114 protein-coding genes and 5 pseudogenes (2 of these 119 running past the window's edge) are annotated in these 110,254 nt (G+C 60.2%); 61 read left to right on the top strand and 58 right to left on the bottom strand.

Translation table 11 applies throughout. From position 1 onward, the window contains the following. Positions 1-795 carry the 3' portion of a CHAD domain-containing protein gene (locus CK498_RS14175; protein ID WP_095621521.1) on the top strand. 588 nt of this gene lie to the left of the window's left edge, so the window shows 795 of its 1,383 coding nt (coding positions 589-1,383); its start codon lies off the left edge, out of view; its stop codon occupies positions 793-795. A 153-nt stretch (positions 796-948) separates the two neighbouring features. On the opposite strand, the gene CK498_RS14180 is transcribed toward CK498_RS14175, so the two are convergent. After that, complete coding sequence (locus CK498_RS14180; protein ID WP_095621522.1) at positions 949-1,416, bottom strand: hypothetical protein; 468 nt, start codon at positions 1,414-1,416, stop codon at positions 949-951. A 1,043-nt stretch (positions 1,417-2,459) separates the two neighbouring features. Between CK498_RS14180 and CK498_RS14185 the strand changes: the two genes are divergently transcribed. Then, a complete protein-coding gene (locus CK498_RS14185) occupies positions 2,460-3,470 on the top strand; it encodes a hypothetical protein (RefSeq protein ID WP_095621523.1) in 1,011 nt (336 codons plus the stop codon). 96 nt (positions 3,471-3,566) lie between these two features. Here the strand turns inward: CK498_RS14185 and CK498_RS14190 are convergent, their stop codons facing one another. The 11 genes from CK498_RS14190 to CK498_RS14235 form a co-directional block, all read right to left on the bottom strand. Further along, complete coding sequence (locus CK498_RS14190) at positions 3,567-4,808, bottom strand: NAD(P)/FAD-dependent oxidoreductase (protein WP_095621524.1); 1,242 nt, start codon at positions 4,806-4,808, stop codon at positions 3,567-3,569. 255 nt (positions 4,809-5,063) lie between these two features. Then, complete coding sequence (locus CK498_RS26585) at positions 5,064-5,264, bottom strand: hypothetical protein (protein WP_229359075.1); 201 nt, start codon at positions 5,262-5,264, stop codon at positions 5,064-5,066. Between the two features lie 91 nt (positions 5,265-5,355). Continuing rightward, positions 5,356-6,213: a HipA domain-containing protein gene (locus CK498_RS14195; protein ID WP_229359076.1), complete on the bottom strand. Its 858-nt coding sequence runs from the start codon at positions 6,211-6,213 to the stop codon at positions 5,356-5,358. Further along, positions 6,203-6,355, bottom strand: coding sequence for a helix-turn-helix domain-containing protein (locus tag CK498_RS14200; RefSeq protein ID WP_229359077.1), 153 nt, complete (start codon positions 6,353-6,355; stop codon positions 6,203-6,205). The genes CK498_RS14195 and CK498_RS14200 overlap by 11 nt, the downstream gene beginning before the upstream one ends. A 13-nt stretch (positions 6,356-6,368) precedes the next feature. Beyond that, positions 6,369-7,859 carry an amidase family protein gene (locus CK498_RS14205; RefSeq protein ID WP_095621525.1) on the bottom strand — a complete coding sequence of 497 codons (1,491 nt, stop codon included), beginning with the start codon at positions 7,857-7,859 and terminating at the stop codon, positions 6,369-6,371. Positions 7,860-7,877: 18 nt separating this feature from the next. Next, positions 7,878-8,624 (bottom strand): ABC transporter permease, encoded by a 747-nt coding sequence (locus tag CK498_RS14210; RefSeq protein WP_095621526.1) that lies wholly within the window; start codon positions 8,622-8,624, stop codon positions 7,878-7,880. Positions 8,625-8,652: 28 nt separating this feature from the next. Further along, the gene (locus CK498_RS14215) at positions 8,653-9,423 is read right to left on the bottom strand and encodes an ABC transporter permease (protein ID WP_095621527.1); all 771 of its coding nucleotides are present in this window, start codon (positions 9,421-9,423) and stop codon (positions 8,653-8,655) included. Further along, positions 9,420-10,442, bottom strand: coding sequence for an ABC transporter substrate-binding protein (locus CK498_RS14220; protein ID WP_095621528.1), 1,023 nt, complete (start codon positions 10,440-10,442; stop codon positions 9,420-9,422). The genes CK498_RS14215 and CK498_RS14220 overlap by 4 nt, the downstream gene beginning before the upstream one ends. A gap of 61 nt (positions 10,443-10,503) precedes the next feature. Next, positions 10,504-11,355 carry a TauD/TfdA dioxygenase family protein gene (locus tag CK498_RS14225; RefSeq protein ID WP_176475798.1) on the bottom strand — a complete coding sequence of 284 codons (852 nt, stop codon included), beginning with the start codon at positions 11,353-11,355 and terminating at the stop codon, positions 10,504-10,506. 32 nt (positions 11,356-11,387) lie between these two features. Continuing rightward, positions 11,388-12,167 (bottom strand): class II aldolase/adducin family protein, encoded by a 780-nt coding sequence (locus CK498_RS14230; protein WP_095621530.1) that lies wholly within the window; start codon positions 12,165-12,167, stop codon positions 11,388-11,390. A gap of 35 nt (positions 12,168-12,202) precedes the next feature. Continuing rightward, positions 12,203-13,045, bottom strand: coding sequence for an ABC transporter ATP-binding protein (locus CK498_RS14235; RefSeq protein WP_217987780.1), 843 nt, complete (start codon positions 13,043-13,045; stop codon positions 12,203-12,205). Positions 13,046-13,270: 225 nt separating this feature from the next. On the opposite strand from CK498_RS14235, the gene CK498_RS14240 reads away from it, so the two are divergent. From CK498_RS14240 to CK498_RS14265, 6 genes are all read left to right on the top strand, one after another. Beyond that, a complete protein-coding gene (locus tag CK498_RS14240; RefSeq protein ID WP_176475799.1) occupies positions 13,271-13,987 on the top strand; it encodes a GntR family transcriptional regulator in 717 nt (238 codons plus the stop codon). Positions 13,988-14,061: 74 nt separating this feature from the next. Then, a complete protein-coding gene (locus CK498_RS14245; protein ID WP_095621532.1) occupies positions 14,062-14,841 on the top strand; it encodes an SDR family oxidoreductase in 780 nt (259 codons plus the stop codon). A 55-nt stretch (positions 14,842-14,896) separates the two neighbouring features. Beyond that, positions 14,897-16,024, top strand: a complete 1,128-nt coding sequence (locus tag CK498_RS14250; protein WP_095621773.1) for a pyridoxal phosphate-dependent aminotransferase — start codon at positions 14,897-14,899, stop codon at positions 16,022-16,024. 22 nt (positions 16,025-16,046) lie between these two features. Then, the gene (locus CK498_RS14255) at positions 16,047-16,940 is read left to right on the top strand and encodes an alpha/beta fold hydrolase (RefSeq protein ID WP_095621533.1); all 894 of its coding nucleotides are present in this window, start codon (positions 16,047-16,049) and stop codon (positions 16,938-16,940) included. Then, a complete protein-coding gene (locus CK498_RS14260; RefSeq protein ID WP_095621534.1) occupies positions 16,937-18,226 on the top strand; it encodes a Zn-dependent hydrolase in 1,290 nt (429 codons plus the stop codon). Before CK498_RS14255 ends, CK498_RS14260 begins: the two co-directional genes overlap by 4 nt. Then, entirely contained in the window at positions 18,223-19,161 is a 939-nt protein-coding gene (locus CK498_RS14265) for a cupin domain-containing protein (RefSeq protein ID WP_095621535.1), read from the top strand. Before CK498_RS14260 ends, CK498_RS14265 begins: the two co-directional genes overlap by 4 nt. Positions 19,162-19,238: 77 nt before the next feature. On the opposite strand, the gene CK498_RS14270 is transcribed toward CK498_RS14265, so the two are convergent. After that, entirely contained in the window at positions 19,239-19,817 is a 579-nt protein-coding gene (locus CK498_RS14270; protein WP_095621536.1) for a hypothetical protein, read from the bottom strand. A gap of 136 nt (positions 19,818-19,953) precedes the next feature. On the opposite strand from CK498_RS14270, the gene CK498_RS14275 reads away from it, so the two are divergent. Beyond that, the gene (locus CK498_RS14275; RefSeq protein ID WP_095621537.1) at positions 19,954-20,802 is read left to right on the top strand and encodes a hypothetical protein; all 849 of its coding nucleotides are present in this window, start codon (positions 19,954-19,956) and stop codon (positions 20,800-20,802) included. Positions 20,803-20,882: 80 nt separating this feature from the next. Here CK498_RS14275 and CK498_RS14280 read toward each other — a convergent pair. Further along, positions 20,883-21,377 (bottom strand): annotated as a pseudogene (locus CK498_RS14280) (HD domain-containing protein); the annotation flags it as partial. Positions 21,378-21,798: 421 nt separating this feature from the next. Here CK498_RS14280 and CK498_RS25805 point away from each other — a divergent pair. The 7 genes from CK498_RS25805 (at position 21,799) to CK498_RS14300 (ending at position 25,310) form a co-directional block, all read left to right on the top strand. Then, positions 21,799-21,993 carry a hypothetical protein gene (locus CK498_RS25805; protein WP_141246954.1) on the top strand — a complete coding sequence of 65 codons (195 nt, stop codon included), beginning with the start codon at positions 21,799-21,801 and terminating at the stop codon, positions 21,991-21,993. A gap of 259 nt (positions 21,994-22,252) precedes the next feature. Further along, positions 22,253-22,417, top strand: a complete 165-nt coding sequence (locus CK498_RS26885) for a zinc-ribbon domain-containing protein (protein WP_407645855.1) — start codon at positions 22,253-22,255, stop codon at positions 22,415-22,417. Between the two features lie 85 nt (positions 22,418-22,502). After that, on the top strand, positions 22,503-22,916 hold the full coding sequence (locus CK498_RS25810) for a hypothetical protein (protein WP_141246955.1): 414 nt from the start codon (positions 22,503-22,505) through the stop codon (positions 22,914-22,916). A 222-nt stretch (positions 22,917-23,138) separates the two neighbouring features. Further along, positions 23,139-23,690 (top strand): hypothetical protein, encoded by a 552-nt coding sequence (locus tag CK498_RS14285; RefSeq protein ID WP_095621539.1) that lies wholly within the window; start codon positions 23,139-23,141, stop codon positions 23,688-23,690. Between the two features lie 90 nt (positions 23,691-23,780). After that, the gene (locus CK498_RS14290) at positions 23,781-24,536 is read left to right on the top strand and encodes a TIGR01458 family HAD-type hydrolase (RefSeq protein WP_095621540.1); all 756 of its coding nucleotides are present in this window, start codon (positions 23,781-23,783) and stop codon (positions 24,534-24,536) included. A 127-nt stretch (positions 24,537-24,663) separates the two neighbouring features. Then, positions 24,664-24,894 (top strand): type II toxin-antitoxin system VapB family antitoxin, encoded by a 231-nt coding sequence (gene vapB, locus CK498_RS14295; RefSeq protein WP_095621541.1) that lies wholly within the window; start codon positions 24,664-24,666, stop codon positions 24,892-24,894. Further along, positions 24,891-25,310, top strand: a complete 420-nt coding sequence (locus CK498_RS14300; RefSeq protein WP_095621542.1) for a type II toxin-antitoxin system VapC family toxin — start codon at positions 24,891-24,893, stop codon at positions 25,308-25,310. The genes vapB and CK498_RS14300 overlap by 4 nt, the downstream gene beginning before the upstream one ends. A 278-nt stretch (positions 25,311-25,588) precedes the next feature. Here the strand turns inward: CK498_RS14300 and rhtB are convergent, their stop codons facing one another. Together rhtB and phnD are read right to left on the bottom strand one after the other, a co-directional pair. Beyond that, complete coding sequence (gene rhtB / locus CK498_RS14310) at positions 25,589-26,212, bottom strand: homoserine/homoserine lactone efflux protein (protein ID WP_095621543.1); 624 nt, start codon at positions 26,210-26,212, stop codon at positions 25,589-25,591. 315 nt (positions 26,213-26,527) lie between these two features. Then, positions 26,528-27,487, bottom strand: a complete 960-nt coding sequence (phnD, locus tag CK498_RS14315; protein WP_095621544.1) for a phosphate/phosphite/phosphonate ABC transporter substrate-binding protein — start codon at positions 27,485-27,487, stop codon at positions 26,528-26,530. A gap of 438 nt (positions 27,488-27,925) precedes the next feature. Between phnD and CK498_RS14320 the strand changes: the two genes are divergently transcribed. From CK498_RS14320 to CK498_RS14350, 5 genes are all read left to right on the top strand, one after another. Further along, positions 27,926-28,828: an acetaldehyde dehydrogenase (acetylating) gene (locus tag CK498_RS14320; protein WP_095621545.1), complete on the top strand. Its 903-nt coding sequence runs from the start codon at positions 27,926-27,928 to the stop codon at positions 28,826-28,828. Further along, the gene (dmpG, locus tag CK498_RS14325) at positions 28,825-29,835 is read left to right on the top strand and encodes a 4-hydroxy-2-oxovalerate aldolase (RefSeq protein WP_095621546.1); all 1,011 of its coding nucleotides are present in this window, start codon (positions 28,825-28,827) and stop codon (positions 29,833-29,835) included. The genes CK498_RS14320 and dmpG overlap by 4 nt, the downstream gene beginning before the upstream one ends. Before the next feature lie 86 nt (positions 29,836-29,921). Continuing rightward, positions 29,922-31,115, top strand: a complete 1,194-nt coding sequence (locus tag CK498_RS14330) for an amino acid aminotransferase (RefSeq protein WP_095621547.1) — start codon at positions 29,922-29,924, stop codon at positions 31,113-31,115. A 592-nt stretch (positions 31,116-31,707) separates the two neighbouring features. Continuing rightward, positions 31,708-32,322 carry a LysE family translocator gene (locus tag CK498_RS14345; protein WP_095621548.1) on the top strand — a complete coding sequence of 205 codons (615 nt, stop codon included), beginning with the start codon at positions 31,708-31,710 and terminating at the stop codon, positions 32,320-32,322. 19 nt (positions 32,323-32,341) lie between these two features. Next, positions 32,342-32,824 (top strand): GNAT family N-acetyltransferase, encoded by a 483-nt coding sequence (locus CK498_RS14350; protein ID WP_095621549.1) that lies wholly within the window; start codon positions 32,342-32,344, stop codon positions 32,822-32,824. Positions 32,825-32,961: 137 nt separating this feature from the next. Here CK498_RS14350 and CK498_RS14355 read toward each other — a convergent pair whose 3' ends face one another. The 4 genes from CK498_RS14355 to CK498_RS14370 all read right to left on the bottom strand — a co-directional run bounded on the left by CK498_RS14355 (position 32,962) and on the right by CK498_RS14370 (position 34,615). Further along, positions 32,962-33,261, bottom strand: a complete 300-nt coding sequence (locus tag CK498_RS14355; RefSeq protein ID WP_141246956.1) for a hypothetical protein — start codon at positions 33,259-33,261, stop codon at positions 32,962-32,964. A 132-nt stretch (positions 33,262-33,393) separates the two neighbouring features. After that, positions 33,394-33,579 carry a DUF1289 domain-containing protein gene (locus CK498_RS14360; protein ID WP_095621551.1) on the bottom strand — a complete coding sequence of 62 codons (186 nt, stop codon included), beginning with the start codon at positions 33,577-33,579 and terminating at the stop codon, positions 33,394-33,396. Continuing rightward, positions 33,580-33,945, bottom strand: coding sequence for a hypothetical protein (locus tag CK498_RS14365; RefSeq protein WP_095621552.1), 366 nt, complete (start codon positions 33,943-33,945; stop codon positions 33,580-33,582). It abuts the gene before it with no gap. 16 nt (positions 33,946-33,961) lie between these two features. Beyond that, positions 33,962-34,615 (bottom strand): WD40 repeat domain-containing protein, encoded by a 654-nt coding sequence (locus tag CK498_RS14370; protein ID WP_229359080.1) that lies wholly within the window; start codon positions 34,613-34,615, stop codon positions 33,962-33,964. Between the two features lie 172 nt (positions 34,616-34,787). On the opposite strand from CK498_RS14370, the gene CK498_RS14375 reads away from it, so the two are divergent. Beyond that, positions 34,788-35,243: an Sbal_3080 family lipoprotein gene (locus CK498_RS14375; protein ID WP_095621553.1), complete on the top strand. Its 456-nt coding sequence runs from the start codon at positions 34,788-34,790 to the stop codon at positions 35,241-35,243. A 287-nt stretch (positions 35,244-35,530) separates the two neighbouring features. Here the strand turns inward: CK498_RS14375 and CK498_RS14380 are convergent, their stop codons facing one another. Together CK498_RS14380 and CK498_RS14385 are read right to left on the bottom strand one after the other, a co-directional pair. Then, the gene (locus tag CK498_RS14380) at positions 35,531-36,463 is read right to left on the bottom strand and encodes an AraC family transcriptional regulator (protein WP_095621554.1); all 933 of its coding nucleotides are present in this window, start codon (positions 36,461-36,463) and stop codon (positions 35,531-35,533) included. Positions 36,464-36,496: 33 nt separating this feature from the next. Further along, entirely contained in the window at positions 36,497-37,492 is a 996-nt protein-coding gene (locus tag CK498_RS14385; protein ID WP_229359081.1) for an MBL fold metallo-hydrolase, read from the bottom strand. Positions 37,493-37,584: 92 nt separating this feature from the next. Between CK498_RS14385 and CK498_RS14390 the strand changes: the two genes are divergently transcribed. From CK498_RS14390 to CK498_RS14405, 4 genes are all read left to right on the top strand, one after another. Continuing rightward, entirely contained in the window at positions 37,585-38,511 is a 927-nt protein-coding gene (locus tag CK498_RS14390; RefSeq protein WP_217987783.1) for a LysR family transcriptional regulator, read from the top strand. Positions 38,512-38,728: 217 nt separating this feature from the next. Continuing rightward, entirely contained in the window at positions 38,729-39,178 is a 450-nt protein-coding gene (locus tag CK498_RS14395) for a (2Fe-2S)-binding protein (protein ID WP_095621556.1), read from the top strand. A 45-nt stretch (positions 39,179-39,223) separates the two neighbouring features. Continuing rightward, a complete protein-coding gene (locus CK498_RS14400) occupies positions 39,224-41,389 on the top strand; it encodes a xanthine dehydrogenase family protein molybdopterin-binding subunit (protein WP_095621557.1) in 2,166 nt (721 codons plus the stop codon). 31 nt (positions 41,390-41,420) lie between these two features. After that, positions 41,421-42,338, top strand: a complete 918-nt coding sequence (locus CK498_RS14405; protein ID WP_229359082.1) for an XdhC family protein — start codon at positions 41,421-41,423, stop codon at positions 42,336-42,338. A 9-nt stretch (positions 42,339-42,347) separates the two neighbouring features. On the opposite strand, the gene CK498_RS14410 is transcribed toward CK498_RS14405, so the two are convergent. Continuing rightward, the gene (locus CK498_RS14410; protein ID WP_229359083.1) at positions 42,348-43,397 is read right to left on the bottom strand and encodes an AraC family transcriptional regulator; all 1,050 of its coding nucleotides are present in this window, start codon (positions 43,395-43,397) and stop codon (positions 42,348-42,350) included. A gap of 131 nt (positions 43,398-43,528) precedes the next feature. Here CK498_RS14410 and CK498_RS14415 point away from each other — a divergent pair, with 131 nt between their 5' ends. Further along, complete coding sequence (locus CK498_RS14415; protein WP_095621558.1) at positions 43,529-44,563, top strand: aldo/keto reductase; 1,035 nt, start codon at positions 43,529-43,531, stop codon at positions 44,561-44,563. Between the two features lie 17 nt (positions 44,564-44,580). Here CK498_RS14415 and CK498_RS14420 read toward each other — a convergent pair whose 3' ends face one another. Further along, positions 44,581-45,501, bottom strand: a complete 921-nt coding sequence (locus tag CK498_RS14420; RefSeq protein WP_095621559.1) for a LysR family transcriptional regulator — start codon at positions 45,499-45,501, stop codon at positions 44,581-44,583. 548 nt (positions 45,502-46,049) lie between these two features. Here CK498_RS14420 and CK498_RS14425 point away from each other — a divergent pair. After that, positions 46,050-46,985, top strand: coding sequence for an aromatic alcohol reductase (locus CK498_RS14425; protein WP_176475801.1), 936 nt, complete (start codon positions 46,050-46,052; stop codon positions 46,983-46,985). A gap of 93 nt (positions 46,986-47,078) precedes the next feature. Here the strand turns inward: CK498_RS14425 and CK498_RS14430 are convergent, their stop codons facing one another. After that, a complete protein-coding gene (locus tag CK498_RS14430) occupies positions 47,079-47,486 on the bottom strand; it encodes a VOC family protein (RefSeq protein ID WP_095621560.1) in 408 nt (135 codons plus the stop codon). 29 nt (positions 47,487-47,515) lie between these two features. Further along, complete coding sequence (locus tag CK498_RS14435) at positions 47,516-48,130, bottom strand: glutathione S-transferase family protein (protein WP_095621561.1); 615 nt, start codon at positions 48,128-48,130, stop codon at positions 47,516-47,518. Between the two features lie 158 nt (positions 48,131-48,288). Between CK498_RS14435 and CK498_RS14440 the strand changes: the two genes are divergently transcribed. After that, positions 48,289-49,167 (top strand): LysR family transcriptional regulator, encoded by an 879-nt coding sequence (locus CK498_RS14440; protein ID WP_095621562.1) that lies wholly within the window; start codon positions 48,289-48,291, stop codon positions 49,165-49,167. Positions 49,168-49,172: 5 nt separating this feature from the next. On the opposite strand, the gene CK498_RS14445 is transcribed toward CK498_RS14440, so the two are convergent. Continuing rightward, on the bottom strand, positions 49,173-49,775 hold the full coding sequence (locus tag CK498_RS14445; protein WP_095621563.1) for a pyridoxamine 5'-phosphate oxidase family protein: 603 nt from the start codon (positions 49,773-49,775) through the stop codon (positions 49,173-49,175). A gap of 246 nt (positions 49,776-50,021) precedes the next feature. Between CK498_RS14445 and CK498_RS14450 the strand changes: the two genes are divergently transcribed. Beyond that, on the top strand, positions 50,022-50,192 hold the full coding sequence (locus CK498_RS14450; protein ID WP_141246957.1) for an MFS transporter: 171 nt from the start codon (positions 50,022-50,024) through the stop codon (positions 50,190-50,192). An 18-nt stretch (positions 50,193-50,210) separates the two neighbouring features. On the opposite strand, the gene pdxR is transcribed toward CK498_RS14450, so the two are convergent. Continuing rightward, complete coding sequence (pdxR, locus tag CK498_RS14455; RefSeq protein ID WP_176475802.1) at positions 50,211-51,686, bottom strand: MocR-like pyridoxine biosynthesis transcription factor PdxR; 1,476 nt, start codon at positions 51,684-51,686, stop codon at positions 50,211-50,213. 245 nt (positions 51,687-51,931) lie between these two features. Between pdxR and CK498_RS14460 the strand changes: the two genes are divergently transcribed. Then, positions 51,932-52,333, top strand: a complete 402-nt coding sequence (locus tag CK498_RS14460; protein ID WP_095621566.1) for a RidA family protein — start codon at positions 51,932-51,934, stop codon at positions 52,331-52,333. Between the two features lie 39 nt (positions 52,334-52,372). Here the strand turns inward: CK498_RS14460 and CK498_RS14465 are convergent, their stop codons facing one another. Then, positions 52,373-53,263: a LysR family transcriptional regulator gene (locus CK498_RS14465; RefSeq protein WP_095621567.1), complete on the bottom strand. Its 891-nt coding sequence runs from the start codon at positions 53,261-53,263 to the stop codon at positions 52,373-52,375. Positions 53,264-53,417: 154 nt separating this feature from the next. On the opposite strand from CK498_RS14465, the gene CK498_RS14470 reads away from it, so the two are divergent. Both CK498_RS14470 and CK498_RS14475 read left to right on the top strand, forming a co-directional pair. Continuing rightward, entirely contained in the window at positions 53,418-53,978 is a 561-nt protein-coding gene (locus CK498_RS14470; protein ID WP_229359084.1) for a GNAT family N-acetyltransferase, read from the top strand. A gap of 80 nt (positions 53,979-54,058) precedes the next feature. After that, positions 54,059-54,523, top strand: a complete 465-nt coding sequence (locus CK498_RS14475) for a YchJ family protein (protein ID WP_095621568.1) — start codon at positions 54,059-54,061, stop codon at positions 54,521-54,523. Between the two features lie 17 nt (positions 54,524-54,540). On the opposite strand, the gene CK498_RS14480 is transcribed toward CK498_RS14475, so the two are convergent. Both CK498_RS14480 and CK498_RS14485 read right to left on the bottom strand, forming a co-directional pair. Continuing rightward, on the bottom strand, positions 54,541-55,206 hold the full coding sequence (locus CK498_RS14480; protein ID WP_095621569.1) for a DUF6064 family protein: 666 nt from the start codon (positions 55,204-55,206) through the stop codon (positions 54,541-54,543). A gap of 12 nt (positions 55,207-55,218) precedes the next feature. Next, positions 55,219-56,148 (bottom strand): aldo/keto reductase, encoded by a 930-nt coding sequence (locus CK498_RS14485; RefSeq protein WP_095621570.1) that lies wholly within the window; start codon positions 56,146-56,148, stop codon positions 55,219-55,221. A 252-nt stretch (positions 56,149-56,400) separates the two neighbouring features. On the opposite strand from CK498_RS14485, the gene CK498_RS14490 reads away from it, so the two are divergent. Beyond that, the gene (locus tag CK498_RS14490) at positions 56,401-57,075 is read left to right on the top strand and encodes an alpha/beta hydrolase family protein (protein WP_229359100.1); all 675 of its coding nucleotides are present in this window, start codon (positions 56,401-56,403) and stop codon (positions 57,073-57,075) included. Between the two features lie 84 nt (positions 57,076-57,159). Further along, positions 57,160-57,540, top strand: a complete 381-nt coding sequence (locus CK498_RS14495; RefSeq protein WP_095621572.1) for a nuclear transport factor 2 family protein — start codon at positions 57,160-57,162, stop codon at positions 57,538-57,540. Positions 57,541-57,646: 106 nt separating this feature from the next. Here the strand turns inward: CK498_RS14495 and CK498_RS14500 are convergent, their stop codons facing one another. The 3 genes from CK498_RS14500 to CK498_RS14510 form a co-directional block, all read right to left on the bottom strand. Beyond that, positions 57,647-58,075, bottom strand: coding sequence for an EAL domain-containing protein (locus CK498_RS14500; RefSeq protein WP_095621573.1), 429 nt, complete (start codon positions 58,073-58,075; stop codon positions 57,647-57,649). A gap of 18 nt (positions 58,076-58,093) precedes the next feature. Continuing rightward, positions 58,094-59,092 (bottom strand): NADP-dependent oxidoreductase, encoded by a 999-nt coding sequence (locus CK498_RS14505; protein WP_095621574.1) that lies wholly within the window; start codon positions 59,090-59,092, stop codon positions 58,094-58,096. An 80-nt stretch (positions 59,093-59,172) separates the two neighbouring features. Beyond that, positions 59,173-60,126, bottom strand: a complete 954-nt coding sequence (locus CK498_RS14510) for a DMT family transporter (RefSeq protein WP_095621575.1) — start codon at positions 60,124-60,126, stop codon at positions 59,173-59,175. A gap of 75 nt (positions 60,127-60,201) precedes the next feature. Between CK498_RS14510 and CK498_RS14515 the strand changes: the two genes are divergently transcribed. Next, positions 60,202-61,098 (top strand): LysR family transcriptional regulator, encoded by an 897-nt coding sequence (locus CK498_RS14515; RefSeq protein ID WP_095621576.1) that lies wholly within the window; start codon positions 60,202-60,204, stop codon positions 61,096-61,098. 5 nt (positions 61,099-61,103) lie between these two features. Here CK498_RS14515 and CK498_RS14520 read toward each other — a convergent pair whose 3' ends face one another. Continuing rightward, positions 61,104-61,793 carry an MOSC domain-containing protein gene (locus CK498_RS14520; RefSeq protein WP_176475803.1) on the bottom strand — a complete coding sequence of 230 codons (690 nt, stop codon included), beginning with the start codon at positions 61,791-61,793 and terminating at the stop codon, positions 61,104-61,106. Further along, positions 61,784-62,482, bottom strand: coding sequence for a glutamine amidotransferase (locus CK498_RS14525; protein ID WP_095621577.1), 699 nt, complete (start codon positions 62,480-62,482; stop codon positions 61,784-61,786). Before CK498_RS14525 ends, CK498_RS14520 begins: the two co-directional genes overlap by 10 nt. A gap of 36 nt (positions 62,483-62,518) precedes the next feature. Between CK498_RS14525 and CK498_RS14530 the strand changes: the two genes are divergently transcribed. Then, on the top strand, positions 62,519-63,835 hold the full coding sequence (locus tag CK498_RS14530; protein WP_095621578.1) for an aminotransferase class I/II-fold pyridoxal phosphate-dependent enzyme: 1,317 nt from the start codon (positions 62,519-62,521) through the stop codon (positions 63,833-63,835). A gap of 140 nt (positions 63,836-63,975) precedes the next feature. Here CK498_RS14530 and CK498_RS26595 read toward each other — a convergent pair. Then, positions 63,976-64,224, bottom strand: a pseudogene (locus CK498_RS26595) (hypothetical protein); the annotation flags it as partial. 296 nt (positions 64,225-64,520) lie between these two features. Here CK498_RS26595 and CK498_RS26600 point away from each other — a divergent pair. Then, positions 64,521-64,790: pseudogene (locus CK498_RS26600) on the top strand (toxin-antitoxin system TumE family protein); the annotation flags it as partial. A 7-nt stretch (positions 64,791-64,797) separates the two neighbouring features. Continuing rightward, complete coding sequence (locus CK498_RS14540; RefSeq protein ID WP_229359086.1) at positions 64,798-65,199, top strand: HVO_A0114 family putative DNA-binding protein; 402 nt, start codon at positions 64,798-64,800, stop codon at positions 65,197-65,199. A gap of 266 nt (positions 65,200-65,465) precedes the next feature. On the opposite strand, the gene fhuE is transcribed toward CK498_RS14540, so the two are convergent. Next, the gene (gene fhuE, locus CK498_RS14545) at positions 65,466-67,673 is read right to left on the bottom strand and encodes a ferric-rhodotorulic acid/ferric-coprogen receptor FhuE (protein WP_095621579.1); all 2,208 of its coding nucleotides are present in this window, start codon (positions 67,671-67,673) and stop codon (positions 65,466-65,468) included. Between the two features lie 213 nt (positions 67,674-67,886). Between fhuE and CK498_RS14550 the strand changes: the two genes are divergently transcribed. Continuing rightward, positions 67,887-68,336, top strand: a complete 450-nt coding sequence (locus CK498_RS14550; RefSeq protein WP_095621779.1) for an Rrf2 family transcriptional regulator — start codon at positions 67,887-67,889, stop codon at positions 68,334-68,336. Positions 68,337-68,419: 83 nt separating this feature from the next. Next, positions 68,420-69,319 (top strand): NAD(P)/FAD-dependent oxidoreductase, encoded by a 900-nt coding sequence (locus CK498_RS14555; RefSeq protein WP_095621580.1) that lies wholly within the window; start codon positions 68,420-68,422, stop codon positions 69,317-69,319. A 272-nt stretch (positions 69,320-69,591) separates the two neighbouring features. Here CK498_RS14555 and CK498_RS14565 read toward each other — a convergent pair whose 3' ends face one another. Beyond that, a complete protein-coding gene (locus CK498_RS14565; RefSeq protein WP_095621582.1) occupies positions 69,592-70,221 on the bottom strand; it encodes a Vgb family protein in 630 nt (209 codons plus the stop codon). A gap of 45 nt (positions 70,222-70,266) precedes the next feature. Beyond that, on the bottom strand, positions 70,267-71,487 hold the full coding sequence (locus CK498_RS14570; RefSeq protein WP_095621583.1) for an HTH domain-containing protein: 1,221 nt from the start codon (positions 71,485-71,487) through the stop codon (positions 70,267-70,269). Positions 71,488-71,804: 317 nt separating this feature from the next. Between CK498_RS14570 and CK498_RS26190 the strand changes: the two genes are divergently transcribed. From CK498_RS26190 to CK498_RS14580, 3 genes and pseudogenes are all read left to right on the top strand, one after another. Beyond that, the gene (locus tag CK498_RS26190) at positions 71,805-72,956 is read left to right on the top strand and encodes a CobW family GTP-binding protein (protein ID WP_176475804.1); all 1,152 of its coding nucleotides are present in this window, start codon (positions 71,805-71,807) and stop codon (positions 72,954-72,956) included. 3 nt (positions 72,957-72,959) lie between these two features. Beyond that, positions 72,960-73,523 (top strand): annotated as a pseudogene (locus tag CK498_RS25825) (GTP cyclohydrolase, FolE2/MptA family); the annotation flags it as partial. Beyond that, complete coding sequence (locus tag CK498_RS14580) at positions 73,520-73,972, top strand: phosphoribosyl-AMP cyclohydrolase (protein WP_229359087.1); 453 nt, start codon at positions 73,520-73,522, stop codon at positions 73,970-73,972. The pseudogene CK498_RS25825 and the gene CK498_RS14580, both read left to right, overlap by 4 nt. On the opposite strand, the gene CK498_RS14585 is transcribed toward CK498_RS14580, so the two are convergent. Continuing rightward, positions 73,966-74,856 carry a LysR family transcriptional regulator gene (locus CK498_RS14585; RefSeq protein ID WP_095621584.1) on the bottom strand — a complete coding sequence of 297 codons (891 nt, stop codon included), beginning with the start codon at positions 74,854-74,856 and terminating at the stop codon, positions 73,966-73,968. The genes CK498_RS14580 and CK498_RS14585 overlap by 7 nt on opposite strands. Before the next feature lie 104 nt (positions 74,857-74,960). Here CK498_RS14585 and CK498_RS14590 point away from each other — a divergent pair, with 104 nt between their 5' ends. Further along, positions 74,961-76,064: an aldo/keto reductase gene (locus tag CK498_RS14590; RefSeq protein WP_095621585.1), complete on the top strand. Its 1,104-nt coding sequence runs from the start codon at positions 74,961-74,963 to the stop codon at positions 76,062-76,064. Positions 76,065-76,200: 136 nt separating this feature from the next. On the opposite strand, the pseudogene CK498_RS14595 reads toward CK498_RS14590, so the two are convergent. Both CK498_RS14595 and CK498_RS14600 read right to left on the bottom strand, forming a co-directional pair. Then, positions 76,201-76,488 (bottom strand): annotated as a pseudogene (locus CK498_RS14595) (zinc-binding dehydrogenase); the annotation flags it as partial. Between the two features lie 57 nt (positions 76,489-76,545). Next, a complete protein-coding gene (locus CK498_RS14600) occupies positions 76,546-77,592 on the bottom strand; it encodes an aldo/keto reductase (protein ID WP_095621586.1) in 1,047 nt (348 codons plus the stop codon). 193 nt (positions 77,593-77,785) lie between these two features. On the opposite strand from CK498_RS14600, the gene CK498_RS14605 reads away from it, so the two are divergent. Continuing rightward, positions 77,786-78,649, top strand: a complete 864-nt coding sequence (locus CK498_RS14605; RefSeq protein WP_176475805.1) for a helix-turn-helix domain-containing protein — start codon at positions 77,786-77,788, stop codon at positions 78,647-78,649. A 51-nt stretch (positions 78,650-78,700) separates the two neighbouring features. Here CK498_RS14605 and CK498_RS14610 read toward each other — a convergent pair whose 3' ends face one another. After that, the gene (locus CK498_RS14610; protein WP_095621588.1) at positions 78,701-79,069 is read right to left on the bottom strand and encodes a winged helix-turn-helix transcriptional regulator; all 369 of its coding nucleotides are present in this window, start codon (positions 79,067-79,069) and stop codon (positions 78,701-78,703) included. Between the two features lie 149 nt (positions 79,070-79,218). On the opposite strand from CK498_RS14610, the gene CK498_RS14615 reads away from it, so the two are divergent. Next, entirely contained in the window at positions 79,219-79,830 is a 612-nt protein-coding gene (locus CK498_RS14615; protein WP_095621589.1) for an NAD(P)-dependent oxidoreductase, read from the top strand. 35 nt (positions 79,831-79,865) lie between these two features. On the opposite strand, the gene CK498_RS14620 is transcribed toward CK498_RS14615, so the two are convergent. Beyond that, positions 79,866-80,528: a GntR family transcriptional regulator gene (locus CK498_RS14620; protein WP_095621590.1), complete on the bottom strand. Its 663-nt coding sequence runs from the start codon at positions 80,526-80,528 to the stop codon at positions 79,866-79,868. 364 nt (positions 80,529-80,892) lie between these two features. On the opposite strand from CK498_RS14620, the gene CK498_RS14625 reads away from it, so the two are divergent. The 6 genes from CK498_RS14625 (at position 80,893) to otnC (ending at position 87,379) form a co-directional block, all read left to right on the top strand. Beyond that, positions 80,893-82,275 (top strand): flagellar biosynthesis protein FlgA, encoded by a 1,383-nt coding sequence (locus CK498_RS14625; protein ID WP_229359088.1) that lies wholly within the window; start codon positions 80,893-80,895, stop codon positions 82,273-82,275. A 54-nt stretch (positions 82,276-82,329) separates the two neighbouring features. Beyond that, positions 82,330-83,304, top strand: a complete 975-nt coding sequence (locus CK498_RS14630; protein WP_095621592.1) for a tripartite tricarboxylate transporter substrate binding protein — start codon at positions 82,330-82,332, stop codon at positions 83,302-83,304. Positions 83,305-83,414: 110 nt separating this feature from the next. Beyond that, positions 83,415-83,897: a tripartite tricarboxylate transporter TctB family protein gene (locus CK498_RS14635; protein WP_095621593.1), complete on the top strand. Its 483-nt coding sequence runs from the start codon at positions 83,415-83,417 to the stop codon at positions 83,895-83,897. A gap of 46 nt (positions 83,898-83,943) precedes the next feature. Next, a complete protein-coding gene (locus tag CK498_RS14640) occupies positions 83,944-85,461 on the top strand; it encodes a tripartite tricarboxylate transporter permease (RefSeq protein WP_095621594.1) in 1,518 nt (505 codons plus the stop codon). Beyond that, positions 85,458-86,738, top strand: a complete 1,281-nt coding sequence (gene otnK / locus CK498_RS14645) for a 3-oxo-tetronate kinase (RefSeq protein ID WP_095621595.1) — start codon at positions 85,458-85,460, stop codon at positions 86,736-86,738. Before CK498_RS14640 ends, otnK begins: the two co-directional genes overlap by 4 nt. After that, positions 86,735-87,379 carry a 3-oxo-tetronate 4-phosphate decarboxylase gene (gene otnC / locus CK498_RS14650; RefSeq protein WP_095621596.1) on the top strand — a complete coding sequence of 215 codons (645 nt, stop codon included), beginning with the start codon at positions 86,735-86,737 and terminating at the stop codon, positions 87,377-87,379. The genes otnK and otnC overlap by 4 nt, the downstream gene beginning before the upstream one ends. 73 nt (positions 87,380-87,452) lie before the next feature. Here otnC and CK498_RS14655 read toward each other — a convergent pair whose 3' ends face one another. The 5 genes from CK498_RS14655 to CK498_RS14675 all read right to left on the bottom strand — a co-directional run bounded on the left by CK498_RS14655 (position 87,453) and on the right by CK498_RS14675 (position 92,477). Then, a complete protein-coding gene (locus CK498_RS14655; RefSeq protein ID WP_095621597.1) occupies positions 87,453-88,469 on the bottom strand; it encodes a proline racemase family protein in 1,017 nt (338 codons plus the stop codon). A 58-nt stretch (positions 88,470-88,527) separates the two neighbouring features. Beyond that, positions 88,528-89,808 carry a TRAP transporter large permease gene (locus tag CK498_RS14660; protein ID WP_095621598.1) on the bottom strand — a complete coding sequence of 427 codons (1,281 nt, stop codon included), beginning with the start codon at positions 89,806-89,808 and terminating at the stop codon, positions 88,528-88,530. Beyond that, a complete protein-coding gene (locus CK498_RS14665; RefSeq protein WP_095621599.1) occupies positions 89,805-90,302 on the bottom strand; it encodes a TRAP transporter small permease in 498 nt (165 codons plus the stop codon). Before CK498_RS14665 ends, CK498_RS14660 begins: the two co-directional genes overlap by 4 nt. Positions 90,303-90,359: 57 nt before the next feature. After that, positions 90,360-91,346, bottom strand: coding sequence for a TRAP transporter substrate-binding protein (locus tag CK498_RS14670; protein WP_095621600.1), 987 nt, complete (start codon positions 91,344-91,346; stop codon positions 90,360-90,362). 129 nt (positions 91,347-91,475) lie between these two features. After that, the gene (locus tag CK498_RS14675; protein WP_095621601.1) at positions 91,476-92,477 is read right to left on the bottom strand and encodes a GlxA family transcriptional regulator; all 1,002 of its coding nucleotides are present in this window, start codon (positions 92,475-92,477) and stop codon (positions 91,476-91,478) included. Positions 92,478-92,665: 188 nt separating this feature from the next. Here CK498_RS14675 and CK498_RS14680 point away from each other — a divergent pair, with 188 nt between their 5' ends. From CK498_RS14680 to CK498_RS14690, 3 genes are read left to right on the top strand one after another with little or no spacing between them, the layout of a single operon-like run. Further along, on the top strand, positions 92,666-93,649 hold the full coding sequence (locus tag CK498_RS14680; RefSeq protein ID WP_095621602.1) for a DUF2157 domain-containing protein: 984 nt from the start codon (positions 92,666-92,668) through the stop codon (positions 93,647-93,649). Then, positions 93,646-94,710, top strand: a complete 1,065-nt coding sequence (locus tag CK498_RS14685; RefSeq protein ID WP_095621603.1) for a DUF4401 domain-containing protein — start codon at positions 93,646-93,648, stop codon at positions 94,708-94,710. Before CK498_RS14680 ends, CK498_RS14685 begins: the two co-directional genes overlap by 4 nt. Beyond that, on the top strand, positions 94,707-95,243 hold the full coding sequence (locus CK498_RS14690; protein ID WP_095621604.1) for a GDYXXLXY domain-containing protein: 537 nt from the start codon (positions 94,707-94,709) through the stop codon (positions 95,241-95,243). The genes CK498_RS14685 and CK498_RS14690 overlap by 4 nt, the downstream gene beginning before the upstream one ends. Positions 95,244-95,318: 75 nt before the next feature. Here CK498_RS14690 and CK498_RS14695 read toward each other — a convergent pair whose 3' ends face one another. Then, positions 95,319-97,106, bottom strand: coding sequence for a putative bifunctional diguanylate cyclase/phosphodiesterase (locus CK498_RS14695; RefSeq protein ID WP_095621605.1), 1,788 nt, complete (start codon positions 97,104-97,106; stop codon positions 95,319-95,321). 619 nt (positions 97,107-97,725) lie between these two features. Here CK498_RS14695 and CK498_RS14700 point away from each other — a divergent pair. Continuing rightward, a complete protein-coding gene (locus CK498_RS14700) occupies positions 97,726-98,073 on the top strand; it encodes a helix-turn-helix domain-containing protein (protein ID WP_095621606.1) in 348 nt (115 codons plus the stop codon). 249 nt (positions 98,074-98,322) lie between these two features. Beyond that, on the top strand, positions 98,323-98,757 hold the full coding sequence (locus tag CK498_RS14705; RefSeq protein WP_095621607.1) for a hypothetical protein: 435 nt from the start codon (positions 98,323-98,325) through the stop codon (positions 98,755-98,757). A gap of 148 nt (positions 98,758-98,905) precedes the next feature. Here CK498_RS14705 and CK498_RS14710 read toward each other — a convergent pair whose 3' ends face one another. After that, on the bottom strand, positions 98,906-99,112 hold the full coding sequence (locus tag CK498_RS14710) for a cold-shock protein (protein ID WP_076746423.1): 207 nt from the start codon (positions 99,110-99,112) through the stop codon (positions 98,906-98,908). Positions 99,113-99,439: 327 nt separating this feature from the next. Between CK498_RS14710 and CK498_RS14715 the strand changes: the two genes are divergently transcribed. Then, positions 99,440-101,167: a mechanosensitive ion channel family protein gene (locus CK498_RS14715; protein WP_095621608.1), complete on the top strand. Its 1,728-nt coding sequence runs from the start codon at positions 99,440-99,442 to the stop codon at positions 101,165-101,167. Between the two features lie 84 nt (positions 101,168-101,251). On the opposite strand, the gene CK498_RS14720 is transcribed toward CK498_RS14715, so the two are convergent. From CK498_RS14720 to CK498_RS14730, 3 genes are all read right to left on the bottom strand, one after another. Next, positions 101,252-101,458 (bottom strand): cold-shock protein, encoded by a 207-nt coding sequence (locus CK498_RS14720; RefSeq protein WP_095621609.1) that lies wholly within the window; start codon positions 101,456-101,458, stop codon positions 101,252-101,254. 251 nt (positions 101,459-101,709) lie between these two features. Beyond that, complete coding sequence (locus tag CK498_RS14725; protein WP_324615538.1) at positions 101,710-102,786, bottom strand: 2,3-butanediol dehydrogenase; 1,077 nt, start codon at positions 102,784-102,786, stop codon at positions 101,710-101,712. A gap of 68 nt (positions 102,787-102,854) precedes the next feature. After that, positions 102,855-104,651: an NAD(P)/FAD-dependent oxidoreductase gene (locus tag CK498_RS14730; RefSeq protein WP_095621610.1), complete on the bottom strand. Its 1,797-nt coding sequence runs from the start codon at positions 104,649-104,651 to the stop codon at positions 102,855-102,857. A gap of 353 nt (positions 104,652-105,004) precedes the next feature. Between CK498_RS14730 and CK498_RS14735 the strand changes: the two genes are divergently transcribed. Together CK498_RS14735 and yghU are read left to right on the top strand one after the other, a co-directional pair. Further along, positions 105,005-106,966, top strand: a complete 1,962-nt coding sequence (locus CK498_RS14735; protein ID WP_095621611.1) for a sigma-54-dependent Fis family transcriptional regulator — start codon at positions 105,005-105,007, stop codon at positions 106,964-106,966. A 91-nt stretch (positions 106,967-107,057) separates the two neighbouring features. Then, positions 107,058-107,933: a glutathione-dependent disulfide-bond oxidoreductase gene (gene yghU, locus CK498_RS14740; protein WP_095621612.1), complete on the top strand. Its 876-nt coding sequence runs from the start codon at positions 107,058-107,060 to the stop codon at positions 107,931-107,933. A gap of 70 nt (positions 107,934-108,003) precedes the next feature. Here yghU and CK498_RS14745 read toward each other — a convergent pair whose 3' ends face one another. The 3 genes from CK498_RS14745 to CK498_RS14755 form a co-directional block, all read right to left on the bottom strand. Further along, positions 108,004-108,393 carry a septal ring lytic transglycosylase RlpA family protein gene (locus CK498_RS14745; RefSeq protein WP_095621613.1) on the bottom strand — a complete coding sequence of 130 codons (390 nt, stop codon included), beginning with the start codon at positions 108,391-108,393 and terminating at the stop codon, positions 108,004-108,006. A 225-nt stretch (positions 108,394-108,618) separates the two neighbouring features. After that, entirely contained in the window at positions 108,619-109,509 is an 891-nt protein-coding gene (locus CK498_RS14750) for a diguanylate cyclase (protein WP_176475806.1), read from the bottom strand. Between the two features lie 479 nt (positions 109,510-109,988). After that, positions 109,989-110,254, bottom strand: the 3' portion of a protein-coding gene (locus CK498_RS14755; RefSeq protein WP_095621615.1) for a hypothetical protein. The gene runs 1 nt beyond the window's last position; the window shows 266 of its 267 coding nt (coding positions 2-267); the start codon is cut by the window's right edge — 2 of its three bases fall inside, at positions 110,253-110,254; its stop codon occupies positions 109,989-109,991.

Below are 110,254 nucleotides of genomic sequence, written 5' to 3' on the forward strand. Positions count from 1 at the left end.
TACGCCCTGGTCAGAGCCCTCGAGCCCGGGGTGATGGCCGGTGCCGACCCCGAATTCCTGCACCAGTACCGGGTCAACCTGCGTCGCAGTCGCGCCATCGGCGAGGCGCTACTGGCCACCGCCCGCGCCTCTGGGCGCGACAAGGTGCCCGGCCTGAAGCGCCACCTCAAGCACCTCAAGCGGCGCGCCCAGGACACCAGCGACCTGCGCGACCTCGATGTCTTCCTGGCGCGCCTGGCAACCGCGCCGCCCGCCGCGGAGGAGGGCACGCGCCGTGCTCTTCACGGTTGGCTGAGCGAGCGGGCTCGCGGGGAGCAGCAGCGGCTCTGCCAGCAGCTTCGCCAGCCGGACTATGCCGTGGAGATGCAGGCCTGGGAGGCCTACCTCGAGGGTGAAGCGTTCCGTGAAGCCCTGGCTCGGATAACCCCGGCGCGTATCGAAGCGGTACTCGCCGAGCGCATCGCCGACCACAACCGCGACCTTGTCGCCCTCTCGCTTGAGGCCCCGGACCAGGCCTTCCACGACCTGCGCAAGACCGTGAAGCGCATCCGTTACCTGGCCGAGCTGCAACCGAAGCGCCACCGTGCGCTGCTGGCCGACCTGAAGCAGCGCCAGACCCTGCTGGGGGAGCTCCAGGATCTCTGCACTCGGGAAGCCTGGCTTGCCGCCTTCGTCGAGAGCGGCGCGGCCCCCGCCGACGCCAGCGCTGATATCGCCGCCTGGCAGGCCGCCCTCCAGACCGAGAAGGACGCCCAGCGCGAGGCGATCATGACGCTCGCCCCGCTGAACGCCTGAACGGCAGCAGCGCCGCCGATCATCCGGGACCCTACATCTAGGCGCTGATAAGCCATTAAGGCAATAGCATCTGAATAAGCGCTTCCCGCTCCATCTCCAGCATCTCTTCCACCATTGGGTTCTTCATCGGATCGTCGCTGGCTTGCCACTCCTCTAGCAGGGGAATGGCTTCGGGTGATGCGGCCAGGCGAGCCGCCAGGACGTGGTTGGCATCCGGGGGGCAGTGATTTCGCTGGCGTAGTCACTCTGCACTTCTGAGTAGCACGCCAAGGCATCGTCCGTGGCTCCCTCCAAACGCTCTTGCAACATGCAGCGCATCAGCCTCCCTTCCTTGTGTAACTCTCCTTCTTTAAGAATATCCAGATCAGCCTTGGCCGCAGCGTAGTGGCCTAGGCTAGCGTTTAGCTGTGCGCGGCTGTTGAGAAGATCGGTGTCGGTTGGGTGCTTTTCGAGACCCTCATCGTAGATCCTGAGCACATCCTCTAGCTGGTTGGCATCGCCATGTGCTTTGATAAGTGCTGCGTTGGCACGTTCCTGGTAGTGCTCTGCTGATTCGCCTTGGGCCGGTGAGCAGGCGGTAAGCAGTAGGGTGGCTAGCGCAATAAGTAAGCTGCTTTTCACAATGGTTCTACCTCGATCTCAACGGCGATGCTTGTCGTGCGGGAGGCCAAGTTACCTGAGCCGCTGGAATAGAAATAGCCGCCGTTCAGTTGAAGCGCCAGGCGGCGGGGCGGCATAGGCAGTGAGAAGTCGGCATGGCCAATGGGGTCGAAGTTGTCATCAGGCCAGGTGGAAATGCCCGCTTGACTTCGAGAAATGGGACGGAGAACTCGCGATACTTCAGTGCGGGCACTTCGATGTCTTTCGATGCAATATCGGTCGTCAGGGTAGTAAGAAAATCGCCGAGTAATGTATAGCCGCTTGTACTGGAGGGGGAGGGTAGAGGCACCGGAAACGATGTGGTGCGGCCCTCCTTTACAGGAGCAGGCCACCTTATCGCCAAGCTTTGCCAGATCCATGGACTGGTACCTTCGATCTCGTACCCTGAGTGATTATCGATTATCACTATCGTTGGTGCCTTGGCTACCGATGGGACGGGATTTCAGCAATCTCTTACAGCAATGTAAGCAATGTCTTACAGCGCTGTTTTGGTGATTCACACTCAGAAGCGATCAGCCAGGAACGGCGCTATATCCACCGCGGGTTCTTCGCCATCCATCATCTGGGCGAGCCACTGCCCGGCAGCTTGGCCTGGCCTACGACGTTTCTCTCGCAACGTATCGTCAGCAGCAAGCCCCCGCGACGATTGAGAGGGAGTAAATCAATCATAACTCGCTGGCGTCGACCTGTATGTGATGGATGAAGTGGGTCAAGCAGGCTGCCGCAACAATGAGGAAATGCGGTTGTTGCGTCTTGGTGGTTTTAAATATTAGAATGTATAAATGTTGCACGCTATGGAATAGTCTAACGGCGCCCCATAGATCTATCAGCCACGGTAAGGGGCTGGCCAGTTTGGCAAGAGCTGCTGGAAACCGTTCCCTATCGCGTCATGTACGACGTAAGCAGCAAGCCACCCGCGACGATCGAGGGGAAGTGATCTTCGCGAAGTGGTTTATCCGCAAGGTAAGTACCCCGCAACGTTAATGTAATTCCTAAGGAAAGGTATGTTTCACATCTTTAAAGAACTTTACCGGCTCCGTCCGATGAGCGAGCCGCGCCAGGATCGTCACCGCTACTGGCTGGCTGCCTACTTGCTATTAAGCATACAGTTAGGCAGTGCGTTTCTTATGAGCCAAAGCCGTTTCTTATGGGACATGACGCCAAGATTCTATCCTGAAGCCATCTTTTGGGGTAGCTATTTCACGCCGCATGTCTCAATGGATCTCGCATTGATCGCTCTGTACACCATCGTGGGTATGAACGCCTTCGGCCGGGTTTGGGGTAGCCTCGCCGGGGTCGGCATATTCTCATTAGGGGCTTCGGGCTCAGTGTTCAACTGGGCGACATCGAATCCTATGGATGAGCATCTTTGGTATTCACTACTATCGACAGGGGGGCTGGCAATAATGGGCGTAGTGGCGCTGCTCATGGGGTTCACGTTACGCTCTCTTCGCGATGTCGAGCCGTCGCATGCGCTCTTGCGACAGCGGCCGGACATGCCTGCGGAAAAACAGCTGGACTGCCTGGCCTTCTTGCGCCGTTACCTGTTAGCCCACTTGGTGATCAGCGTAATAGGTGTCGCAATTAGCACCATCATGTTTTGGCGTCTTAACAACCAATCAGGGATGGGTTACTATGGGGCAGCCGATTCAACGCTAAAGACCGGTGGTTTTTTCCTACTGCTACTGGCAGTGGTGGGATGCATCTGGATCCTCAAGCTAGTCGCCAAGCGATTGAACAGTTTCACCGATGCTACGGTGGCAATTTTATGCTGGGGTATAGGCCTGACAGTCGTCATCGGAGGCGGTACGATCTGGCTGGCAATAAACGAGTTTTATGCTAACGGGTGGCTGTTTCTACTGGCGAAAACCATCGGTCTCAGCCTGTGGCCTATCAGCATTGCCGCTCATATTTATTTGCTAACCAATCCCGCGAAACAGCCCTCATCCGCAGAGACGGAAATGGCGGAACCATCGGCGCAGGCACCTGCCACTTCACCACAGATCGATACCTGACGCCCCCTACCAAGCGACCATGACCAGCTTCACAGATGTGCCGGCATGGTCGCTGATCATCAGGGACCCAGCATCTAACTCCTGGTGGACTTATATTCAGAAGCGATCGACGCGGAACGGTGCCATATCCACCGCGGGCGTTTCGCCATCCATCATCTGGGCGAGCAGTTCGCCGGTGGCGGGGCCCAGGGTAAAGCCCTGATGGCCGTGGCCGAAGGCGAGCCATAGTCCGGCCTTGTCGGGAGCAGGGCCGATCACCGGCTTCATGTCGGGCAGGCAGGGGCGGGCGCCTTTCCAGGGTTGGCCGTCGCGGCGCTTGCCCAGCGGAAACAGCTTGCGTGCCACCTTCTCGGCGGCCGCCAGCTGCTTGTACTGGGGCGGCGAGTCCAGGTCGGCAAGCTCGGCGCCGGTGGTCAGGCGAATCCCGGCGCGCATCGGTTCGAGCAGGAAGCCCTTCTCGGCGTCCATCACCCAGTGGTTGAGCTTGGCGCCCTCTTCCGCGGAGTAGTGCATGTGGTAGCCGCGCTTGACGAACAGCGGCACCTTCATGCCCAGCCGTTCCAGCATATCGCCGGCCCAGGGCCCCAGGGCCACTACCACTTGGTCGGCCTCCATTGGCCCCTCGCTGGTCTTGACCTGCCAGCCGCCCTCGACCTGGAGTACGTCCTCGACGCTGGCCTGCATCACCTTGCCGCCCTGTTCGGCAAAGCTGCGGGCGTAGGCCTGCACCAGGCCGCCCGGGTCCGAGACCATCCACGGCTGCGTCCAGTGGATCGCGCCGATCAGCCCCTTGTCCAGGTGCGGCTCCTTGGCGTGGAGCGCCTCGGCGTCCAGCACCTCATACTCGACCCCGAAGCGCTCGTGGTTTTCTCTGGCTTTTTCCTGGCACGCCTCGAACGCCTTGCGGGTGCGGTAAAGTTCCAGCCAGCCGCCCTGGCGCACCAGCGCCTCGGCGCCGGCGGCCTCGATCATCGGCGCGTGGGCATCCTGGCAGCGCATGATCAGCGATGCCCACTCGGTAACGATGCGCTCGTAGCGCTTACCGCTCGAGTTCAGCCAGTAGTTCAGCAGCGGGCCCGCGGCGTTCATCATGCCGGTGGGGCGGTAGCGGATATCCACCTTGCGGTTGGGCACCACTCGCAGCAGGGTGCCGATATCGCGGGGGAAGGCGTAGGGGCGCACCGCCTCGCGCTGGATGATGCCGGCATTGCCGAAGGAGGTCTCGAGCCCCGGCTCGCGGCGGTCCACTAGGGTGACGTCATGACCGCGACGCACCAGATGCCAGGCTACGGATACGCCGACCATGCCGGCACCAAGAACGATGATATTGCGGGCCATGAAGGTCTCCCTGCCGATGAGAATGGAGGCTCCGCCGCGGGGCAGAGCCTGTTACGGGCGGAGTTTATCAGCACTTCCCAGAAGATCGGTTATCTTCTGAAAATTAAGATAAAGACACCAATTTTTCACTGATTAGCAGAATATTCGATCGCCATGTTGGCGATAAATGGAGCTTGTTCTTGTGCTGGCTCCAGGGCCTTCTCGCGCCCTCACCCGTACAGCGTAGGTGCTGCCCAGGTGGCTGCCGTGGCCTAATCAACCGCTTCCGACCGTCCACCGCTCTGGCAGCTTGTGGCAGTTGCTCAACAGACGCTGCTGTAGCCTCTCCAGCAGCGTTTGCTCGTTGCCTTGGTGCGCCTCGGGGCTCAGGGTGGCGAGGGTGGCGTCGATGGCTGCCGGTATGCGTTCGGCGAGTTCGAGGCCTTGCTTGATGAAGTAGCGCGGCTGGAATCGCATCGAGCGTGCCAGGGCTTCCAGGTGAGAGCGTTCGATACTGCCGGGGCGATCCTCACCATTGATGCGAAACGCGAAGCGGCGTGCGAGGCCGCTATAGAGCGTGGTGCAGGCGCTGCAAGTCCTTGGCCGGCGTTCCCATCTGCTGCATGAGTCCACGACAGCGTGCCAGGCCGGGGCCGCCGTCGCTTTCGTATTTGATCAGCGAGGGTGTACCGGCGAGCTGGCAGAAATCGAGCTGGTGCAGTCGTCGTAGCCCTCCCTGTGCGTCGGGCACGCGGTCGTAGCGGCGCACGAGGCAAGCGCGGGTCTCGGGCTGGTAGCTGGCGTCGGCAACCTCGAGCCCGAGCTCGGCGGCAAGCTGCATGCAGAAGGTCTCGTTGATGGCGCTGGCCCATACACCTCTCAGGCCTTGAATATCTGGCTTGAGGATATGGCTGGAAGGGGCCAAACCTTCCGGGAAGGCGGGGCTACCGTCTGCCTGCACCATCAGAAGGAGCTTGTCCTGGGCGCCGGCCAGCGAGATCCGCGCCTCTTCGCCCTGCTGCGAGAGCAGAGGCCCCCGTTCCCCGTGCCGCAGGTGCTCCGCCAGGGCTTGCCAGCTGATGGGCCGATAGTGCGGCGGAGCGGGTGTTTCTCCTGGCGGCAGCAGGGTGAAGCCGCTGGCCGTGTCTCCGCCGATGGCGTTAAGCAGACCGAATACGCTAGTGGTGTGGTGGCGAAGCTCAAGGTGACGGCGTAGGTCGTCTTCCGGCAGTAGGTTCTCGAAGTAGGCCAGCACCGCATCACCTGCGTGCTCCTGCTGCGAGAGGGGCAGGGTGGGGGAGAGACTCACCGCTTCAGGGTGCTCCAGCCAAGCGGGGGCATACTCGAAGCGCAGCGGTTGTGCGTCATGCAGCCGTCCGACATGCCTGTCGCCGTGGTAAAGCGCCAGGATATCGTCACTCGCCATGGCGGTTGCCACCCTTGCGCCGTACCACCACCTCGAGCCCCATCAGGTCGAGTACATCCAGCACCTTCTGCAACTGCAGTGTAGGCTTGCCGCGCTCCAGGTAATGCGCCGCTGGCTCGCCCTGGGCCGGTGACTTGGTCATTAAGGCCGCCCTGTCATGGTGTAACAGTGCCCCCTTCCAACTCGTTGACGAGGTGTGCCAAGTCGGTTTCCGGAGGGGCTTCTAGCAGAGGCTCCAAGGCGGTGGCGAGGGCCAGCAGGCGGTCGTCTTCGCCCAGCGGAGCGCATAGTTCGAGCCCGACCGGTAGGCCACTGTCGGTAGTGCCGGCCGGTAGCGACAGGCTCGGTAGACCCGCGCTGCTCAGCGGTGTGGTATTGCGGATATAAGCTTCGAAGCGGCTAACGTGGTGGCCGCCGATCACCAGCTGTTCGCTGTCCGGCGTCACCAGCGGGCGTGCTGCTATCAGGGTGGTTGGTATGCACAGGGCCTCCAGCCGGTGGGTCTTGAAGCTGTGTTGGAGATAGCTCGTCAAGGCCGGCGAGTGGTGGATAGCGGAAGGATAGGCGTTAGCTTGTTCACGGCTCAGGGTTCTCTCGAGTAGTGCCCTGACATCATCGCAGGCGACCTGGGTGACGATCTCCTCGAGCGTTATCCGGCGGTTATCTTCGTCCAACCCGAAAGTCTGCAGGAAGCGGGGAATGGAGGTCAGCGGTTCGTGCAAGTTGATGATCGGTGAGACACGGGCATTCAGCTCGCCTAGTCTGTCGAGCTCGATCTCGACCAGTTCTACCCCGGCATCGGTTAGCCGCTCCAACGCCCGTGTTAGCGGTCGACGAGACTCGCCATCCAGCGCCGACCAGAACCAGGACGCTATACCCAGTCGTAATCCTCGTGGGGTGGGGGTAGGAGCGAGTCGTGGCATGCCGCTCAGTACGTCGTCGAGTAGCCGGATGTCGGCAACTGTCCTGGCCATGGGGCCCACGGTGTCGTGGCGTGGGCTAATTGGCAGGAAGCCGTGGCTGTTGTAGCGGCAGGTTCGGCTGGACGGGTGATGCGATGGGCGGAAGCCGACGATACCGGTCAGCGCGGCGGGAATACGTAACGAGCCGCCGGTATCAGTGCCGAGGCCACAGGCCACGATGCCTGCGGCGATCGCTGCGGCATTGCCACCCGACGAGCCACCGGCGATGCACTCCGGGGCATGCGGGTTGCGTACGCTGCCGGGGTTGGCGAGACGGTGCACGCAGGTGGTGCCTGAAGCCATTTCGTGCAGGTTGGCCTTGCCGAGCAGGATAGCGCCGGCATCCATTAGATGTTGCAGTGATGGGGCGTTGCCCTTGGTCCGGAAGTCGCGTAGTGCCGGTGTAGCTGCGGTGGTGGGTAGCGCGGCGCTAGCGATGTTGTCCTTGGCCAGCAACGGCAGGCCGGCCAGGGGTGGCAAGGGCTCCCCCGCGCGGCGTCGGATATCGATACAGCGTGCGGCGTCCAAGGCGCCCTGGGCATCGAGCGATACCACTGCATTAAGGCCCGCCAGGCGTCGTGCGCGTGCCAGGCTAGCGGTGACCAATGCCTCGGCGCTGCAGTCACCTTCGACGATCCTGCGAACTATCTCCTGAGCGCTTGCTGCCAACAACTCATCGGACATTTATCTTTCCTCGGGGGATCATCGCCAGAACACCAAGCGCCGCTCCAGCCACGAGATCAGGCCAAAGAATAGCAGGCTCATGATCGAGGCCAGGAAGATCGCCGCCCACACGGTCAGGAAGTCGCTCATCACCACCGACTGGAAGATTGTCCAGCCCAGCCCCTGGTAGGCACCGAGCATCTCGACGACGATGGTGGCGATGATGCTGCGCACGGTGGACAGCCGCAAAGCCGTCATGATCGCTGGCAGGGCGGTCGGCAGGCGTAGCCTGGTCATGATGGTCAGCGGCCCAGCGCCGAAGCTGCGCAGCAGGTCGATTGAGCGCTGGTCGGTCTGGTTCAGGCCGCCGAGCGTGCCCAGCAGAACCGTGAAGCCGACTTCGCAGGAGACGATGATCACCTTCGATTGCATGCCCACACCGAACCACAGGATCACCAGGGGCGCATAGGCGATCATGGGGACCGTGTTGATCGCTACGACGATGCTCAGCAACGACTGGCGAATCGACTTCATGAAGGTCAGGGCGATGGCCAGCGTCAGGCCGACGAGGGCGCCGATCGAGAAACCGGCGACGGCTTGGAACAGTGTCACTCCTGCCGCACCAAGCAGATTGGCCAAGTCGCTGTAGACCTGGCCGACGATACCGCTCACCGGGGGCAGCAGATAAGCGGGGATCTCCAGCAGGTGTACCGCCAGTTCCCAGAACAGGAAGAAACCCAGGATACTTAGCGCGGCCCACAGGCGGCTTCCGACGTATTCCGTCATGCTGCACTCCTTCTCTTGATGGCCGGGCTCATGCGCGCGGTTGCCAGAACAGCATGACGCGCTCCATCAGTGCCACGGCGGCGAAGCTCAGCGAGCCGAGCAGTGCGACCAGCAGGATGGTGGCCCACAGGGTGACCATGTCCTCGTTGTACATCGACTGCAGTAGCAGTACGCCGAGGCCGGTGGTGTCGCCGAACCATTCGCCTACCACCGCCCCGGACAGGCTCAGCGCCACGGCGAGTTTCAGGGCGATGAAGATGTCCGGCAGCGCCGAGGGTAGTTGCAGTCGCCATAGCAGTTGATGGTCGCTGGCGCCGAAGCTGCGCAGCAGTCTGATCTGGGCGGGATCGACGCTGCGCAGGCCAGCCAGGGTGTTGACGGTGATGGTGAAGAAGGTCAGGTAGAAGGCGATCACGGCTTTGGACAGCAGTGAATTGCCGAACCACATCACCACCAGTGCGCCGAAGGCAATCACTGGAATCGTCTGGGAGACGATAAACAGCGGCAGCAGCAGCTGCCGAAGCAGCTGGTGCCGGTGCAGCAGCACGCCATTGATCAACCCCACGAGGGTGCCCGCAGCAAGCCCGATCAGCATCTCGCTGGCAGTGCGTATGAAGCCAGCGATGAAGGGCGCAGGGTGGCGATGCATCATTGAAAATATCGCATCGAGCCCTGGTAGGTAACTGGCCGGCACGCCGAGCAGTGCGGTGCTGGCCTGCCAGACCAGCGCCAGGCCCAACACCGTCAAGCCAAGCCTGGTCGTGGCTCCGTGGGCTAGCGTCGCCAGGCGGGGCTTCATGGCATCCGCTCGTCTTTGTCAATGGCTTCAAGGATGCGGGAATCGAAGGCGATATCGAGATCGACATCGGACCCGATCACGTCGTAGCGCCGCAGCAGGTCATGCTCCTGCTCAAGCGTCTCACGGTCCAGCCAGTAGAGGCCGAACTCTTCCGCCGGGCCGGCTGTCATCAGGCGCTGCATCTCGCTGAGCATTGCTAGTTGGTGGTTGCGGTCCAGCGTTGGTGCCCACTGCATGACGGTATCCACTGCAGCGTCGTGATCGGAGAACGCTTCTTTCCAACCTTTGAGAGTGGCACGCACGAAGCCCTCGACCAATTCCGGTCGTTCGGCGAGAGTTCTCTCGGAGACAATCAGTGCATCGCGAGGGAAGGTGATGCCGTAGTCGTCAGGGCTGAAGATACGCAGGTTCTCTTCGCCAACTCGATTGCGGATGGTGTTGAGCTCGTTGTACCAGGTGGCTGTAGCGACATCGACGGTGCCGTCGACGAATGGTGTGACGCTGACCTGTTGAGGTTGGATGTTGACCGTTTCGCGATCGATTCCCTGTTCGGCGAGCATCGCGTAAAGCACGTAGTTGGCGCCGGTGAACCAGGTTGTGACACGGTGACCGACGAAATCCTCGAGGGTCTCGATCGGACCATCCTGCTTGGCAACGAAGACGAAATCCGTCAGTTGGGTGCCAAGTCCAATGGCGACCACCGGCAAATCCCTGTCGCGGGCCGCGAACACGCTTTCGGCTCCACCGGACAGGCCGAATGTATCGCTGCCGGATGCCACCAGGTTCTCAGTGAGGATGTTGGGGCCGCCCGGGTTGATGGTCAGGTCAATCCCCTCGTCGGCATAGTAGCCTTTGGCCAGGGCCACGTAGAAGCCGGCGAACTGTGCCTGTGGCAGCCATTTGAGGCGCAGGCTCGCTTGCGTGGACTGTGCCTCGGCGACGCTGCAGATTAGGTAAAGTGCCGCTAACGCCAGGGTAGTGATAAGGCGTTGCCAGGCAGGTTTTGTCGTTATACTCATGTCGATGACTCCGCTGTTTTGGGTTGATGCAATTGTTGTTTGGGTGTTGCAGACGCCATCATTAGGCGCCGAAGGGCCGGTCTCCTTCTACGGTGGTGCGGTGCATGACCCGGCGGTAACGTTGGTCGTCATAGGGTGTCGCACAGTGCATCGTGCAGCGGTTATCCCAGATCACCAGGTCGTGTGCCTGCCACTTGTGGCGGTAGACAAAGGCGTCGCTGATGGCATGGCGATTGAGTTCGTCGATCAAGCTGCGACTTTCCTCGGCGGGTAGCCCAACGATCTCCTTGACGATGTCCTGGCCCACATACAGCGATGGGCGATGGGTCTCCGGATGGATGCGCACTAGCGGGTGGACAACGTCCGGGGTCTTGGCACGCTGCTCTGCGCTTAGCGGTTCACGATCGGCGAAGGCCTTTTCGTAGTAGCCGGTGTAAGAGTGCACGGCCTTGAGCGAGCGGATTTTATCCTTAATTGCTTTGGGCAATGCCTCAAAAGCGGCATGCATACTGGCGAATAGAGTATCTCCCCCCTCTGGCGGCACCTCGATGGCATGCAGTAGCGAGCCCATGCTCGGCTCCTCCACATAGGAGAGGTCCGAGTGCCAGTTCCAGCCCTCTTTGTGGTTACCAATCGGCTTGCCATTTTCAGCGACGTTGGAGAGTACGTAGATCTCCGGGTGATCGGTGGTCAGGAACTGCTTGAGGACGTGGATCATCAGCGGGCCAAAGGTCTTGCTGAGCTCGACATGACGCTGCGCACTCAATGGCTGGTCGCGGAGCACCAGGATGGAATGTTCGTTCAAGGCGGCCTTGAGCGTTGCCATGGTGTCGTCGGATTGGGGCTGCGATAGGTTCAGGCCCTGGACTTCGGCGCCGAAAGCCGGCGTCAGAGGGGTAAGGTTCAGTTGCATCGAAACACTCCTATATGACGGATGGATAGCCATCACTGGCGATAGTCGGGACATTCACGTGCAAGCTGGCGGATCAGGCTCGGCCACTCCCGTTCGCCGTTGATGAGAATGTCGCCGTGTTGCTCCCAGAATTGCCGGGCGGCCTTTTCTGAGGTCTCGTGCGACGGCATCATGTGCTCGCTGGCGTTGGGGGTCGCGGCCTGGATCTGGAGTTGGATTTTTGCGGCGCGCTCGAAGTAGTAGAGCAGCATGAACGCTTCCGCCGGGGTGCGGCCGATGGTCAGCAGACCGTGGTTGCGCATTAGCATGACGGGATGGTCGCCAAGATCACGGATCAGGCGCTGCTGCTCACTTATGTCGATGGCGACGCCTTCGTAATCATGGAAGGCCTGACGGCGATAAAAGCGCATCGCGAATTGGCTCAGCGGCAGCAACCCATCCGGTTGTGTCGACACTGCCAAACTGCAGTCCGAGTGGGTGTGCAATACACAGATGGCGTCGTGGCGGCTGGAGTGAATCGCGCCGTGGATGACGAAGGCTGCGACGTTGACGTCATGGGGTGAGTCGTCGAGCTTTTCACCGTGCAGGTTGATCTTCACCAGGTTGGATGCGGTGATCTCCTCGAACAGCAAACCATAAGGATTGATCAGGAATTCGTCCGGTTTGCCGGGCACACGTGCCGAAATATGGTTGTAGATCATGTCATCCAAGCCCAAGCGTGCGACCAGGCGGTAGCAGGCTGCCAGGTCGATACGCATTTGCCACTCTGAGGCGGTCATGTCGGCGGCACGTTGGGAAGTGTTCAGAGGCATTATGATTGCTCGCAATGTCGGTGATCGGTGGACTCTCAAGGTGTGAAAGACTTCATGCTCTCTTCCTCGAGCTCCTTGAGTAGCTTGCGCTTCAACTGCACGAAGGCCTCGCTGGTCACCACCTCGCCGAGGCGAGGGCGTGGTAGGCCGATGTGCTGTTCCAGCTTGATCCGGCCGGGACGTGCCGACATCACCAGCACGCGGTCGCCGAGGAAGATGGCCTCATCGATGTCGTGGGTAATGAACAGCACGGTGCGTTCATGGTGGCGCCAGATCTCTAGCAGCCAGCGCTGCATCATTGATCTGGTCAGCGAGTCGAGAGCGCCAAAGGGTTCGTCGAGCAACATGAGTTCGCGCTTGAAGAGAAAAGTGCGCATCAGCGCGACGCGCTGGCGCATACCTCCGGACAATTGCTGGGGATAGTGGCGCTCGAAGCCCGTCAGGCCGAACTCAGGCAGCATGTCCATCGCCATCCGGCGTGCTTCGCTGCGAGGCGTGCCCTCAAGCTCGATGGCGAGAATCGCGTTGTCGAGTACCGTTCGCCATGGCAACAGCAAATCCTGTTGCGGCATGAAGGCGACCTGACCGAGCAAGTCGCCCGCGGCGACCGGCTTGCCATGGTGGGAAATTCGCCCCTCATCGGGCGACTCCAGCCCCGCTACGATGTTGAATAAGGTGCTCTTGCCGCAGCCGCTGGGACCGATGACGGTGATGAATTCGCCTTTGCGGATATCCACGCCGAAATTCTCAAGGGCGGTTATCTGGCCGAATCGTTTAGTCACCCCATCCAGGGCGAGGATCGAGGAGCTTTCGATCATCAGGCCAGTGGCGGCGGGGTTGTCCCGAGGCGCGGCGAGGTGGGTGCTGGTCGCAGTCATTGCTGGTTCCTTGTCGAGTGACTCCCGCTAGGGAGGACAGGGTTTGTCAAGTCAATGCACTATGCATGCCAACCTTGCATGGCTTGTTCATGTTTTCCGCCATGTTGTGCTTTCATGGCGCCATGAATAGGATTTAGACAGGCTTCTTGAAATTCCAAGTAGCGGATTCAAGTATTCAAGTCTTTTATTTAGGTATACCTATAGATGTTGATAAGGAACATTGTGATGCAAAAAACATCCACGGATACGCCGGTTTGCACCATCTCGGCACATGGCGAGTCTCTGGAGCAGGAAGGAGCAACGCTGGGGGAGAGCCTGCGCTGGTGGCTGGAGAAAGAAATTTCTCTAGGCGATTTGCAGCCCGGGGCGCGGCTGGACGAAAAGGACATCGCCAAGCGCTTCAATGTGTCGCGAACCCCCGTACGCGAGGCTTTCCGCCTACTGGCCGCTACCGGGCTGGTCGAGTTGCGCGGGAGGCAGGGCGCCATCGTGCGCGAGATCGGTGTCAGCCAGTTGCTGGAAATGTTTCAGGTCATGGCCGAGCTCGAAGGGCTTTGCGCGCGCCTGGCAGCCAGGCGCATCACGGCGGCGCAGCGCGCTAGCTTGGCCGAGATTCATCAGCGCCTGGTAGAGGAGAGCAAGACACAGGACCTAGCCAGCTTCTATCGCATCAATCTGGAGTTCCACGAGGCGATCTACGAGGCATCTCACAACGTATTTCTTGCTGAGCAGACGCGTATGCTGCGCAACCGGGTGGGCGCTTACCGCCGCCAGGTTACTGACCTGCCGGAACGCATCAACAGTACTCTCGAGGAGCACGAGCGGGTGATGAACGCGATCTTCGTTCATGATGCCGAGGCGGCACACAATGCGATGCGCGGGCATTTGACCCTGCTTGGCGACGACCTAATCGACTTCATCGCGCAATTCGGAAGGAGTTGATTGTCAATATTGGCATGCAAGTTGCTTTGTTGTGTATACCTAGTGTTTGTTCAAATAAACAAGGGAGCACAACAATGAAGCTCGAACTACAAGGCAAAACCGTCTTGATCACTGGTGCCTCCAAGGGTATCGGCATGGCCGTGGCGCGGGTGCTGGGTGCCGAGGGGTGCCATCTGCATCTGGCGGCACGCAACCGGGAGGCGATGGAGGGGCTGCGTGATGAGCTCATCGGTGAATATGGCATCGACGTTCAGGTACATGCCATGGACCTGTCCAGCAGTGAGGCTATGGCGACACTTATCAAGCATGTCGGCCCCATCGATATTCTTATCAACAATGCTGGCGACATCCCGGCGGGTTCGTTGGAGATCGTCGACGATGCGGCGTGGCGGCAGGGTTTCGACCTCAAGGTGTTCGGCTATATCACCCTTTCGCGTGCCTTCTACCCGGTGCTGCGCGAGCGTGATGGAGTGATCGTCAATGTGATCGGCAACTCCGGCGAGAACTGGGATGCCAGCTATATCGCCGGCAGTACCGGCAATGCCGCACTGATGGCGTTCACCAAGGCGTTGGGGGGGGCGAGCCTCAACCATGGTGTGCGAGTGGTCGGCGTCAATCCCGGGCCGGTGGCCACTGACCGCATGCTCAAGATCATGAAGCGCAAGGCGGTCGACATGCTTGGCGACGAGGCGCGCTGGGAAGAGCTGTTTGAGAAGTATCCCGGCGGGCGCCCGGCGGAAGCCAGGGAGGTGGCCGACCTGGTGGCATTTCTGTCTTCGCCGCGGGCATCGTACATCACCGGCACCATCGTCACTATCGATGGGGGCATCGCTGCTCGTGGTTCGGTGATTTGAGCGCAAACCCGCCGCCCGCATCCGCTACCCTAATCACCGATCATGAGGCCCCATGATGAGCGACTTGTCAGCTCGCAACCGCTATTTCGACACCCTGTTCGCCGATCGCGAACGGATCTGGATGGGACAGAACACCAACCACATTCCGGCTCACCCGCAGGTGAAGGCCGCTATGCTGGCTTCCATCGACAGTGAGGAGTACAACGCCTATGCGCCGCCCTTGGGATTCGAAGCGCTGCGCGAGGCCATCGTCGCCGACCTGAACGTACCGGGGCTAGAGGCGCTGGTGACCGAAGGTGGTGTCAATGCCTTGGCACTGATCTGCGAGGCCCGCTGCACCCCCGGCACAACGTTCGTCACTACCGACCCGACCTGGAAATGGCCGTGCCAGTTCGCCGAGCGGCGTGGCGCCGAGGTCATCCAACTCCCCATCTTCGACGACGATGGCAAGCTAAGTGCGGTGGATCTGGAGCGGGCAGTCGATGAGCGCACCCGTATCATCTACGTAGTCGATCCCAACAACCCGATGGGCACGCGCTATGAACGCGGTGAGTTGGAGCGCTTCGTGGCCATCGCTCGCGAGTGCAATGCGCTATTGGTCCACGATTGCACTTATCGCGACTTCGCCGCCGGCCACACGCCGGCAGTGGCCATCGATGCCGAGCACTGTGTGGTGACGATAAGCTTTTCCAAGTGGCTGGGGTTGGCCGGCCTGCGCCTGGGAGCACTGGTTGCCACGCCGCGATTGGTCGAGGAATTCGCCACACGCAGCGCCAGCGTGCTTGGTGCCAGTGTCGTGGCCCAGCGCGCCGCGCTAGCCGGCCTGGGTGTCAAGCAGGAGTGGATGGCCCAAGTACGGTGTATCGATGCCGCCAACAAACAGAGGATCCGTGAGTGCGTCGAACGAATTCCTGAACTGCGACTGTTGGTGTGGCCCTCCCACGGCAACTTCCTGGTCATAGAGACTAGCGCTGCAGGCATCGCCCCGGAGGCGCTGGTCGAGCTTTACCGTCGCGAGGGCATCATGATCCGCCAGGGCAGCTACCATACGGCACGCTTCGGTGAGCGCTTCATCAAGGTCAGCACCTCGGTGCCTGAATCATGGGCGATCCAATTCTGCGATCTGCTGCCTGCGCTGGTCGATGCCGCGCGGGGTGTCACCGATGTCGGCCCTCAGTTCTGACCCCTGACCATGGAGCTTTGCCATGCAAGTCGTTACCCATGACAGCATCACGCTATATGTCGAGGAGGTCGGGGTTGGCACGCCGATACTCTTCATTCATGAATTCGGAGGCAACCATGCCAGCTGGGAGCCGCAGATGCGCGGTTTCAGCCGGCGCCACCGTTGCATCTCATATGCCGCCAGAGGCTATCCGCCCTCCGATGTGCCCAGCGATCTGGAGGCATATTCGCAGGCGATCGCCGCCCAAGACGCCTTGGCGGTACTCGATGGATTGGGTATCGACAAGGCCCATGTGGTTGGCTTGTCGATGGGTGGTTTCACCGCCCTGCACCTGGGGCTGTTGGCCCCGGAGCGGGTGCTATCGCTAACCGTGGCGGGTGCCGGCTACGGTTGTGAGAAAGAGCATGAGCAGTATTTCCGCGAGGTATCGCTTGCTGTGGCGGACAACTTCGAACGCCTCGGCGCCGAGGCGTTCGCGCCGGTCTATGCCGAAGGCGCCAGCCGTGTGCAGTTCCAGAACAAGGATCCGCGCGGCTGGCGCGAGTTCGCGGAGCGCCTGGGCACCCACTCCGACCTGGGCGCGGCGCTGACCATGCGTGGCGTGCAGGCCAGGCGTCCCTCCTTCGTGGATATGAGCGAACAGCTGGCCGAGATGTACTGCCCGACCCTGGTCATGGTAGGCGATGAGGACGACCACTGCCTACAGCCTGGGATCTTTCTCAAGAAGACCCTGCCCGCTTGCGGCTTGGCAATCCTGCCCAAGACCGGCCACACCCTGAATCTCGAAGAGCCCGCGCTGTTCAACGCGCTGCTCGGCGAGTTCCTGGTTCAGGTCGAGGCGGGGCGCTGGGAGTGTCGCGACCCTCGGGCGCTGCCGGGGCAGATCATGCGTACCGGTGAGGAGGGGGCAGCATGACGTTACCCGGCGTTGAGGGCGGAAGGCTCTGGCGGCGACTGATGGAGATGGCTGAGATCGGTGCCACGCCCGGTGGCGGCGTTGATCGCCAGGCCTTGAGCGAGGAAGAGTGGCATGCCTGGCGCAAGCTGATTGACTGGGCGGCGGAGAGCGGAGTCCAGCCGTTCATCGATGACGCCGGTAACCTGTTCCTGCGTCTGCGCGGTGAGGCAGGGGGCGAGTTAGCTCCGATCCTTATCGGTAGCCATCTGGATAGCCAGCCGCGAGGCGGACGCTTCGACGGAGTATATGGCGTGCTGGCCGCGGTGGAGGTCTTGGAGACGCTATCGAGCCAGATGCCGAAGCGTTCCCGCGATGTCATCGCCGTAGCTTGGATGAACGAGGAGGGCTCGCGCTTCGCTCCAGGCATGATGGGATCAGAGGCGTTCGTCGGGGCACGTGGGCTGGAGGAGATCCGCCAGGTACGCGACGCGACGGGCATCAGTGTCGGGGCGGCGCTGGATGAGCAGTTAGCGGCCTTTTCTGACGTGCCGCGTATCGCCCCCGGCTTCGCCGTGCATGCCTATGTGGAGCCGCATATCGAACAAGGGCCATTGCTCGAGCGCGAGCGGCTCACCATTGGCACGGTCACTGGCATACAGGGCAAGCGTACGTACCGTATCTCGGTGCTGGGTGAGCAGGGACATGCCGGCACCCAGGTGATGCGCGAGCGACGCGATGCCCTGGCGGTATTCACCCGACTTGCCAGCCTGCTACACGAGGAAATCGGCGGATACGACGCGGAGGTCAAGTTCACCATCGGCTGGATACTGGTCGAGCCCAATGCGCCGTCTGTGGTGCCAGAGCGAGTCACTTTTAGCATCGATCTGCGCCACCCGTGCAACCGCACATTGGCGTTGCTAGGAGCTCGCCTGGTGGCGTTGATGAAGGATGCCGCGTCGCCCTGCGCGGTGAGTGTCGAGCCGTTGGTTGATGCGCCCTCGAATGTCTTCGACCCAGCCTTGCAGCAGCTTATCGCTGCGTCTGCCGCACGTCGCGGCTATCCCTCGACGTGCCTACTGTCGGCCGCTGGTCACGATGCGCGGCATCTCGCCAAACACTGCCCTGCGGCAATGATCTTTATCCCGTGCCGCGATGGCGTTAGCCATGCGGAACACGAATGGGCGGAACCCGAACACGTCACTGCCGGTGCCAATGTGCTACTGGACACGGTCGTGGCGTTGCTGACCTCTCCTGAGGTTGCTGGGCTCTCCAATGTCACCGCGAACCCCAGGAGCCTGTCATGAACGAATCCACTACCGCCATGCCTATGGCCGAGATGCCCGTACAGTATCCCTGTGCTCCCAAGGGGGAGGTTCAGCGCCGAGGACGTTTCTTCAACTCCGGCAATGCCTTCAACATCAAGTTGCCAGCAGTGGCGGCCAGGAGCTTTAAAGAGCAGGCTGAGGCCGCGTTGCAAGGACGGGACAGTGCCACGCTGCTGTGCGACCAGTCACGGACGATGGCCGCGTCCATGGCTGCCACCACCCCGCTAATGCTGGCACGTTATCAGCGCTTCGCCATGGACACGAGCGTGGCTCTGGACTGGCCGGCCAGCGGCCTGCTGGTTTATGTCATCGAAGGGGCGGGGGAGTGCACCTGTGCGGCCGAGGGCTGGGATTGGGCAGACGGTGACGTGATGCTGTTACCCGGTGCGGGAAGGGTGATGCTGCACGCGGGAAAGCGTGGGGCACTGCTTTGGGTGGTCGGTAACGATCCACTACTAGCGTTCGAGGGATTGCTGCCCGATGGCGAGCGGTTATCGGCACCGGTGCATTACGCTGCCGAGGAGATCGATCGGCAACTGACATTGCTCGAGTCGTTGGGTAGCGATGCCGTTACCTCGGGGGCAGCAGTGATCTTCTCTACTGCGAGCCTCGAGGCACAACGTAATGTCATGCCATCGCTGACACTGTCACTGAATACCCTGCAACCTGGCTGTCATCAGCGTGCCCATCGCCACAACTCGGCGGCGATCACCTTGATCTTGCAGGGGGAAGGATGCTACTCGATGGTCGACGGTGAGCGTTGTGATTGGACACCCTGGACAACCATGGTCACGCCGCCGGGAGCCGCTCATAGCCACCATAACGAAGGCGATGCCAAGGCGCTGTTCCTGATCGTCCAGGACGGTGGTTTGCACTACCATGCTCGGACCATGGAATTTCGTTTCCTGGAGTGAATCTGCTGTATGAAGTACTCACTCCGCAATGATACGGTGGCTCAAGTGGCTTCGTGGTTGTGCTCTGGGCGTTTGACTCAGGGCTTCCGGGCGCCGTCCTGATCGCTTGCATGGCGGGGCAGAGCGGAGCTGGGGATGGTGAATTCAATGACCCGCGAGGGGCGATCTTCCGCTCTCAGGAACATCACCCTCAGGTCGCCTTCGATCTGGGATTTGTCTTGAAGAAGGTGGATTTCAAGAGTGTGATTGCTAGGGAGCTGCTGGTGGCCGACATTGATTCTCCGGCCCTGTTCGTCGATCACTGCGCTGAAATGCATCAGAGAAATGTGCCTGCTGCCTTCGACATAGAACAGCAGCCTGTCGGCAAAGTGCTCGCTCCATGCCTCTCCGTAAAAGGGGATAGAGGCGAAGAATTGGCTGAAGAAAAAGTCCATGTCGTCGGAAAGACCTTCGCGTTCCTTGAGCTCTGCGACGACTTCGTTGAATTTATCTTCGTCGGACCAGCGCAGATCAAAGAAGTAGTTTTCGTCCACCAAGATGATCTTTATCTCGGGGTCGCTGCCTTCCAGTAGATCGGTGTGAAGCTTGTCTGATTGATTGGTACAGCCCACTATCATCGTTATGAGCAGCAGTCCGAGAAGTAGCTTCTTGATCATTTGTTACGTGTCCTCCTTGATTCCAGACAAAGGCACTCGCCTGCGGCATGGATCGGCAGCATTAATACTTCAGTGTTTCGTCGGAGCCTGGCTGTGGCATCATAGTGTTCCACAAGATGCTAATGGACAAAATCGAATGATGCACGGAGCCAAACTGTTTTTTCTCGCGGTTCTTCTCACGAGTACCGCGAGCGCGCAGGCGGATATCGATGCCTTGATTGAGCAGATGGCGGAGAAGCACGCGTTTCCAGCTCAGCAGACCCTTGCAGAGGAGATCACCGATGCGCTGATTGAGCGTCTGCAGCAGGAGCCGCTAGAAGCGGTGTATGACGCTCTTTCCGGCCGCGCCCAGCAAAACGTGCATGTTGTGACTTGGGAGGATGGGGACAGGCGAATCGGTCTGGCGACCCTTTGGCACAGGAATAACTATCAACCGGTTCGCTTCAATAGCGAGCGCTTCGCCGACAAGGTGGCCTACAGTCCGGAAGTCTACCCCATCATTCAGTGGCGCCGGGCAGATGGCAGCTGGGCGGCTCAGCCGCTCTACAGCACCGAGGGTGAATGGCCGAATGAGCACACCCAGGGTGCCAAGGCTGATTTCTACGAGATTCACAAGCTAAGCTCCCCAAATCAGGAGCTGTATCTGCTGCTCGGTGTCAACTCGGGTACCCAGTTCCCCGCGTATCTTCCTTTCCTAGTCATTGGCTTTGATGGCGATGAACTGGTGCTGGACTATCCGGCTTTTGAGGAACGGCACCCCTTGCTTGAAGCCACCGTGTACGACAATGATGAACCTGCTGCCTACCTCGATTATTTCAGCTATGACCCGGAGGCGCAGGTAATCACTTTTAGTGGCCTGAGCGAAAAGGACCTGGTTACCGTGCCGGAGGACAGCCGCAAGCTTAGCAGCAAGATACTGAACTCCAGATCCGGAGAAGATCTGGTATTGCAGTTCACTGACGGAAAGTTCGTGCGCGTTGAGTAGCAGGAGCCTTTACCGTTTGGTAATTCCAGGCTGAGTGGGTTGGCCTTCTGCAGCGCTTCTTGCCGGGTGGCTGTCGTTGTTTAGTTCGCAACGCCGCGAATCTTTGCCTCGCCTTCCTCCAACACGCGCCATGCCTGGCGCCTCAGTCCCTGGTCACCCGCTGCCATCACTTCCAGCAGTTGGCGCTTCTCGGCCAGGTAGACGCGGGCGAAACCGCGGTTCCGCGCGACGATACTGATGGTGTTGTCGATCAGGTCGGCGTACTTGATGGTCTGCGCTTCAGGGGAGACCTGAGCCAGCCTGTTGCGCTCCAGCGCCTTGCGGTGAGCGCGGTTGCCGATCTCCAGATCGATGAATTGATCCGTCAGTTCCTGGACCAGGACGGCGACGCGCTGGCCGACGCACTCCTCGATGTCCTGCGCCGTCACGGCGGTATCCTCGAGCACGTCGTGTAGGTGGGCGGCGGCAATCATCTCCGCTGTCGCCGTCTCCACGGCTGACACGGTTTCTGCGACGGCTACCGGGTGATGCCAGTAGGGCTCGCCAGTGTATTTGCGTCGCTGCCCCACGGCTTGGTGGGCGGCGTTGCATCTCCAGCATCTCTTCCACCATCGAGTTCTTCATCGGGTCGTCGCTAGCCTGCCACTCCTCTAGCAGGTCGATGGCCTCGGAAGAAGCCGGGGTAAGGACAAATTCCTCCGCTAGCCGCAAGATAGGTGTCGCATGATTTATGTAGTCTTTTTTATTTAAGCGAGATTCTATTAATAGGGCCAAATAACCCAATTTCATCAACATTATATAATTAAAATTCTCATGCCTTGAGATGAGAAGCAATGGTAATATCCTGTTTAGCAAAGGAAAATATTCTCTATATATCAGTCGTCTCTGATTTTGCACTTCTTGGCCGTAAAAAAATTATCCTGGCCGTTAAAAAAGCTGCTAGCGTTTAATGTAGGGATTCAAATAAAAAACAAATAAATTTGTTCTGGGGGCGACATGCAAGAGGTTTCAGATAATGATTTCATGGCAACACATAGGGTGTCATTAGCAACTCTTGAAATCGAGAGCTCCTTAGTAGAAATAAACTGCGATTCGGCTTGGATGGGCCCAGGCCTGACAGTTATAAAAGCAAAAGAAGATGCCGCCTATACTATTTGGGATGGTGGGTATTTTGTCATGACAGAGCTATAAATAAACATCTGAAAAGCAAATGACCGTGGAGAGTGAAGTAGTTCCGGAACGATAAAGGAGTAGTGCTTGATAGTGCGAAATATAGTGAAAGCCATGTCTTCTCCAAAGGCGGCGGCACCTATATAGGATATTATAGTGGTGACTAAAGAGCTGGGGGGATGTTATGTCAACGCGGCCAGAATCAATTCAGTATCTGCCGTCCATATAAGAGTGACTGAATGTCGTCAAAAATATGCTCAAGCGAACAAGGATAATTAATATGAGTTTAGCGAAATGCAGAAGCTGTGAAAAAGAAGTTTCTACTACTGCTCGGCAATGTCCACATTGTGGACGTCCAAGCCCAAGCACTAGCCCATGGACTATGATTATAATTTATATACTAACAGTAGTGATTATGGGTTTTGTGTTCTTAATGCTGCTATAGTGCACTAGAGCTCAGTTTTATAATAGTCGAATAAATGGGCTGTATATGCAAGATGGTTTAATTGTTCTCGCTGATGGGTCTAGTGATGCTAGATAGAACTGAGATTCGCTTTAAATATATGCTTGATCGGCTTTTTTTGTCTGCTCTGGCTATTTATATTTTAAATAAATGGCTGGTTCCAGTCCATTTAAAAAAAGGCATTGAGTTCTTTGATAGTTATTTAAACGATATTCTTTTTCCTGCGGTTGTATTTCCTATCATGTTGTTTATAACAAAGGTTTGTGGCGCTAGAAAAGTGGATATTCCTCCACAGCTTAAGGAGATGATTCCTCCCCTAATTATTTGGTCAATTGGATTCGAGTTTGTTGGACCTTACTATTTTGACAGGGGCACTGCTGACATAATTGATGTACTTGCATATTTCACTGGCGGGATTGGAAGCTGGATGTTTTGGAATCGCGTTAATATATTTCGCGCTATCTTGGTAAAGAAGATTTAGTTTTGGCGTCCAATGTGGTCGGTCTCAATGACCAAGCACAGCCTTCCTTCTGCAAAATTTGGCCGCTCAGTAATTGAAATGCCACTACTGGATGGTGAGTGGCGGGGAGGTCGGCTATCGTGAATAGAGGAAGGGAGGCCGTTATCCAGATTGAGGATCATGCTCGCGGGGTTGCCTTGGAAGCAGGCAGCCGCCGGGTGATCAGGGGGCAGGGGCCACACCATGGAGCGCATCCGGCATATCCATTCCATCACCAAGCGCCTGATCGTGATGACGACCATCGCGGTTGCCGTGCTAGGCGGTATCTTCGCGCTGACTTTTTTCTTCGATAAGCGGTTTATGGTGACCTGGGCGGTGCCGCTGTGCGGCATCATTGGCGGTTTCGTCAGCATTCAGCAGCGTTTGAACAACGTCACCGATGAAGAGCTCGCGTTGCTGGACGCCTCATGGTTTCAGATTCTGCTGGTGCCGATCTTCGGTGGTGTCTTCGCACTGGTGCTCTACTTGGTGTTCCTCTCCGGCATCGTTTCTGGTGATCTCTTTCCTGATTTTTCCTTCCCAGAAGAGCGCCCTTGGCAGACGGGTAACCAGTACATGCTCAGGATCTTCCGGGAAACCTCCCCCAGTTCCGGGCCGGACCTGGCCAAGCTGCTGTTCTGGTCGTTCGTGGCGGGCTTTTCGGAGCGTTTCGTGCCGCAACTGATCAGCAATGTCACGACGTCGGCCTCATCGGCATCCGAGAGAAGCGAGCGGGATGACGCTGCGGATCGCTGAGCTCATAAGCCGTTGGGCCTAGTTTGACAGCGCGGGGCTCTCGGGCATCAATAGAGTCAATCCTGCGGAGTCGCTAAGGGGGAGACGGTGATGCTGAAGGCGGTATTGCTCGATATCAGTGGCGTGCTGACCGAGGACGGCGAGGCCCTGCCCGGCGCCGTGGATGCGGTGGCGCGGTTGCAGTCCAGCGGCCTGGCGCTGCGCTTTCTGACCAACACCTCGCGCAAGACCTCGGCGGCGATGCGTGATGAGCTGCAGCGGCTGGGTTTCGCCCCGGCCCCTGAGCAGGTCTTCACCGCGCCGGGGGCGATCCGTCGCTATCTCGAGCGCAGCGGGCTGCGCCCCTATCTACTGGTCCATGAGCGGCTCGAGCCCGAGTTTACCGACCTGCCCCGCGATAACCCCAACGCGGTAGTGCTCGGCGATGCCGAGCAGCGGCTGGACTATGCCCACCTCGACGCGGCCTTCCAGCTGTTGCTGGAGGGGGTGCCGTTGCTCGCCGTGGGCAGCAATCGCTACTTTCGCCAGGCGGGCGCCCTGCACCTGGACGCGGGGCCCTTCGTGCGTGCCCTGGAGTACGCCGCCGGCATCGAGGCCAAAGTGCTGGGTAAACCCTCCGGCGACTTCTTTGATGCCGTGCTCGACGAGGTCGGCGTGGCACCCGATGAGGCGTTGATGGTGGGCGACGATGTGGAGTGCGATGTGGTCGCCGCCATGGATATTGGCCTGCAGGCCTGCCTGATCCGCTCGGGCAAGTATCGCCCGGGGGACGAAGCCCGGGCGCCCCAGGCGCGCTGTGAGGCAAGCCTGGCCGATCTGGTCGATGCGCTGCTGGACACGCGCTAGCCGCACTGGTGGCTGCCATGGTTATGTCACGGAAATGCCATCTGATTCACTGCATGCATATGTGTTGCATATGCATGGCGCGGCTACTATAGTACCATATGCAAAGCATATGCATGGGGTGAGAGAAATGCGTACTGTGTCAATATTCAAGAACGGCAAGAATCAGGCAGTCCGACTGCCCGCCGACATGGCCTATGAAGGCATTGGGGAGCTGGAAATCACGAGGGAGGGAGATGTGATCACCCTTCGCCCTGTTCGGCCTTCCTGGGCATCTCTGCATGACTTGCCGAAAGCTGACGACGACTTCCTGCAAGAACGACCAACAGTCGTGGGCGATGAAGATAGGTTTCATCTGTGACGACCTACATGCTCGATACATGCATCTGCTCATTCATCATGCGTGAGCACCCAGCATCGGTGATCCAGCGCTTGACCACTGAAGTTGAGAAGGGCAATCGGATCGTCGTTTCTGCCATCACCTACGCCGAGATGCGTTATGGTCAGCTCGGCAAGAAGGCATCAGCCAAGCACAAGATATTGGTCGATGAGTTCGTGAGGCGTCTTGATGCCGTATTGGCGTGGGATCAGTCAGCAGTGGATGCGACGGTGGAGGTCATGGGCGACCTGACCAGCGTTGGGAGGCCCATCGGACCTAACGACACAGCGATAGCAGGACACGCAATTGCCTCTGGCTGTACGTTGGTGACCAACAACGTTCGTGAATTCGGCCGTGTTAAAGCGTTAGTTTACGAAGACTGGTGTCATTATTCATGACGGCTGCTACCCTTGCGCCGCACGACGACCTTGAGCCTCACCAGGTCCAGCACGTTCAAACCCTTTTGCAGTTGCAGGGTCGGTTTGCCGCGCTCCACGTCGACCATGAAGCGGTTGCCGGTGCTGGCCGTGTTGCTTTTACAGGCGGCGGCGGTGATGCCCGAACGCTTACTGGTAGTCTAAGAGCTATTAATATTCAGCCTACGGGCCCGTAATAGCTTGAATCTTGGCAGCAAGCAGAGCTGCGCCACTCTCCTTCGCATGCTGGCTTCATGAGGTCAAGTCTTCTTGTAAGCTGCAAGCATAATAGCGGCGAGTATAAAAAATGACCCAAATGCGCGATTCATAAGTTTCATTCTTGATGTGGAGTTGACAAATCGCTTTAGCTGGCTAGCCAATGCTGCATAGCAGAGCATGACGATTATATCTACAGCGAGGAGTGTTCCGCCCATTAGAAGGAGCTGATTCATATAAGATGACGTACTGCTGTTGGACAGGAACTGGGGGAAAAGAGCGACCAGAAATACCGTGGCTTTAGGGTTAGTTAGGTTGACGAAAGCAGATTGCCAGAACTGCTTCTTCTTTGTATTCTCTTCACTATTGATGTTGCTCAAGGAGTCAGGTGATCTCCACTTCTGAACGCCTAGCCAAATGAGATATGCAACTCCCATCCACTTAATAAATGAGAACATTGTGGTGGAGGATGCTAAGACTGTCCCAATCCCAATAGCAACTGCTAGTATCTGTATACCATACCCAAGTTGCAAGCCCAAGATAGTTGGGAAGGTGGATTTAACGCCATTGTTAATTCCACTGTTCATCGTATTGATAGCTCCTGCCCCGGGAGATACACTCACCAAAAACGAAGCCATTAGAAAAGTAAGCCAAACACCAAGGCTCATTGTTGCCACCCTTATAAAAAATAATTGCTTTATTCACTCGGTCAATCAGAAGGGGATGATTATAACAGCACTGCTATTACAGTATTGAGTCAGTATGTTGTTGGTATCAGTTCTTCGTGTTCATTCAGCTCGGAGATCGTAGCGAGAAAGGAACTGTGGCAGCTTGGTTTGTTGCCCCTTTCTCTTGATCTGAGAAGGTTGTAGAAAAATTTCTATCACCCTAGTGAGAATCTGCTCTCTTGCATGCGCACGGACCTGGAGAGCGAGGCACTCCTGGCCCGTGCAGGATCAATGGATTGGCAGTTAGATCGCGGATTAATCGCAGTCGTAGGTCACGCCATTCGCCTCGGCGATGGTACGGATAATCTCCCAGCGATCGGCGTAATCGATAGGAATGAACTGGCTTTCTCCATTGTTGGAAAATTCTGCTTGCAACTGTGTGCCTTCCCAGTCGAAGCTAAAGAAGGCTTCTTTGACCCTTTCCTGTAGTTCAGGATGCAAGTTATGAGAGGTGCCGTAGGGAGTCGTGGGGAAGGTGTCAGAGGTATAAATGACTTCGTAGTCATCCTCGCTAATCACCCCCCTTGCTTTCATGCGCGTGATAACTGAGTTGGCGATTGCTGCGGCTTCGTAATCTTGATGAATGACCCCCAGGATCGAGTTCTCATGAGTGCCAGCGAAGGGTGTGTCGAAGTCAACGCCAGCTTCCAGTCCGAACTCAGATTTAATGATTGCCGACGGAGCCCTAAATCCAGAATTGGATGTCTGAGAGGTAAATGCGAGCTCTCTCCCGGCTAGGTCTTCTACAGAGCTGATGCCGCTTCCCGGGTAGGTGATGATTTCCATTTCGTAGCCGAAGCTACCGTCCTCGCCTGCCATCATGGCAAAGGGGCGGAACCCGCCGCAGTTAACCGCTAGAGGCACACCGCCAGTGTTGAATCCGGCCACATGCAGTCGGCCGGCGCGTAGCGCCTCCTGCTGGGCGGCGTTGGATTGGACAGGGAAGAACTGGATATCTTTCCCAGTCACTTGGCTCAGGTGATCGAGAAAATCGGACCAGACATTAGCGTAAACAGCAGGATCTTCGACGGGAGTATAGGCGAAGACCAGAGTGTCAGGATCTGCCCATTGACTCTCATCGGGCGGGATGTCGGCAATCATGTCCCCATCGGCATCAGTATAACGTTCTGAGAGCTCGGCGTTGGCCTGAAGCGACAGTGCAGCTAAAAGTCCAAGCAGACTGGTTGTTGCTGTCTTTCGATATGCTCTAAGCATGTTAACCTCAATTATAACAGTTAAGAATTTTACTAGAGTGAGGCGTGGATTTTGTATGTAATAGATTACGGTAGTATGTCGTTATGAATAAGATTTTGTTTCATTAGCTTCTATTTTCTGAAGCCCATTGGCGCTAAAATTTGCTTTCTGTGTCATGGGCATGAAATGTATTTCAGTGGTGCTGTGGGAAGACCTGCTAGAGTTATGTTTTTTAGAAGAAAACATGCGGTTGGAAAGCATTTCGGCACTTCGGGAAAAGGAAGAAGGTGACACACTCGGCCTTGATGAAAGGGCCACGCGGTGGGGTTGTGGTATTCAGGTTGAACTGTCAACGTCACTGAAGCAATAGTGAAACGCGGGGTTAATGTAATGGGGACATGCTTGATCTTCCAGAAGTAGGTGGTTTTTCTTCCATAGCTTCCTTAGGAGGGTGAGGATATGTCAAATAGAGTGGCTATAATTGGTACCGGCAGTATTGGGATGGATTTGATGTGCAAAACAATCAGTTCCAAAGGGTTGGATCTACGCTTTGTCGTAGGGCGAAGAAGCGATAGCCCAGGCATGAAAGAGGCAATGCTGAGGGGGGTTGCGACATCAAGCGAAGGAATTTCCTACCTTGAAGATAATATTGAAGAATTTGATATCGTTTTTGATGCGACTTCGGCAAATTCACACGTAGAGCATGATAGAGTTTTCTCTAAACATAATAAGTTTGTTGTTGATCTTACGCCAGCCAAGATCGGTGAGCTCTGCGTCCCCGTTATAAATATGGAATCATTGAAAGATTCAAGGAATATAAATTTAATCACTTGTGGTGGGCAAGCAAGCTTGCCACTGGCATATGCATTAAAGAACTCCTGTGAAAAAGTTATGTATGTCGAGGTGATCTCTAGCATATCATCTGACAGTGCAGGGATCGCAACTAGGGAGAATCTCAATGAATATGTTGAAACCACAGAATTTGCACTCAAAAAATTTACCGATGCTGAGGCGTCAAAAGCTATATTGAATATAAATCCAGCAGTTCCTCAAGTGTGTATGCAAACTACGCTATATGCTCGCTGTGAAAAGGTCGATATTGAAAGGTTGGAAAACAATGTCAACAATGTGGTGAAGAAGGTTAAGGAATATGTTCCAGGCTACAATCTGGTGCTAGAGCCATTAGTTGACTCCGGGAGTGTGACTTTAGCTGTTCAGGTGTATGGCAGTGGCGATTATCTTCCTGAGTATTCGGGGAATCTAGATATTATCAACTCTGCTGCAATAGCCGTCGCAAAGTTTAAGTCAAAGGTGAGTGCTTTTGGCTCAAGAGCAGTGACCATTGAGGAGGGGTTGGTATGAAACATAAACACATTTCTCTTAGCGATTGCTCTCTGAGAGATGGCAATCACGCGGTTAAGCATCAGCTTAATGTTGAGCAGATAGCTAACTACTGTAAAGGGGCAGATCGAGCTGGGTTAGATATCGTAGAGGTTGGTCACGGATATGGCCTTGGAGCGTCATCCAGTGCATTTGGTGTTGCCAAAGTAGATGATGAAACCATGTTGTCTGTTGCTAGAGAAAATTGTAAGACATCCAAACTGGGTATCCACTTTGTTCCGGGGGTGGGTAAGCACTCTGACCTGGATATGGCCATTGAAATTGGTGTGGATGTTTTTCGAATTGCTAGCCACTGCACGGAAAGCAATATAACTTATAGGCCGATACAGTATCTTAAAGCGAAGGGTAAGATGGTGTATGGCGTTCTCATCATGTCTCACATGGCTGATGCCGAAAGACTCCTAAAAGAAGCCTCAGGAATGAAAGCCGCAGGGGCGGATGGCATTGTCCTCATGGACAGTGCTGGCTACTCGACCCCTGATGTTGTCAGTGAAAAAGTCTCAGTTTTGCACGAAAACCTCGGAATTACTATTGCCTATCATGCTCATAATAACCTTGGCCTTGCTGTCGCAAACTCAATTGCGGCGGTAGAGTCTGGCGCAGAGATAATTGATGCCACAATAAAGGGCTTTGGGGCGGGTTCAGGAAACACGCAGTTGGAGGCTGTAGTCGCTGTATTTGAAAGATATGGATACGAGATGAATGTTAAGTTCAAGGACCTTGTCAATCTATCCTTGTACGCTGAAAGTAATATAATAAGCAGTGTTCCTGATATAAAGGCAATAAACATTATGACAGGGATGCATGGGCTGTTTACTGGCTACGGGACGTATGTCCAGAAAGTCTCGTCTGACTTCGGTGTTGATATCTTTGATCTGTGTGAAAGGCTTGCTTCTAGAAAGTTGGTTGCTAGCCAAGAAGATATAATCTTAGAAGAAGCAAGTAAGATGGCCAAAGGAGTCGTATAAGGGAGTAGATATATTACTTTATCTTTAAGCCGTGGCTCAACTATGCGGGACACGGCTTTTATTCTAGTTCTATTGAGAGGTATTTTATGTTTGAAAGCCTTGAGATGACTCATCCTGACCCAATCTTAACTCTTAGCGAGCACTTCATGAGTGATACTAATCCCAGGAAGATTGATCTGGGAATAGGTCTTTATAAAGATAAAAATGGGAATACTCCTGTCATGGAGTCAGTGAGGATAGCAGAAAGTTCTATTGTTGATAGGGCTGTCGATAAAGTCTATAAAGGTTCAAGTGGCCTTGATGGGTTTTGTGATGTGATCTCCTGGCTGCTTTTCAGGGCAAGGAGTAACTTAATTGAATATGGAAGGGTTTTGTCTATTCAAACTATAGGTGGAACAGGAGCGATTAGGCTTGCGGCAGAGTTTCTTAAACAGATAAACCCTAAGAAAGGGGTCTGGGTTAGCGACCCGACATGGGGGAATCATATAGATATTTTTTCACATGTAGGGATGCAGGTTTCTTACTACCCCTATCAAGAAATTGGAGGTGATTTGAACTTTCCAGTGATGCTGGAAAGTATTAGAAAAATTCCAGAAGGTGATGTGGTTGTTTTGCACGGCTGCGGGCATAATCCTACTGGTTTTGATCTTTCAAAATATCAATGGGGTGCTGTGCTGGAAGTTGTAAAGGAAAGAGGTCTATTTCCAGTAATTGATATGGCTTATCATGGTCTGGCAAATGATTTGTGCGATGATGTTTACTGCGTGGAGCTGTTCTCTGATCATCTAGATGAGATGCTTGTTGCGTATTCTTGCTCCAAAAGTTTTGGGCTTTATCGAGATAGGGTTGGAGCTCTTGTAGTCCTAGGTAAGAGCCGCGATAGCTGTGTAAAGGCCAAGCTCCATCTAGCCAGGCTGGCTAGAGTAAGTATCTCCAGTCCAGCTATACATGGTGCATTAATTGTGAGCGAAATACTGTCGTCGCCTGATCTAAAGAGGATGTGGGTAGGAGAATTAAATCTTATGTCGATTAAAATTAAAGCTGCAAGGAAGGTGCTAATTAATGAGGCTCGCATGCAAGGGTGTGATGATACTTTTAGAAACGTCTGCAGTGGTGTGGGATTGTTTTCATTGATTCCAGTTGGTAGAGAAGATGTAGGCATGTTAAGGGAGGTATTCTGTATATATATGCTGGATTCGGGGAGGATAAATTTATCAGGGGTAAATAACAATAATGTTGGCTATGTTGTTTCATCGATAAAGACATTGCTGGGCAAATAAGGGGGGGGTGACAGAATTCATAAAAATTGTTTTGTATCACAGTGCATTCATCATGTGGACATAAGTTAGCCCTTCGGATTAGGAGTCGTTAATGACTTAGATAAAGTGCACAGTGATAGTAATCACCTGACACATCCCCCGTGGAGCTAACCTGGATGCCACTTAGGGCTAGCTCTTGAGCCACGCGAACAGGGCCGTGGGTAGGGAAGGCTAGGTTGTGCTCGAGAATGGCCGCTTCGATCTCTCCGTTAATGGGCTTGGGGGGGGGGGGCCCCGTGGCCCACGAAGCTTGTCGATCAACCCCTCGGAGTCGAAGGTTTGATAGTAGACTGAGCCTGCGTCGTGCAACCTTTTCTTTGGTGGTCATAGTCGTTTCCTCATGGTGTTACAGCCGAGCGTCAGACACTCGCTCGAGCCTCACCAGGTCCAGCACGTTCAAACCCTTTTGCAGTTGCAGGGTCGGTTTGCCGCGCTCCACGTCGACCATGAAGCGGTTGCCGGTGCTGGCCGTGTTGCTTTTACAGCTGGCGACGGAAATGCTTTAGTAAGCATGTGCTGAACGTCACCGGTATGCTCACTTGAGGAACACGTTATGCCGCTGGAACTGTGGCTCTCCTTCTGCTTGGCCTCGCTGTTGATCATCGCTTCGCCCGGCCCTGCCGTGGCGCTGCTGGTCGCTACCGGGGTCAACCGCGGGCGACGCGCCGCCCTGGCGATGCTTCCCGGCTTCTTCCTGGGGGATTTGCTGGCCATGACCCTGTCGTTCGCCGGGGTCGGTGCGCTGCTGATGGCCTCTGCCGAACTGTTCCAGCTCTTCAAATGGCTCGGGGCTGCTTACCTGCTCTACCTGGGCATCAAGATGTGGCGCGAGGCCGGTCAGCTGGGCGAACTGCAGCCTACGGGGACGGATATTCGTCTCGGCACCGCCAAGGCGTTTTTGGTCACGGCACTGAATCCCAAGAGCCTGGCTTTCTTCATGGCCTTCATGCCGCAGTTCGTGGCACCCAGCCAGCCCTTGTTGCCGCAGTTGGCCATCCTGTTCTCGACGTTTCTGGCCCTCGGCGTGCTCAGCGATCTCGCCTTCACCTTCCTGGCCACCAGTGGCGGCCGGATGCTGAGCGCCCGGCTGCGCCGCATCCTGCACCGCACCGGTGCCGGCAGCCTGATCGGGGCGAGTGCCCTGGTCGCCGCCATGCGGCGGCCTTGAGGAGGAGGGCGCGCTGCCCATGTGCCACTCGCCACATGCCCCCGCAACCTTGCAGTGCATCGGTGCCGCTTCCGAAAATAGCGCGTTCTTCGACTATGCCCGGCGGCTGACCCGCGACAACATGCAGGCCGACTACCGCCGCCATGGCCTGGTCTGGGACGATGCCCATTTCGCTCGGTACTGGAGCGAGACGCAGAATTATCTGATACGCGCGGGAGACAGCTGGCTGGGGGTGCTACGCCTCTATCTCGAGCCTCCCGCCTGCTATCTGCGTGACCTGCAGATAGCACCTTGCCGGCAACGGCAGGGGCTGGGCCGCTGGTGTTTGCAGCGGGTCACGGCGCTTGCCTTGGCCAATGGTTGCCGGCATCTACGGCTGCGAGCGTTTCACGACAGTGCGGCGGTACGCCTGTATCAGCGCCACGGTTTTCACTTGGTGGGCAGAGAGGGGGCCCTGGTGCGCATGGAGATGGTGCTGGCTGAGCCGCTGGCAACAACGTAACCGTCATTCAGCGACTGTTCCCATGCGTTAGCATGCCAGGCCCAAAACAGAAAAACCGCCACTGCCGGATCACTCCGGGGGGCGGTTTTGCGTTTCTGGCCCTCTGCTAGCGATTGGCGTTGGAGGACTGGCTCCGTTCAGCCGCGCAGCTTGCGCACGTTTGAATGGGTCTTGGTGCTGTAGGGCTTGAGCGCCGCGGCGGTTATCCTGGCGGGATCGGCGCCGCTGGCCATGGCGACTGCCGCACGTTCGCTCGCGGTGGCGTAGATCGTGTCTTTCTCCATCATCATGCTCATGGCATCGGGCACGCTCATGGTGCCGCTGGCCATCATCATGGTGCGGCGGACGATCACTTCACCGGCAGAAAGCATCATCTGGTTGTAGGAAGATGCGATCTTCATCCATGCGAACATCATGTTCATCGGGTTATTCGACATTGCGTCTGGTACTCCTGGCTACTTCGGGCTTCGACCCGGTGATGGTTCATGAAAATCATCGGGACGTAGAGTAAGCCCACGCTACCCTATTCTAGGGCCCGTGTCGGTGCGCTGACCCACCCTTCTGTTCTGCTATCGGCCTGCCGGGGGCGGGAGCTTCTTCAGGCGCTCATCGGCGCGCTTCACTGTTCTCATCTTCTCCGGCCGCTTCATGGATTTCCACTGGCGTATCTCCTCAACCGTGCGGCCGCAGCCGACACACAGATCGCCTTTCAGTTGGCATATCGAGACACACGGGCTTTCGATTTTGTTGGCCATTCAGTGCCTCGTCGGCTTGGTGCGTAGCCGCCGCTGCCAGTCGCCGCCGTGTTCCCGCTGGCATGCCTCTTCGCTGTCGAGGTCGAGGTGCTTGGCGGCGTCGCCGACATCGACGCCGGCATCGGCCAGCGCCTCGGCGGTCAGGTCATTGATGCAGCGTCGCGCCTCGCCCTTGAGCGCATTCGCCAGGTGGGGGTGGGTATCGAACACCCAGGTGACCACCAGGCTCTCGGGAAAGCGCTGGTAATCGACCTCGTGGGTTAGCCAGCAAAAGCCGGGCAGTTGGGGCTTGGCCTGCTCACAGGCGTGGGTCAGCGCAGCGCTCAATCGGCGCTCCAACTTGCTGCGTTCGCGCTTGGCGATCATTGCGTCTCCTGTGCGGTTAGCCAGATACGGGAAACAGTCCCGTGAAGCCCTTGTCGGTGCCGAAGGCGAGCCAGGCGCTATTGGGCGACCAGGCCATGCTCGTGACGGCGCCGTCTCCCGGCGGTTTGATGATGACTTCCTGGCCGCTCTGAATGTCAGCCACGGTGACCTGGCCGTCATCGTAGCCGATCCCGAGAATGGGGTGTGCTGGATCCCCCGCCACGGCCGTGACCAGTGCACTCTGGTTGTCGCCGGGCGTCTCCGGGGCGCATGCTCTGGGGCCCTTGCGGCCTTTGAATGGCCAGCAGGGGGCGCAGTTCGAGCCGCTGGTGGCCAGGTAGCGCCCGCCATTGAACCACGACCAGGATGTTACCTTGGTGGCGTAGCCGCTCATAACGAGGTCGTCATTATCTTCCAGCCGCCAGCCACGAAGGCAATCTTCCTGCATGGCTGAGAGCACGAAGCGTGCGTTGGGGCTCCACGTCACCGACAGGTGCGAGCCCGGGCATGCCAGCGGCACCGGCGTAGCGTCGGCGGAGCGGGTGGCGCATAAGGTCACGCCGCCATAGTGTGCCACCGCGATCCGGTAGCTGTCCGGCGAGAAGCAGAGGTGGTTAGCTGCGAGCACATACGCCGACCACCGCTTTGGTCGCTTGCGACAGTTGCTCATCGGCCCTTGATGTCAGGGGCCATGCCTGTAGCACCTAATTAAAGCGAAAGACGTCGTTGCCGATAACGCCATGGGAAGGATTTCCTGCCATGAGTACGGTGCTTCAGGTGCGTTAGGGAAATGTCTTTCTGATGACATCGATGAATAGAGAAACGACAATTTTGGAGAAAGGATGAAGATGAAGGCGGTAATTCTATTGGCTGTAGCCTTGCTGGTGTCCGGCTGTACCATTCATCAGAAGGTGGAGCCTGTGCAGATCGACAGCGGGCATCGGCTGTGTATCGTCGAGAACCCAGCGGTGCGTGAGGGCTTCCTGGCGGAGTTTTCATCGACGCTGGATCACAAGAATATCGCCTACGAGATAGTTGATGAATCGGCCGTGGCAGCTTCCTGTGAATGGGTGGCCCGGTACACTGCCAACTGGTCATGGGACCTGGCATTGTACATGTCGTATGCCGAAATCAAGATATATCGCAACGGAAACCTCGACGGTGAGGCGATTTACGATTCCAGGCGTGGCGGTGGAAATATGAATAAATTCATTGATGCCGAATCCAAAATCCGAGAGCTGGTAGATCAGCTGTTGAACATAAAAATGGCATCAATATTCAGAAGCAACATCGGCTGAATGTAATACGTGATTCGGGCCAGTTCCACATCGCCAGCGTAAACGGCTGCGATCCGCTCACACTGTGTTCTCCGGCTTCGCCAAGGTCCCTGAGGTGACGAAGCCGGCTGACGTGGCTGAAGGCGTCTGGCGAGCAGTCAACGACACGTCGGATCAGCTTCGCTTCCCGGCTGGCGCTGACGCCGTAGCGCTGGCGTAACAGCCTAGGTGATCAAGCAATACACCTCGATTACACGTGTAGGGGCCCGCAGCGCGGGCCCCTATCGTTACCAGCTTTTATCCTCGACTCAAGCACCGGTTCGTTGCAAAACGTCTGTGTCTCTACCGGCGACCTCGGCAGGTTTCAGCAGGCGCCGCGCATCGCGTTTCGGTGGCCTTTGGAATAGGCGCCTGTATTCGCGTGTGAACTGCGATACGCTTTCGTAGCCCACCTCGAAGGCGGCATTACTCGCCGAAGATCCTTCGTCGAGCATCAGGCGGCGCGCTTCGATCAAGCGCAGGCGCTGCTGGTATTGCCCCGGTGTCAGCGAGGTCATGCGTTTGAAATGCTTGTGAAACGAGCTGAGGCTCATGCCGGCTTGCGACGCCAGTCGCTCCACCGGCACGCTGGATCGGTACTCGGCCCGGAGGGTCGCAATGGCAGCAGCCAGGCGGCCGGCGTGGCTGCTTGGGTCTGCCAGTGTTCGTAGGATATGGCTGTGAGGTCCCGACAGCAGCCAGAAATGCAGCTCCCGCATGATCCCAGGGCGTAGCAGCGGTATGGCGTCGGGTTGATCCAGTAGCCGCATCAATCTCAGTGCGCAGTCGATCAGTGCAGCTTCGGTATCTTCGACAAATAGTGTCTCCACCTCAGACGAGCGCTGCGAAGAGCTGATAGCCATATGGGCGGTGAGTTCGCGCAGGATGCTCATCTCCAGTTCGATCGAGACGGCCAGATAGGGCTCGCGCTGGCTCGCTTGCACGATTCGCCCGACGACCGGCATGTCAGCACTCACAATGACCGACTGGCCCGCCGAGAAGAGTCGCTCTTTATTGCCTATCACCGAGCGTTTTGCCCCCTGAAGTATCAGGCAAATCAGCGGCCGGTACACCGAATGGAGGTTGCCACCTGGGGCGTTGAGGCACATCGTACGCAGGCCCGGAACTGGCGTTTGCGCCAGGCCGTCGCTATTGGCGTGGCGGCTGGCATAGGTCCAGACCGCGTGTTTGAGTGAATCCATATGCGTTCCTCATGGATGTCGGCTTCACCCATCTCAAAACTGCCAGTTGGCCGGGACCCAGGCATAGCCAGTATCCATCTTGAGCATGCGGCCAAGGCCCGGGAAGGGGAAGTGGAAGCCAAGAACGGGGAGCCGGTCTGCCGCCGCCATATCGAAGATGCGACGGCGGGAGGCCAGTGCCGTTTCCTTGTCACGATCCGGCCCGGGCAGCCAGGCGTGGTCGATGTTGACGATGGGATGATAGGCAAGATCGGCGGTCAGCAGCAGCTGATCACTCCCGGAGTGAACAAGGAAGTTGGCCATGCCGGGGGTGTGGCCCAGTGCCGGTAGCGTGGTCAAGCCGGGAACGATCTCTGTGCCGGCTTCGTACAATTCGATCTCGTCGGTGACCGGTTCGAGGCTCTGGCGGATGGCGGCGGCGAAGTGGCGACGAAAATCCTCGGGCACCGGCATGTAGGAGAGGTCCGGCTCGTGACGGATGAAGAAGTCCCAATCGGCCCGTGGTGCGAAGACGGTTGCCCGCGGAAAGGCCTTGCCGCCATCGGCCGTTCGCAGGTTGCCGACATGATCCGGGTGGGTGTGTGAGATCACCACGATGTCGATATCATCGGGTCGCAAACCGATGGCGGCCAGGTTATCGAAGATACGACCACCTAGCGGTCCCATGGTCTGCCCGGCGCCGGCTTCGAGAAGGATTCGCCGCCCCTGCGTTTCGATCAGCAGGGTGTTGAGGTTTAGCGTCATGTGGTCGGTCGGCAGGAAGGCTTGCCTCAGCACCTCCTCCAACTCCGCCTCTTGCGCGTCGCTGGCGTAGATCTGCGGGGGGCCGCCGATCAGCCCGTCACTCAGCACGGTGGCGGCGATGTCGCCGACGCGAAAGCGGTAATGGCCGACATTGCCACTCGCATTTACCCCTTGGGCCGTGGACGCTGCTGCGGCAGTGTCCTGTGCAAAGGCTATGCTACCGGTCGGCAGGACCACGCCCGCCGCCACCGACGCCGCTGTCAGTATCACCTTCCTACGATTCATTGTTATTCCAGTCATTTTGTTCACCCCGTTCGAGTCTCTGATGCTTGCGACACGTTCAAAGGATGACGCAGAACAGGTGTGCGGATAAGCTAATGAAAACGGATCAGCTTATTAAGCAGGGCTTTGCAATGCGGCCGCTACGCCTGGATAGCTTGGAGATCTTCGAGGACGTCGTGCGCTGCGGTGGCTTTAGAGCCGCTGCGCTTGCCAGAGGCGTATCATCGTCAGCCATCAGTCAATCGCTCAGCGCACTCGAGGAGGCGTTGGGTATCCGGCTGTTGAACCGAACGACACGTAGCGTTGCGCCTACTGAGGCAGGCGAACAGCTTCTCGAGCAGCTTGGCCCCGCCCTCCACGCCATCAGAACGGCGATCGACGATCTCAATCAGCTTCGCGAGCGCCCCTCCGGCAGCGTGCGGATCAATGCACCGGCGCCGGCCGCCGACCACGTGCTGTGCCCGCTGGCCTTCGAATTCATGAAGATCTATCCCGACGTCAACGTCGAGATCGTCAGTGATGCGGCGATCATCGATATCGTGGAGCAGGGTTTCGATGCCGGCGTGCGCTTCGGGAATCAGCTCGCCCAGGACATGATCGCCATGCCCGTGGGGCCCGCCTTGCGATATGCCATCGTGGCCTCGCCCGATTATCTTCGCGAGCGCGGTCGGCCCGACTCACCGCGCGATCTTCTGCAGCATGACTGTATTCGCCGCCGTTTCCCTGGCGGCACCATGGAGACGTGGACCTTCGAGAAGGATGGCGACGAAGTGGAAATCTCCCCGCAAGGCCGGTTGACGCTGAGCTCAGCGCACCACGAGCGCCAGGCTGCGATTGCAGGCTCGGGAATCGCGCATCTGTTCGAGGATTATGTCCGCGCCGATCTCGAACTGGGCAGGGTGGTTGAAGTGCTCGACGACTGGAAGAAGAAGCTGCCGAGCTGGTATCTCTACTATCCGAGCCGTCGACATACCAGCGCGGCCATGCGGGCCTTCCTGGCGTTCATCCGCCAGCGCCAATAACGCCCTATCAGCACTTGATACGCGCTATCTCGCCGTCATCCACCTAGCAGGATCAGGCCAGTTTTACGCAGATGATGGCAAGCCTTCTCCCCGTCTTGTGATTAACACTCAATGCCAATGCAGTCGTCATCGTCACGCTATCTGCGGCGAAGGCGGCTGAACGGCGCCGGCATACCGGCCGCGTTACCCACCATGGCCAGGCCGAGGAGAAGCCTTTATGACAGCCTTCACGATCAATGGGCGCACCGTAGATGTCAGCGCCGTGCCCAATACCCCCCTGCTCTGGGTGATCCGGGATGAGTTGAAACTCACCGGCACCAAGTTCGGCTGCGGCGTGGCGCAGTGCGGTGCGTGCACGGTGCATGTCGATGGCGAGCCGGTGCGCTCCTGTGTGTTCCCGCTAGCTGGCGCCGAAGGTAGATCCGTTACCACCATCGAGGGGCTGTCCGAGGATGGCTCGCATCCCGTCCAGCAGGCCTGGGTCGCGTTGGATGTGCCGCAGTGCGGCTACTGCCAAAGCGGGCAGATCATGAGCGCATCTGCGCTTCTGGCGCGTAACCCGAGTCCTTCCGATGCGGAAATCGATGAAGCGATGCGCGGCAACCTGTGCCGCTGCGGCACCTACTTGCGTATCCGGGCGGCCATTCACCGTGCCTCCGACGTTTGACGAGATCCGCTCCCATCCACGTATACCCAAGGCACAGGTAGAACAATGACTCCACAACGTTTCTCTATGACGCGTCGCGCCTTCCTGGCAGGAACTGTCGCCACCGGCGCTGCGCTCATCGTTCCTCTGCGGCTGTCAGCGGCACTGGCGCAGCCGCAGGAAGGGGTGGGTATCGCGCATGCCTTTATCCGCATCGATACGCGTGGGCAGGTCACCTTCGTGTTGCCCACCAGCGAAATGGGGCAGGGGACCCACACGGGGCAGGCCCAGGTGCTTGCCGAAGAGCTGGGGGCTGACTGGTCGAGCATCGCTGTCGAGATGCCGAATCAGCCGGCGCCCGCCTATCGCATTCCGTCCGGCCAGATGCGCTCCGTGGGCTCGTTCGGCATCCGCTTATGGCATGACCCGTTGCGCCGCGCGGCGGCCCAGGCGCGGGAGATGCTGACCCAGGCGGCAGCTACGCGGCTCGGCGTGGCACCCACGACGTTGCGGGCCGAGAACGGCGTCATTGTCCATGCCGCAACCGGGCGTCGCCTTCCCTTCGGTGATCTGGTGGAAGATGCCATGCAACTACCTGTACCGGATGAGCCGACGCTGCGCCCCGACGGCGAACGGACGTTGACCGGACGCACGGTGGCGCGCCTCGATACGCCACAGAAGGTGACGGGCAAGGCCATGTTTGGGGTGGACGTCGAGCGTGACGGCATGCTGTATGGCGCCGTCCGGCTTGCTCCGGTGTTTTCTGCCGATGTGGAGGCGTTCGACGAGAGCAGTGTCGCCGGGATGCCGGGCGTGGTGGCGGTGGTTCGCGTGCCGCGCGGTGCGGTGGTGGTGGCCGACTCCTGGTGGCAGGCCAAGCAGGCCGCCGATGCCCTGGATATCACCTTCACCCAGACCGCGGCGGATACGCTTTCCACCGATGAGATAAACGAGATGCTACGCGAAGGGCTGGCTCGAACCGATGTGCCGGTCACCACGCTGCGTGGCGACGCCGAGGCGACGCTGACGACCGAGGGCCAAGTGGTCGAGGCGGAATACTCGGTGCCGCTTCTCACCCATATGTGCATGGAGCCGATCAACTGCACGGCGGAGTCCAGCGAGGAGCGCACCGAACTGTGGATCGGTACCCAGGGCCAGGACGTCATCCGCATGACGCTCGAGAGCGCTATGCAGGTGCCGGCTGAACGTCTCTTCATCAATACCACCTATCTGGGCGGCGGCTTCGGTCGCAAGACCCATGGCGAGATCGCCCTTCAGGCAGCGCTCGCCAGCCGTGCCGTTGGCGGTCGGCCGGTCAAGGTGTTGTGGGCCCGCGAGGACGATGTTCGGCAGGGCCAGTACCGCCAAACGATGATGTGCCGCTTCCGCGCGGCCCTGGACGATGACGGCAATATCACCGCCATGCGCATCCGGCTTTCCGGGCCACAGATGGGCCTTGAATACGGCTTTGATCCAGAGGAGCGGGCACAGGCGACGGGCAACCTCGCCAACTTCGATCCCTTCTCGCTCGGCGGGCTGTGGGACATGCGCTATGTCATTCCGAACTTCGTCGTGGAGCACGCGGTGGTCGATCTGCCGATCCCGCTCTGCCCCTGGCGGGCGATCTCCCACACCTACAATGGCTTCTTCTTCGAGAGCTTCATGGACGAATGCGCCGCGGCAGCGGGCCGTGATCCACTGGCATTTCGCCGTGGCCACTGCGAAGGGCAGACGAGAATGCTTGCGGTGCTCGACCGGGTCGGCGAGATGTCGCGATGGAGCGAGCCGGCGCCAGAGGGAATCTCGCGCGGCTTGGCGGTGGTCGAGAGCTACGGCTCCTACGTTGCCCAAGTGGTCGAGGCTCAGGCCAATGGCGAAGGTGTCCATGTGGAACGGGTTTATGTGGCTATCGACTGCGGACGCGCGATCAATCCGGGCCAGGTAGAGGCGCAGATGCAGGGCTCTGTGGTCGATGCTCTCGGCGCCGCCCTGAACCAGAAAGTGACGATCCGTGACGGTCGCGCCGAACAGTCGAATTTCCATGACTACCCACTGCTGCGCATCGGGGAGGAGCCATCGGTGTCGGTGAGTATTGTCGAGATCGGCTCTCCGCTGGGCGGTGTCGGTGAGCCGGGCATTCCCCCTCTTGCGCCTGCACTGGCCAATGCGCTGTTCGTCGCTACGCGGCAGCGAGTTCGCCACCTGCCGTTGTCCGATCATGTCCAGGGATAGCGCCGCCGCCGTCGGCTCGTTGAGCCCTCCGATGTATCTGGAACATGCACAAGACGTGCTTGGGCAGTGGCTTGCCTGGCGCCACACCAGTGAGGCGGCACTCATTGTCGTGACCTCGACGGAAGGTGGCGCCGTGCGCATGCCGGGCGCCCTGATGGCCGTATCCGCGGCTGGCGAACGTTGCGGCTATATCTCGGGCGGCTGCATCGACGCGGATGTGGCCATGCATGCCCTGGACGCGCTTCGTTCAGGTCGTGTAGGACGCTTGCGCTACGGTAAGGGCTCGCCTTTTATCGATATGCCACTCCCCTGCGGAGGAGCGATCGAGGTGTGGGTGCTGCCCGATGCACAGGCTGGTGTCCTGCGCGCGTGCCATGATCGGCTCGCTTCCCGGCAGACAGTGACGCTCAATCTCTCGGCATCCGGGACTCTCTGGTTGGGGCACCCGGTGGAGGCAGGCGGACTGTCATTCGAGTACACGCCCAAGCTCCGCCTGCGCATCGCCGGGCGCGGAGCCGACAGCATGGCGCTGGCCAGGCTAGCGCAGGCCAGCGGTATTCACACCGAGCTACAGCTCCGCGATGACGCCGAAATCCAGGACGCGCGGCGCCTGGGCATCGAGCAGGTCACGACGTTGACGGTCCCTTCCACGCTGCCGGCGTCGAATGATGATCCATGGACGGCCTTTCTCCTGGCGTTCCATGATGTCGATTGGGAGACGGCGCTGCTTGCCCAGGCCCTCCAAGGCCCAGCCTTCTATCTCGGGGCAGTGGGCAGCAAGGCGACCCATGCCAGGCGCTGCGAGGAGCTACGTGCGATGGGTTTCGCCGAGGGGCAGATCAGGCGAATCCACGGCCCCGTCGGCTTGCTGCCCTCCATGCGTGAAGCGTCGACGCTGGCCGTATCCGTACTCGCAGAGATCGTCGCAGCTTATCAGCGTAATGCGTGACATAACGACTTATTGCCGTATGTCGTGCAATCCCGTTGGTTCGAAGAGCTCGTTGATCTGGCTTTGATCCTGCCTGTGTTGAACGTCCTCCACAGCGGCTAGAGGCGCAGATGGCTCTGCATCGAACGAGGTGCCACGGGCATAGCGGGCAGGTGGCACACCCACATGGCGGGCGAAGGCAACACTGAACGTGCTTGCAGAGCTGTAGCCAACCCGTGCTGCGACGTCAGCGATGCTGGCTTGTTCTCTACGTAGCAAATCCTTGGCTAACGCCATGCGCCAGGCAAGCAGGTACTCCATTGGGGCCATACCGACAGCGCGACCAAAACGTTGGTAAAACACGGAACGGGAGAGCGTGGCCTCATTGGCTAGCTGTGTAACCGTCCATGGCCGATTGGGACTCTCATGTATCCGGCGAATCGCTATCGCAAGGCGATCATCAGCAAGGCCGCGCAGTAATCCGGGGGAGGTGTCCGTCTTTCCGCCACAACGCAGGGCCTCGATGAGCAGGACTTCCAGAAGGCGTTCCAGCACGACATCTCGCGCCGGTCGTTGTGCACGCGATTCATCGCTTACCAGCTGCATCAGCGTGGCCAGCCGATCGACCCCTCGAACGTGGACCAGCTTCGGAAGAAGCGATGCCAGCAACGTGGCATCCGGGGAGCGAAAAACACAGTAACCCAGCAGCAGGCGAACATCGGGAGAAGCGTCGGCGCAGCCAAGCCGGTGTTCGCCATTGGGCAGCAAGATGGGAGTAGAAACGATGTCCTTTTCTGTTGTTGGCAGAAGGCTGGACATCGTGAAGTTCTGCGCCGAGGGAATTAGCAAAAAATCTCCCTCCGTGAGAACGATCTCGTCATGCCCTTTTGCCTCGTAACGGCACCCCCCTTCAAGAATAGCGCAGTAGAAGGGCCCACCAACTTTTGAACGGTGGACGATCCAACGACCTGCGCCGCTGCCTCGTTTCGAGAACGGGGTGGCGGGTTGAAGCAGCGTAACGACTTGGGCGAACGGATCAAGCAATTCAGGACACCTGCAAATGAAATGCGGACGTTCCACTGTAGATCATCCTGATCTGGCTGGCCATACTCGGTTCCAATACCTGAGAGGCCAATACCGCGGTGATCGCCCCGCGGTCTTGGGGAGTATGACTCACTTGGCATTATTGCCACCATACGAGGGGAATCACCATGCAATATCGTCATCTTGGCCGTACCGGGATTCAGGTCAGCCCCTACTGCCTGGGCACAATGATGTTCGGTGCAATTGCCAATGCCGATCACGATGAATGCGTCGGCATGATCCACAAGGCGCTGGATTTCGGTATCAACTTCATCGATACCGCTGACGCTTATAGTCAGGGCGAGTCCGAAGAGATCGTCGGTAAGGCGCTAAAGGGGCGACGGGACGATGTCGTGCTTGCCACCAAGGCGTCCATGCCGATGGGAGACGATCTCAACAGACGTGGTGGATCGCGGCGCTGGCTAACCCGTGCCATTGAGGACTCACTGCGTCGCCTTCAGACCGACCATATCGACCTCTATCAGATTCATCGGTTGGACCCGGAAACCGACACTGAGGAAACGCTGTCCGTTCTCACTGACTTGATGCGTGAAGGCAAGGTGCGCGCCATCGGCGCGTCAACCGTTCCCGCTTCCGACATCGTGGAAGCGCAGTGGATTGCCGAGCGGCGTGGGCTGGCACGCTTTCGTACGGAGCAGCCGCCTTATTCCATTCTCAACCGCTCGATCGAGCGGGAAGTGCTGCCCGCTTGCCAGCGTTACGGCATGGGCGTGATGACGTGGAGCCCGCTGGCCAAAGGGATGTTGACCGGCAAGTACCGCAAGAGGGGAGAGCTGCCGGACTCGCTGCGCGTGAAATATTTCCCCAAGGCGATGACCGACGAGGGTAGCCTCGACGCGGTCGAACAACTTATCCCTCTGGCTGAGAATGCAGGCTTGTCGCTGGTTCACATGGCATTGGCCTTTGTGATGGCGCATCCGGCAATTACCTCCGCCATTATCGGGCCCCGCACCCCCGAGCAACTCGAGCATCTGCTCGCCGGCGCTGAGGTAAAGTTGAGCGACGAGATTCTCGACCGAATCGACGAAATCGTCCCGCCGGGCGTTGATGTGGCACCGCTGGAGAGGGCGGCCTATATACCGCCGGCGATCGCGCAGTCGGCCCTGCGGCGGCGTACGCTCACGCAGCGGGTGGCCGTGTGACTTGGCGAGCCCGCCTCTCAACGGATGATGGCGACTTGCCATTGGCGCTCGGCATGTTGCATCAGATCGCTGATCCAATCCACGAATGCCCTTACAGTGGGCGACAAGTGACGATTCTGTGGATACATGATCGATATAGGCACTGATGGCGCTTGGCTGTGGTCTAGTACTCGCTGTAACTGGCCACTGCGTAGGTGCGGAAGCACCATGTAATTTGCCGCACGTATCAGGCCCAAGCCTTCCAAGCCACAAGCGATATAGGTGTCGTTGACGGTCAGGTTCTCGGTCATCCGTACGATTTGCTCTTCATCGTTGATCACGAAGCGCCAATCCATTGAGCGGCCCTGATGCCCTGGCAGAAAGCCGACAGCATGATGGCGCTTCAAATCTTCCAATGAGTGCGGCTCGCCATATTCTCGGAGGTATTCAGGTGATGCACATATCACCCATTCGAAGCTAGCAATACGACGTGCCACCAGCGTAGGAGAATCATGAGGTACTCTGGCACGAATGACGCAATCGACGCCCTCCGGAACCAGTTCTACGGTCTGATCGCTCAAGGTCAGGGTCAATTCCACATCGGGGTAACGGGCCTGAAATGTCTTGATGGCAGGCACTACGAATAGCCGGGCCAGCGAGGCGGTCATGCCGACTCGTAGCTTGCCTTTGACCCGTTCAGCGTTACCCCGAAAGCCTGCCTCGACCGCTTCCAGTTCGGCCAGTAGTCGGCAGCAGTGATCGTAGTAAAGGCTGCCGTCGGAAGTCAGGTTCAAATGCCGCGTGGTGCGCTGGAGTAGTTTCACGCCAAGGTGATTTTCCAGTTCCTTGATGACGCGAGTGACCGTCGAGGGGGGGATGGCCAGGTTCTCCGCGGCTTTGCTGAAGCCGTGCATCTCAACCACTCGGGCAAATATTTGCATGGCTTGAAGTCGATCCATGTGTCGTGCTCCCCGGCTTCCGGCTGGTCATCATAGCGCAGCTGACCCCCACGGTCAGAAATCGGCCGTCTCGGGATCTGGTCCCAGACGGCCATCACGACGATCCAGCCCGGCCAGCATCTGCATCTCGCTCGGCGTTATCGGTACTTGCCACAAACCGTAGCCAAGGGTGGGGATTCGTGTGTCATCGTGCAGTCTCAGGGAATGAGCTTTTGGCATGGATCAACTCCATAATAAAAAAACGCTGGCAACAGAGTATTCGGTTGCGTGGCCGATTTTAATTCCACTCGCAGAAAAAGATATTTCCAAAAACACCAATAAACAGATGTGTGCATTATTTGTCCTTATGGAATTATGTTTCCCAATATCAACTATTAACAGGATATATGTCGAGGAGTAGTCTGCCTGTGAGCCGTTTCGGTGGTAACCATTTAGTTGAAATGCTCTGTTTGCAGAAAAGTGACGGCCTCATCCTCGTGTAGGAAGCACTCCCGTGCTTTATGAGGCGATAAATCACTAAGCTATCTCAATTAACATAGGCTATATACATGCCCATCAATGAAACACCCAGTGTTGGAAACATCCTTATCCTCGGAGCCGGTCAGCTCGGTATGCAAGTGATCAAGAACATGGCATCCAGGGTCAGCCCTGACACTGTCTGCGTCCTTGTAGAACCTGGCTTCACCACATCGCCGGGTAAGTACAAGGCAGAAGCGACGGAAGAGCTCGGTAAGCTTAGGGTAGAGATCTTACCCTTCGATCTTTCCGAAGGCACTGAGGCGAGCCTTGCCGAATTGTTTGCAGAATTTCATACGGTCATCTGCTGTACGGGTTTCGTGGCAGGAGCCGGCACACAGATGAAGATTACGCATGCGGTTTTAGCCGCTGGAGTCAATCGGTATTTCCCCTGGCAGTTCGGGGTCGATTACGACATCGTGGGAAAAGGAAGTGGCCAACCTGTATTTGACGAGCAATACGAGGTGAGGAAGTTACTGCGCTCTCAGGAGACAACCGAATGGGTGATCGTCTCGACTGGAATGTTTACGAGCTTCCTGTTCGAGCCCGCCTTCGGTGTCGTTGACCTTGAAACCAACACTGTCCGAGCTCTCGGTAGCTGGGATACGCGTGTCACCGTCACGACACCCGAGGATATTGGCCGTCTGACGACCGAGATATACCTTGAAGAGCCTCGCATCAGCAACGAAGTAGTCTTCGTGGCGGGAGACACACTCTCGTACGGGCAGCTGGCTACCATCGTCGAAGAGGGTACTGGGAAGGCTGTCACACGCGTTGAATTATCCCTTGAAGAGCTCAATAACCAGCTTTCACTTTATCCAGATGATGTCATGCTTCGCTACCGTACGGCATTTGCTCTCGGTTCAGGCATGTGGTGGGAGAAATCAAAGACCTATAATTATGAAAAAGGCCTTGAGACCATTGACGTCAAGACATGGCTCAATCGTCACTTGCGCGATAAGCGCTGACAGTCACTTCGGCGCGATTGGTACGTTGCGGCAGCAGGGGCCATCCGTGGCCCCATGCAGCGCATAGCATGCCTTGCCGCAGCGTCATTGCTGCTACGCCAGGATCTCATTGAACTCCAGCACATTCCGGTCGGGGTCGCGAATAAAGCAGACGTTGCGGCGTCCGTGGCCCATCATGACCGGCCCCTCGGTGATCTCGATCCCTTCGCGCGCCAGCCAATCCACCAGTTCGTTCATGTTCTCGACGATAAAGGCGGCGTGGGTGTAGCCGGGCCGCTTGATCGGTGCGTCCAGTAGCACATTGCCTTCCTCGGCGGTTACACCGTTGTAGATCAGGTGGATGCGCATGCCTGACGGGTGCACGAGCCCTGAGGCCTTGGCCTCGGGGGCATACTCCTCCGGGTCGCGCAGGAAGCCTAGCTTGGCGTAGAAGGCCTCCGCGGTGGCGAGATCGGTGACGCGGATGCCGATATGGTCGAGGTGTAGCGTGTCGAAATTCATGCTGATGACTCCTTGAAGATGTGGCCGGCTCAGACGTTGAGCCCGGCGCGGGTGCGTTGGAAGGGGATGAAGCCGGGAAGACCTTCAACCTGGCGCAGCCAGGCCAGGACTCTGGGGTAGCCGGTGAGATCGACGTTGCCCTCGGGGGCCCGCTCGACGTAGCTGTAGAGCGCGATGTCGGCGATGCTCGGCTCTGCCGTTGTGGCGATCCAGCGCTGGCTTTCCAGCGTCCGCTCCATCACGGCGAGCGTGGCGTGGGCGCGCTCGATCACCTCCTCGGGGCGGAAGGGCGCAGCGAATACGGTGATAAGCCGGGCGGCGCAGGCGCCATAGGCGATCTTGCCTGCCGCCACCGAGAGCCACCGCTGTACCTGCGCCTCGTCGGCGGGATCGGTCGGCAGCCAATGGGAAGGGCCAACCTTCCTCGCCACATAGACGAGAATCGCCAGCGAGTCGGCGATGATGATGCCGTTGTCGTCGAGCACCGGTACTTCACCGAAGGCGTTGAGCGTGAGAAATGCCGGTTGCTTGTGGGCGCCGGCCGCCAGATCGACCTCGATCAGTTCATGCTCGACTCCAGTGAGGGAGAGAAACAGGGCGGCGCGATGGGCGTGCCCTGAGAGGGGGTAGTGGTAGAGCTTCATGGGGATTGTCCTCGGGGAGATGGTGTTTCACTTTCTTTCGCATTCTGGCTTTTGCATTCTCTCTCTCGCTTCAAAGTGAGAGAATCCGTCAAAATCGCACTTCATCATTGCGATAACTGATAGTAATGTTCAGTGGCGGGCGAGGGAGAGGAGGCGCGATGGACAGGCTACGAACGCTCAGGACCTTCATCTGCGTTGCGGAACAATCGAGCTTCGCCGAAGCGGGGCGGAGGTTGGGGATGTCGCCCACCACCGTGACGCGGACGATCGCGGCGCTGGAGTCGAGCCTTGGCGTTCAGCTGTTGAGGCGCACCACGCGCAGCGTGCGGCTAACCGAGGAGGGCGCGCTGTTCCTGGAGCGATGCCGGGCAGGGCTCGCCGAGATCGACGGCGCAGTGGACAGCGTGCGGGGCGCCCGGTCTGCACCGCGCGGCACCCTGACGGTGACGGCTCCAGTGATGTTCGGCCGGCTGCACGTGTTGCCGGTGGTAGTTGGGCTGATGCGGCAGTATCCCGAGCTTCAGGTCAGGCTGCTGTTGCTGGATCGGGTGGTGAGCCTGGTCGAAGAGGGCATCGATGTCGCCGTGCGCATCGCCGAGCTGCCGGATAGCTCGCTGCACATGCTGAACGTCGGCCAGGTACGGCGGGTGATGAGCGCGAGCCCGAGCTATCTCGCCGCACGGGGCAGGCCTGCTTCACTGGCCGATTTGCGTGATCATGACCTGATTCGGGTCGAGGATGAGATTGGCCCACATCGTGGGTGGGGGCTCGATGAGGTACGGCGCCCCGCCAGGTTGACGGTCAACCATATGGACGCGGCCATTGCCGCGGCGGTCGCCGGGCTCGGCGTGGTACGCACGCTCTCTTACCAGGTCGCCGAGGATGTCGCGGCGGGGCGGCTCGAGCATGTCCTGAATGACGATGCCGCCCCGGCGCTGCCGATTTCCTTGCTATTTCAGAGCGGCCGCCGGGACCACCCCAACGTGCGCGCCTTCATCGATGCCGCCAAGCAGCACCTGCAGGGGGTATCGCTGTAGCCTATTCACGCCTGATCCATTTCCGGCTCGCCCCGGTGTTGTACCAGTGGTATCACACCGGCCCAGACCGGCCAGCCATAGTCTTCGTCGTCATCCACCGGTGGTCCGTTGCGGACCTTGGCTGATGCCTCTTCGATGGGCAGACGCACCAGGCCGGTAGCTTTCAGTTCCTTGCCGTTGATGGGGCGCAGCTGTGGCCAGCGTCCGGGGCTGATCTTGTCGAGAAAACGCTCCAACTGACGGGTTTTTTCGGCGGGGTCGGTGACCGGTTCCGGTGTGCCAAACAGGGTGACCGAACGATAGTTCAGCGAGTGGTGGAACGCCGAACGGGCCATGACCAGGCCGTCTACATGGCAGATGTTGATGCTCACCGGTCGGGCCGGTGTGTCGGCCACATTGCGCGTCGAGGCAAGGCCGTGCCAGTAGAGCCAGCGGCCCTCCCGCCAGTGAGCGGTTGGGGTGACCAGTGGTGTCGCATTAGGCAGGATCTGGGCAACATGGCAGATCAGTGCATCATCGATGATGGCGTGCACGGTGGCCTCATCGTACACGGCGCGCTTGGCACCACGGACGACGCGGGTCTGATCGGTTGGGGTCAACTGGGTCATGGGAACTCCTGTGCGAAGACGAGTGAACACTCAGGGGGCTGATGTTCAGCGTGATGCACACAGGTTAGAGCGATATGGCCCGGTGGAGCATAGCCAGAATGCCTAAAAATGACCGGTCCAGTGAACGTCTCATGAGGAGCCGGCGAAGACTCCACGATGCCTGCACTGCACTGATGATATTTCTCGCAACTGGCCCTGGCGATACAGAACCTGGCTAGGGGCGCGTTCGCCGTGGTGGCAGGAGGCTTGGCCGACCGTTACGGTCAGCTGCGGGTGCTGCTGGGCGGTTGGTTCTATGAATTGCAGGGCCACTACGACGGTATGTGGATTGCGGGCATCCTGTTCGGCGCCATGGCGGTGGCACTTCACTGGCCGATTCGTGAAAGCGATGAACGCCAGCGCCTGCAGGCGGCCTGATGGACCGGCTCGCCGTGCTTATGCTGGATTGCGGGCCTGAGCGTTCAGTGACTGTTGTAGGAGTTCCATCGCCCGTTGCTGATAGTCGATGTCGCGGGCGGAAAAGCCCAGCAGAAAACCGCGATGTCGTGCCTGGCCTTCAGCCCAGTAGTGGCGGGCCAGGGTGTCCAGCTGCAGATGGTACGTTTCTGCCCGCTGGGCCCACTGCACATCGTCGAGAGGGCAGTCGTGGTCCAGTTCCGCGATCAGGTGCATACCGCTGCGACAGGGCCAGGGGGTGAGGGGCAGCCCGGCGCGGTGCAGCATTTCCAGAGACTGATCCCGGCGGTCCAGATACAGGCGGCGCATGCGTCGCAGATGGCTGGCGAATTCGCCACTGTCGATAAAGTGATGCAAGGCGGGTTGCAATGGCAGGGCCGCCGCTTGGCCGAGCGTCTTCTGGGTGGCGCGCAAGGGCTCGATCAGGGCTGGGGGCGCCACGATATAGCCCAGACGCAGGCTGCGAAACAGGCTCTTGGAAAAGCTGCCCAGGAGAATGCTGTGTCCGGTTTCATCGGCCGCGCTCAAAGGGGCCTGCGGTCGGCCTTCGTAGATGAATTCACTGTCATAATCGTCTTCGATCAGCCACAGAGAGTCGCCGTTTCGGCTGCGTGCGGCCAGGTGATCCAGCCATTGCTGTCGGCGGCGTGCACTCATCATGTGGCCCAGTGGGTATTGCCGGGCGGGTGTGACCAGAGCTGCCAGGCTGGCTGTGGATTGTGACGGATCCTCCGGGGCGTTGGGTATCTGTGCACCCTCGCTGTCCACGTTCAACGGCTTGGGCGTTAGTCCCAGGCCACGCAGGCCGTTGAGCACCGGCGGGTAGCAGGGGGTTTCGAGCCACACCGATGAGCGCTCGGGATGCAATCGGCGCAGGGTATTGAGCACTAGCGTCAGGGCATCCCGATTGCCGGCCGTAATCAGGATATGTTCGGGGGCACAACGCAGGCCGCGCAACGAGTACAGCATGTCGGCGACCGCCGAGCGCAGGGGTGGGTAGCCGCCGGGCAGTGTGCCTTCCATCAACTCGAGTGAGGGGCTCAACCAACTCTGGCGCAGACAGCGGCGCCAAGCCTGATTCGGAAAGTCCGCCACCGCAGCACCGGATTCAAAACGAATGATGTCGCGACCAGAGTCCCTGGCGGATATGTGCGTCGGTAGGCTGGCAGCATCTGGCGCTGCTGACAGCGGCAGGTGCTCGGCGACGAACAATCCCCGGCGCGGGGCCGACACCAGATAGCCTTCGGCCAGCAGGCTGTCCAGAGCGGTCTGGGTCGTCATCCGTGAGACGCCAAGCTCCGCTGCCAGCCGCCGGGAGGAGGACAGTCTGGCACCGATGGGCAGACGCCTCGACTCGATCAGCAGGCGGATTTGCTCATGGATCTGTCGGTGTGCTGGCACGCCGGAATCTGGCTCCAGGCTGATCGACAGGCTGGCCGCGTTGTGGTTTGACATGGTGTCCTTGTCTGCCCTTTGGAATCCGCCATGGCGTTGCCGCAGCGACGGCTGACCGTACATGATCGCACAGGCCTGCAAGACTTTGCCGTATCAGCTTCTGGCATCATCAACAGCGGAGCAAGGCCCGAGTGCAGCAGTCGATTGTCCATGAGCATGGATAGAGATGGCATATTTTGCGTCTTCTGCCCCGGCTGATGGTGCCCTAGCATCGGTCGCCATCCACTACGCAAGAGGAAGCATCGATGAGCAAGCGCGAGTTCTTTGTGACGCCTGGCTACGGGGAGAAGGCGCTGGATCTGCTGTATTACTCGCAAGCCGTGAAGGTCGACAACCGGGTGGAGACATCCGGGCAGGGCGGTTGGAACGATGACTTCGAGATCCCTGAATCGCTGGTTGAGGAGATCGAGCAGGCGTTCCGTAACGTTGAGCGAACGCTCAAGACCGCCGGTGCCGGCTGGGAGCACGTCATCCACGTCAACTCTTACCACGTTGGTGGCTTTCCGCCGGAAGTGAACGAGACGATGTCGCGGCTCTACCGACACTACATGCCCGGCCATGCACCGATCTGGACGCAGACGGGTGTCGAGGCGCTGGGGCTGCCAACGATGCGGGTCGAGATTCGTGTGACAGCGATCGTTGCCTGACCTGCCGCAGGGTGACTCGTGGCTGCGGTGGGCTGCCGGCTAGTCGTTGAAGGTGGCCAGTAACCACTCGATGAAGACCTTCAGCCGGGCGGTCTGGTGTCGGTTGGGCGGATAGAGAATATGGAACGGCATGCCCGGCCGAGACCACTCGCCCAGCACCGGCACCAATTCGCCAGTGTCGAGGTACGGCTGCACGCAGCGGCGAAAATGCTGCCCAACGCCGAGCCCGGCGAGCAGCATCGCCATCAGGCCGTTGCCATCGTTGGCGGCATAGTCGCTATGGGCCATCTCGAATCGCTCGTTCTCCTTCTCGAAGAGTAGCGGTATCGGCTTGCCCGTCGCGGCGATGAAATAGCCAAGTCGCGTGTGGCCTGTGTCGAGTTCCTTGGGATGCGCTGGCACGCCATGTCGTTCGAGATAACCGGGTGCTGCGCAGGTCACGTAATCCAGGTCGTTGAGCTGGCGCCCGACCATCGACAGTTCGTCGAGCCGGCCTGCGCGAATAACGCAATCCACGCCTTCACCGACGAGGTTTACTGCCCGGTCGCTGACGCCCAGCGCCACGCTGATGTCGGGATATGCTCGCTGGAAGCCAGCCATGGCGGGGATCAACAGGCTGGTGGCGAAGGCGGAGGGCGCATCGATACGCAAGTGTCCGCTGGGTGTTAGTCCGTTGCTGCGGATATCGCTGTCCAGCGAGTCCACTTCAGCCACCAGCCGCGCTGCATGCTGATAATATGCCAGCCCATCTGACGTTGCCGTTACCTTGCGCGTCGTGCGGTTCAGCAGTTTGATGCCGAGATGGCTCTCCAGATCGGACACCAGCTTGCTCAAGGTCGAGCGTGGCAGCGTCAGAGAATCCGCCGCTTGCTTGAAAGAGCCCGTTTCGGTGACGCGGACGAACGCCCGCATAGCGAGTAGTTGGTTCAATGTCATCATCCTGCTGATATGGGCGGGCGTGCGTTGGGTGAGTTCGAGCCTTTGGCATGGGCAGCGGCGTGGCTGGAAAGGCGTCGCCCTGGCCAGTTATCGTATCAGGTTCAGGCGCCTGCTCGAGCGCAACTGTCAGGTCGGAGGTCCAGCATTGACGTCACCGCAGTCGCACCTAGCGACTTTTCCTTTGCTGTTGCATGAGGGGCGTGCCTCGCTTCGCCCCGAAACACCCCATGACGCCAGCGTCATCGAGGCGGTTACCGTAGCGGCATTCCGCGCGGCGCCGCATAGCGATCATACCGAGCAGCATATCGTCAGAGCGCTGCGCGCGGCGGGGGCACTCAGCGTGTCGCTGGTCGCCGAGTGTGACGACGAGGTGGTGGGGTATGTGGCGGCGTCGCCGGTGGTCATCTCGGATGGCGCACCTGATTGGTTCGGGCTCGGGCCGGTGTCGGTGCTGCCGGGGTGGCAGGGTAGGGGAGTCGGCTCGGCGCTGGTGGAGGCGTGCCTGGCACGCCTGCAAGGGCGTGGTGCCCAGGGCTGCGTGGTGCTGGGTGAGCCGGGCTACTACACGCGCTTCGGTTTTCGAGTCGTGCCGGGGCTGGTGCTGCCGGGCGTGCCGCCGGAGTACTTCACGGCCCTCGCTTGGGGCGACGACTTCCCCCAGGGCGAAGTCTCCTACCATCCGGCCTTTGCGGCCACGGCCGGATGATCGCTGCTGACCGGTGAACGAGCTTGCTCTTGCGGTAACGCATGCCCTGTATGGGTAGAACACAGAAGGTTACGTCTTGCATGACACTCTCCGACCGCACCAACTGCCCCTGCGGCAGTGCTAGTCCGCTCGCCGGCTGCTGTGGGCGCTATCACGCCGGCGAGCCGGCGCCGACCCCCGAGGCACTGATGCGCTCGCGCTACAGCGCCTTCGTTCTCGAGCTTGCCGATTACCTGCTGGCGACCTGGCACCCGAGCACCCGGCCATCGAACCTGGAGCCGGACCCTGCGACGCTCTGGAAGCGTCTCGAGGTGCTCGAGAGCGGCGAGAAGAGCGAGCGGGGATGGGTGCATTTCCGCGCCACCTTCCGCGAGGGGCGGCGCTGGTCGATGCTGGAGGAGTCGTCGCGCTTCGTGCGCGAGGCGGGGCGCTGGTTCTATCTCGATGGCAACCCCGTCGTCCATCGGCTCAAGCCCGGCCGCAACTCCCCCTGCCCGTGCGGCAGTGGCCGCAAGTTCAAGGCCTGCTGTGGTGCCTCGCATTGACCGCGCAGGTGCCCGGCTCAGCCGTGTGGCATGAGCCGCGCGACCACGGCGATTGCGGCTGCGAGTAGCGGCACCCAGGCGCCCGGCGCCTCCAGCAACTGCAGGGTGGCGGCGCTGATCAGGCACCACAGGAGGGGGATGATCAGCAGTGCCCAGCCGCGCCGCGCTGATCGGGCCAGCGCCGCTAGGCCGAGCGTGGCGATGGCCAGCGGGTCGGGAGTTAGCCCTACCACCTCGGCACTGGCCAGGCCGTGGTCGTTCAGCAGGGCGGTGAGGGGATGCAGGAAAACGGCATAGGCCACGAGCCCCAGGCCAAAGGTACGTGGTGTCAGCCGCTGCGGTGATAGCACCAGCCCGCCGCGCCACTGGCTCAGGACGAGCAACAGCAGCGCCTGGAGCACGAAGAGCGGCACCACGTAGCGGATGCCCCAGTTGATGGGGACGTAGCGCTGCCACAGGAAGGCCCAGGCGACGAAAAGCCATCCCGTCGCCAGCAGAGGAACGACAAGACGTAGCGGCCCGGCCCTGGGTTGCCATAGCGCCAGGAGCAGGCCGACGCCCAGAGTCAGCGCTAGCAGTTGGGCCGGCCAAAGCGCCTGGTTGTGCAGCACGAAGAGGCGCTCGTAGACGTGCAGCGAGAACATCAGGAAGTCCGCAGGATGGTAGCTCCACCACTCGCTCATCGGCATGGCGCGTTACAGGCTCTGGACGTAGCTGGCCATGCGCCGGCGCAGTTCGGCGTCGGGTAGCGGTCCGCGGGCCGCTGCCAGGTTCTCGCGCACGTGCTCGACTTGGGTGGTCGCCGGAATGGTGCAGCTAACGGCGGGATGGGAGATGATGAACTTGAGGATGAACTGCGCCCAGGTCCGGGCGTTGATCTCGGATGCCCAGTCGGGCAGCGGCTCGCCCTCCAGGCGGCGTATCAGGCGCTTCTGCTGGAAGGGACGATTGGCGATTACCCCGATGCCGCGCTCGCGGGCCAGTGGCAGCAGGCGGTCTTCTGCCTCGCGGTCGACGATGTTGTAGGTGAGCTGCACGAAGTCGATGTCGGCCTCGCGTAAAATGCGCTCGATGGCGTCGTGGCGCCGACCGTGGGAGGTGGTGATGCCAATGTGGCGGACGTCGCCTTCGGCCTTCATGGCTTGCAGGGTTGCCAGGTTTCTCTCCCAGGCGAGCAGGTTATGCACCTGTAGCAGGTCGAATCGCGGCACCCCCCAGTCGCGCCGAGAGGCCTCGAGCTGTGAAGGTCCTTCGGAGGGACTGGAGGTCCATATCTTGTCGGCCGCGTAGACGCGGTCGGTGGCGTCAAGCTCGGCGAGGGCATGGCCGATGGTGGCCTGGGAGGAGCCGTACATCGGCGAGGAGTCGATCATCCGTCCGCCCTCGGCGAAGAAGGCCGCCATCACGGCCGTGCATGCCTCGAGCAGTGCCGGGTCGTCGCCGACGTTGAAGGTGATCCAACTGCCCAGCCCGACCAGCGGTAGCGACTCGCCGGTGGCGGGCACCTCGCGTATCTCGCCTGACTCGCCGCGTGCGATGAGTGGCGGTAGCGCCGAACCGGCGGCGAGGGCCAGCAGGCCACCGAGCAGCCGCCGCCGCGACAGGGGCGGGGGTTCCACTAACATGGGGGCTCCTGATGGTCGTCCGCAGAGTGCAGTGTAGACGACAGGAGTGTTGGCGTTACCATGGGGCTTCTTCGGCAGGTCCACAGCCAGTATGAGATTGTCGAGGCGGATCGTGTTTTGCGGGCTTTGTGACTGGCCCTACCATTGGTGTACCGACAGGATGGCTATATGGAGCTTCGGATAGTACGGCGACTGATCCCTGAATGGGGCACTACCTATGGCCCCCCGGGGGAGGGCCCTTTTCCTGCCGTGATGGTTCTGCATGGCTCGGAGGGTGCCTGGTCCGGTTGGAGTCACCGCAATGCGGCGATCCTGGCGGCCCATGGGTTCCTGGCCTTTCCTTTCGGCTATTCCAGCGGTGGCAACGCCTGGAATGCGGGGCATATCGTCGACTGTCCACTCGATCGCACCGCCCAGGCGCTGGCTGCGCTGCGAGAGTTTCCCTTCGTCGGGCCGCGAGTCGGCCTTTACGGTGTTTCGCGTGGTGCCGAGCACGCCCTGTTGCTTGCCTCTTTGATGGCCAAGGAGGCGATGGCAGGGCTTCCAGAGGCCATTGCCGCACACAGCCCGCCCGATGTGGTGTGTGGTGGTTTCGATGCGCGCAGTTTTCGCGATGCCGGCGATCCCGGTTGGCAGTCATGGGATGGCGGCAAGCGCGCCTGGACGTGGAAGGGTAGCGCAGAAGGGTTATTGCCCACGACGCCGATCGAGGTCGAGCGGTACCCTGGGCCACTGTTCCTCTCCCATGGGCTGAAGGACAGACTGTGGTCGGTGGATATGACGAGGCGATTGGAGAAGCGACTCCTGGCCCACGAGCGCCAGCCTGACGTCCATTACTACGAGGGCGAGGACCACCTGCCGGGAAGCGAGGGCGAGAATCGTCATCATGAACTGCTGATCGATTTCTTCGAACGACACCTGGGCTAGCCGCGTGGCGCTAGTCGGTAGGGTTGGTCGATCAAAGAGGCCATTGCGGCCTGGCTGCGTTAGGGCTGCGCAAGGAAAAGCAGGATGAAAACGGCAGGCGAGGTGGTGCGCGAATTCTGGCGGCTGATGGCAACGAACGACTTTCACTCGGTGGTGGCGGTGCTTGCGTCGGATTTCGTTCTCGAGTGGCCGCATTCCAATGAGCGTATTCGTGGCGGCGAATGTTTCGCACAGATGAATGCGGAATATCCTGCCCACGGCCGCTGGCAGTTCACGACCAATCGTTTCGTCGAGGGCGATGATGAAGTGGTGACGGAGGTCGCCATCACCGATGGCGTTCAGTCGGCTACGGCCATTTCATTCTTCACGGTGGAGAAGGGCAAGATAACCCGGCTGGTCGAATACTGGCCCGAGCCATACTCGGCACCGCCAGGCAGGGAGCATTTTGTCGAGCCGATCGCGTAGACGTGGTAGGTGAAGCCCGCCGCGTCGAGCGCTGCTCATGGTTTGCCTGTGGCACAAATAGAGCACTAATAGTGAGCAAAACTCAGGAAAGGTAAACCAGGCTATGTCAGCCGGCACTGGTGCCGCTGCGGTTGGCAAGCCAGGTCTCCAGGTCGCGGGGCGGCAGCGGCTTGGCGAGCAGATAGCCCTGCACCTCGTTACAGCCCAGTTGGCTCAGGCAGTCGAGCGCCGCTTGGTTCTCCACGCCCTCGGCGACGATGCTGTAGCCCAGTTCATGGGCCATGCGGATCATCGACCCGACCAGGGTCTGGGTCCGCGCATCCTCTTCCAGGTGAGCGATGAACGAGCGGTCGATCTTGACGATGTTCGCCGGTATCTCGTGCAGGTAGGAGAGGCTGCTGTAGCCGGTGCCGAAGTCGTCGATGGCGATCAGGGTGCCCGCTGCGATCAGCGCATCGAGCTGGGTCGCCGCGGCCTGGCCCTTGCCAATCAGGGCGCTCTCGGTCACCTCCAGCTCGATGGCGTCGGCGGGCAGGTTGGCCTGGTGTCTGGCTCAGAGCCGTACCAGCATCTTGCCGGTGTTGGCGCCCTCGAACAGCGCCAGGAAGGCATCCGGCGTGCGCTCGAGGCCCTCCTCGATGGTCTCGGCGTAGTCGATCTCGCCATTGGCGACCTGCGGGCCGACCTCTTCCAGAAAGCGTGGATAGTCGTTCCAGTGGTCGAAGATGATGAACCCCTGCATGCGCAGGCGCTTGATCAGCACCATGGCCAGGTTACTGGGTCCGGGGGCCGGCCCTTCGGCGTTGTAGCGGGCGATCATTCCGCACACGGCGATGCGACCGCCGGTGCGCAGGGTGTTGAGCGCCGCCTCCAGGCACACGCCGCCGACGTTTTCGTAGTAGACATCGAAGCCCTCAGGGCAGGCCGCCTGAAGCGCCTCGGTCAGCTGCTGGGCGTTGCGGTCGCGATAGCTCACCGCCTCGATGCCGTGGGACGCAAGCCACTCGAGCTTCTCGGGCGCCCCGGCGATGCCCACCACGGTGCCGCCGCGGGCCTTGGCCAGCTGCACGGCCAGCGAGCCCACCGCGCCGCTGGCGGCGCTGACCAGTACGTTGTCGCCTTGCTGCATCCCGGCGATCTGGTAGAGGCCGGTCCAGGCAGTCATGCCCGGCATGCCAAGCACGCCGAGGTAGGCCTGCTCGGGGACCTCGATGCCCGGCAATGGCTCGACCTGGTCGCCCGGCAGCTGGGCGATATCCCGCCAGCCGGCCATGTGGCGTACCTTGTCGCCGACGGCCAGGCGCGGATGTCGAGACTCGATGACGTCGCCAACTGCGGCGCCTTCCAGCGGCTCGCCGAGGGTGAAGGGGGCGATGTAGGTCTTCACGCCGCTCATGCGTCCGCGCATGTAAGGGTCTACCGACAACCAGCTGTTGCGGATGCGCACCTCGCCCTCGGCGAGATCCGGCAGCGCGGTTTCGTGTAGCTCGAACAGCTCGCGACCGGGTGTGCCCTGGGGGACGTCGTTGATGGTGAAGTAGCGTGACTGCATCGTGGTCTTCCTTGATACAAGAATGAACCTGCCAGTCTAGGGTAGGGGGCGGCGCCCAGGCCAATCATCAATGCCTGCCATTACCGCTCACGATCCATTGGAGCGCTGGTAGCTTTACCGGCAGTTCGTCGCACCATAGTGGTCAATGTCGCCATGCTCTTCTGCGAACGACTGAGTGCCATCGCAACGCCGGCACCGATAAGGACTGCAGAAATGACCTCCAGATTGCCTGTTGGTTCGCCAAGGAAGACGGCTCCGAGCACCAGGGTTACCAACGGAATCAATGCCGGGAGGGTGGTGCCTGCAATCGGCCCAAGGTGTTCTGCAGATCGGTTGAAAGCGAAAACCGCGACGGCACTAACCAGAACACCCTGGAATATCGCTTGCGTCACAATGTCGGATACCGGGGCGGCAGGCAGTTGTTTGGGCAGGGCGATGGCGTAAATCGGCAGGTAGAGTATGGCGGAGCCCACAGCAATGATGGCGGTGGCGTGTAGAGCCCGAATACCGAACCGTCGAACCATCAGTGCATAGCCTGCCCACATGATGCCAGTGAGAACCAGAACAAAGTATCCGACTGGCGATGCCCCTTTACCCAGCAGGTTCGCGAACAAAGACGTACCGACAAGGATGGTCATGATGCCCAGAGTCCTTACTGGGCCGATCTTGTCGCCAAACACTTGCCAGCCCAACAGTATGGAGACAATCGCCATGACTCCGGGATTGATGGAGCCCGCCGCAAATGCCGGGGCAGTTTGCAGTGCGAACGAGACCAGCAGGATATACGGTGCCCCGAAGCCGACCACCATGGTCAGGGCGCCCGCTGCGCCCAGTCGTTCCAGGGCAAAGCCGTGCCGATAGATGACTGGCGCCAGAAGCAGCGCGGCAACGCCGAAACGCAGTGCAGTCAGATCGTAGGCATTTAGGCTCGTGGTTACGCCCAGGCGCAGCATGACCAGTGACCCGGACCAGATGGTAATGGCGGTGGCGGCCCAGACAAGACCGGCGGCATGCTTTTTTGATAACGGAAACATCGTCTCCCCTGCTGTCTTCGTTTCGGCAAGAGTAGATCTTGAGAGAGGTTGAGAAAAACGATATATAATCAATTTATGAATGAGAAAACATCAATCATGCAGGCGCAGGAGTCGCATTCTGCCAATCGGACGCTGAATCTCGACGCTGCCCGAACCTTCGTGGCGATTTGTGAAACGGGAAATTTCCGACGTGCCGCCGCGCGCGTGCACCGGTCGCCTTCGGCGGTGAGTCTCCAGATAGGCAAGTTGGAGGAGCAACTTGGCGTCCGGCTCCTGCATCGTGATGCGCGTCACGTACGTTTGACCCACCAGGGAGAGCGCCTGCTGGGGTTTGCACGGCGTCTGGTGGGGATCAGTGACGAGGCGATGGCAGCATTCCATGGCTCTCCATTGACCGGGTCCCTGAGCGTAGCTGCACCGCATGATCTGGGTGCCTCCCTGGTCCCGAGCGTGCTACGCCGATTGGCCGAAGCTCATCCACGGATTCGTGTAGACGTCCGGCTCGACACCAGTGAAGCCGTGCAGCGACTCTTCATGGAGGGTAAAGCCAGTCTTGCGTTGTTCAATGAGGTAAACGCGCCGCAGATGCCAGCGCGTGACCTGTTCTCCGAAGAACTGGTCTGGTTGATGCGTGATGGTGGCCGCGCCGTGGAGCAGGATCCTCTGCCCCTTGCGGTGGCGGAGATCGGCTGTGCCTGGCGCGATGCGGTGCTGGGTGCACTGGAGAAAGACGGCCGTTCCTATCGCGTTGCGTATTCCAGCGATACCTCGATGGGGCAGGTCGCATCGCTGCGCGCTGACCTTGCCGTGGCGGCTCTGCCCCGATCGCTGGTTGACCACGAACTGGTCGAAGTCCCCAGGCACTGGGCGTTGCCAGCATTGGGGCAGACCCATATCTACTTGGCCGATGACGGCAGCGATACGGCCAAAGCGTTCGCTGAGTTGATAACGCCCGACCTGCGCCGGGCATAAGCCCATCATTTTCGTTCTCCCAGACGACTGCTCCAGTCTTCGGTCTGACCGGTTTCTAGACGGCGAGCCGCGAGGCGCTGCCAACCATCGCTGAGACCTTCCAGCACCGACATGGCTTCCAGGGCACGCCGGTCCCTTGTTTTGGTGTAGAGCACAGTTATCAGGCGAGAGATCGGCCAGAGCGGGTTGGGGCGGTGGAGAAGGTGGAGTTGATCGTTTTCCCGGACCAGGCCCGGTTCGAGAACGCGGTAGTACCAACCGGTTTTTCCGGAGTGTTGCAGGCGTCTTGCCATGTCCGGAACACCGAAACGGGTATTGAGCTTCCAGCAGGGCTGGCGTGCCTGGGACACCTGAATCACGGTATCGCCAAGGGCCCATTGGTCGCCGACACAAATGTCATCTTCGTTCATGCCTGCTACCGAGAGGTTTTCCCCGAAGGCGCCGGGTTGGCCGAGGACATCCAGATCTCCCAGTTCTTTCCGCCAGAACGCATAGTGATCCAGGCAGTACTGATGCACTGCCTTTTCTATTCCCCCATGGCGCTTTGGATCTCCCTGTTTGTCGCCTATGAAGCCGGTCAGCCCGAGCTCGGCACTGGCAACCGGAGATTTTCGGATGCCACTGGGGACTGCCCGTGGTCCCAGGGGGGCAACGCCACCAATCAGCAGCCGGTTCACGGACTGTTTCAGGCGCATTGCGTCAACCACCTGTGAAAGACTTCCCTGGCCACGGGTTCAAGCCTGGGCAGGAACCTTTGCGCCGCCGTCCGCATGGCTGCCACATCCGTGCCAGCGGAGGCCAGTTCATGGCAGTGGCCAACAAGCCAACGTTCAAAGCCCTGCAGGGGTACTTCCAGATGAAACTGCAACCCCAGTACCTGGGAGCCGTACAGGAAGCCCTGATTTGTACATACGGGCGTCTGAGCCAGGGTGGGTAGCCGGCCATCTATCTGACAGGCTTCACCGTGCCAGTGGAGTACCGCTTCTGCATCGGCCAGAGGGGCCAGCACGGATTGGTGACCGGCTTCGGTCATGGTCAGCGGCGCGAAGTCGATTTCCTTGCAGTCCATGGGCTCTACTCTGCCACCCATGACACGTGCAATGATCTGGGCGCCAAGGCATATGCCCAGCAGGGGCCGCCCGCTTGCAATCTGGCGCTTGGCCAGGCGCTGCTCTATGGCAAGAAAGGGATAGGCGTCGACATCGTTGGCGGAGAGTGGTCCCCCGAGGATAACCAGCAGGTCCGGTGTCATCCGCTCCAGCTCATTCAGGTCATCCACTCCCACATCCCAGTAATAATGGTGGTAACCATGATCAGCCAGGACGGGGGTCAACAGGCCAAGGTCTTCGAAATGGATATGCCGAATGACATGTGCAACCTTCATGTTGACTAAATGTCCTATGCCAAATAATATAATGTCATGGATAAACAATATCTGGAAGGAAAAACGGCTGTCAAGATTGCTGAAAGCATTGAGCATGCCATTCAGTGCGGGCGTCTGACCGCAGGCGACTCCCTGCCATCCGTCCGTGAGGCCGCCATGATGCTGGACGTCAACCGAAACACGGTGGCGCAGGCCTACTCCCGATTGCGTGAGCGCGGCTGGGTCTATGGGCGTGGTCGGGGTGGTACCCGGGTAATGCCGATGCATAGGGAAGGAGAGGCACTGGGCGAGGCGCCCGTCTTCCCGGGTGTTGTTGATCTCGCTTCTGGCAATATCGACCCCAGGTTGCTGCCGTCCCTGAAGCGGGCCGCAACAGAGGTAGACTGGCAGCAGACCGGCTACGACCGGTCCGGAGAAGACCCCGAACTGCTTGGCCTGTTCCGAGACATGCTGGCGCGTGAAGGGGTGCCGGTGGCGTCGATGATGCTCGGACATAGTGCCCTGGACCTCATCGAGCGGGCATTGCGGGTTCGGACACAGGTCGGGGAGAAGGTCCTGGTCGAGGACCCTGTCTGGCCACCGTTGCTCGCATTGCTGCGCTCCCTTGGCCTCGTGGTGGAGCCCGTGCCACTTGACGATCAGGGAGTCATCCCGGAGGCGCTTGCGGACAGGCTCGGTGCCGGTGTGGCAGCCGTCGTCCTGACGCCGCGTGCTCAGAATCCGACCGGTATCGATCTCCCTGCCGAGCGTCTTGAGCGGATTCAGGTGGCGTTGCGGGATCACCCGCGGACACTCCTGGTCCTGGACGATCACTGGGGTCCCCTGTCCGAAGCGCCACCACCGGTTATCGCCTCCGGTGCTCCCGCCTGGCTGCTGGTACGATCCGTGTCCAAGTTCCTCGGCCCCGACCTGCGTCTGGCTGTTGCCTGCGGCGATGCGGATACAGTCAACCGAATGGCCCGGCAGTTTGCCCTGGGGCCGCGCTGGATCAGCCGCCTGGTCCAGCGGATTGCCGTGGCGCTCCTACGCGATGAACAGACTGACACGCAGTTGCAGACAGCCAGGGCCATGTACGCCTCACGTCACAAGGCACTGGTCGATGCCTTGCGCCGGCACGGGCTCCCGGTTAGCTCCGGCTCCGGCGTCAATCTATGGCTCCCCGTGAAGAATGAAGCAGCGATGGTTGAACGCATGACGGCGCACGGATACCGGGTTCAGGCGGGTCAGCCCTTTCGGCTGCGGGCCGGGCCCGGTATCAGGATCAGTGTCGGCAATCTTCCTGTCGAAGAAGCCGACGCCGTGGCCAAGGCCCTTGCGGACTGCACACAGAGTGCCTCGACGCCAATGGTGTAGAGGTAGCATTGCCTGAACACGTAAAATACCCACCTGGTCAGCATGTTCATTGAAAGCCGTTCCACCTAAGGAGCCAACGTCTCCTGCTCACAAGCCGGGCATATCAACATGGCATGTATACCCTGAAGTGCTGTGAAATGGCTCCCGACAGACGGGGCGACGCCGGCATCTTCCAAGAGCTCTGTGTATCGAAACGAGACATATTGAGCCCCCCGCTATGGTGGATCAAGTCGCTGCCAGGTCGCGATATATGTGAAATCCGACACCCACAGCGCATTTGGCTGAGTCGGTTGAAACTGCTGCCGCACCAGGTCCGCCGGAGGGGTTTTGTTGGGATCTGGCACGGTCGATCGGACCGGCGTGCCTCTCACCACGCCACGCAGCTCCATCCTGGAGCGCGAATGATTGCCGCCCCAGAGGGCCACCAGGCCCAGCATCGATGAGGCCGGGAAGCTGGATACCGATCTGCTGGCCGAGCCAGGGATGCGGCCAGGGTGACGCAGTGGGGAAAATCGAGCCTAAAGGGAGGAAGGATCGCGCATTACACCATCATGTGTTATCATCAGGTGATAACTGTATGGGTTGAGGTGAAAGTGCTGGGTGAATATACAACAGATCCAGGCTTAGAAACCCTTTTAGACCTTAATGGAGAGGTCTTCCCTATGGAGAAGGGGGCTATTGGACAAAGTTCGAGGCTTGGAAGGTCGATCCTAGTGAGAAGATTCCTCATGGGGTTAGGTACTCTATAACCCTACACGATAAGCATAACAAGAGGATACTTGGATATGACAACGCTCATGCCATAAAGCCTAAAAGAAGGAATTTTTCAGCAAAAAAGAAGACGTGGGACCACAAGCATAAGATGGAAAGCGTTGAGGACTACGAATTTGAGAGCGCCGGGAAGTTGCTAGAAGATTTCTGGAACGAAGTTGAAAACATATTGGCTCTGAAATAGGTGCGAGATGAAAACTAAAGTCATGACAGTAGGCATCATCTCAAGAGAGGACTATCGCAAGCGCACTATCGCTATTGCGAAAGGGGAATATAAGCCAAGGAAAAATGAGCCAAAGGTATGGTTCGAGTCGATCACCTCCATGGCTCAGGTTCTTAATAGCGACAACCAGGAATTATTGAGGACAATAATTCACAACAAGCCGTGTTCCATTTCCGATCTTGAGAAAATGACTTCAAGGAAGAAATCAAATCTCTCCAGGACATTAAAAACCCTAGAGAAGTACGGGATAGTTGATCTAAAGCGAGAGGGCGGAAAGGTCGTGCCAGAAGTTAAGGCAACAGACTTCAATGTTCAATTTGGACTTCACTACAGCCACCCGGTAAATGGTGAGAACACCCTGGCAGTTTGATTCCAACGCCCTCCTTATACCATAAGAGGATCACCAGGCTTCTTTGAGGCCCTGGAGAACCCGCCACCGCCCGACGCGCCGCCTTCGTCCACCGCCAGGAGAGGCGCCTGGCAGCCCTGGACGCATCCGTTGCGCGGGGTCTGGCCGACGCTGAGTCCGGTCGCACGACGTCGGCCCACCCGTAATTGATCGCCTGGAGGAAAAAATGAATCCAGGAAACGAAGAACCGGCGCGGTGGCCGGGTTCTTCACCCCGACTGGGGGCCTTTAGAAGGAGTAGTTGAGCGTCGTGGTGGCGTTGAGGGGGGCGCCGTAGACACCGTAGTCGTCGAAGTGGCTGTAATACGTCTCGTCGAATAGGTTGTTGATATTGACCTGCATGGCGAGCTGCGGAGTGAACTGATAGCGCCCGAACAGGTTGGCCAGGGTGTAGCTGCCTTGGTCGATGCGCTGGGGGCCATTCGGTCCTGCAGCGTCGGCGACGAAGGTGTGGCTCTGCCAGTTGAGGCCGCCGCCAATCGTCAATGCCTGCCACTGCGGAACGCGATAGCTGGAGAACAGCTTGACCTGGGTGCGCGGTCGATCGGTGCTGTAGGGGCCATCGGCATCGGTGGCCGTGTAGTGGGTGGCGCCGAAGGTCATGTCCAGGTCGCGGGTGAGCGCGCCGCTTACCTCGAAGTCCACGCCACGGCTCACCACGCCCCGTGCTGCATGATAGGTGGTTTGGGTCGCGCCCGGAGCGAGCGGATCGGCCTGGGCGACGTTGTCCTGTTCGATGCGGAACACCGACAGCGAGGCATTCAACAGGCCATCGAACCAGGCCGCCTTGAGCCCTGTTTCGTAGTTCTTGCCGACGATCGGGTCGAGGAGGCGGCCGCTGGCGTCGCGGTACTCCTGGGGTTGGAAGATCTCGGTGTAGCTGGCGAAGACAGACCAGGTATCGTCGATGTCGTAGATCAGGCCGCCGTAGGGCGTGATCTCATTCTGCGCTTGGGTGTCGGTGCCTCCTGCGGCAGTCCAGCTGCTGCCGCTCCAGTCGCTGTAGCGTGCGCCGAGGATCAGCGTCAGCGGGTCGGCCAGCGAGAAGCGGGCGGCGCTATAGATGGCCTTCTGGCGCACGCTGGTGCCTTCCGAGGGGGCGAAGTCGGGCCACTGCTGCGCGGGGCTGGAGCCGTCCCAGTGGTTGAAATCGCCCGGGTCGAATCCCGCCGTGAAGGTGTTCTCGTAGTCGTTGGTCTGTTCGCTGTAGCTGCTGCCGATGACCAGCTCGTGCTGGCGGCCGAGCAGGCTGAACGGGCCATTGGCATAGGCGTCGAGCGCATCCACCTCCCGTTCACCGCGATTCCAGCCGGTGAAATAGTACATACCCTGGCCGCTCGCGCGGTCGGGAAAGCCATAGGGGTAGGCGAGCTTGGAGTCCAGATTGGTCACGGCGTGCGTTGCCGCGCCGCGTAGAGTCCAGTCGTTGGCGAAGCGGTGCTCGATGTCGGCAAAGACCTTCTCCGACTCGCGGTCGTTGTAGGACCAGTCCGGTGCCACGCTGAAGGAGCGGGAGTAGTGGGTTTCGCCGCCGTCGGCATACCACAGCGGTAAGCCACCCCAGGTAGGCGATGAGTGGCGTCCGCGGTGATAGTCGTAGCCCACCGAGAGGGTGGTGTGCTCGCTGACGTCGGCATCGATCACCGCATAGCCGAACTTGGTGCGCTCGCCAAAGCGGTCGAGGTGTGAGTCGCCTTCCTCATAGCCGCCGATAAAGCGCGCACGCACATCGCCGGACTGCGTGAGCGGGGTGGTGACATCGGCCACCGTGCCGCGCTGGTTCCAACGTCCCAGCGAGCCCGACAGCGAGCCGGTGAGTTCGCGGCTATCGGCGCGCTTGCGGACGAAATTCACCGAGGCGCCGGGGTTACCGGCTCCGGTCAACAGGCCGTTGGCCCCACGCACCACTTCGACGCGATCATAGATCGCCGCATTGAGCCCGCCTTCACCGAAGTCCCAGCGGTTATCGGTGTTGAGCGTGGGCAGGCCGTCATACTGGTAGCTATTGATCCGGAAACCCCGGGAGAAGAAGCTGACGCGGCTGCTGTCGATCTGGCGAGCGGAGACACCGGTGGTGTTGGCGAGCACATCCTCGACGGTGCGCAGGTTCTGGTCTGCGATGCGCTGCTCGGTGATGATGCTGAGCGCTTGAGGAATCTCTTTCGGGCTCAAGTCGAAGCGGGTGCCGGCAGTGGTACTGCGGCGGGTATAGCCCACGTTCTCGTAGAGATTCTCACCGGTGACGGTCACTGTCTGCAGTGATGTCGTGTCGTCTGCGCTGTCGGATTGTGCCAGCGCGCCGCTCGAGGCGCCAAGCGTGGCCGAGAGCAGTGCGATGAGTGAGATATCTCGCCAGGCGAGGGGAAAGTGGGAGGTCGGGTGACCGGGCGCCCGAGGCTGGGTCAAGCTCAAGGCATGACGCGACGAGGTTTTCATTGAGATCCCTTGAGGTGCGCTCTCTAGGCGCTTGCTTGTTGGTTCTGTGTGGAATGCGAGAATAGAATCATGTGCAAATGATTCTTTAGTGTCAATTCTTATGAGAATCACTAGCAATTGTGTGGGGCGCTCCCCCTGCCTCGAGGGCCTCTTCCGTGACGCTATCGGCATGCTAGTCTAGCCCTCCCATTGATCCTCAAAGGCATGCCCTCCTTGCGAACCGATAGTCGCCTTTCCCGCATGCTGCATGTGCTGCTGCACATGGCGCGTCAGGATGGTCCCATCACCTCCGAACAGATTGGGGTGATGCTCGGCACCAATGCCGCGGTGGTGCGGCGCACCATGGCGGGTCTGCGCAAGGCGGGCTACGTATGTGCCGAGAAAGGCCGTCACGGTGGCTGGCGGATCGGCTGCGACCTGAACCGCGTTACCCTGCTGGATGTGCACCATGCCGTCGGCGGGCCACGCATCTTTGCCATCGGCACCGACCGCGACAACCCCGATTGCGTGGTCGAGCAGGTGGTCAATGAGGCGATCTACGAGGCCATGCGCGAAGCTGAGGCGCTGCTGATCGAGCGCCTGGGGGCGGTAACGCTGGCCGAGCTGGCGAGGCAGTTCGATGAGATCGCCACTCGACAAGGCTATCGCTTCCCCACTCACTGACTGACCCATTGCGATGGCATATTGACGCCTGCGCCTTTTAATGTATCAATTGAAGATACATTAAATTCGGCGAGGAACTAGGAATGACACTCGATGCGGTGATAATCGGCGGCAGCTATGCGGGAATGGCGGCGGGGCTACAGCTGGCGCGGGCGAGGCGGCAGGTACTGGTGGTGGATGCGGGCGAGCCGCGCAATCGCTTTGCCGCGCACTCCCACGGGTTTCTGTCCCAGGATGGCACGCCGCCCGCTGAGATCGCAGCCGACGCTCGCGGGCAGCTGATGGAGTACCCCACGGTAGAGTGGCGCTCGGGCAGGGTAACGTCGATTACCGGCGAGGCGGAGGATTTCACGGTCGGCCTGGCCGATGGAGGCACCTTCCAGGCACGCCGCATCATCTTGGCGGCAGGCGTTACCGATGAGCTGCCAGACATTCCCGGGGTGGCCGAGCAGTGGGGGACACGTGTCTTTCACTGCCCCTACTGCCACGGCTATGAACTCGGCCAGGCGGCTATCGGCGTGCTGGCGTCCTCCGAGCTTGCGATGCACCACGCCTTGATGCTGCCGGACTGGGGTACCACCACGCTGTTCTTGAACGCGGCCTTCGAGCCCACGGCGGACCAGCTGGCCCAGCTGGATGTGCGCGGTACCCGCATCGAACGCGGTTTGGTGTCGCGTCTTCAGGCCGGGCGAGGCGAGGGGGTGGAGGTGGTGCTGAGCGATGGGCGTCAGGTCCCCCTTGCCGGCTTGTTCGTGGCGCCGCGGCTGCGTCTGAGCCCGCTGGTCGCGGAAGTTGGCTGCGAGCTGGAGGAGACGCCGATGGGGAATCTGGTCAAGACCGATGCGATGCAGGCCACGTCGATCCCCGGCATCTTCGCCTGCGGCGATATCGCCCGCGCGGCAGGTTCGGTGACCTTCGCCGTCGCCGATGGCGCCATGGCAGGGCTTTCTGTGCACCGCTCGCTGATGTTCGGCTTGTCATAACGTGCACTCAGCGGCCTGTGGCCTTGCGACTGCTCTCCGGTGAGAACGAATGCGACTGGCATTTGGCCTGGGCAGGGTGAACAGCCTTCTCCCTCACGGGGCCGGCAAACCGAGGTGGGTGCCAAGCTAAGCCTGCCCGACGGCCGGCTGGGGCCCACTCTGGGGCTGTTCGATATTCGCCGCCGCAACGGCGTGGGCTACGTAGATAGAAGGACATCATGAATCGCAAGGGGGCGGCGGCCAGGTCAGTGGCCGCCGTCAACTGCGTCGTCTTACTTGGGCCGGCGGACGGCTCTCACCCTCCCTCGGTTTCCGTCTCCGCAGAAGAACCGGTCGCTGCCATCGGACTCGAGCCCCGATACGCCGATTCCATGGGGCATCTCGAGTATCTGCAGGACTTCTCCCGTGCGGGGGTCGACTTGTCTCAAATCGCTCTCATCCCCTTCCCAGGTGCCGTGCCAGAGTTCTTCGTCGACCCAGGTGACTCCGGTGACGAAACGGCTGCATTCGATGGTGCGAAGAATGTCTCCCGTTTGCGGATCGATCTGCTGGATCTTTCTGTCCCGATATTGCCCGACCCACAGCGTCCCTTCGGCCCACGCGAGCCCTGAGTTACCGCCGGCAGGTGCCGGGATGGTAGCGATGACACTGCCATCGCTCGGATCGATCTTCTGGATTCGATCCTCGGCGATCTGGAACAGGTGCTGGCCGTCGAAGGCGGTACCCGCATGCGCGGCGACATCGAGTGAGCGCCACGTTTCCCCACTTGTCGGGTCGAGAGCAGTTAGCTTGTCGCCGATGGCAAACCAGACGTGCTGACCGTCATAGGTGACGCCATGTACGTTGTCGACGCCCGGAAAGGGGCCATACTCGCGGAGGATTTCGGCTGTTGAACGGTTCATGTTTTTTACCCCGATTATGCTGGTTGCTTGGTATGCGTCTCCATCCTAGCCAGCGGGTAAGGGAGCCGGGAGTAACAAGGTTGTCGTGAATCCTGGCACGGGCGGGGTCAGCCAACGACGCGCTCGCCCGCGACCGAACGATTGCACTTTACCTGCCGTGGCGAGTGAATCGAGCGCGCGTTGCACGGTGCGCTGGCTGACACCGAGCGCAAGCGCCAGGGCCGAGCTGGACCACGGCTCGCCGTCGCTGAGCAGAGCCAGCACATCGCCATGCTGGTCTTCGATGGGCCGTGCCAGCACCACGACCTTGCGTGCGCCGTGCGGCACCAGCTTGAATCCTCGCTTCGTTGCGCTCACCTCGGCCAGCATCCCAAGTTCTGCGCGAAGTCGCCCGACTTCGACACGCAACCGCGCGCGATGCGACTCATCGGCGAACCTGGTGCGGAAGGCTTGCGCGATGAGCGTGCCCCTTGGCACGTCTCCCGGCCAGGCCTCGCCCAGCAGGCGTGCGAGCGCGAACAGTACCGGTCGCGTGGCGAGCGAGACTGTCGTGTCAGGGTCACGCACGACATGGCGGCAGGCGTCTACTACGAGTGCCTGCGACGCCAGTAGCGCTTCGACTTCTTCGAGCAGCAGGAGCCGCTCCCCATCCTGCTCAATCAGGCGTGCGGCGGGGGTGTTCAGCACGTTACCGGCACTTTCGACCTCCGCTGTCAGTGCAGCAATCCCGGCATGGCGCGCGGCGCTCTCGGCTCTGGCGAGCGCTGCACGTGCCATCTTCGTCCGCAGGCGGCGTATCGCGATCCCCGCCACTACCAGTTCATGGGCAGCGCTCAATGCAGTAGGGAAGGGGGTGGGGTCGAGCCCGGCTAACGTATGTTCTGCGTCGTCCAGTCGCCCGAGCAGCAGCAGGCGCCGTGCCCCGAGGTAGCGCGCATAGGCGGCGTTCACTCGGTCACCATGCGCCTCGAGCGTTACCCGTGCCGTGTCGAGTGCTTTCGCGGGCCAGCTCAGGTCGCGCGAGACGAGCGCAATCTCGGCCTCGGCGACGGAGCACCTTGCGCGGGCCACAGCTTCTTTGGCACCGAAGGCGCGAGTTGCACGTCGCAGCAGCGTCTTCGCTCGGTCGAGATCGCCAAGTTGCGCCATCGCGATTCCTCGTAGTGCGAGCGCCGGCGCATCGTCGCGCAACGCGACCCGGTTCAAGGCACCAAGGGGATCGCCCGCCATCAGCGCACGGCCAGCGGCCGTGATCAATGAGTCCATCGCAATCCTGCCTTGTTACTCCCGGCATTTGATCGTCCGGAACCCACTATATCGCATGGCCTCGACAGATCGGGCGCCTGCTGGCACAGCTACGATGCGTTTGGCGAGACGCTGGGTCAATGTGAGAGAGGGAGACCACAAATGCGGACGGCGGCTGAGCAGTGCCCTACGGAAAATGGTGGAGAAGGATATTCCAGACAGATCGTCGTTGTGACAGCCATAGATGTTATTGTTATGTTATAACATATGCAATGCGGCAACAGCACGACATGTGCGGCAGCGCTTCCCGAATCCACTCGCCACTCGAGGGTGAAACCATGAACCAAGGCGTCTTTGACCAGGACAGCAAACTGCCCGTCACCGTGTTGACCGGCTTTCTCGGCAGCGGCAAGACCACGCTGCTCAACTGCCTGGTTCGCCAGCCCGCCATGCAGGGCGCGCTGGTGGTGATCAACGAATTTGGCGATATCGGGCTGGATCATCGGCTGCTCGCCGAGAGTGACGAGAACACCGTTGTGGAAATGAGTAGCGGCTGCTTGTGCTGCACCATTCGCGGCGACTTGAGCCGCACCGTGCAGGAGGCCAGCGAAGCACTCGAGCGGGAAGGCAGTGAACCCTTTTCGCGGGTGATCATCGAGACCACCGGGCTGGCCGATCCGGCACCTATTCTGCATACCCTGATGACCGACCACTGGTTGGCGCAGCACTTTCTCATGGATGGCGTGATCTGCCTGGTGGATGCCGCCAACGGCATCTCGACATTGAACGCCCACCGCGAGTCCCAGCGCCAGGCGGCGATGGCCGACCGCTTGCTGATCACCAAGACCGATCTGGTCGACGAGGAGCAGTTGTCGCGGCTCGCCAGCCAGCTGGCGACGATTAACCCGGCCGCCGAGCAGTTGCAGGTGCGGCATGGCGATCTGCCGGCCGTGTATGTCACCGGGGAGGGGTTGCCCGCCGGGCGTTACTCGGCAGAACGCTGGTTGGGCGCCGCGTCCTACCAGCAGGTCGCGTCGGCCCCTGGCCTGGCGTCGCCAGGGGCCGGCTCCCTGGTGCCGATGATGCAGCCTGCCGGCGCCTTGGCCCATGCCACCCCCGACCTCAGCCGCCATGGCGAGCAGATCCGTACCTTCTGCTTCACGGTCGAGGACCCTATTTCCGCCGAGCTGCTGGAGGATTGGCTGGACCTGCTGATGTCACTGCTGGGGGAGAAGATCCTGCGCGTGAAGGCCATCGTCAAGCTGGTTGGGCGCGAAAAGCCGCTGGCCCTGCACGGCGTGCAGCATATCTTTCACCCACCGGAGCCGCTGCCGGTGGAGGCCTGCCGCGACGGCGTCTCGCGCTTCGTGTTCATCACCAACGGCGTGACGCCCGAGGCGGTGACGCAACTCTTCGACTACTTCCAGCCCGCTGGGGATCAGCCTGGCCAGGGATCGGTGAGTAGTGCATACCAGAGGGCCGAAATATAGATCTGGAAGCGCTACCCCTTCAGCCTGCGCTGCCGGCGCGATGGCGGGGGCATGCAGGCCACCCTCGATCTGACGGTGGGGTACTCCTCCACCTGCCCCTGTTCGGCCGCGCTGTCGCGCCAGCTGATCCAGCAGGCCTTCGAGGAGGACTTCACCGATATGCCGGTCAGCCGTCAGGCGGTGAGCGCCTGGCTGGGCAGTGAGGATGGCATTCTGGCCACGCCCCATAGCCAGCGCAGCCAGGCCCATCTCTCGCTGCGCCTGGCCGGCGATCTAGATGAGCTGCCGCTGCTGGCGCTGGTGGACGCGGTCGAGCGCAGCCTGGGCACTGCGCTGCAGACCGCGGTCAAGCGCATCGACGAGCAGGCCTTCGCCCTGGCCAACGGCCAGAACCTGATGTTCTGTGAGGACGCCGCGCGCCGCCTGCACCATACCCTGCGTGACCAGCCCGGCATCAGCGGCTTTCGGCTGCGGGTGGTGCATGCCGAGAGCCTGCATGCCCACGACGCCGTGGCGCGCAGCGAGTGGAACTGGGCGGCGGACAGCGCTGGCGAGGAGTGGCCATGACGATCTGGACACAGCTCGAGGAGGCCGCGCTGAACGAGCAGCGGCCCCTGTCCGCGGTGCTCGCTGCCGTCCCCTGGAACGCCGATGGCCTGATCACCGCCATTGCCCAGCAGCACGATAGCGGCGAGGTGCTGATGCTGGCCTGGATGAGCCGCGAGGCGTTGCTGGAGACCCTCGAGACGGGGCAGGTCTGCTACTGGTCGCGTTCGCGCCAAACGTTGTGGCGCAAGGGGGAGAGCTCCGGCCACCGCCAGCGCCTGGTGGAGGCGCGGCTCGACTGCGATGGTGACGACCTGGGCAGCCTGGAGATTGCTGACGCCATTGCCCTGCTTAGTAAGCGCTCCGCCGCCCCCGACACCCAGCAGCGGCATGCCGCCCAGGCGGCCCTGCTCGAGCGACTGCAGGCGTGTGGTCCTGTTATAGAGACAGATCCGTGCTCATTTCAATGAGACTTCAAAGCGTCAATCAAAGCGCGTAGCGCAACGGGTATGTGGCGGCGGCTTGGGTAGTAGAGATAGTAGCCAGGAAAGGTGGGGCACCACTTAGCGAGTACCTGGATCAATCGCCCAGAAGCGATGTCGTCAGCCACATCATGCTCTAGCAGATAGCCAAGGCCTGCACCGGCTCTTACCGCCGCCACGGCGAGTGGTGTTTCATTGACAATCAGCGGGCCGTCGGTGCGTATATTGATCTCTCGTCCATTGTGCTCAAACTCCCAGGGTAATAGACCGCCGGATGTCGTCAGCCGAAAGCCAATGCAGCGATGGTGTCTCAGGTCTGCCGGTGTCCGTGGCTTAGGGTAACGTTCGAAGTAGTCCGGTGTGCCCACCACCACCGTGCGCATCGGCGGCCCAACGCGCACGGCAACCATGTCTTTCTCGACCGTCTCGTGAAAGCGGATGCCTGCATCGAAGCCTGCGGCCACAATATCGGTCAACCCGTTCTCTATGCTCACCTCCACCTGGACATCCGGATTGGCAAGTAGAAAGGCGGGCAGCGCTGGCTCCAGAATCATCTGCGCTGCATGGGCAAAGGTGGTAATGCGGATGGTGCCCGAAGGCGATTCGCGCCACTGGGCCAGTGTGGCCAGGCCACCCTCTATCTCTGCCAGCGCAGGCTCGAGTGAGCGTAGCAGGCGCTCGCCAGCCTCGGTGGGGGCAACGCTGCGCGTGGTGCGCGCTAATAAACGAACACCCAAGCGCTCCTCGAGCCCGCGCATGGCATGACTGAGGGCTGAGGGGGATATGGCCAGAAGGGCGGCGGCGCGGGTGAAGCTTCGCTCGCGGGCCACGGTCGTAAAGGCCAGAAGATCATTGAGTTCGCGTCGTTGCATTGCTGCATTCTATTCACAAGTTCATGCCTTTTTCCAGGTCTAATCGTCACACCAAGATGAGCCTATAGTGCGAAGGAGACGCTAATCGCTATAGGAGAAAGAGCATGGATTTAACCCATTACCGTACGTTAGGAAATTCGGGACTTGCGGTGAGTCCGCTGGCGCTGGGCACCATGACGTTTGGTGCTGATCGCTGGGGGACAGGAGAGAAAACATCCCGTAGTGTGTTCAATGCCTACATTGAAGCTGGCGGTAATTTTGTCGATTCAGCAGATGTCTATTCGGCTGGCCACAGTGAAGAGATGCTAGGCGGTTTTATTGCCGAGAGAGGCCTGCGAGACACCTTGGTGGTCTCGACGAAATCCGGCTTTTCCCGTAGCCAGGGGGCACCCAATTGCGGCGGGAGTGGCGCAAAGAATATCCGTCTTGGGTTGGAGGGTTCTCTCAGACGCCTGCGCACCGATTATATCGATATGTTCTGGGTGCATGTATGGGATCGGTTCACGCCCGCAGAAGAAGTGCTGCAAACGCTGGTCGATGCCAAGCGGAGTGGAAAGATTCTTCATTACGGCTTCTCTAATACGCCTGGTTGGTATATCGCTAAAGTCGCCACGTTAGCCCAAGCACACGGGCTTCCCGCACCGGTCGGTCTTCAGTTTCAATACTCGCTGATCGAGCGTGGCGTCGAACTCGATATCCTGCCTGCCGGTAACGAGTTCGGGCTAGGCATGGTGCCGTGGAGCCCATTGGGCGGTGGCCTGCTCAGTGGGAAATATGGTCGTGAGATGCTTGCCGAGTCGAGCCGTGAAGGGGGACTTCCGGACAAGGCGGGTGTGGCGCAGGAAGGAAGTGATGGCCGCCTGAACGGCGATAACCCTTTCGGGGGAATGCTGTTTACCGAGCGCAACTTCGATGTCGTCGATGTGGTGCGTGATATTGCTCAGGAGATAGGCCGTTCAATGGCTGAAGTGGCGCTGGCCTGGGTCGTCAATCGGCCTGGCGTTTCCAGCGTATTAGTCGGTGCTAGCCGCGTTGTTCAGCTATCCCAGAATATTGCCGCTCTTGATATCATGCTCACCCGCGAGCAGCAGGGACGCCTTGATCAGGTTAGCGAGCTGGCGCAGATAAACCCTTACTTTATCTTCCAACTACCGTCGGACTTAATCCGTGGCGTACCATCAGTCACTTCGTGGAAAGCCGTTGGATAATGTCGTTTTTGTAAATCAGCCATTCTGGTTCGGCAAGCTGAGGGCCCTCTAGAGGGCCCTCAGGGGTCAAACCCAACCTGGCTGGACATTTCGCTTAGGCCGGCTGAGGCTTGTTGATGGGCCCTCCTATCAGCTTGTCCGGCAGCTCGGAGCGCCCCAGCACGCCGCCGAACGCGCTGCCGCGCCAGACGCGGCCGGTGACCAGCTGAAACGGATGCGTCGAGATCTCTTCGCCGGCCCCGGCCACGCCGATGATGATGCTCTCGCCCCAGCCCTTGTGGCAGCACTCGAGGGCGGCCCGCATCAAGCGCACGTTGCCGACGGCTTCGAAAGAGAAGTCGACGCCACCGTTGGTCATCTCGATGATCACCTCGTGCAGCGGCTCGGGATAGTCGTTCGGGTCGAGGCACTCCGTGGCGCCCAAGCCAAACACCGCCACCGTATCGCCGGCCTGCCTACCGGGTCCTAGCGGGACAGCGAGTCAGCGTTTGCGGGCTTGTGCCAATTGTTGGCGCCGGAACTCTCCCTGGCGTTCGAACATCCAGCCGGGATACTCGGGCGGCAGTTGGCTGATGCGATCGAGCTCGGCAAGTTCGTCATTGCTGAGCGTGACCTGGGCGGCGGCGATATTGTCGTCGAGTTGGTCGAGGCGTTTGGCACCGACGATGACACTAGTCACCGCTGGTTGGTGCAGCAGCCAGGCGAGCGCCACCTGGGCGACGCTGATCCCCTTGGTCTCGGCAATACCGCGCATCACGTCGACGCAGTCGTAGGCGCGTGTTTTCTCCACCGGGGGAAAGTCGAACTCGCTACGGCGGGCGTCGCCATCGGCTTGACCGTTACGGGCGTACTTGCCGCTGAGCAGACCGCCGGCGAGCGGGCTCCATACCATCAAACCGAGGCCCTCGCTCTCCAGCATCGGGACGATTTCTCGCTCCAGGTCGCGGCCGGCCAGGGTGTAGTAGGCCTGCAGCGACTGGAAGCGGTTCAGCCCCTTGCGTTCGGCGATGCCGAGCGCCTTGACGATCTGCCAGGCTGCCCAGTTAGAGACGCCGAGATAACGCACGTGGCCCTGCTGGACCAGGGTGTCCAGCGCGCTCAGGGTCTCTTCGATGGGCGTGGCGGGGTCGAAACCGTGCACCTGGTAGAGATCGATATGGTCGAGCTGTAGGCGTTTCAGGCTCGCCTTAACGCCTTCCATGATGTGATAGCGAGACAGCCCCCTGGCATTGACGCCCGGGCCGGTTTCGCCGAATACCTTGGTGGCGACCACCACCTCGTCGCGCGGCACGCCGAGGTTCTTCAGGGCCTGGCCGGTGATGCGCTCGGAAAGTCCTTCAGAATAGACGTCGGCGGTGTCGATGAAGTTGATGCCGGCCTCCAGGGCGCGGGCGATCAGCCTGTCGGCATCGCTCTGCTGCAGGTTGCCGATCTTGCTCCACAGCTCGCCTTCGCCGCCGAAGGTCATGGTGCCCAGGCAGAATTGAGAGACGAAGAGGCCGGTATTGCCGAGTGTGCGATATTGCATGAGGTGCTCCTTTAGCTGGCGGGGGCTGGTCGGGCATCGGTGCGATTCATCCTGCTGCCTCCGCTCGATGATGGTCGGTACCGCTGCCACTCGCGGTTGGCGGCGGTGTACGATGAGACGATACGCAGGCCGTAAGACATCGTTCAGGAACGCGCTATTCTGGTATTCGCACTTCCCCCCAAGGAAACGCAACGTGCTCAGCAACATCCGTCGCAGCGAAATCTCTACCTTCCTCAGAATCCGGCGTGCCCGGTTGCAGCCCGAGCAGCTCGGCCTGCCGCGGGGCGCGCGGCGGCGTACGCCCGGCCTGCGCCGTGAGGAGGTGGCCGAACTGGCCGGGATCAGTACCGAGTGGTATGCCTGGCTGGAGCAGATGCGCGACGTGCATCCGTCGATGGATACCTTGCAGCGCATTGCCGGGGCGCTGAGGCTGGAGCCCGCCGAGCAGCAGCATCTCCTGACCCTGGGGGGCTATGGCCTGGAGAACGCCGGCAACGGGCTGGCGCGCGAGGCCGTGGTGGGTGCGCAGCTACAGCGGCTTATGGATCAGTTGGCATGCTGCCCTGCCTGGATCATGGGGGCCCGCTCGGACATCCTGGCCTGGAACCGGGCGGCGACCGTCATCCACGGTGATCTGGGTGGCATGCAGGGAATCGAGCGCAACGGTATCCATCAGCTCTTCCTCAACCCACGGATGCGCCGCATGTTGGTGGACTGGGAGATTCATGCTCAGGACTGCGTGGCCAAGCTGCGCCTGACCCAGGCCAACTATCTCGACGACCCCTGGTTCAACGAGCTCATCGAACTGTTGCGATCACGCAGCCCGGCCTTCACCGAGTGGTGGGACGAGCATGATGTCCGCCTGCCTCATGACGGCGTCAAGGTGTACGAGCATCCCGATGTGGGCCGGCTCTCCTTCGACTATGCCATCCTGCAGGTGGCCGGGGGCAATGGGGTGCCACTGCACTTGATTACCTATGTTCCCACCCGCGATACGGACACCGAAGAAAAGATGAAGGCCCTGGTGGAGTGCCCGCAGGCAATGCTTCACGCCTGATTCAGTGCTGAGCCACATAGCGCCTCAACGCTTGCCTGGGTTGGCCCTGCCTCACTCCCTATTATACCGCCTCCTGGCTTCGGCGATGGTGCGGTGGTGGCTGTCGGCCCAGTTCACCAGCGCCTGCATCGGTTCGAGAAATGAGTGGCCGAGTTCGGTCAGGCGGTACTCCACGCGCGGTGGCACCTCCGGGTAGACCGTGCGTGTGACGAAGCCATCCTGTTCCAGGTGCTTGAGGGTGCGCGAAAGCATCTGCTTGGAGATGTCGCCGATCTCGCGCATCAACTCGTTGAAGCGCTGGGTACCGGGCTGCAGGGTCAGCAGTACGAGAACGCTCCATTGATCGCCGATGCGGTCGAGTACGTCGCGAATCGGGCAGGGATTATCATATTCGAAACTTTCGAGCGGTTGGTTTGGCATGGTGACTCCTTTAGGTGCCCAAGGGTCATGCTGGTGTGACCGGGTCGCACGCCGCTGACTTCTTGTGGATGAGTGAGAAGTAACATAGTTTGCCACATGGGTCTATTAATTAGACTAGGTCTATAAAGCAAACCAAAGGAGTCTTGAACATGGCCAATGTTGCTCTCATCGGCGCTTCCGGTAACGCCGGCTCTCGTATCCTCCAGGAACTCTCCGACCGCGGTCATCAGGTGACCGCTATCGCGCGCCATCCCGAACGCATCGATAGTTTGCCGGGTGTCGTGCCCCGTCAGGGGGACGTGCTCGACCGCGCTGGGCTGGCCGGCATGCTGCGTGGTCACGACGCGGTAATCAGCTCGGTACACTTCGCTACATGCGATGCTGATACGCTGATTGGCGCGGTGCGCGATGCCGGTGTGAAACGCTATCTGGTGGTGGGCGGAGCCGGCAGCCTGGAGGTTGCCCCCGGCCAGCGCCTGATCGACCAACCGGAGTTTCCGGAGGAGTACAAGGTGGAAGCGAGCGCAGGTGTGGTCTTCCTGGAGCGCTTGAGAGATGTCGAGGATCTCGATTGGACTTTCCTGTCGCCCTCCGCGATGTTCGTACCGGGCGAGCGCACTGGTAACTTCCGCCTCGGCAAGGATGCGCTACTGAGCAACGAGAACGGCTCCAGCATCTCGTTCGAGGATTACGCCATCGCCATGGTCGATGAGCTCGAGCGCCCCGACCACGTGCGCCAGCGATTCACCGTTGGCTATTGAGGTCATTGCAGGTCTAGAGGGGCTGGATGGGGATTTCACTCAATGGGATCGCCATTGGCATATTTCACCCAGGTCTTGCCCAGATGATTGCGCAGTTCTCGCCCAACCCGCTCAGGGTCTCTTGCCTCCAGCGCCGCCATGATGGCTTCGTGTTCCTCCATGGCGGTCGCCCATTTCTCGTTCTTCTGGTTCGACAGGTAGCGTACCCGGTAAAGCTGGCGGCTCAGGTTGGCATGCATGTCGATCAGGGTGGAGTTACCCGACAGGGCGACGATGCGGTTGTGGATCTCCTGGTTCAGGCGGAAGTAGTTCTGTCGGTCGCGGCGCAGGAAGCAGGCCTTCATCTCATAATGGAGTGCCTGTAATTCCGCGATGTCATCGTCGCTGGCATTGGCACAGGTAAGTTCTGCTGCCGCCTGCTCCAGCACGCTCAATACGTAGGCCTTCTCCTTGATGTCGGCGGCACTGACGTCGGCAACCACCGCTCCCCGATGCGGAGAGATGATAACCAGCCCTTCGGTCGCCAGGATCTTCAGCGCCTCTCGCAATGGAGTACGCGAGACCTGCAGCTCGTCAGCCAGGGTGCGTTCGGGGAGACGCTGGCCGGGCTGAAAATGGTCCATCACGATGTGCTCACGCAGATAGTTGGCCACTTTCTCGACCAACCCTGCGTGGCTGGGCTGCACGGCATCTTCCATTGGTTTGCTTCACCTTGAGTGCGAGCGCCAAGAATGGCATACCATTTTTTCCCTTTCAAATATTCGTGGCTCGTGCCCTCTAGTTTTTGTTTATAATTATCAATCACTTACCCATTGTCCTTGTGCCTGGAATACTAAAGTCTTATCTGGCATCGGTTGACCCTTAAAATGGCATACCATTACATTTTGCTCAGATCATGCCTCACTCGACCCTGCCCTTGTCTAGGCGGGGTGAGTCTCGGCTAGGTGCAATACACTGGCCAGCTTCCTACAAGACGCAGCCCTAAACGATGATTGGCACGGAACAATATTACTCATGAATTACTTGCAACATTTTGAAAATAAAAGAATTGTTGAGGTCTGCGTGGCAGGTGCCGGCGACTTCGGCCGTGGTGTTCTACGCCAGGCACGCAGCATGAAAGGGCTTGCCGCGAGGGTGGCGATCGATGTCAATCCGGAGCGGGCGGCGGAGGCACTGCGCCTCGCCAGCATTCCCGATGCCGAGATAATGGTATGCCATTTGCGCGAGGAGGCATTACAAGCCTGGCGAGAGGGGTGCTATGTCGCCGCTGGTGGGTTCGATACCGTGCAGGACCTGCCTTTCGACATCCTGGTGGAGTCGACGGGCATTCCCGAGGTGGGCGCCCGCTATGCCGAAGCTGCCCTGCTGGCGGGCAAGCACGTCGGTATCGCCACCAAGGAGACCGAATCCGTGGTGGGGCCCTACCTGACCCAGCTGGCCTATCGACAGAATCGCCTGTTCACGCCGATGGATGGTGATCAGCCAAGCCTGCTGATCGGCCTGGTCACCTGGGCCCGCACGCTGGGCTTCGAGATCGTCGCTGCCGGCAAGAGCAGCGAATATGACTTCGTCTGGGATGAGGCGTCCGGCAGCGTGATATGCAATGGCGTCTCCTACCCGGCGCCCGGCCTGGCCGAGCTGTGGGAGCTGCCCGAGGGGCGTGAGCGTGAAACCGTCCGGGCGCGCGCCAAGGCCCTGGCCGCCATTCCCCAGATATCCGTGCCCGACCTGTGCGAGATGGTCAATGTGGCCAACGCCACCGGACTGGGGCCCGACCGCTCCGAGTTCCATGGCTTGGTGCTGAGGACCGGTGAAGTGCCGTCCTTGCTGGATCTCCAGGCGCATGGCGGCGTGCTGCAGGGCAACGAGCGTCTGGAAGTATTCAACTGCCTGCGCCGCCCGGACGAAATCAGCTTCGCCGGTGGTGTGTTCGCTGTGGTGCGCTGCGAAGACCCGCATGTATGGACGCTACTGCGCGACAAGGGGCATATCCTCAGCCGCAGCGGCAACGCTGCAATGATCTACCTGCCGCGCCACCTGCTGGGCCTTGAAGCGCCTATCTCGTTGCTCGATGCGGTGCTCAACGGCTTGCCCTCTGGTGGCGGGCATGCCACCACGCCAAAGTTCGATCTGACCGCGCGCACGACCCAAACCATCCATGCCGGGCAGCGACTCGAGATGCGCGGTCACCATCGGCATATCGAGGGCCTGCGACCGGAGGTGCACCCGGCCGCGCCGCTATCGCCAGAGGCCAAGGTCCCTTTCTATCTGCTTCCCGGGGCGGAGGTCATTCGTGACATCGCCCCTCACCAGCCGATCACCCTGGCGGATGTTGCGCTACCCGACTCACGGCTCTACCAGCTTCGTCAGGCGCAGGATCGGTTGTTCCATGGGCAGGAAGCCTTGTCAGCAACTCGCGAGAATGCCGACGGGACGCTCGGCTGACTCACTCAACCCAGCAAGAATGACACGCCATAACAATTAGCATAGGAGAACGACATGCTCGCCAAGAAAACGTTGAAATCCGCAACTCTGGGCTTGGGTCTGGCCTTGGTCAGTGTGGCCATGGGGGCCAACGCCGACGAGGCCAGCGATTACCCCAGCAAGCCGATCCAGTTCCTGGTGGCGGCGGGTGCCGGCGGTGGCACGGACAACTTCGCTCGCGTGGTTCGCCCGATGTTCGAGGAGGCAGTAGGTGGGGCACGCATCACCGTGGTCAACCTGCCATCGGCCTCGGGTGCCCTGGCACACCAGCGCACCGCCAACGGTGACCCGGACGGCCATACCCTGGATTTTGCCTCCACGACGCTGGTCACGTCCCTGGCCGCCGGCCAGAATCCGATTGGCCTGGATCAACTGACGCCGATAGCACGCATGCAGTCGGATGTGATGGCGTTGTTCGTCAACCCGGAGCGTTACCCGGATGTCGAGTCGTTCCTGGAATACGCCAGAGAGAACCCAGGCAAGGTCACCGTAGGGGGGACCCACACGGCCAGCCCGGATCACGTAGCGTTCTTGTCGCTGCGCGACGCATCGGGCCTCGATATCAACTTCATTCCTTACGACAGTACCGGCAATGCCACCGCCAACGTGCTGGGCGGTAACATCGATGCCACCACGACATCGCTCAGTCCGCTGCTGAGCTATATCGAGGCAGGCCAGATGGCGCCGATCCTGATCTTCAGCGAGGAGCGCCTGGACCACTACCCCGATGTGCCTACTACCGTGGAACATGGCTGGGACCTGACCGACGGCAACGACCGGGCGATCTTCGTCCATGCCGATACACCTGAGCCGATCTTGCAGCGTCTCGAAGGTGCCTTCAAGGAAGTCTACGACTCCGAGGAGTACCAGACCTATGCCGAGCGCGTGAACCTGACCTACCGCGAAGGCTGGATGGGCAGCGAAGCGTATCGCCAGCGGCTCGAGAACAACTACGCGCTCTATTCACGTTTGCTGCAGAACGGTGAGTGACCGGCGATACATGAGCAAGACGGCGGCGGTAGCTTTCCGCCTCCCTACTTACCACCACTGCGCTGACCGGCCACACGGCCGGTCGCGCGACGTTCCCTTCGGGGGCCAATATGCACGTCAGGATCTATCTCTTCGCGACGGCGATCATTGTGCTGGCCCTGGCCAGCCTGCCAGCCACGCTGCAGTTCCCCAGCTCCGCGCAGGTGTCCACCTTCATCGGGCCTCGGGTCTGGCCGCTGAGCCTGATTGTCATGCTCTTCTTGCTTGGCTGCGCGCTGCTGGCGATGACCTGGCGCGATAGTCGTCGCAGCGTTCACGACAAAAGCGATTCCGAACAGGAAGGAAGCGGCGCGGCAGCGGCGCAGAAACTGTCCTTTGCCAGCACGCGGCACTGGTGGCTGATGGCGGCCACGGTGGGTTACACCGTGCTGATCCAGAGCATTGGCTTCCTGGCCGCCAGCGTGCTTTTCACCTTGGTTTGCACACTCCTGCTGGGGGCATGCAGGTGGTGGGTCATTGCCATCACCGTGGCAGTAGCGGTGGCGCTTATGCAGGGCGTATTCGTCATTCTGCTCGGGATCCCCCTGCCGTGACACCCAACGCGATGACACCCCTATCGACTTGCTCCAGGAGTTGACGATGCTGGAACATTTTCTCGGCGGGTTGGCCGTGGTGCTGCAGCCACTCAATCTGCTATTGCTGACCTCCGCGGTCTTCATCGGCTTCATCGGTGGCGCGCTGCCCGGTATCAGTGGCGTGATCCTGGTGGTGATCCTGCTACCGGTCACCTATGGTATGGAGCCCACCACGGCCTTCATGCTGCTCACGGCGATTTACGGGGCCACGGTATTTTCGGGGCTGATCACGGCGATTCTGTACCGTGCGCCGGGGACGCCCGAAGCGGTGATGACCGCCTTCGACGGCTATCCCATGACTCAGCAGGGCCAGGCCGGCAAGGCATTGGGCATCGGTGTGTTGAGTTCCGCCATCGGCGGCCTGGTCGGTACCGTGGCGTTGATCGTGTTCACGCCTATGCTCGCTACCATGGCACTGCGCTTCTCGTCACCCGAGTACTTCGCACTGGCGATCCTCGGCTTGACGGTGGTGGCTTCCCTCGGCGGGCGCTTGATCTACGGCCTCATCGGGGCGGCCCTCGGCCTGCTGATCGCCACGGTGGGCATCGATCCGCTCACCGGCACCAGCCGCTATACCTTCGACAACCTCAATCTCGCCGAGGGCGTCGGGCTGATTCCGATGATCGTGGGGCTGTTCGCGATCTCCGAGGTGATGAAGCGCGCGCTCGACCAGGACAGCCATCAGCCGCTGGAAAAGGTCAGGATCAAGATCTTCGATCTGCCGATCCTGCGCCAGATCGGTGGCACGCTGACGCGCTCGTCGCTGATTGGCGTGGTCACCGGGATTCTGCCCGGGATAGGGGCCAGCACCGCGGCCATGGTGAGCTATAGCGAGGCGGTGCGCTGGTCCAAGCATCCCGAGACATTCGGCAAGGGGGCCCCGGAAGGGGTGGCTGCGCCGGAATCGGCCAACAATGCCGCGGCCATGGGCGCACTGGTGCCGTTGTTTGCCCTCGGCATTCCCGGCAGTGGCACCACCGCCGTGATTCTTGGCGCCTTCATCATGCACGGGCTGCAGCCCGGCCCGATGTTCATGATCACCAGCAGCGACCTGATCTATGCCGTGTTCGCCGGGCTGTTCATCGTCAACTTTATGATCCTGCTGTTCTCCAAGCCGTTCATTGCGCTGTTCACCAAACTGCTCAACGTGCCCTATTCGGCGCTGGGACCGCTAATCGTCATGTGCTGCATCGTCGGAACCTACTCGGTACGCAATTCGATGTTCGACGTGTGGCTGATGCTCGGCTTCGGCGTGCTCGGCTATCTGCTGGAGAAGCTGAAGTTTCCACTGGTATCGATCATTCTCGGGCTGGTACTGGGACCGATCGCCGAGAGCGAGCTGCGCCGCACGCTCTCGATGTCCCAAGGTGACCCGTCGATTCTCTTCACTCGTCCGATCAGCGCCACGCTGCTGGCCATCGCCTGTCTGTTGCTGACGATAACCATCGTCACCCCTCTGGTGAAGCGGCTGCGTAGCAACAGATCCACGTCCTTGTCATCCAAACAGCGGAGCCAGTCATGACCATCGTATTGGGCGCCATCGCCGATGACTTCACCGGCGCCACGGACCTTGCCAACAACCTGGTGCGCAGCGGCATGCGCTGTCTGCAAGTGATCGGCGTACCCGGTCCGGATCTCGAGGTGAGTGAGGTCGATGCCGTGGTGGTGGCACTAAAGTCGCGCTCCTGTCCGGCGGATGAGGCCGTGGCCGACTCGCTGGCCGCGCTGGCGTGGCTGCGGGCGCAAGGCGCCCGCCAGCTGTTCTTCAAGTACTGTTCCACTTTCGATTCTACCGAGCATGGCAATATCGGCCCGGTGGCCGATGCGTTGCTGGAGCGACTAGGGGCAGCGCAGACGGTGATGGTGCCGGCCTTTCCGGTGAACGGTCGCACCGTCTACCAGGGCCACCTGTTCGTCGGCGACCGGCTGCTCAACGACAGCGGCATGCAGCACCATCCGCTCACGCCCATGACGGATGCCGACCTGGTGCGCGTACTCGCCAAACAGACCCCTCATCCGGTGGGCCTGATGGCGCGCCCGGTGCTCGCCCAGGGCGCCGAGGCAGCCCGGCAGCACCTGGCGACACTGGCCGGGCAGGGGGTACGGCACGTGGTCTGCGACACCCTCGACGAGCATGATCTGGACGTGCTGGCGGAGGCCTGTGAAGCGATGCCGCTGGTGACCGGTGGTTCGGGCCTGGGCCAGGCGCTACCCGCCCGCTATCGCCGCCTTGGCTGGCTTGACAAGATCGCCGAGCCGGGCCGCCTGCAGCCGGGCAGTGGCGGCGCGCTGGTGCTGTCGGGCAGCTGTTCCCGGGCCACGCTGGGCCAGGTGGCGCACTTCCTGGAGCGCTATCCCGGCTTCGCTCTCGACCCGCTGGCCCTGGCGGAAAGCGACGCACAGCGGGAAGCGGCGCTCGCCTTCGCACGGGACGCCCTCGAAAGCGGTGGGCCGGTATTGGTCTATGCCTCGGCCGATCCGGAGCGGGTGAAGGCCGCCCAGGCCAGGCTCGGTGTCGAGCGCGCGGGTCAGCTCGTCGAACGGGCGTTGGGACACCTGGCGGCGACGCTGATAAGTGAGGGAGTGGGCCGACTGGTGGTGGCAGGCGGCGAGACCTCGGGGGCCGTGGTGGCCGCGCTGGGCATCGAGACCCTGCGCATCGGTGAGCAGATCGATCCCGGCGTACCCTGGACCCAGGCGCAACTGGCGGGACGCGAAGCGCCGCTGTCGCTGGCGCTGAAATCGGGCAACTTCGGCGGAGTCGACTTCTTTACCCGTGCCTTCGAGGTGCTGCCATGAGCATTCACGACGAGAATGTCCTGCGCGAGCAGATCGCCACGCTAGGCAAGTCGCTGTTCGATCGAGGCCTGACCATGGGCTCCAGCGGCAATATCAGCATGCGCCTGGACGATGGTGGCTGGCTGATGACGCCGACCAACGCCTGCCTGGGGCGCCTCGATCCGGCACGCATCTCGCGGCTCGATGGTCAAGGCCAATGGCTCGATGGCGACACGCCGACCAAGGAGCAGTTCCTGCACATGGCGATGTACGCCGAGCGCCCGCAGTCCGGGGCCATTGTGCACCTGCACTCCACTCACTCGGTGGCGGTGTCCTGCTTACCCGGCATCGATCCCTGCGACTGTATTCCGCCGCTCACCGCCTACTACGTGATGCGCGTCGGCAAGCTGCCGCTGGTGCCCTATCACGTCCCGGGCGACCCCCAGTTGGGCGATGCCGTGCGCGGCCTGGCAGGCAAGCACAGCGCCGTGCTGCTGGCCAACCACGGGCCGGTGGTGGCGGGCAAGAACCTGGAAGCGGCGGTCTACGCCACCGAAGAACTCGAAGAGACCGCCAAGCTGTTCCTGCTGCTGCGTGGAGAGAACCCGCGTGTCCTCAACGAGGAGCAGGTGGCCGAGCTACAGCGGCGCTTTCCCGCCTGAACTCGACTCGCCCAGTCAGGCCAACGCCGCCCCTGGGTTGCCGGAGGCGACGTTCATTTCTTCGCGAGCTAGGTCAGCGGATCACGAAGCCGCGGCCTACCGGGTCGCGCTCATCGATCAGCCATTTGGCGTAGCCGATCAGCTCGGCGGTGCCCTGTACGCTGGGGCGGATGGCGCGGTAGCCGCCAATGTCCGTTTCACCGAGGATTTCACCGGTGAAGCGGCCGCTACCGAGCAGGCCCTCGGAGTAGATGGGCCGGCCCACGTCCAATTCGTTGCGGGCGTGGAACATGGCCATCATCGCGCTGGTGCCAGTACCGCCGGGAGAGCGGTCGAGCTTGCCGTCGGAGAAAACATGCACATTGCGGTAGAGCGAATCGGGTTGTGAGCCCTCGTGCCAGAAGGTGACGAAATTCAGGCCGTTGATGTGTGGACGAGTCGGGTGACGAATCTCCATACGGGCGTTGAGCTCGGCCTTCACCGCCTGGCCGGCGTGGGAGAAGTAGCTGCCGTTGTCGGGGCCGATGGGCTGCTTGTCGGAGGGCACCCGGATGATGGCGAAGAAGTTGCCGCCGAACACCAGGTCGGCCTTGAGCGTGCCGAGGCCAGGCACGTCGACCGGAATATCCTGCTCCATGACGAAGGCGGGCACATTCTCGAAGCGGGTCCAGTGCACCTTGTCGGCATCGGCCTTGACCTCTGAGACCACGGTGCCAGCTGTCGTTTCGAAGCGAATACGGGTGAGGCCGTTCTCTTGCGGGGGCGGCGCCAGGCGGTGGGAAACCATGGCCATGGAGAGCGCGATGGTGCCGTGGCCGCACATGTCGACGAACTGCTCGCCGTCGATCCACAGCATGCCGGCGTCATGATCGGCGTCGGAGGGAGGCGTAAGAAACACGCCGAACATGTGCTGGTGGCCACGCGGTTCGCGCATCAGGCTGGTGCGTACATGGTCGTGATGCTCTTGCAGGTAGCGGCGCTTGGCGAGGATGTCGCCGCCGAGCGGGTAGGGAATGCCGCCGTGGATAATGCAGGTCGGTTCGCCTTCGGTATGGGTATAGATGACGTCGAGAAATTGCTGGTTGTTCATGACAACATGTCCTGTATGGATGGGGCGGTTGTAGTGGTGGAGAGCATCGCTGGCCGGTTCAAAGACCGAGCCAGCGCGGTACGCTCATGACGATGCCTTCCGGCCAGACGATGACGGCGAGCAGCACGAACAGCATCACGGCGATGAAGGGCAGGTTGGCGTAGGTGATGCGGATCACATCGACCTTGGCGATCACGCTGGTAATGAACAGCGCGGCGCCTACCGGGGGGGTCTGCTGGCCGATGCCCCAGCACAGGATCACCACCATGGCGAACTGCAGCGGATCGATGCCGAGCAGCTGCACGCTGGGTAGGAACAGCGGCACGACGATGAACATCATGGCGATGCCGTCGAGGAAGGTGCCGGCGATGATCAGTACCAGGCTGAGGATCAGCAGGAAGCCGATCGGGCCCATATCGAGCGCGGCAATGGGACCCAGCACCAACTGGCCGAGGCTCTGGTAGGTGAAGGTGTAGCCAAGCGTATGAGCGGCGGCGGTGACGAACATCACCGCGCCGGTCAGCACGGCGCTCTCCACCAGGGCGCGGTAGAGCATGCGTAGCGAGAGCGAACGGTACAGCAGCATGCCGGCGACGATGCCGTAGGCCACGGCTACGGCAGAGGCTTCGGTGGGGGTGAAGATGCCGCCGAGAATACCGCCCAGGATGATCACCGGCATCATCAGGGCGGGCAGGGCACTGACGAAGGTCTTGCCGAGTTCGCCAAGTGAGAAGGCCGCCTCGATGGGGTATTGGCGTTTGACCGATATCCACCAGGCCATGGTGATCAGGCCGACTGCCGTGAGTACGCCGGCGATCAGGCCGGCGGCGAACAGCGCGCCTGTGGAGAGGCCCATGTAAGCGCTCAGCAGTACCATGGGTACGCTGGGCGGGATGATGATGCCGATGGTGGATGACGAAGCCGTAACCGCGGCGGTGAAAGGTGCCGAATAACCTCGCTTGACCATCTGCGGAATCATCACCCCTCCCACGGCGGCGGTATCGGACATCGAGGTGCCACTCATGCCGGCGAAGAACATCGAAGTGAGGATATTGACTGCCGCCAAGCCACCGCGAATGGCGCCGACCAGAGCGCGTGCCAGTTGTATCAGGCGCGCCGAGATGCCGCTGTGGTTCATGATCTGGCCAGCCAGGATGAACAGCGGTACCGCCAGCAGCGGGAAGGATTCGGTGCCGCGGTAGAGGCGCTGGACCAGCACCAACATGTCGACGCCGGAGTAGGCCAGTACGCAGATCGAGACCAGCGTGAGGGCGAAAGCGATCGGCATGGCCAGGCCGATCAGCGTCAGTAGCGCCAGCAGGATGACGAGCAGGATCATGACGCACTCTCCTCCAGCGCGGCATGCTGGGCGGCCTCATAGGGCGGCACCTTGGCCCTGACGGCGGCGACGCATTGACGTACCAGCTCCAGCAGCATGCCGACACCGGTAATCGGCACGGCGATGTAGAACAGCCACTGGGGGGCGCCCAGCATCAGGGTGGTGCGGTGCGAGAACTGCAGGGTTTGTTCGATGCCCCAGATCACCATGACCGCGCAGACCACGCCGATCAGCGTCTGGTTGATGAAGAACAGCAGCCACTGGCCACGGCTGGGTAGCAGCGCTGCGATGACGTCGATGCGCAGGTGTGCGCCCTGGCGCAGGGCGAGATAGCCGCAAAAGAAAGTGACGTAGACCAGTAGTCCGACCAGCACTTCGGCGCTCCAGGACAGCGAAGCATTGAACACATAGCGGGCGAGTACCGCTGCCATGGCCAGTACGGTGATGGCAGACAACAGCAGAGCGGCGACCGCTTCGAAAAGACGATCAAGCATGGTGAGGCTCCCGGGAGTAGGGCAGGCCGGGAAGGCCTGCCTGTGGTTGGAGGCGGCTCAGGGATGGTTGGCGATGCGCTCCACCATGCCACGGGCCTCTTCCGAGAGGTCCTGTGTGAAGGCCTCCCAGAGCGGCTGCGAGGCCTCGATGAAGGCGTCGATGTCGACTTCGTTGACCTGCATGCCGTTCTGCTCGACCAGGTCGATCACGCTCTGGTCGGCGTGTTCGCCGAAGGCCTCGGTGGCCGCGAACGCCTTCGCGCCTCCCTCGAGCAACGCCTGCCGAACCTCCTCGGGAAGATCCTGGAAGCGCGCTTCGTTCATCAGCAGGAAGCCGACGGTATAGACGTGCCCCGACAGCGAGAGGTAGTCCTGCACTTCATAGAAACGACTGGCTTCGACCTCGACCAGTGGGTTTTCCTGGCCGTCGAAGACACGTGTCTGGAGCGCAGAATAGAGCTCTGGATAGGGTAGCGGTGAGGCGTTGGCACCATAGGCGTTGAACATTTCCACCCGCTGGCGGCTCTCCGGGGTGCGGATGCGCAAGCCACTCAAGTCATCAGGTGTTGCGATGGGGTGACGGTTGTTGGTGATGTGACGAAAGCCCCCCTCGTAGAAACCGATGACCCGGTAATCCTGCTCTTGGAGCTGCGCCTTGATGGCTTCGCCTATCTCGCCGAGGAGCACGTTTCTCACATGCTCCCGATCGCGAAACAGATAAGGCAGCGAGAGGATGCCCAGGTCTTCATCGACGGTCGTGATCGGCGTTTCGATGGTGGCGATGTCGAGCGTGCGAGTGTCGAGTGATTCGATATTGCTGATCTGGTCGCCGAGGGAGCCCGAGTGGAACAGATTGATGGCCACTTCATCGTCAGTGGCGGCTGCCACGTGCTCCACCAGGGCGCTCAGGCCCGCCATCTGGATGCCCTGCTGACTGCCGATGGTCGCAGCACGCAGCTCGATGTCCGCGGCGGTAGCGGAGTTGGTGAGTCCAACGGCTAGCGCCAACGCGGTAAACAGGGGGAGGGATGGGAGAGACTTCATGATGACGCTCCTTGGGTTGTTGTTGAGGGAGTCGTGTCATGGGTTGAATGATCACGTGCCTCTTAGCCTAGGGGGTCACCATGTAGGGATATAGAAGATTCAAGACATATTTTTGAATATAAGGGACGTCTAGCCGTATGCCACTGACGCAGCATGGGGCTGGTGCCCCCGCCGTCTCGATTCGCTCGGGTTGCAGCCGTAGTGAGTCGTGAAGTCACGAGAGAGGTGTGCGGCATCGGCAAAGCCGCAGTCGGCAGCGATCTCGGCCACCGAACTGTCGGTGTGGTGTAGCAGCCACTCGGCGTAGCGTAGCCGCATGGTCTTGAAGTAGCGCATGGGCGTGGTGCCCATCTCTTGCCTGAACAGGCGGTCCAACTGGCGGGGACTCAGGTTGATCCGCTCCGCCAGCCCCTGGGTGTCCAGCCGGGCATTCAGTGACTGCTCCATGGTCAGCACGGCGACGCGCACACGCTCATCGCGAATTTCATGAATGGCTTCGAAGAAGTGGGTCTGCGGCGAGTTGGAGGTGCGCATGCCGTTTAGGATCATGTGTCGAATGGCCTGTTGCGCCTTCTCCGGGCCACACCGTCGACGGATCAGGTGCAATGCCATGTCGGTCGCCCCCGACGACCCGGCACAAGTGATGACCCGAGCGGATTCAAGGAACAGGCGATCGGGCGTCGCATCGATCTGTGGGAATTGCTGGCGAAAGTCGTTAATGACGTTCCAGTGCACACAGACCCGCTGGCCCTTGAGCAAGCCGGCCCGCGCGATGGAGAAGGTACCGGTACAGACGCCGACCAGCTTCACGCCCTGCTTGCAGGCTTCCTTCAGGTAATCGCTGAGTCCCTTGTCTTCGTGAGGATCGAGGTAATTGTTGCCGCCGCATACGGCGATATGGGTGAAGTGGCACGGGTCACGGTAAGAGGTTTGGGGGTGGACTTCCAGGCCGCAGCTCGAGGTCACTGGTCCCGGCCCCATGATCTGCCAGCTGCAATGAATCTGTCGGCTGCGTCCGCCCTTATCGGCAGCCAGGCGCAGCGAGTCGATGAAACCGGCAAAGGCATTCAGTGTGAAAAGTGGCAGCAGGATGAAACCGACACGCAGCGGCGGCTGTTGGAGGTGGGGCATCGATGGCCTCATCACGGCGAGCGAAAACGACAGTGCGTTAGTATGCGCCCACGCTGGCGGATCTTCGAGGCCAAGGCAATGTCATCGGATATCCTCTCCCGGTGGCAGGTCGAGGGTAGAGGGGGGTAGCATGAAAGCGTCGAGGCGCAGCTACGACCACACTGTAGCCCATCACGTAAGGACACGACATGGCTTCTACTCGCCGTGAGCTGGCGGCATTGATCGAGCAGGGGGCAATACCCCCCGGGCAGGTGGGGCAGGCGGTCGCGCTCTCCGGGCTGCATCCGTCGGGGCGGGCCTGGGGCCTGTTCGTGGACCGGCTGCTGTTGTGGCTGGGTACGCTGGCGCTGGTCTTCGCGGTGATGTTCCTGGTCGCCTACAACTGGAACGAGATGCCCCGCTGGCTGCGTTTTGGGCTGGTGCAAGCGGCACTGGTGGCGGCGATTGCCGTCTACTGCTGGGCCGAGGGGCGCGGCATCGTGAAAAATAGGGTCGCCCGGGCGGCACTTATGTCGGCCTCGCTGCTGCTGGGCGTGTTGCTGGCGCTGTTCGGCCAGGTCTACCAGACCGGCGCCGACCCCTGGCAGCTGTTCTGTATCTGGGCGCTATTGATGCTGCCCTGGACGCTGGTGGCGCGCTTCGATGCGCTGTGGGTCCTGTGGCTTGGGCTGCTCAACCTCTCCGTGGCGCTCTATTTTCGTACCTGGAGCGGCGCCTTTGGCCCCTTTTTCATCAGTGACGCTGCCGCCCTGTGGGGGCTGTTCGTGCTCAACACCTCGGCGCTGGTGGTATGGGAGCTGGGTGCTCGGCGCTGGCAATGGCTGTCGGCTGGCTGGGCCACGTGCCTGCTGGCGCTGGGCAGCGGCATCCCGGTGACGCTGTTGGTGCTCGCCTGGCTCTTCGATGAGCGGTCGGGCTTCTCGGCCGCCGCACTGGTCTATCCCGCCTGGCTGGCGGCGCTCTACGTCGTGTATCGCTACTGGCGAGCCGACCTTTTCATGCTGGCTGGGGGCTGCCTGTCGGTGATCGTGGTGGTGACCGCCTTGATTGGCCGCTATTTCATGCGCCAGGGGGATCCGGGTGGCTTGCTGGTGCTGGCGATGGCGGTGCTGGGCATGGGGGCCATGGCAGTGATCTGGCTCAAGCGGCTTCACCGGGAGATGTCGGCATGACGGAATCGCTCAGAGAGAGGCTCGACCGGGCGGGCATTACGCTGGCCGAAGGCGAGGCGGCGCCAGCCATCGAGCCGCCCTGGTTCGTACGCGCGCTGCAGGCGTTCTCGGGGTGGCTGGCGGCGCTGTTCCTGCTCGGCTTCATCGGCATGGGGATGGTGTTCATACTCGAGAGCAGTATTGCCGCCGCCGCGCTGGGGCTGGTATTGATCGCCGGCGCCTATGCGCTGCTGCGCGGCAACGGCGGCGATTTCGTCGAGCACCTGGGGCTGGCCGCAAGCCTCTGCGGGCAGCTGCTGGTGGCCTGGGCGCTGGCCCATGCCCTGATCAATCAAACCGCCGGCCTGTGGTGGGCGCTGCTGCTGCTTCAGGTGATGCTCGCCCTGGTCATGCCGAGCCTTACCCATCGTGCCCTGTCGGCGTTGGCGGCGAGCCTGGCGCTCTATATGGCCTTGAGCGAGAGCCTCTCGGCGGCGCCCATCGCCGGCGGCCTGGTGCTGCTGGTAGCCGTGGCGCTGTGGCTCAACGAATTTCGCTGGCCGGCACGAATGCGCCAGTGCCAGGCGCTGGGCCATGGCCTGCTGCTGGGCCTGCTGGCCATTCAGGTGATGGAGTATTCCGGCCAGTCGCTGCTCATGGAGCTTCATCGGGATGGCCTGGTGCTGACCTGGCTGGCGCCCTGGATGGGCGATGCGCTGGCCACGCTGGCGCTGTTGCTGCTGCTCCGCCATATCTTCCAGCGCGAGGCCCACGCTATGGCACCACGCGTGCGGGTGGCGGCCTATGGCGCCGCCGCCGTCGTCATGCTGCTCTCGCTGCAGGCCCATGGCCTTAGCCAAGCGGTGGTGGTGATCACGCTGGGGTTTGCCATCGCTCACCGGCTGATCATCGCGCTTGGCGTGCTGTTGCTGCTGTTGGCCATGGCCAACTACTACTACTGGCTGGAGGTCACGCTGCTGACCAAGTCTGCGACGTTGCTGGCACTCGGCGTGCTGCTGCTGGCGCTGCGCTGGGGGCTGCAGCGCTGGTGGCGACGGGGTGACGGGGAGGTGGCGCGATGATGTCCTCCGTCAAGTGGCGCCGGGGGCTGGTGGTGGTGGCCACCCTGCTGATCCTGGCGCTGGTCAACTGGGCGATCTGGGCCAAGGAGCGCCATCTGGCCGAGGGTGAGGTGGTGTATCTCGAGTTGGCGCCGGTGGATCCGCGCTCATTGATGCAGGGCGATTACATGGCGCTGAACTTCGAACTCGCCAACCGCATCAGCGAGGCTCGCGGCGCCCAGCGCTCGGAGGGCGGCGAGCCGCTGGCCGCCGATGGCCATGTGGTCGTGCGACTGGATGCGCAGCGCGTCGCCGGCTTCCAGCATCTCGATGCCGGCGAGCAGGCGCTGGAGGTCGATGAAATGCGCCTGCGCTATCGGGTGCGTAACGGCCGGGTGCGCTTTGCCACCGACGCCTTCTTCTTTCAGGAGGGCCACGCCGAACGCTTTGAGCCCGCCCGCTACGGCCAGTTTCGCGTCAACCAGCGCGGAGAACCCCTACTGGTCTCGCTGCACGACGCTGAGCTCGAGCAGCTCGGAGAGATGGCGCGATAGGGGGCATGGCGAGGGGCGTAGGTTGGCTCGTCGGGAACGGCACTGGCCTGCGTTCGCCGACGGTTCGTACAAAACCTAGGACAGCCAGCATTGGGCAAACTTCTCGGCCGTTAATGGCTGGTCAAAGTAGTACCCCTGTGCCTGAGAGCACCCCATCGAGAGTAATGCGCTTGCCTGAGCCTGGTGCTCAATGCCTTCCGCAATCGTCCCCATCCCCAGCGTGTTCGCCATGGCAATAATCGTTGCGACGATGACACGGTCATTGTCGCTAATCAGCATGTCGCGGACGAAGGAGATATCAATTTTGATTTTATCTGCAGAAAAGCGTTTTAGGTAAGCCAGCGATGAGTAGCCGGTTCCGAAATCATCGATCGAGAGCCCTAGCCCCTTACTCTTCAACACCTCTGTCATGGAGATGGCTTTTTCAGGATTATCCATGATGCCGCTTTCGGTGATTTCCAGGCTGAGTTTGGAGGGGGGGATGTCGAAGTGAGAGCAGCTGTTGAGCAAGTGGGTGACCAAGTCGTCCTCTTCAAACTGGGCGGCGGCAATGTTAATCGCCAACTGCCCTGGCATGTCCTGGCCTTTATGATGCCACTCGGCAAGCTGCCGGCAGGCTTCTTCGATGACCCAGTGACCAAGTGCGACGATCATGCCGCGCTCTTCGGCGATGGGAATGAACTTGCCCGGCGATACGTTGCCAAGCTCCTCATCATACCATCGGCAAAGGGCTTCGGCGCCAATCAACTTGCCGCTATGTAAATCCACCTGAGGCTGAAAGTGCAGACTCAGCCTACTTCCTGCTATGGCAGCGGTTAGGCGTTTGGCGATATGTAGTTGCTCTGAGACGACACGTTCCATCCAAGGTTCGAATATGCAAATGGCACGTTTTGCGCGCTTCGCTTGATACATGGCAATATCACTGCGCTTCAACAGCTCCAGAGGCGTTATCGCATGCTTGGGATAGAGTGAAATACCGATTCCCACGGAAATCTGAAAAGAGTGTTGCTCTACAACAATAGGTGGTTCAATGCTATCGCAAAGCCGTTGAGCGGTGGCTAGCGCATTAACCTCACCTGCTGCTGGGCAAATCACTATGAATTCATCACCACCTAACCGAGCCAAGAATTCGCCTGTATTTAGTGAGGCAGAGAGGCGGCCGGCAATGGTCTTTATAACCAAGTCGCCCAAGTCGTGGCCGGCGGTGTCGTTAATCTCTTTGAAATGGTTGAGATCCAGCAGTAGTAGGGCAGTCCTTGACGGTTTATGGTTAGTCAGGACGTGCTCTAAATGGTGCATGAATGCGGCACGATTAGGCAATTGAGTGCCGGGGTCACAAAAGGCTAATTGGCGTATCCGCGCTTCATCTTGCTGACGTTCTAGCTCTGATGCAGTTCTTGCGGCAAATATCTGCAATACATTGCGCACGATATTTACATCACTCAGCGGTTTTTTGAACATCACGCCGATAAGTCCCATCGGCTGCCCATGGCTATCATCCAGTCGACGTCCTACATATCCATTCACCCAAGAGAGCGCGCCGTTGGTCTCGGCTGGCAGCATGATGGCAGCTCCCTCATGAACGATGCACTCATGTTCAACCATCACCTTGTGGCATGGTACACCGGGAAGATAGTAGGCAAAATTTTTCTGGTGCTGGCCATTTACATACAGCGTCAGAGTGTGGGCTATGTCAGGATCTTGCTTGTCCAGCAGGGCAATGAATCCGACTTCAGCAAATAGTGCCTCAGCCATATGGGCAGTGAGCTGATGCAGAAATGCTTCGTCATTTTTTCCAGATACAGCGGTCGCGACGTTAACAACGGTGTGGTGAAGACGTTGTTGTTCATTAATGGTGTTCATCGGAGCCTCATCATGTTGTCCAACTCTTTTCAGCGCCCGCTTGTTGTGTGATGTCGTTTACTACCTGTATGAACTCCCTGTAACTGTGCTGCCTATCAGCCATAGGGTGAGAAGCCGGTTGTTAATTACTAGCCCGCTCGCGATCGGGTACCATATAGCGTGGCCATGAGCGGTCGCTCGATTTCGGCGAGCTCGTCACCTCGACCGAAGGTGTTCTTGATCTTCTCAAATCGCTCATGTCGCCCACCTTGACATCTATAAAGCTAGTTATTGAAAGCGCCTCTCGAAATGTAATCGCTCAGTCGCTTTTCGATTAAAAACAGTTTCATTAAATTACATTTTTCTAATTTAATGGAGCAGCAAGCAGGCGCTATTCCGCATAGAAGCTCATCGCATATCAGTATAAGAAACTGTGAAACTATCGTTAGGCAGTGCTTTTTTCTGGAATCTGGCGGCATCTATGGTGCGCTGGCGAGCCATTATGTATCATTAAGTATCAAAAGAATGCAAAATGTAAAAATAGGCTTCTATTTCAACCTTATGGGTTGATATTCAACCTAAGCAGTCCTTCATGTCAATAGGTCGCTCCTCAACCATCTAGGTCCACATGGAGGGCGTTGTGAATAAAACAGAACAGAAACGGCTAGCAGGCAGCATTGGTCGAGCTATTGCCAAGCAGCGGGTTCTCAGTCAATTGACCCAAGAAGAAGTTGCTGAGCGCTTAGGTGTTGGTAATGAAGCCGTTTCGCGAATCGAGCGGGGACGTGTAATTCCCAACATTGTGCGCTTAATAGAGCTCGCGGAGATTTTAAACTGCGAAGCCGCGGAGCTGCTCGGCCAGGCCAGCTCGCATGTTGATGATCAGGCAAGCAGAATGAAACAGTTGTTATCACCTTTAAAGCCAAGTGACCGCCAATTGGTTGTGGATGTTGTAGAAAAGTTGACTGTCAGGCTAAGGGTGGATTGAATATAATTGCGATGTTGCGCTTGTCTTTCATTGCGTCTGCTGCAAATAACGAGGAAATATTTTGTTATGACAGGCGAGTGCGTTTCCACCATCTCCAGCGCTCGGCAGTCGATCACTGGCGGGCGCTGTTAAGCACCCTGCTGGCGCTCACGGCTAGCAGGGAGATCTCCCACGGCAGCATTCCCCGTGAGACTGGTTGGTAGAGGGTATATGATGGGGGCTGTTACTCAAGCTTGCGTCCGGAGCCACATGACCAGGGACAGCGTTCATCAAATCTTGATTGCGGCCGAGCTGTTCTTGCTGGCACTCCCGGTCAGTGTGATCTGTATGCTCTTCAGCCTGGCCTTGCTGTTCACCGTGAGCTTTCCATGGAGCTTGGAAGCATTGCTGATTATACATTTCGTGCTGATAGGCAACCTGGGGATTGTGGGTCTATGGTGGGTGGCGGTCGCGTATCTTCGCTATCCTGGAGCGGGCCTGAAGAAGCCGCAGTGGGAGTGGCGGGCCGCCTGTCTCGGGGCCGGGCTGGTGAGCGTTTCACTGCTGCTGCTGGGCCTGATCGTCGCCGGCTGGCAAGCGCCAGAGGCCGCGGTCATCGTGGCCACGGGCAGTTTGGCCAGCCCGCTGCTGGTGCCGTTTCTGCATCTTGCCTGCCTGCGGCGAACGCCGCTGGCCAGGCAGTGAGGCACCGCCCGGATCGAGCGTTTCCAGGAGCGGATCATGACATCTCCTGGCAAGGGCCAAATTTTCCGGTAGCCATAACGCATCAGGGCCCGCCGAGGCGGGCCCTGATATCGACCCCGTGGGGTTCGAACACTCGTTAACCGTTACGTTATGCGAGTTGCTTGATATTTGAAGCCTGGAGGCCTTTTTGGCCCTGGGTCACGTCAAAAGAGACGGAGCTGCCTTCTTCCAGGGATTTGAAGCCTTCTGCCTGAATGGCGGAGAAGTGGGCAAAGACGTCATCACCACCGTCGCTCGGTGCGATAAAGCCAAAACCTTTTGCGTCGTTAAACCACTTAACTGTGCCAGTTGCCATAATGTCGATCCTTTCGCGCTTAGCGCCTTGCAATATTACTGGTTTTACCCAGATGTGCAGCGGGTAGAACGAGATAAAATTACAGACTGCCGAAGAAAATCGTACATTACTGAATTACTTACCGTTAACTAACCTGCTTTACCTACGGTGTCACGGTTATTCGCTCGGGTCAAAGTCTTTTTTGATTTTTGCTATTTAATAGTCCACCTACGGCTGGACGAAACGGTCGTCGGTGAGCTGTACTGCTAACAGCCTTGGGGGCGGCGCACCCCAAGCAGCGCTGTCTGAGGGAAGAGACGGCGGTCCGCTTCAATTAGGAAGAATGGCATGACAGGAAACGGCGCAAGGCGTCTGTTGGCAGTATGGGCCGCAATGGCAGTGGCCATTCTCCTTGCTGGGCCCGGGGTGGCCCAGATGTCGCAAGGCACGGACGCGAATGATGGAGATAGCGAGGAGGGGGAATGGTTTCTTCTCGATTCCATCAATGCCGGGCTCGATGAGGTCCCGGAACAGCTCCGGCGGGAAACACCGCGCGAGACAATCCGCAGCTTTCTGGCGCTTACCGAACAGGAGGATTTCGTCGCTGCGGCGCATGTGCTCAACCTTGGCGAACTGGGCCCTGCAGAGCAGCGAGAGAGGGGGGCAGAGCTGGCCAGGCAACTGGCCGAGGTGCTGCAGCGTGGTGAGCGGCTGAATGTCTCTGACCTTTCCGGGCGCCCAGATGCCGCTATCGAGGATCCGTCGGGGCAGCACCCGCAGGCAGGTCAGCCGCGTCGAAACCTCGAACTCGCTTCGCTCGATGCCGAGGGTGATACCTACGATATCCGCCTGGCCCGCTATCGAGTCGAGGGCGAGGACCCGGTTTGGCTGATCACTCCCGATAGCGTCGCGTCAATTCCCGTGCTCTACGAGGCGTTCGGTCCATCGCTGCTGGAGGCGTTCATCCCTGAGCGCTTCAAGGCGACGCTCGGCATGCTGCAGATCTGGGAGTGGATCGCGATCCCGCTCTTCCTGCTAGTGACCGGCCTGGTAGGGTGGGGGGTCTATGGTCTTGTCGGCCTGCTGGCGCACTGGTCCCCGAGTGGCGCACCGAGTATCTTCACTGGCAGGATCCGCGTCCCCATGGCTCTGCTGGTCATGGCCTTCGTAGCCCAGGCCGTGCTCGACTATGTTGTCTCCTTCACGGCCGTTGCCACTACCTTCATGCGGGTCTTGCTGATCATCCTCATCGCCTGGGGTGTTGGTACGATTGCGCTGCGCCTGGTGGATACTCTTCTGCTCAAAGTGACTAGGCGGATCGCCGGGGAGATCGACGACACCAAGCCCCGCGACGAGCGCAAGCTGCTGACTACGCTCTATGCGCTGCGCCGGATCATCATCCTGATCACGGTCGTTGCGGTTACCGTCTATGTACTCAGCCAGATCCAGCTCTTCGAGACGCTGGGCATGTCGCTATTGGCGTCGGCCAGTGTCGTGACTGTGCTGGTAGGTATCGCGGGCCAGGCAGTGCTGGGTAATATCCTCTCCTCGTTCCAGGTGTCCTTGGCCAAGCCGATACGCATCGGCGACCTGGTGATGTTCGAAGGGCAGTGGTGCTACGTGGAGGGCATTTTCTATACCTTCATACGGCTTAGGGTCTGGGACGAGCGGCGCTTGATCGTGCCGGTGACGTACTTTGTCTCCAGGCCCTTCGAGAATCTATCGATAAAGGGCGCCAAGCTGTGCCGGACGCTGGAGTTGGTGCTCCATTTGAGCGCAGATATCCCGACTATCAGGGAGAAGTTCATGGCGTTCGCCAAGGAGGAGGACAACGTCATCGAACACCACAAACTTTGCTGCTATGTCACCGGCCAGAGCGAAAGGACCCAGACAGTCTCCTGCTATCTCATGGCCTCGGATCCTTTCGCCGGCTGGATAGCGGAAATGAATGTCCGCGAAAGGCTGATGGCCTTCATTCGTGACAACCACCCCGAGTGGTGGCCGCGGGAGATAGCCGTGCTCAGTCAGCATGATATCGCCAAGGGCGGGCATCCAGATGCGCGTGAGCCAAGTTAGCCGCTAGCCACAACACAGCAGGGCCCGCCGAAGCGGGCCCTGCTATCGAACCCGGAGGTTCGACGAACTCGTCAGATCGTTAGATCAGGCGATTGCTTTGATGTTCGACGCCTGAAGGCCTTTCTTGCCCTGGGTCACGTCAAACGAGACGCTTTGACCTTCCTGCAGGGACTTGAAGCCTTCGGACTGAATTTCGGAGAAATGGGCAAAAACGTCATCGCCGCCGTCAGACGGAGCGATAAAACCAAAACCCTTTGAATCGTTGAACCACTTAACTGTGCCAGTCGTCATAATAAAATCCTTTCGCGCTTAGCGCTTTGCAATACAATCCTGGTGTTACCCAGACGATAAGTAGCGGGTAAAACAAGGAATACAATTACAGGCTGCCGAAAGAATTCGAATGCTTCTGGAACTATGCTTGCTTGCTAACCAACTGCCACTACAGTGGCATGCCTGACGGTGCGGGTCAAAGGGTTTCGGGTATTATTTTTCATTGCACCGGCACCACAGGGTGCCGGTTGGATGGGGCATGGATGATTTGCTTATGTAGCTGGCGCCACGATGATTTTCACGTGTGACTTGTCGTTGAGCAGTGTGTCGAAGCCTTTTTCGACCACGTCATCCAGGGCGATTCGTCCGGTGATCAGCTCCTCTGCCGGGAAGTAACCCTGTTGCATCAATGCGATAACCGCCGGGTAGATATGGCGGTAGGCGATGATGCCTTTCATGCTGCGCTCCTTGATCACCAGGTCGTTGGGCTGGATGGCGGCATCGGACTCCCAGATGCTGACGACGATCGTTTCGCCGCCGGCATGGGTGCTGTTGATGGCTTGGTTCAGCACGGCAGGAACCCCGGTCACCTCGAAGGCGAAGTCCACGCCGCCTTTCGTCAGGTCATGGAGCTGCTCGACCACATCGTCTTGCTGAGGATCCAGGGCCGTGGCACCCAGGTCGGTGGCCTTCTGCCGTCGCACGTCGGAGAGCTCGACGGCGTAGATCTCGGCGGCACCGGCGGCCTTGAGGGATTCGATCACCATCAGCCCGATGGGACCGGCGCCAAATACCACTGCGCTGTCACCTGCTTTCAGGGAGCTCTGGCGCACGGCATGCAGTCCAACCGCAGCGGGTTCCACCAGGGCGCCTTGCTCATAGGAGAGTGTCTCGGGCATGGGGTGGACCATATGCTCGCCGACCACGGTGTACTCCGAGAAACCTCCGCCGCCTCCCGATAGGCCATGGAAGCCCAGTAGCGGCGTAAGATTGTATCGCTCCATCAGATAGTGGCCGTCTCGATGCGGGGAGAGGATCGGTTCGATGGCGACACGATCTCCAATCTTGACCCTGGTGACCCGTTCGCCCACCTCAACCACTTCACCGGCAAATTCGTGGCCCATGATGATGGGGGCCTGCTGCTGGCTGATGGGGTGTGGGGCATCCACCGGGATGAAGATGGGGCCGGCGGCATATTCGTGTAGATCGCTGCCGCAGATACCGCAGGCGGCGACTTTGATCTTGACCTGATGCGGATCCTGGAGCCGGGGAATCTCCACCGGTTCCACACGCAGGTCGCGGGCACGGTACCAGACCGCGGCTTGCATGGTGTCCTTGTTGTTGCGCATGGGATGACCTCGATATTCTCGTCATGCGGGCCGGCGTCTTGTGTCGGCCCGCTGTGTCCAGGTAGGGATCACGCAAGGTGATGCACGTCCTGCAGCCCATAGACCGGCGTCGGGATACCCTCCATGCGCGCCTTGAGCTGAAGTGCCAGGTAGTGGGAGTAGTGACGTGACTGGTGCAGGTTGCCGCCGTGGAACCACAGCGCCTGCTGTTGGGTGGGCTTCCACATATTGCGCAGTTCGCCCTCCCAGGGGCCAGGATCCTTGGGCGTATCGGAGCCCAGGCCCCAGCACTTTCCGACTCTGTCGGCCACTTCCTGGGAGATGATGCGTGCTGCCCAGCCGTTCATGGAGCCGTAGCCGGTGGCGTAGACGATCAGGTCGGCAGGCAGTTCGGTGCCATCGGTAAGGGTGACAGAGCGTGGGTTGATGCACTCGATGCCGACGCCGCTGCGCAGCTTGATCTCGCCGTTGGCGACCAGGTCGCAGGCACCGACGTCGATGTAGTAGCCGGATCCACGCCGCAGGTACTTGAGGAACAGGCCGGAATCGTCGGCACCGAAGTCGAGCAGGAAGCCGGCGTCTTCGAGTCTCTTGTAGAACTCGGCATCGCGCTCGCGGATCTTGTCGAAGGCGGGGCGCTGGAAGTCGGGCAGGACCTTGTAGGGTATCGAGGCAAAGAGCAGGTCGGCCTTGTCGTGGGTGATGCCGCTGTTCAGCGCTTCTTCGGAGTAGAGTGGGCCAAGGACCTCCTCCATCAGCGAGTCGGATTTGACGACATGGGTCGAGGAGCGCTGGATCATGGTCACGTCGGCGTCGTTCTCCCATAGCGCCGCGCAGATGTCATGGGCGGAGTTGTTGGAGCCCACCACGACCACCTTCTTGCCACGATAGGCGTCTGGCCCAGGGTGCTGGCTGGAGTGCTGCTGCTCGCCCTCGAAGGTCTCGGCACCGGGGAAGTGCGGCACGTTGGGCACGCCCGACATGCCAGTGGCGAGGATCAGCTGCTTGGGCCGCAGCGTGACCCGCTGGCCGTCGCGATTGACGTTCACCGTCCACTCGCCGCTGGCGTCGTCGAAGCTGGCACTCTCGCACTCGGTGGAGCTCCAGTAGTTGAGCTCCATCACCTTGGTGTACATCTCCAGCCAGTCGCCGATCTTGTCCTTGGGCGCGAATACCGGCCAGTTCTCGGGGAAGGGGAGGTAGGGAAGATGGTCGTACCACACCGGGTCGTGCAGGCACAGCGACTTGTAGCGATTACGCCAGGCGTCGCCGGGGCGAGGATGCTTGTCGAGCACGATGGTGGGCACGTCGAGCTGGCGCAGCCGCGCGGCGAGGCCGATGCCGCCCTGGCCACCGCCGATGATCACGCAGTAGGGCTGGCGGGAATAGCCGAGTTCCTGCGCTTCCCGCTGGCGCGCCTCGAGCCAGGTCTCGCGGGTCTTGCTGGCGCCGTGCTCGGCCCCCATGGGCCGCCTGGCGCCGCGCGGCTCGGGGTGCTGCTTGAGCTCCTGCATGGTGGTCAGCAGGGTCCAGCACTTGCCGTCCTTGAGGCGTAGCAATCCCTTGCCGTGGGCAATGCCGGTTTCGAAGGTAAACCAGGCTTCGGTAACGCCGTCAGTTTCGGTGGCTTCGCCATCGATGTTCCAACGGGTGGGGCGTGCCTCGCTCAGGGTGGCGTTGAGCATTGACTGGATGGCGTCCTTGCCCTCGAGAGTCTTGAGGTTCCAGGTGAAAGCGACCAGGTCGCGCCAGTAGCATTCGTCACCGAACAGGGTGATGACCTGCTCGATGTCTCGCTGGGTCAGGGCTTCTTCGAAGCTGCTAAGCCACTGCCGGACGGCCTGGGTTGGCGTGCGTGTCGTCATGGAGGTTCTCCGTTTATTGTTTGAGGGACACAGCTTGGGTGTGGCAGGAAGCGTGCCAATTCAGTGGGTTCGTTGGTGGGTTTGTTTAATTGTTTGAAAAATATGAATTTTTCTGACGAATGGAGGGCCGAGAGTCAGAGAGGCGATGTCCCGGTCGGCCGCAGGCGTGACAGTTGTCACGTGACAGGCGAACCTTCGGCGTTACACCTGTAACCCTCGACCAAGGGCGAAGGCAGCGCCGATTGACTCCCGTGCGAGGCAGCATAGGCTGAAGGAGAGACCTGCCAGATAACCACGAGCGCTCTGATCTGGCCTGTGGCAGGCACGGCGTATCAGCGCGCAGAGAGGCAGCCATGGCCCTGCTTACGGAACAACGCCAGCATATCGAGACCCTGGTTCGTCTGAGTGAAGGTCATACAGCGGACCTGAGCGGGTGTCGCGAGGTGATCCGCCGCTCTTGGGAGCGCTGTGTCGGCGAGTATCGGCTCGACCCTGGGCGCCCACGGCCTGTACGTGTGTTGACGCAGCAGGCGCTCAAGGAGCATCAGGATTCGGTAGACGAGCTACTCCATGTGGCCCGGGCGGGCGTCGACCAGCTCTATGCTCAGATCGCCCCACTGGGCTATGTACTGCTGCTCACCGACCGGCGAGGCATCACGGTGGATTTTCGCGGCCAAACGACCCAGGCGCCGGCACTGCGCCGCGCGGGCCTCTACCTGGGGGCCGACTGGGACGAGCGCTACGCGGGCACCTGTGCGGTGGGGACCTGCGTGCATGAGGCCCAGGCAATCACCTGCCATCAGCGCGAACATTTCGATGCCACGCATATCAGCCTGACCTGTACAGCGGCGCCGATCAGCGATCCGCAGGGGCAAGTCATCGCAGTGCTGGATATCTCCGCCTTGCAGTCGCCGAGGGCTCACGAGAGCCAGAACTTCGGGCTGCCGCTGGTCAATCTCTACGCACGCATGATCGAGGATGCCTACTTTTTGCATCGCTACCGTGATTGCCTGATCCTGCGCTTCGATAGCGCCCGCGAGTTCGTGCACCTCAATGGCCGGGGGCTGATTGCTATCCAGGAGGATGGCAGCGTGATTGCCGCCAACGGCGTAGGGCGCGGCATGATCGACACGCACCTGCGCCGTTGGCCGCCTTGGTCGTCGTCAGCGATGCCCACGGCGCCCCAGTTGTTCGACGCTAAGATCGGCGACTTGCTTGGCATCCTCTCCGCCAGCGATGACCAGATTCGCGCCTTTCGCGTGCGTGCCAGTGACGCGACCTGTTTCGTCACCCTGATCGAGCCGCGGCGACGTTTGGCGATGCGCCATGCGCCATCATCGCCTGCGCCGATTCCCGCGCTCGACCGTCTGGCCACGGACGATCCCGCCATGCACCGAGTCCTCAAGTTGGCGCGGCGCTTACGCAACGAGGAGGTGAGCGTACTGATCAGCGGGGAGACGGGCACCGGCAAGGAGGTGTTGGCGCGGGCGCTGCATGACAGCGGTAAGCGCGCCAAGGGGCCATTTGTGGCGGTGAACTGTGCCGCGATTCCCGAATCGCTGATCGAGAGCGAGCTGTTTGGCTATCTGCCCGGTGCCTTCACGGGTGGGCGTAGCAAGGGCATGCGTGGGCTGATTCAGCAAGCCGAGGGTGGCACGCTGTTTCTGGATGAGATCGGTGACATGCCCTTGCCGCTACAGAGCCGGCTGCTGCGGGTGCTGGCCGAGCGAGAGGTAATGCCACTGGGCGCCGATAAAGCCGTGCCGGTGGATATCCGCGTGGTCACCGCGACTCACCGCGAGATGGGGGAACTGATCGCCGCCGGCCACTTTCGGGAGGATCTTTATTACCGGCTCAACGGTGCCCAGTTACGACTGCCGGCGCTGCGCGAGCGGGCCGATAGGCACTATGTGATTCGCAGCGTCTTCGATGCGCTGTTGGCCGAGCGTGAGCGCGACGTGCGATTGCGTGCGGATGCGATGAGCGCGCTGCTGGGCTACGCGTGGCCGGGCAACATTCGCCAGCTCAAGAACGCCCTGGCCTTCGCCCTGGCCACTGCGGACGAGGACGAGATCACGGTCCACGATCTGCCCGATGAGTGTCAGGGCGCTATCGGCGGCGCGCCGAAAACCTTTTTGCCAGCCCTGCAAGCGGTGACATCCGACGAGGGGCAGCGGCTGCAAGCGCTGCTCAAGGCGACAGGGTGGAATGTTAGCCTGGTAGCGCGCCAGCTCGGCGTTTCGCGGCCGACGGTCTATCGACGCATGCGTCGTCATGGGGTGGTACCGCCAAACTGGCAGGAACTTACCTCTTGAGAACAGGGGAGGCGCGAGTGTTCGCAGCTGAAACCTTAACAGGCTATCGTTTGTCGCAAGGTACGACGACATCGCCCGTTGAGGAGTCAGCATGAGCCAGGAAACCGAATACGTTCCACCCAAGGTCTGGACCTGGGAAAAAGCCAGCGGCGGCACCTTCGCCAATATCAACCGGCCCATCGCCGGTCCTACCCACGAGAAGGAGCTACCCGTCGGCAAGCATCCGCTGCAGCTCTACTCCCTGGCCACGCCCAACGGGGTGAAAGCTACGATCATGCTCGAGGAGCTGTTGGCGCGGAGACATAAGGATGCCGAGTACGATGCCTGGCTGATCGACATCGGCGAGGGCGACCAGTTCGGCAGCGGCTTCGTCGCGGTCAACCCCAATTCCAAGATTCCGGCGCTGATGGACCACAGCACCTCGCCGCCTACCCGGGTGTTCGAGTCGGGCTCAATCCTGCTCTATCTGGCCGAGAAATTTGGTGAATTCTTGCCGAGTGCTCCGGCGGGGCGCACGGAAACGCTGAACTGGCTGTTCTGGCAGATGGGCAGTGCGCCCTATCTCGGCGGCGGTTTCGGCCACTTCTATGCCTACGCACCGGAGAAGCTGGAGTACCCCATCGACCGCTTCGCGATGGAGGCCAAGCGGCAGCTCGATGTGCTCGATCGGCGCCTGGCCGAGAGCCGCTATCTCGGCGGCGATGACTACACCGTCGCCGATATCGCCAACTGGGCATGGTATGGCCAGCTGGCGCTGGGGCGGTTGTATGATGCCGGTGAGTTCCTGCAAGTGCAGGAGTACCAGCATGTGCAGCGCTGGGCCAAGGCGATCGACGCGCGCCCGGCGGTGCAGCGTGGGCGGATGGTCAATCGCACCTTCGGCGAGTTGGAGATGCAGCTCCACGAACGCCACGATGCCAGCGACTTCGAGCGCAAGGCCCAGGACAAGCTGACGTCTGACGCTTGACTCTGCTTAACGCAACGCGCCCGCTACCTGGCCAGGTAGCGGGCGCGTTGCTGCGGCGTAAAGCCGAGCGTCAGTTCGGGGTGGCGATGGGGGTGACTTCCACCCGCGCCACGCCGCGATGCAGCATGTCGAGCTTGCGTGCGGCGCGCTTGGAGAGGTCGATGATGCGGCCGTCGATGAACGGGCCGCGGTCGTTGATCAGCACTTCCACTTCCTTGCCGGTGTCCGGCCGGGTGACCACGACGGTGGTGCCCAGCGGCAGCGTGGGATGGGCGGCGGTCAGCGCCTGCTGGTCGAAAGGATCGCCGCTGGCGGTAGTGGCGCCCTGGAAACGGTCGCTGTAGTAGGAGGCGATGCCCAGCTGAGTCTCGTCGGGATCGGCCGGGTGCGCATGAGCGTAGCCGACGGTCAGCAGAGCCGTCAGGCAGCAGGTGAGCAGAAGTCGGGATTGGCGTCCCATGATGATACCTCACGGATCTCGGGTTGGCCGTGTGTCCACCGATGCGATGAGGGGGCCATAAGTCTACGGATAGTAACCGCCCTGGCCGGGCCTGGCAACCTATCGTGAAAATCGACGATGATGGCTACAAAATGGCGAAAATCAGCCGAGATGGTCAAAATGCTGCAAGTGCGAGATAAGCCTCTGATGCCAATCGAAGAAGTGCCGGCTGCGTTTAGGGTACGGTCATGCGATGCGCTTATCGTGTAAGTGAGTCTGCGGCGCGGCGCTGGCAGCGCGTTGGTCATGGCCTTTGCTGGACGCCACAAGGCGCGCCGGTAAAAAGGCTTCGGTCCTGTTGCGACCGTTGTGCTTGGCTGTGTAGAGGGCCTTGTCGGCATAGCGAATCAGGTCGTGACCGTGATCTCGATGCCCTGGTGACATGCTGGCAGCGCCGATGCTGACAGTGACGAACGCCGAGCACGAGGAGTCGGCAAAGGGGATGGCGTGGCGTGCGAGACTCTCGTGAACCTGTTGGGCCACGTCGAGGCTGCCGTAGTGATCGGTATTGGGCAGCAGTATGGCGAACTCCTCTCCCCCGTAGCGGGCGACGGTATCGCCCGAGCGTCCCACTGCTTCTTGCAGTGCCTGAGCCACGCGCTTCAGGCAGGCGTCGCCCTGCAGATGGCCATAGCTGTCGTTGTAAGCCTTGAAGTGGTCGACATCTATCAGCAGCAAGCTGAGGGGGTGCTGTTCGCGGATGGCGCGTTGCCATTCGCGTGACAGGCGCTGTTCGAATTCGCGTCGATTGGTGATGCCGAGCAGGCCATCGATGCATACCTGGTGTGCCAGTTGCCGGTTGCGAGCGGTAAGCGCTCTGTGTTCCCGCTCTAGGGTCAGCAAGCTCTCTTCGCGTACCTGATAGGCGCGATATAGCGGCCTCACGATGCCAATCAGGACGAGTACGACCCCTGCCACAAAGGCGATGCTGATGAGTGCTTCGGGATGCATGGACGTGGGCATGTTTCGCTGCTTGAACCATGAGGCCACGACAGGTGCGATACTGAGAGCGAGGAGCGTACCGACAAGCAGCACATTTAGATTGGTCGCTATGGGGCCAGGTGGTGTTCTTTTCATGTCAGGCGTCTCGATACGAAGTCCGCAGCTGCGGGCGTAATGGAATGCCAAAGTGACGCACATCGCTGACTGGTCGTGTCATGGGACGCACGACCGCGTAGCACTTGGAAGCCGCAGCGTCATGACGAAGACAAGAGTGAACAGGTTGCTTGTGACAGAGGGGGTAAGTGAAAGCATCCTTGCTGCACTCATCCATGTGCCCATCCATGACAGCTCTCACTGCGACCGCGGCCGGGCATGAAGCGACTTTCCAGTCGCAGATTACTAGCGAGATTCGTTCCAGGTGGGCGTGGATAATCGATAAAACAAGGAGATAACCCTGGTAGCTAAAGACGCTTTAGCGACAGGCGGCGAGCATGGACCGAGAATCGCCCGTGAAGTGTCACCGAGTACCGACGACTCTGGCGAGGGGTGGGATTTATCATTATAAAACAATCGACTGCCCTGTTGGTGTTTGGCAACAGTGGGGTCGAGGCGGCTCAGGTATCGACAGCCAGGTGGGCATCCTGAGTGATAAGGGCATCTGCCAGCGCACGTGACGCTAGCGAGAACTCGATCCGCGCAGCGGCCAGCGCCGTATCATCGCGGGAACGCGTTTGCTGTTCGAGGCGGTCGAGGCGTGCCTTGGCCTTTGCCAGGCGGCGTACCAGGTTGGCATCGATGGCAAGATGAGTTGTATCGACCATAGGGTAAGCGGTGGAAAGTGGCTCGGCAGGCAGGTCGCAAGACGCGTCCGGGGCACCCA

It is taken from the genome of Halomonas salipaludis, assembly GCF_002286975.1.
Classification (GTDB): domain Bacteria; phylum Pseudomonadota; class Gammaproteobacteria; order Pseudomonadales; family Halomonadaceae; genus Franzmannia; species Franzmannia salipaludis.

Coding starts and splice junctions, on each gene's coding strand:
- CK498_RS14185 (WP_095621523.1), top strand. CDS start 2,460: ATGTTTCACATCTTTAAAGAACTTTACCGGCTCCGTCCGATGAGCGAG.
- CK498_RS14190 (WP_095621524.1), bottom strand. CDS start 4,808: ATGGCCCGCAATATCATCGTTCTTGGTGCCGGCATGGTCGGCGTATCC.
- CK498_RS26585 (WP_229359075.1), bottom strand. CDS start 5,264: ATGCGATTCCAGCCGCGCTACTTCATCAAGCAAGGCCTCGAACTCGCC.
- CK498_RS14195 (WP_229359076.1), bottom strand. CDS start 6,213: ATGGCGAGTGACGATATCCTGGCGCTTTACCACGGCGACAGGCATGTC.
- CK498_RS14200 (WP_229359077.1), bottom strand. CDS start 6,355: ATGACCAAGTCACCGGCCCAGGGCGAGCCAGCGGCGCATTACCTGGAG.
- CK498_RS14205 (WP_095621525.1), bottom strand. CDS start 7,859: ATGTCCGATGAGTTGTTGGCAGCAAGCGCTCAGGAGATAGTTCGCAGG.
- CK498_RS14210 (WP_095621526.1), bottom strand. CDS start 8,624: ATGACGGAATACGTCGGAAGCCGCCTGTGGGCCGCGCTAAGTATCCTG.
- CK498_RS14215 (WP_095621527.1), bottom strand. CDS start 9,423: ATGAAGCCCCGCCTGGCGACGCTAGCCCACGGAGCCACGACCAGGCTT.
- CK498_RS14220 (WP_095621528.1), bottom strand. CDS start 10,442: ATGAGTATAACGACAAAACCTGCCTGGCAACGCCTTATCACTACCCTG.
- CK498_RS14225 (WP_176475798.1), bottom strand. CDS start 11,355: ATGCAACTGAACCTTACCCCTCTGACGCCGGCTTTCGGCGCCGAAGTC.
- CK498_RS14230 (WP_095621530.1), bottom strand. CDS start 12,167: ATGCCTCTGAACACTTCCCAACGTGCCGCCGACATGACCGCCTCAGAG.
- CK498_RS14235 (WP_217987780.1), bottom strand. CDS start 13,045: ATGACTGCGACCAGCACCCACCTCGCCGCGCCTCGGGACAACCCCGCC.
- CK498_RS14240 (WP_176475799.1), top strand. CDS start 13,271: ATGCAAAAAACATCCACGGATACGCCGGTTTGCACCATCTCGGCACAT.
- CK498_RS14245 (WP_095621532.1), top strand. CDS start 14,062: ATGAAGCTCGAACTACAAGGCAAAACCGTCTTGATCACTGGTGCCTCC.
- CK498_RS14250 (WP_095621773.1), top strand. CDS start 14,897: ATGAGCGACTTGTCAGCTCGCAACCGCTATTTCGACACCCTGTTCGCC.
- CK498_RS14255 (WP_095621533.1), top strand. CDS start 16,047: ATGCAAGTCGTTACCCATGACAGCATCACGCTATATGTCGAGGAGGTC.
- CK498_RS14260 (WP_095621534.1), top strand. CDS start 16,937: ATGACGTTACCCGGCGTTGAGGGCGGAAGGCTCTGGCGGCGACTGATG.
- CK498_RS14265 (WP_095621535.1), top strand. CDS start 18,223: ATGAACGAATCCACTACCGCCATGCCTATGGCCGAGATGCCCGTACAG.
- CK498_RS14270 (WP_095621536.1), bottom strand. CDS start 19,817: ATGATCAAGAAGCTACTTCTCGGACTGCTGCTCATAACGATGATAGTG.
- CK498_RS14275 (WP_095621537.1), top strand. CDS start 19,954: ATGATGCACGGAGCCAAACTGTTTTTTCTCGCGGTTCTTCTCACGAGT.
- CK498_RS25805 (WP_141246954.1), top strand. CDS start 21,799: ATGCAAGAGGTTTCAGATAATGATTTCATGGCAACACATAGGGTGTCA.
- CK498_RS26885 (WP_407645855.1), top strand. CDS start 22,253: ATGAGTTTAGCGAAATGCAGAAGCTGTGAAAAAGAAGTTTCTACTACT.
- CK498_RS25810 (WP_141246955.1), top strand. CDS start 22,503: ATGCTAGATAGAACTGAGATTCGCTTTAAATATATGCTTGATCGGCTT.
- CK498_RS14285 (WP_095621539.1), top strand. CDS start 23,139: ATGGAGCGCATCCGGCATATCCATTCCATCACCAAGCGCCTGATCGTG.
- CK498_RS14290 (WP_095621540.1), top strand. CDS start 23,781: ATGCTGAAGGCGGTATTGCTCGATATCAGTGGCGTGCTGACCGAGGAC.
- vapB (WP_095621541.1), top strand. CDS start 24,664: ATGCGTACTGTGTCAATATTCAAGAACGGCAAGAATCAGGCAGTCCGA.
- rhtB (WP_095621543.1), bottom strand. CDS start 26,212: ATGAGCCTTGGTGTTTGGCTTACTTTTCTAATGGCTTCGTTTTTGGTG.
- phnD (WP_095621544.1), bottom strand. CDS start 27,487: ATGCTTAGAGCATATCGAAAGACAGCAACAACCAGTCTGCTTGGACTT.
- CK498_RS14320 (WP_095621545.1), top strand. CDS start 27,926: ATGTCAAATAGAGTGGCTATAATTGGTACCGGCAGTATTGGGATGGAT.
- dmpG (WP_095621546.1), top strand. CDS start 28,825: ATGAAACATAAACACATTTCTCTTAGCGATTGCTCTCTGAGAGATGGC.
- CK498_RS14330 (WP_095621547.1), top strand. CDS start 29,922: ATGTTTGAAAGCCTTGAGATGACTCATCCTGACCCAATCTTAACTCTT.
- CK498_RS14345 (WP_095621548.1), top strand. CDS start 31,708: ATGCCGCTGGAACTGTGGCTCTCCTTCTGCTTGGCCTCGCTGTTGATC.
- CK498_RS14350 (WP_095621549.1), top strand. CDS start 32,342: ATGTGCCACTCGCCACATGCCCCCGCAACCTTGCAGTGCATCGGTGCC.
- CK498_RS14355 (WP_141246956.1), bottom strand. CDS start 33,261: ATGTCGAATAACCCGATGAACATGATGTTCGCATGGATGAAGATCGCA.
- CK498_RS14360 (WP_095621551.1), bottom strand. CDS start 33,579: ATGGCCAACAAAATCGAAAGCCCGTGTGTCTCGATATGCCAACTGAAA.
- CK498_RS14365 (WP_095621552.1), bottom strand. CDS start 33,945: ATGATCGCCAAGCGCGAACGCAGCAAGTTGGAGCGCCGATTGAGCGCT.
- CK498_RS14370 (WP_229359080.1), bottom strand. CDS start 34,615: ATGAGCAACTGTCGCAAGCGACCAAAGCGGTGGTCGGCGTATGTGCTC.
- CK498_RS14375 (WP_095621553.1), top strand. CDS start 34,788: ATGAAGATGAAGGCGGTAATTCTATTGGCTGTAGCCTTGCTGGTGTCC.
- CK498_RS14380 (WP_095621554.1), bottom strand. CDS start 36,463: ATGGATTCACTCAAACACGCGGTCTGGACCTATGCCAGCCGCCACGCC.
- CK498_RS14385 (WP_229359081.1), bottom strand. CDS start 37,492: ATGAATCGTAGGAAGGTGATACTGACAGCGGCGTCGGTGGCGGCGGGC.
- CK498_RS14390 (WP_217987783.1), top strand. CDS start 37,585: ATGAAAACGGATCAGCTTATTAAGCAGGGCTTTGCAATGCGGCCGCTA.
- CK498_RS14395 (WP_095621556.1), top strand. CDS start 38,729: ATGACAGCCTTCACGATCAATGGGCGCACCGTAGATGTCAGCGCCGTG.
- CK498_RS14400 (WP_095621557.1), top strand. CDS start 39,224: ATGACTCCACAACGTTTCTCTATGACGCGTCGCGCCTTCCTGGCAGGA.
- CK498_RS14405 (WP_229359082.1), top strand. CDS start 41,421: ATGTATCTGGAACATGCACAAGACGTGCTTGGGCAGTGGCTTGCCTGG.
- CK498_RS14415 (WP_095621558.1), top strand. CDS start 43,529: ATGCAATATCGTCATCTTGGCCGTACCGGGATTCAGGTCAGCCCCTAC.
- CK498_RS14420 (WP_095621559.1), bottom strand. CDS start 45,501: ATGGATCGACTTCAAGCCATGCAAATATTTGCCCGAGTGGTTGAGATG.
- CK498_RS14425 (WP_176475801.1), top strand. CDS start 46,050: ATGCCCATCAATGAAACACCCAGTGTTGGAAACATCCTTATCCTCGGA.
- CK498_RS14430 (WP_095621560.1), bottom strand. CDS start 47,486: ATGAATTTCGACACGCTACACCTCGACCATATCGGCATCCGCGTCACC.
- CK498_RS14435 (WP_095621561.1), bottom strand. CDS start 48,130: ATGAAGCTCTACCACTACCCCCTCTCAGGGCACGCCCATCGCGCCGCC.
- CK498_RS14440 (WP_095621562.1), top strand. CDS start 48,289: ATGGACAGGCTACGAACGCTCAGGACCTTCATCTGCGTTGCGGAACAA.
- CK498_RS14445 (WP_095621563.1), bottom strand. CDS start 49,775: ATGACCCAGTTGACCCCAACCGATCAGACCCGCGTCGTCCGTGGTGCC.
- pdxR (WP_176475802.1), bottom strand. CDS start 51,686: ATGTCAAACCACAACGCGGCCAGCCTGTCGATCAGCCTGGAGCCAGAT.
- CK498_RS14460 (WP_095621566.1), top strand. CDS start 51,932: ATGAGCAAGCGCGAGTTCTTTGTGACGCCTGGCTACGGGGAGAAGGCG.
- CK498_RS14475 (WP_095621568.1), top strand. CDS start 54,059: ATGACACTCTCCGACCGCACCAACTGCCCCTGCGGCAGTGCTAGTCCG.
- CK498_RS14480 (WP_095621569.1), bottom strand. CDS start 55,206: ATGAGCGAGTGGTGGAGCTACCATCCTGCGGACTTCCTGATGTTCTCG.
- CK498_RS14485 (WP_095621570.1), bottom strand. CDS start 56,148: ATGTTAGTGGAACCCCCGCCCCTGTCGCGGCGGCGGCTGCTCGGTGGC.
- CK498_RS14490 (WP_229359100.1), top strand. CDS start 56,401: ATGGTTCTGCATGGCTCGGAGGGTGCCTGGTCCGGTTGGAGTCACCGC.
- CK498_RS14495 (WP_095621572.1), top strand. CDS start 57,160: ATGAAAACGGCAGGCGAGGTGGTGCGCGAATTCTGGCGGCTGATGGCA.
- CK498_RS14505 (WP_095621574.1), bottom strand. CDS start 59,092: ATGCAGTCACGCTACTTCACCATCAACGACGTCCCCCAGGGCACACCC.
- CK498_RS14510 (WP_095621575.1), bottom strand. CDS start 60,126: ATGTTTCCGTTATCAAAAAAGCATGCCGCCGGTCTTGTCTGGGCCGCC.
- CK498_RS14515 (WP_095621576.1), top strand. CDS start 60,202: ATGAATGAGAAAACATCAATCATGCAGGCGCAGGAGTCGCATTCTGCC.
- CK498_RS14520 (WP_176475803.1), bottom strand. CDS start 61,793: ATGCGCCTGAAACAGTCCGTGAACCGGCTGCTGATTGGTGGCGTTGCC.
- CK498_RS14525 (WP_095621577.1), bottom strand. CDS start 62,482: ATGAAGGTTGCACATGTCATTCGGCATATCCATTTCGAAGACCTTGGC.
- CK498_RS14530 (WP_095621578.1), top strand. CDS start 62,519: ATGGATAAACAATATCTGGAAGGAAAAACGGCTGTCAAGATTGCTGAA.
- CK498_RS14540 (WP_229359086.1), top strand. CDS start 64,798: ATGAAAACTAAAGTCATGACAGTAGGCATCATCTCAAGAGAGGACTAT.
- fhuE (WP_095621579.1), bottom strand. CDS start 67,673: ATGAAAACCTCGTCGCGTCATGCCTTGAGCTTGACCCAGCCTCGGGCG.
- CK498_RS14555 (WP_095621580.1), top strand. CDS start 68,420: ATGACACTCGATGCGGTGATAATCGGCGGCAGCTATGCGGGAATGGCG.
- CK498_RS14565 (WP_095621582.1), bottom strand. CDS start 70,221: ATGAACCGTTCAACAGCCGAAATCCTCCGCGAGTATGGCCCCTTTCCG.
- CK498_RS14570 (WP_095621583.1), bottom strand. CDS start 71,487: ATGGACTCATTGATCACGGCCGCTGGCCGTGCGCTGATGGCGGGCGAT.
- CK498_RS26190 (WP_176475804.1), top strand. CDS start 71,805: ATGAACCAAGGCGTCTTTGACCAGGACAGCAAACTGCCCGTCACCGTG.
- CK498_RS14580 (WP_229359087.1), top strand. CDS start 73,520: ATGACGATCTGGACACAGCTCGAGGAGGCCGCGCTGAACGAGCAGCGG.
- CK498_RS14585 (WP_095621584.1), bottom strand. CDS start 74,856: ATGCAACGACGCGAACTCAATGATCTTCTGGCCTTTACGACCGTGGCC.
- CK498_RS14590 (WP_095621585.1), top strand. CDS start 74,961: ATGGATTTAACCCATTACCGTACGTTAGGAAATTCGGGACTTGCGGTG.
- CK498_RS14600 (WP_095621586.1), bottom strand. CDS start 77,592: ATGCAATATCGCACACTCGGCAATACCGGCCTCTTCGTCTCTCAATTC.
- CK498_RS14610 (WP_095621588.1), bottom strand. CDS start 79,069: ATGCCAAACCAACCGCTCGAAAGTTTCGAATATGATAATCCCTGCCCG.
- CK498_RS14615 (WP_095621589.1), top strand. CDS start 79,219: ATGGCCAATGTTGCTCTCATCGGCGCTTCCGGTAACGCCGGCTCTCGT.
- CK498_RS14620 (WP_095621590.1), bottom strand. CDS start 80,528: ATGGAAGATGCCGTGCAGCCCAGCCACGCAGGGTTGGTCGAGAAAGTG.
- CK498_RS14630 (WP_095621592.1), top strand. CDS start 82,330: ATGCTCGCCAAGAAAACGTTGAAATCCGCAACTCTGGGCTTGGGTCTG.
- CK498_RS14635 (WP_095621593.1), top strand. CDS start 83,415: ATGCACGTCAGGATCTATCTCTTCGCGACGGCGATCATTGTGCTGGCC.
- CK498_RS14640 (WP_095621594.1), top strand. CDS start 83,944: ATGCTGGAACATTTTCTCGGCGGGTTGGCCGTGGTGCTGCAGCCACTC.
- otnK (WP_095621595.1), top strand. CDS start 85,458: ATGACCATCGTATTGGGCGCCATCGCCGATGACTTCACCGGCGCCACG.
- otnC (WP_095621596.1), top strand. CDS start 86,735: ATGAGCATTCACGACGAGAATGTCCTGCGCGAGCAGATCGCCACGCTA.
- CK498_RS14655 (WP_095621597.1), bottom strand. CDS start 88,469: ATGAACAACCAGCAATTTCTCGACGTCATCTATACCCATACCGAAGGC.
- CK498_RS14660 (WP_095621598.1), bottom strand. CDS start 89,808: ATGATCCTGCTCGTCATCCTGCTGGCGCTACTGACGCTGATCGGCCTG.
- CK498_RS14665 (WP_095621599.1), bottom strand. CDS start 90,302: ATGCTTGATCGTCTTTTCGAAGCGGTCGCCGCTCTGCTGTTGTCTGCC.
- CK498_RS14670 (WP_095621600.1), bottom strand. CDS start 91,346: ATGAAGTCTCTCCCATCCCTCCCCCTGTTTACCGCGTTGGCGCTAGCC.
- CK498_RS14675 (WP_095621601.1), bottom strand. CDS start 92,477: ATGCCCCACCTCCAACAGCCGCCGCTGCGTGTCGGTTTCATCCTGCTG.
- CK498_RS14680 (WP_095621602.1), top strand. CDS start 92,666: ATGGCTTCTACTCGCCGTGAGCTGGCGGCATTGATCGAGCAGGGGGCA.
- CK498_RS14685 (WP_095621603.1), top strand. CDS start 93,646: ATGACGGAATCGCTCAGAGAGAGGCTCGACCGGGCGGGCATTACGCTG.
- CK498_RS14690 (WP_095621604.1), top strand. CDS start 94,707: ATGATGTCCTCCGTCAAGTGGCGCCGGGGGCTGGTGGTGGTGGCCACC.
- CK498_RS14695 (WP_095621605.1), bottom strand. CDS start 97,106: ATGAACACCATTAATGAACAACAACGTCTTCACCACACCGTTGTTAAC.
- CK498_RS14705 (WP_095621607.1), top strand. CDS start 98,323: ATGACCAGGGACAGCGTTCATCAAATCTTGATTGCGGCCGAGCTGTTC.
- CK498_RS14710 (WP_076746423.1), bottom strand. CDS start 99,112: ATGGCAACTGGCACAGTTAAGTGGTTTAACGACGCAAAAGGTTTTGGC.
- CK498_RS14715 (WP_095621608.1), top strand. CDS start 99,440: ATGACAGGAAACGGCGCAAGGCGTCTGTTGGCAGTATGGGCCGCAATG.
- CK498_RS14720 (WP_095621609.1), bottom strand. CDS start 101,458: ATGACGACTGGCACAGTTAAGTGGTTCAACGATTCAAAGGGTTTTGGT.
- CK498_RS14725 (WP_324615538.1), bottom strand. CDS start 102,786: ATGCGCAACAACAAGGACACCATGCAAGCCGCGGTCTGGTACCGTGCC.
- CK498_RS14730 (WP_095621610.1), bottom strand. CDS start 104,651: ATGACGACACGCACGCCAACCCAGGCCGTCCGGCAGTGGCTTAGCAGC.
- CK498_RS14735 (WP_095621611.1), top strand. CDS start 105,005: ATGGCCCTGCTTACGGAACAACGCCAGCATATCGAGACCCTGGTTCGT.
- yghU (WP_095621612.1), top strand. CDS start 107,058: ATGAGCCAGGAAACCGAATACGTTCCACCCAAGGTCTGGACCTGGGAA.
- CK498_RS14745 (WP_095621613.1), bottom strand. CDS start 108,393: ATGGGACGCCAATCCCGACTTCTGCTCACCTGCTGCCTGACGGCTCTG.
- CK498_RS14750 (WP_176475806.1), bottom strand. CDS start 109,509: ATGAAAAGAACACCACCTGGCCCCATAGCGACCAATCTAAATGTGCTG.